The organism is Gluconobacter thailandicus F149-1 = NBRC 100600 (assembly GCF_000964465.1).
GTDB lineage: Bacteria > Pseudomonadota > Alphaproteobacteria > Acetobacterales > Acetobacteraceae > Gluconobacter > Gluconobacter thailandicus.
Genome location: NZ_BANH01000061.1, coordinates 1 through 97,281, shown reverse-complemented (window position 1 = coordinate 97,281; position 97,281 = coordinate 1). Strand labels below are relative to the sequence as shown.

Here is a 97,281-nt window from a genome sequence, read left to right as displayed (position 1 = left end):
ATGCGCAGAAATGCTCACCCGTGATTTTCCAAACAGGCTCTTAGAAATTTAACCTCTATCATTACAGCCGCTGTGCTGCTCTTTGAATTCTTAAAAAATACAAAATCGAGTGTCTTGGGTGCCCCCGCCCTAGGTGTTGCTTTCGTTACGGGCACCTGAGCAACTGCTTTCCAACCTCGGCCAAAACCGATTTCGAACAACGGAGGATATAAAAAATGCTCGCTGTATAGAGTTCTCGCCGAAGTTGCTTGTTTAAAGGTTAGCCAAGCAGCAGTCCCCTCAACCAAGCGTCGCACTAGCTTTTCTTCCAGTTTTCTTTGTCTTTCTATGGGGAACGTCTTAAGGGCCATAATTTATTGTGATTCCGATCTGGTTTTTGTCAAGTAGACCAAGGGGAGAGTTTCTTATTCAGTACAATACCACCTATTTCTCTATTCGTGGGGTATTGAAAAAGCATTCTTTCTAACACTTCACGGCTGCTTTCCGTTACGCCGACAATAAGCTCTAATGACCGTCTCGTGCGCACAGCATCCGTCACACTTAGTTGAATAAACGACGGGAAACATTGTCCGGGGCATCCAAAGCGGACAGTCTGTTCCCCCCCCCCTTGCTGCCTCACTGCGAATATCGCAACGCCTCGACGAACATCCTGAAAGCGACAGGGGCCTGCCGCCGGTTTGGGTAATAAAGGTGATACCCTGGCAGAGCGGGCGTAAACTTCGCCAGCACCTGCACCAGATCGCCGCGCTCCAGATCAGACTGCACCATGTCCAGCGGCAGGTAGGCTAGCCCATGTCCGTCCAGGGCGGCGTCGCGAATCAGGTCGAAATTGTTGAGCGTCATCTGCCCCTCCAGCCGCACCCGCGTTTCCCGACCGCCGCGCATTAAGCGCCAACCATTGACGGCCTGCGATGTCGGCAGCCGCAGATTGACCGCCTTATGCTCGACAAGCCGCGCTGGAGATGTTGGGGCAGGATGGATACGGAAATAGTCTGGTGATCCGACAATGGCCATGGGGATATCCGGACCGATCCGTACAGCGATCATGTCTTTCGCAATCTCGCCGCCCAACCGGATGCCAGCGTCGAAGCGATCTGCCACCACATCCGCCAGTCCGTAATCAATGGTCACGTCCACGCGGATATCGGGATTGTCTCGCAGAAGCTGCTTCACGCCGGGAAGGAGAATGGTTTTCGCTGCATGTTCCACAGTCGTCACCCGGATGGTGCCCGATGGACGGTCCCGCAAATCACCCAGAGAGGCGACCGCCGCGTCCAGATCATGCAGCATGGGGCCAAGTGTCGCGAGCAGCCGCTCGCCCGCTTCCGTTGGTGCCACGCTGCGGGTCGTGCGTGACAGCAGGCGCATGCCCAGCCGTTCTTCCGTGCGTCGCACGATCTGGCTCAGACCGGACTGTGCGACGCCAAGGCGACGGGCCGCTTTGGTGAAGCTTCCTTCCTCGGCCACCACGACGAACGCTGCCAGATCGGCGATTTCATCCCGCCTCATTGATCACTCCAGTGATAGGGCCATGACAGATTATCCGTCTAATCCGCGCAATGGGTTTGTCCTACCATCCTTTCATCAACAGGAGACAGACCATGACAAAGATCAGTTTCACGAACACCAATAATCCGTCCATTAGCCTGTCGGCGGTGATCAATTTCCCCAATGGCTTTGACGAGGCGAAAAAATGGCCCGCCATTGTTGTTTCCCATCCAGGCGGCGGCGTAAAGGAGCAGACGGCTGGCACCTACGCGCAGAAACTCGCGGAACAGGGCTTTGTCACCATTGCGTTCGACCGGTCCTGTCAGGGGGAAAGCGGCGGTGAGCCACGCCAGCTTGAAAACCCCTCCGTCAGCACCGAAGACGTCAGCGCCGTTATCGACCATCTGACGACACTGCCCTACATCGACCAGAACCGCATCGGCGCCATGGGCATCTGTGCGGGCGCGGGCTACACGGCCAATGCCGCCATTCAGGACCGTCGCATCAAGGCAATCGGTACCGTCAGCGCAGTCAATATCGGCTCCATGTTCCGCAATGGCTGGGACAATTCGGTGCGCTCGATTGACGCGCTTCCGCTGATCGAAGCCGGGTCCAATGCCCGCACCGCAGATGCCGCAGGCAACGGTTACGCCACCATGCCACTCGCGCCGCTGACGGAGAAAGATGCGCCAAACGAAGAACTGCGTCAGGCCTGGGAGTATTATCACACGCCCCGTGCCGAGTGCGCGACCGCACCCGGCTTTGCCACGCTGCGGAGCCTGAACCAGATCGTCACCTATGACGCCTATCACATGGCCGAAACCTATCTGACGCAACCGATCCAGATCGTCGTCGGTAGCGACGCGGGCAGCAAGTGGATGAGCGACGACCTGTATGACCGCGCGGCCAGTACGGACAAGTCGGTCCATATCGTGAAGGGCGCCAATCACATGGATCTCTACGATGGGAAAGCCTTCGTGACCGAAGCCGTTTCCGTGCTGGCTCCGTTCTTTCAGACCAAACTGGCGTAACGAGCATATAGGACAGAACGAGGACCACTCAGATGAAGTCTATCCAGATACAGAATGCCGATATGGCATGGCCGATTGCAGCCAACATCCTGCTCCCTTCCGACTTTAATGAAAGCCGGGCCTACCCGACCATTGTCAGCGTTCACCCGTTTGGAAGCTGCAAGGAACAGACCTCGGGGAATGTCTATGGCAAGGCGCTGGCCGAGGCAGGTTTCGTCGTTATCGCCTATGACGCCTCCTATCAGGGTGAAAGCGGTGGCGCGCCGCGCTGGATTGAGAGCCCGACCCAGCGGGTCGAGGACATCAGCCATGTGATCGATTATGCCGTGACGCTGCCTTATGTGGACGCTGACCGTATCGGCGTGATCGGTGTCTGTGGCGGCGGGGCCTATGCCATCAACGCCACGCTGACAGAAAAGCGGATCAAAGCGGTCGTCGGCATCACGCCAGTCAATCTCGGCCGCCTGTTCCGGGAGGGATTCAGTGGTTTCAATCCACGCGGCACATTGGAGGCTATGGCGGCGCAACGCACGAAGGAGGTGCGTGGCGGCGAGTTGCAGGTCAATGAACTGCTGCCACCGAGCGTCGAGACTGCCCGTGCGAATGGTCTGACGGACCGGGATGTTCTGGAAGCGACGGATTACTACAAAACGCCTCGCGGCCAGAAGCCAGGTGGGTGGACGCGGATGCTGTTCAGCCATGCCCAGAAAACCCTGTCATGGGATGCGTTTGCCTTTGCTGAAACCCTGTTGACCCAGCCTGTCATGGTTGTAGTGGGAGAAAAGGTCGGCGCGTTCGGAGCCTATCGCGATGGAACGGAGATTTATGGCCGCGCCACCGCGTCAAAAGACCGGCAGATCGTGTCGCTGGAGAACAGCTCGCATTATGATCTGTATGACAAACCGGAAGCCGTTGGTCCGGCACTGGAAAAACTGGTGCCGTTTTTCAGGGCGCACCTTGGAAATAGCGCTTCAGCATAAGAACTTTGTTTTGTCCGCTTTCATCGTCGCTTGCGTTGTGAGCGGACATTCCGTTTTCCCCCCCCTAGCTGGCCAAAGGTGGCCATATATCGTGATGAAAAACCGGCCATTTAGCGTGAACATTCACACCCATGAGTGCGATTGCAGATGCAGGCCCTGTCGGGAAGCGGATGTTTTTCTCAGCGCTAGCTAGAGGACACAAACCGACACAAAAGTTCAAAAGTTGCCAAAATGACACAAAAATATTTGAAAACTGTTAGGACGTACGCAAAAAACAAGGAAAAATATTGACAGTTGTATTTAAGACACAAGGAGGTGTCTTCCGCAACGTATTGATACAATGCTGTTTGGTGTCCTAGCGGTCGGAGAACCTGGCTCCTCCAACCGAGATACACCATCATCCATGACCGCATCGTCACCTGTTCACTTCATTTCTGGCCTCCCCCGGGCCGGTTCGACACTTTTGGCCGCGCTTCTGAGTCAAAATCCAAAAGTTCTCGCGCATGGCCGAATATCGCCTGTCGCTCCCATGATCATTCGACTATCGGGTCTGATGGCCGAGGGGGAGTACGCTTCTGATTTTTCTGAGGAGCAACGCAAGCGTCTGCTCCGAGGCGTTTTAGATGATTATTATCATCCACAGCCCGATCAAATTGTCCTGGATACGAGCCGGGAATGGTGTACGCGACTTGCCTTGATCAACCGGCTCTACCCGAAAGCGCGCGTGATCTGCTGCGTGCGTGATCCTGTCTGGATCCTTGATTCTCTTGAGCGCCTCATCGTGCGAGATCCCATTTTATCGTCACGACTTGTCCCTATCACTCAACGAAGCACGCAGCATGACCGTCTCGATCATCTGCTGTCCCGGGAAGGTGTTTTTGGCTACGCTTGGCGAGTTCTGATGGAGGCTTTTCACGGTCCCTTTGCTGATAAGCTTATTCTTGTAGATTACCAGGCTCTAGCCACCAGTCCGCGTCAGACCCTTGAAAAACTGACACGGTGTCTCGGTTTGCCCGTGTATTCGTATGATCTGAACAATGTCACGAACAGGGATGCAGAAGCCTTCGACAGTCTGCTTGGAACTCCGGATTTGCACAGGATACGTCCGGTCGTTAGTCACGAAAGACGACACTGTATTCTTCCGCCGGATATTATCGCACGGATGCAAGGTGGCATGTTTTGGCGAGAAGTATCTCATCATCTCCAGTCAAAGGCACAAATCATTGCCTAGACTATATTTGCGATTTCAGGGGCTGCGAGGGATGGTTGTGACGTTATGGCTTCTTGAGCCAGCAATGTCATATGCCGACCCTACGCCTTACTTCATGCCTCCTAAAGAAAAACAAGTATTACCAATGCCCTCAGAATTAAGCAGTAAGGCCGGATTTCAGTATTTAAGGGGAATAGTTGAGAAGAAAAGCAGGGACATTACACCAAAGGCTCAGTGGCTTCCTTTGGATTTGTCGCAACTTTCCAAAATTGGTCCGCTCGACATTGAGCGAGCAAGCCAGTCCCCACTCACGGAGGAAAAGGGGGTCACAACAACCTTTTCGTATCCTGTGAAATCCCTTCCTGGTGTGGACCTTACAGCCAGATTTTTCGGTGGCCATCGAGATACGATACAGGGAGCCGCAGGAGGGGCAGCAGCAGTGACAGGGGGCGTTCGTATTCGCTGGTGAATGCTTTGCCAGTTGGTTCCTTATGCGACCGCGCTGAACCGTGTCGCGGCTGAAAAAGGCGTCCGCTTCCGAAGATCGACGCCGCAAAGCCGACCTTCCGTTTACCCCCCCCCCTTAGCCGAATGACTACTGAGCAATTATTTAGTCCTTTTAGCGGCAGAAGTGAGTATTTCATCATGATCTGCACAGGCCTCACGACCATGCCTGAACTCTGTGTGCTCATCGCCCCAGGCCTTGAGAGCCAGAATGACGGGCTCAAGAGTTCGCCCACGCGGAGTCAGGCTATACTCCACCTTTGGTGGAACTTCCGGGTAAACCGTCCGTAACACGAACCCGTCACGCTCCAGTTCGCGAAGCTGGGTCGTCAGCATTCTCTGGGTGATATTGGGCAGGCGCTTGCGGATAGCGTTGAAGCGCAGGGTCCCCTGAAGCAGGTGATAGAGGATCACGCCTTTCCATTTTCCGTCGATGAGTTGAAGCGTTGCTTCAACAGCGCAGCCGGGGCTGCAATCGAGCGACTGATGGCGGATGCGAGTCATAACGGTATCATTTCCGACACTATGGGCGTTAAAAGTGCGTTCTTGTCTAAAAACAGCATAGTGCTCACTCTTCTCCTCATTCAACAGAGGATCAGACAATCATGCGGGCCATCGGTTATCAGACGCCGCTTCCCATCGAAAATCCGGCGTCCCTTCAGGACATCGATCTGCCGAAACCTGTTCCTTCGGGCCGGGATCTTCTGGTGGAAATCAGGGCCGTGTCGGTCAATCCGGTTGATACAAAAGTCCGCCGCAGTGCAACACCGGAGGCGGGTCAGTGGCGTGTTCTGGGCTGGGATGCGGCGGGTATTGTCGTGGGCACTGGACCGGACGTCACGGATTTTTCTGTCGGCGATGAGGTCTTTTATGCGGGGGCGATCAATCGCTCAGGGACCAACGCGGAGTTTCATCTGGTCGATGAGCGGATTGTCGGTCGTAAACCCCGCTCCCTGAACTGGTCCGAAGCCGCGGCCTTACCGCTGACAGCAATCACCGCCTGGGAGATGCTTTTCGATCGCCTGGACATTCGTCGGCCTGTCCCGGGAACGACGTCCTCCATTCTGATCGTCGGGGGCGCAGGCGGGGTCAGTTCCATGGCGATCCAGCTGGCCAAGGTTCTGACTGATATCACAGTCATTGCCACGGCTTCGCGCCCCGAAACGCAGGACTGGGTCACATCTCTCGGGGCAGATTACGTAATCGATCACAGCAAGCCTCTGGCCGCACAGGTTGCTGCCCTTCCTACGGGCGCTCCCGGTTTTGTTTTTTCAACGACGCAGACAGATCGGCATCTGGCAGAGATCGTCGAACTTCTGGCCCCTCAGGGACATTTCGGCCTGATTGATGATCCTGCTGAACTCAATGCCGCACCGCTCAAGCGCAAAAGCCTGTCCCTGCACTGGGAACTGATGTTCACGCGTTCACTATTTGGGACGGAAGACATCAGCGCTCAGGGGAAAATCCTGAACGACGTGTCGCGGCTCGTGGATGAAGGTCGTCTTCGTACAACGCTCGGCAAAAATCTTGGCGCGATCACCGCCGCCAATCTGCGAGAGGCTCACGCTCTAATCGAAAGTGGTCAGGCCAAAGGCAAAATCGTGCTCGAAGGTTTTCCGGCCTGAAGAATGGGCCTGAACGAAAACGATCATGACGAAAACAGTCAAAGCGCTTGAGAGGAGCAGACCTCATGAATGACGAAGAACATCTTATGACCCTGAACCGGACGGGAGGTCGCTTCGATCTCAATAAAATTGCGGCGGCATTTCCCGAAACGGCGGACACAATGCTACTGGACACATATCTGACCGACAAGTCGGAAGCCAGTATCCGGGTCTTCCGGATCTATCGGGAGGTGCCGCCGCATTATCATACCCAGTGCGATGAAGTGCTCCATGTCCTCTCCGGAACAGGCACATTCTGGATAGATGATCCCAAGGAAGAGGCGCCGTTTGCACCCGGCCATCTTCTGGTGTTCCCCCGTCGGGCCGTGCATGCCGTACCCCGCATTCTGAGCCATCCAGTCGTTTTTCTGGCTATCGACACGCCGCGACGGGCCCCGGATGACGTGGTGTTCGTGGATCCTGCTGACGGTACGCCGTCCGGCTTTATTGCAGGGATCTAACGTCATGGGGTTCATGAGACCGCGCTCACGGCAGGCTTTCCTAAAAAGAGGCCTTCGCAGGATCGCTATTGCCCTTTTCACGGGATTCGTTGGGGTATGTGCGCATCCTGTTTCTTCCCATGCCCAGACCATCAGGATTGAGGCGATCACTACAGCCATGGACTGGAATGCCGTAGCGCTTGCTAGCGGTCATGTGTTTGTCTCAGGCCCTCGCTGGACCGGGTTTTCCGGACCGGCCGTGGGCCTTCTGACAAAGGGCGGAGAAATAAAGCCATTTCCTGATGCTAACTGGAATGGATGGAAACCCGGACGGGATGCGACGCATCGGTTTGTCAGCGTCAATGCCCTCCATGTCGCTCCTGACGGCATGCTCTGGGTTGTTGATACTGGAACCTCGTCTTTTGGAGGTGTCCCCGTATATGGAGGAGCCAAACTGGTCCGCATTGATCCGGCAACAGGTCATGTGCTGCGGATCTATCCTCTGGGTCCAGAAACCGCGCAGACAGGCAGCTACATCGACGATATCCGTTTCAACGGGACACACGCCTATCTCACAGATGCAGGCAAAGCGGCGCTGATTGTTCTTGATATCAAAACAGGTCAGGCACGCCGCGTGCTGGACAATGACGCGTCCACCAGCGCGCGGACAGATCGACCGATTGTCATGGATGGACACGTCGTGGAGAAAGGTCCGCATCAGCCGCTTCTGGTGAATGTCGATCCGCTTGAAGTGAGTCCGGACGGGAAATGGCTGTATTTCGGGCCGCTTGAAGGGCCGTGGTCCCGCATCCCGACAGCACTGCTCGATGATCCTGATGTGTCATCAACTGATCTGTCTGCGGCTGTTCAGCCGTGGGCAGATTTACCTCCAATCGGGGGCAGCGCCATGGATACTGCAGGAAATCTCTACTTTACCAACCTGAAGGATGACGGCGTCTATCGAAGGGACGTTTCCGGGAAGATCAAGAGACTGATCTCGGACCCACGTCTGCACTGGGCGGATGCACCGTGTCTCGCTCCGGACGGTCGTCTCTGGCTGCCCGTCGCGCAACTGGATCGTCTTTCGATGTTCCATCAGGGACATTCCCGCAGTCACCAGCCATTTTTGCTGGTATCTATCGATCTTCGATGACCATCAAACGCCATGATAATCGCCTGCGGGATGTTTTCTCTCGTGCAAAGGTACTCGCGAAGTCGCTGTGCTTTGGCGGACATCGTCACCTGTAATGCCATCGAAGTTTGCCGGGATCTTTTGTCGGAAAGTCAGGGGGAGCAATCCATCGGCGTGTCTGGGCGGTACGATGCCGTCGCCATCCAAGATATGTCAAAGCACGGGCAAGAATAAGCTGCTCGTCAGATCGTATCGGCCTTTTATAAAACAGGACTTGCTCCGCGATAACGTTCAGCGGCAGCCCTCCAGACGGGGACTGATCATGGACCTGGATCATCCTGCCAGAAGTCAGCTGAGGCAGGAGATCTTCAATCGTCAGTCTATCTGACCAATGCGAAGCACGGGCAAACAAAAGCTCCATGATTTCATCTATCGTTGGCTGTGCAACCGTAGATTTGTCTTTCAGGAAAAGAAATGTATTGAGGATTTCAAAAAGCTTAGTGTCTGAAAAATTACCGTTTATCATTTTGAATAGAGACCACCCTTCAGAAATCTCCGAAGGAGATGCCCAGAACAAGTTATGTAAGTCGTTTACGGTAGTTGGTGCCGAAAATAAATTATCGGGATTATCTACTTTGTAGCAATTAGTCTTGTAATAGGGATCAATCTCTCGAGTAACATCACAAAGGATCCAGAAAACAATATCCTGATAGACGCATTTCATCTCCAGGGAGTCCCAAGGGCTGTCCCAAGCAAAGTCAATGTCAGCGACGTCAAACATAGCGCTAGCTTTCATCATGGAAAGGAAAGATCCGCAGGTATCCTGCGCTGATGAAATCAGCAGCTACGACCAGACGTTGCTCAGTGTGGTCTGCATGGCGGAAGAAGCGCTGCCGTCACGACGGACGAGCCTTTCGACATCGCGCAGTCGAAACAGAGTTCGCCTTGGACCGATTTTCAAGCGTTCGAGCTCGCCCGCAGCGACATATCTGTCGATCGTTGAGAGGGACACGCGTAGTCGCTCAGAAGCTTCCCGACGCGTTATAAAGATGTCGTCAGAGCGACGAAGGGGGAAAACAGAACTCATGATACGCCTTTCCAACCAGCCCCTCACGGGACCAACGATGATACTAGTTTCGTTTGGTTTTTTCGGCGTTCAGTGTTCTACAGGGTCTCTGCTTGAAGCAGTGGCAGAGAGCCCTCTGGGCTTGCTAGAAGTTTTTCGTACTGTAGTGTCAGCTAACTCAAGAACGTTAGCCGAACACGGACGACGATTTCAAGAAATTTCTGAGCGTTTTTTTTCGTGGGTCGCTGTTTCAGTCGCGCCTTCAGATCATCTAGATGTCTCTGGAGAAAGCAGGACATCAGTCAGCAGGTCACATCGGGAAGTTTATAAACGACGCATATCGCGTCCGAGCGCCGCGCGATGACGCATTTTTTAAGATGGGTCTCAAGGTGGGATGAATTTCGACAAATCAAATAACTCTATAAAAAATATGGAAATTTTTGATTCATCTGGCGGAGAGGGTGGGATTCGAACCCACGGTACGCTTCCACGCACGGCGGTTTTCAAGACCGCTGCCTTAAACCACTCGGCCACCTCTCCAGACACCTGTTCATGATTAGAACGGGAGCCGATCCTGTTTTCAGGATGTGCGCGCTTCATGCAATGTGGACGAAAGGACGTCAAGAGGGCTTGTGAGTTACATACCCCTATAAGGTTTACGTTTCGAAACAGGAGTAGGGGAGTTTTGTAACAAAGAACGTGTCATCTTGATTGTCAGGGAAGCGGGAGTGCGCTTCCGTCTCCGACAACCCTCAAGGATATGACATCCATGACGGCCTTTCGTCTTTTTGCTTTTCTTCCTGTCGCTGCGTCTGTCGGCCTTCTGGCTGCGCCGCTTCTGGCTCAGGCCCATCCGGGTCAGCCCGTTGCGCCACATGCCGGAATGCACGGTGACCACGGTCCTGGCGATATGCCGCCTCCGTTTCCACCTGGTGTCGCTTTGACGGATGCACAGAAGGCTCAGGTCCATACGATCTTCAAGCAAGCGCATGAGGATATGAAGGCTCAGCATGAAAAGCTGAAAGCCCTCCGTGACAAGATCCGCACAGAACTGTCCGCTGAAGGGGATCTCAATCGGTCCCTGCTTACAGACCTGACGCGTCAGGAGAGCGAGTTGCATGCGCAGGAAGCGCAGGCTCGTCTTGCAACGCAGGAAAAGCTCCACGATGTCCTGACGCCCGACCAACGTCGTCAGGCTAACGCAACGATGGAAAAGATCCGTTCGCTTCACGAGCAGCTGGATGCCATCATGGGCCACCCGCCAGAGGACGGTCCGCCGCCCGCTCCCTGATTTCTGACTGAATACCGCTCTATTGCTTGACGCCAGCGTCTCAAGACGATAGAGCGGTCCTGTTTTCGGACACGCCACATCGCGAAGGCTCGCGCAGTGGCGCGTTTCTGTTTGCTGTAAGGTGGCCCGTTGTTCGATCAACTCTCAGGCAAGATGTCCGGTGTCCTCGAAGGACTTTCCAAGAACGGGAAGCTCTCAGAGGGTGATGTCACCGAGGCGATGCGCGAAGTCCGTCTGGCTATGCTGGAAGCGGACGTCGCGCTGCCGGTGGTCCGTGATTTCGTTAACAAGGTCCGTGAGCGCGCTGTCGGGCATGAAGTGCTTGAGAGCGTTTCTCCGGGGCAGGCTGTTGCCAAGATCGTTAACGACGCGCTGATTGACGCGCTTGGTGGTGCAGGTGCAGTTCCGCTGAACCTCTCAGCTGTGCCGCCTGTTCCTGTGCTGATGGTTGGTCTTCAGGGTTCGGGTAAGACCACGACTTCCGGCAAGATTGCCCTGCGTCTGTCTCAGCGTGAAGGCAAGAAAGTCCTGCTCGCCAGTCTGGACGTCTATCGTCCGGCCGCTCAGCTCCAGCTTCAGCAGTTGGCAGAGCGCGTCAATGCGATCACCAAGAAGGTTACGGCCCTTCCGATCGTTGCTGGCCAGTCGCCCGTAGAAATCGCCAAGCGCGCGCTCGATACGGGGCGTCGCGAAGGCTACGATATCGTCATTCTCGATACTGCAGGCCGTCTCTCTATTGACGAAGCTCTGATGGACGAGGTGCGTCAGATCCGCGCGGTCACGACCCCGGCAGAAACACTGCTGGTTGTGGATGCGATGACGGGTCAGGACGCGGTTAATACAGCCAAGTCCTTCAATGAGGCTGTCGGTATTACCGGCGTCGTCATGAGCCGTATGGACGGTGACGCACGCGGTGGCGCGGCCCTGTCCATGAAGGCCATCACGGGTGCGCCGATCAAGCTGACCGGCTCTGGTGAAAAGCTGGAAGCCCTCGAAGAATTCCATCCGGAGCGCGTTGCAGGTCGTATTCTCGGTCTGGGTGACGTGGCTGGTCTTGTGGAGCGCGCAGCGGAAACGCTCGACCACGAGGAAGGTGAGCGCGTCGCCAAGAAGATGCTCGCTGGCAAGTTTGATCTGGATGACTATGTCTCCCAGATCAATCAGATCAACCGTATGGGGTCGATCTCGGGTATTCTCGGTATGCTTCCGGGTATGGGTAAGATCAAGGATATGCTGGGTGACAAGGAGATCGACACCTCGATCTTCAAGCGTCACAAGGCCATCATTTCCTCGATGACCAAGCAGGAACGCAAGACGCCGGGGATCATCAAGGCATCCCGCAAGAAGCGGATTGCCTCGGGTTCCGGAACGACGGTTCAGGAAGTGAACCGTCTGCTCAAGCAGTTTGACGACATGTCCACAATGATGAAGCGCATCAGCAAAATGGGCCTTGGTGGCCTGATGCGTGGCATGGGTGGGGCAGGTGGTCTGGCTGATATGATGAAGGGCATGGGCAAGCCTGGCGGCCGCCCGCCTTTCGCCTGATCAGTCTCAAGTTTTCAAGTTTGTCCTTCAGGAGTTTTTCATGAGCCTTAAGATTCGCCTTGCACGCGCAGGTGCCAAGAAGCGCCCTTACTACCACATCGTTGTTGCTGACAGCCGCAGTCCGCGCGACGGCCGTTTCATCGAGAAGGTTGGTGCATACAACCCGATGCTGCCTTCCGACCATGCTGACCGTATCCGCCTCGATGGCGAGCGCATCACGCACTGGCTGTCCAACGGCGCACAGGCTACGGATCGCGTTGCACGTTTCCTTGGTAACGCTGGTCTGGCTCCCAAGCCGACATACAGCGAGCAGCCGAAGCAGTCCGCTCCGAAGGCAAAGGCACAGAAGCGCGCGGCTGACGCCGCTGCTGCTGCCGCTGCTACGGCCGGCTGAGCAACTGCTGACGCACCAGGACGCTTGACCCGTGCCCCGCTTCAACCCTGACAGTGATGTTCTGATCGCCACCATCGGTCGCCCGCATGGTGTTCGTGGTCTGGTGCATCTGCATGCCGCCACCGACGATCCGGAAACGGTCGAAACAATCGGTGCGTTGCATGACGAGCATGGAGCAGCATGGACGGCGCGTTGGGTTTCTCCCGGTGTTGCAGCTTTGACGGATGGGCAGGGAAATACTCTGCCAGACCGGACGGCTGCTGAACGGGTCGTTAACCGGCGCTTATATGTTACGCGCGATGTTTTGCCCGCCGTTGAGGAAGACGAGTTTTATCATGCCGATCTGATCGGCATGACAGCCGTTTCCGAAAGTGGGGACGTTCTTGGAACCATTGCCGTGGTTCATGATTACGGCGCTGGCGTCAGTCTCGAGATCGATCGAGGTCTGATTGTTCCATTTACGATGGCCTGTGTGCCGTATGTCGATCTCGCGCAGCGTCGCGTGACTGTCGTGCCGCCGATCGAAGTTGAGGTCGAAGGTGATCTCGACGGAGAGGTTCAGGTCCGGGCATGAGTTGGCGCGCTGACATCCTGACCCTGTTTCCGGACATGTTTCCGGGGCCGCTTGGTTTTTCCCTGGCGGGCAGGGCGCTTGAGCGCGGTATCTGGTCCTGTGAATCGCATGACCTGCGTGAGCATGGACTGGGCCGACATCGCGCTGTGGATGACACGCCGTTTGGCGGTGGAGCCGGCATGGTGATGCGGGCAGATGTTCTGGATACGGCTCTTTCGGCGCTTCCGGCGCTGGATGGGCGTCCAGTCATTTATCCGACGCCCCGTGGGCGCCGTCTGTCCCATGAGGATGCAGAGCGTTTCGTGGCAGGGCCGGGCGTTGTGGTTCTGTGTGGGCGTTTTGAAGGTATCGACGAGCGTGTGCTGGAAAAGCACGACATCGAACAGTTCAGTATGGGCGATGTCGTGCTGTCAGGCGGAGAAATTCCGGCCCTGATGCTTCTGGATGCATGTGTACGTCTTTTACCGGGAGTGATGGGTTCCCAGATCAGTGGTCAGGACGAAAGTTTTGCCGAAGGTCTGCTGGAGTACCCGCAATATACCAAGCCGGCGGTCTGGGATGGGCGCGAAGTGCCCGAAATCCTGCTCTCCGGCAATCATGGTGCCATCGCCCGCTGGCGTCATGAACAGTCAATCGCCGTCACGAAGGCACGTCGCCCCGATCTGTGGGATGCGTACCTGGCGCGACAGCAGGTTCATTGAATTTTTGTTTCCAGGAGTTTGGTCATGAACATTATCCAGCAGTACGAGGCGCGCGAAATCGAGCGTCTTTCCACGGCTCGCGCCGTTCCGGAATTCATCGCAGGTGACACGGTTCGCGTTGGCGTCCGCGTTGTCGAAGGTACGCGTGAGCGCGTGCAGAACTTCGAAGGCGTTGTCATTGCCCGTTCCAACAAGGGCCTGAACAGCAACTTCACGGTTCGCAAGATTTCCAACGGTGAAGGTGTGGAGCGTGTGTTCCCGCTGTACGCTCCGTCCCTCGCCAGCATCGAAGTGGTGCGTCGTGGTAAGGTGCGTCGCGCAAAGCTGTACTACCTGCGTGGCCGTTCGGGTAAGTCTGCCCGTATTGCAGAGCGCCCGCGCGATCTGCCGAAGGCTGGCGAAAAAGCCGCTTCCTAAGTCAAGGTTGGAGTATAAGGATGCCCGTTTCTTCTTCGCCCAGAACACTGTTTGACAAGATCTGGGCCGATCACGTCGTTGACCGCCTCGAAGACGGGACGTGCATCCTATACATCGACCGTCACCTTGTTCATGAGGTGACAAGCCCGCAGGCTTTCGAAGGCCTACGGATGGCTGGACGTCGCCTGCGTCGTCCAGATGCAACTGTCGCCGTGGTGGACCACAACGTTCCTACGTCCGACCGTTCCCAGCCGATCGAAGAGCCGGAAAGTCGTCTCCAGATCGAAACGCTGGAGAAGAATGTCGCCGAGTTCGGCGTTCCCTATTTCCCGTTGCGTTCCGCTTCTCAAGGCATCGTTCACGTTGTGGGCCCGGAGCAGGGTATTTCTCTGCCAGGCATGACGATCGTTTGTGGTGACAGTCATACTTCGACGCATGGTGCTCTTGGCGCGCTCGCGTTCGGTATTGGTACGTCTGAAGTTGAACACGTCATGGCGACTCAGACGCTTCTCCAGAAGCCCGCAAAGAACATGCGTGTTTCTGTTGAGGGCAAAGTGGGTCCGGGCGTGACAGCCAAGGACATCATGCTGGCCATTATCGGAAAGATTGGCACAGCTGGCGGCACTGGACATGTAATCGAGTTTGCAGGCTCTGCCATCCGCGATCTGGACATGGCGGGGCGCATGACGCTTTGCAACATGTCTATTGAGGGCGGCGCAAAGGCTGGTCTGATTGCTCCGGACGAAACGACTTTTGCTTATGTGAAGGGGCGTCCGTTCGCACCGAAGGGTGAAGCTTTTGAGCAGGCCTGTGCTTACTGGCGTACGCTGGCGTCTGATGAAGGCGCTCATTTCGACACGGAAGTGACGTTGAAGGCCGAAGACATTGTGCCTTCCGTGACCTGGGGCAACAGTCCGCAGGACGTTCTGCCGATTGATGGCGTAGTGCCGTCTCCTTCTGACTTCAAGGACCCTGCACAGGCTGCGCAGGTCCAGCGCGCTCTGGATTACATGGGGCTGACGGCTGGGCAGAAGATTGCCGGAACACCCGTAGATGTCGTGTTCATTGGCTCCTGCACCAACAGCCGATTGGAAGATCTGCGGGCTGCGGCGGAAGTTGTTCGTGGGCGTCATGTCGCTAAGACTGTTCGCGCCATGATCGTCCCTGGATCGGGGCTCGTAAAAGAAGCTGCCGAGGCTGAAGGCTTGGACAAGATCTTCCTCGAGGCCGGTTTTGAGTGGCGTGAGGCTGGCTGCTCGATGTGTCTGGGGATGAACCCGGATCGTCTGACGCCGGGGCAGCGTTGCGCTTCTACGTCCAATCGTAACTTTGAAGGCCGTCAGGGGCCGGGCGGCAGAACGCATCTATGCTCACCGTCCATGGCGGCGGCCGCGGCTGTGACGGGCACGCTGTGTGATGTGCGCGAGCTGATGAAGGAAACCGTCTGATGGAAAAGTTCACGGAACTGACCGCCATTGCGGCTCCGATGCCGAACGAAAACATCGATACCGATCAGATCATTCCGGCACGTTTTCTGAAGACTATCCAGCGCACGGGTCTTGGCAAGAATGCGTTCGCGGCGCAGCGTTACGACGATAACGGCAACGAGAACCCGGACTTTGTTCTAAACAAAGAGCCGTATCGTCATGCTGAAATCCTCATTACCTATGACAACCTCGGCTGTGGCTCCTCCCGTGAGCACGCCCCTTGGGCTCTACTGGATTTCGGCATTCGCTGCGTTATCGCGCCGAGCTTTGCCGACATTTTTTTCAATAACTGTTTCAAGAACGGTATCCTGCCGATCCGTCTGCCACGGGAAATCTGTGACGAACTGATGGGTGATGCGCGTCAGGGGTCAAATTCCCGTCTGACGGTCGATCTGGAAAAGCAGATCATTATTCGTCCGGATGGCAATGTCGTTCCGTTCGAAGTGGATCCTTTCCGCCGTCACATGCTGCTCGAAGGCCTGGACGATATCGGTCAGACACTGGCGCATGATGCAGAAATCAGCAGCTTCGAACATCAAGCCAGCCGTGCATGGGTACCGTCAATCAGCATGGGAACTGCCAAATGAGTGAAGCTTACAAGCTTCTTGTTCTTGCCGGTGATGGTATCGGCCCGGAAGTCATGCGTGAAGTTGCACGGATTGTGCATTGGCTGGACGCGAACCGTGGCCTGAAGCTGGACATTACGGAAGAACTCGTTGGCGCGGCTTCTCTTGCAGTGCACGGTGTTCCCATCCGTGACGAAGTCATTGAACTGGCCAAGCAGTCCGATGCGGTTCTGTTCGGCTCGGTCGGTGATCCGGCCTGGGGTCATGTCGGGTTCGACAAGCGTCCTGAAGTTGCCATCCTGAAGCTGCGCAAGGAGCTTGAGCTTTTTGCAAATCTTCGTCCGGCCCAGCTTTTTGATGCACTGATTGATGCATCTGCTTTGAAGCCGGAAGTGGTGCGCGGGCTGGACATCATGATCGTTCGCGAGACGGTCGGTGGTATCTATTTCGGTGAGCCTCGTGGCATCGAGACGCTTCCAGACGGTTCCCGCCGCGGGATCAATACGGAAGTCTACACGACGTCCGAGATCGAACGTGTTGCCCGCGTTGCTTTTGAGATGGCCCGTCAGCGCGGAAACCGCGTCTGCTCCGTCGAGAAATGCAATGTGATGGAAAGTGGCCTCCTGTGGAAGGAAGTCGTCACCGATCTGCACAAGCGCGAATATCAGGATGTGGAACTGTCCCACATGCTGGCTGATAACTGCGCGATGCAGCTCGTTCGTAATCCGAACCAGTTTGATGTGATTGTTACGGGCAACCTGTTCGGCGATATCCTGTCTGATCTGGCATCCATGCTGACGGGTTCGCTCGGTATGCTGCCATCTGCAACGCTCGGTATCGTACGTGACGATGGCAAGCGCAATGCGTTGTACGAGCCGATCCATGGCAGCGCGCCGGATATTGCTGGCAAGGGGATTGCAAATCCTCTGGCGCAGATCCTGTCCTTTGCCATGCTGCTCCGTTATTCGCTGAACCGTGCGGATGATGCGGACCTGATCGAAAAGGCTGTGTCCAACGTACTGGCAAGTGGCCTGCGGACGGCGGATATCATGTCGCCGGGGATGGCTCGCGTTGGCACAGATATGATGGGCCAGGCTGTCGTTCGTGAAATGGAGAAGCTGGCCTGATATTTCCGGAAGGCTGACGTGTGAAAAGGCCGGATAGCTCCTCCAGGGGTTATCCAGCCTTTTTTATGTAAAAAACGCACCTCTCATCTGCAGATGAGCTGTGGTCAAACGCCTATCGGGGGCGGTAGGGTTCCATCGCGATAAAGCCTATCAGGAACCCATCATGTCTTTCATTGCCGACCGTCTGAACCGTATCCTGCCAAGCCAGACGATTGCGATTACGCAGAAAGCCCGCGCCCTGAAGGCGGAAGGCCGTGACATCATCAGTCTTTCCGCAGGCGAACCGGATTTTGATACGCCGGATTTCGTCAAGCGGGCGGCCATCCGCGCCATCCAGAACGGTGAAACGAAATATACGGATGTCGCGGGCACGATGCCGCTGCGGGAAGCGGTCGCTGCCCGACTGAATGCAGATTTCGATCTGGATTACCGCGCTGAAGAAATCTGTGTTTCGACTGGTGGCAAGCAGGTCATTTACAACGTGATGGTCGCCACACTGAACGCGGGTGATGAAGTCATCATTCCGGCTCCGGCGTGGGTGTCCTATCCTGATATCGTCTCGTTGGCGGACGGAACGCCGATCATCATTCAGACAACGCCGGAGAACGGTTTCCGCCTGACAGCTGATCAGCTTCGCGCTGCCATTACGCCTAAGACAAAGTGGCTGATGCTGAACTCGCCCTGTAATCCGACAGGAGCCGCATACGATGAACATCACCTTAAGGCGCTGACTGAAGTTCTGATGGACCATCCGCATGTGTGGATCCTGACAGACGATATGTACGCCAAGTTGATGTACGAAGGTGCCGTCGCCAAGACGTTCGTGCAGGTAGAGCCCCGTCTGCGGGACCGGACGGTGACGATGAATGGTGTTTCCAAAGCATACGCCATGACTGGCTGGCGGATTGGCTTTTCCGCAGCTCCTGTGGAACTCACGCGTCAACTCATCAAGCTGCAGGGGCAAAGTACGAGCAATCCATGCTCTATTGCTCAGGCTGCCGCGAAAGAGGCTGTTTCAGGCCCGCAGGATTTCATCGATGAGATGGTGAGCGTCTATGAGCAACGCCGTAATCTTGTGGTGTCCATGCTCAATGATGCGCCTGGCCTGAAATGTGCCAAGCCGGAAGGCGCGTTTTACGTCTTCCCATCCCTTGAGGGAACGCTTGGTAAAACGAGCAAAGGCGGCCATCTGATTGAGAGTGACGAGGCTTTTGTCACGGCTCTTCTGGATGAAACGGGTGTGGCGGCTGTCCATGGGAGCGCCTTCCTGACGCCGGGATATTTCCGGATTTCCTACGCCACCAGCACGGAACTCCTGAAGGAAGCCTGCACCCGGATCCAGCAGTTCTGTCAGGGGCTGTCATGACGTTTCGTATTTCATCACGTCTGGCGACGCTTCCCAAGCCTGCGACCATTGCCATGGCCGCGCGTGCCCGTGAATTGCGGGCTGAGGGCAGGGACGTCATCTCTTTGGCGCTGGGACAGCCGGATTTCCCGTCACCGCCGGAAGCCATCGAAGCGGCCTATGCGGCTGGGCTTGCAGGCGATACGGGTTATCCGCCTATTCCGGGCCAGAAAGCGCTGATTGACGCCATTCTCCACAAGTTCAAACGGGATAATGATATCACTGCGACACCAGACCAGATCATGGTCGCGAATGGTGGAAAGCAGGTTATTTATAACGCTTTCACGGCGACGCTGGATGAGGGCGATGAAGTCATTGTCCCTGCGCCGTACTGGGTCAGCTATCCGCTGATTGCGCGTATGCTTGGCGGGAAAGCGGTGGAAGTTGCCTGTCGGGAAGAGGATGGCTTCCGTTCTGATCCGGCGGCCATCAAGGCCGCGATTACACCGAAAACCCGATGGCTGGTGCTGAATTTCCCCAACAATCCAACGGGGGCCATTCTTGAGCGGCAGGATCTTGAGGCGATTGCCGATGTCCTGCGCGAGGCTCCGCATGTTCTGGTTATGTCAGATGAAATCTACGAGCATCTGACGTTTGATGGCCGCAAGCATCTGTCTCTGCTTCAGGTTGCACCGGATCTGGCTGATCGTATTCTCGTCATCAACGGAATGGCCAAAGCCTACGCCATGACAGGGTGGCGGGTTGGGTTCGCCTGTGGGCCAGTACCACTTATCAAGGCGATGATTGCCGTGCAGGGCAATACGACGTCTGGCGTCTGCACCCTGGCGCAGGCAGGTTCCGTCGCTGCGCTGAATGGTGGGTTGGAGCGTATCGAGCAGATGCGTGAGACCTATCAGCGCCGACGCGACAAAATGGTGGCTGCCCTTCAGGCGATCTCCGGTCTGACCTGCGCTATTCCGGAAGGTGCGTTTTACGTCTATCCGGGCATTGGTGCGCTTCTTGGTGGCACGTCCGGCGGAGGACGTGTTTTGACCACGGACGTCGATTTCGCCGAAGCGCTTCTCGACGAGGCCTACGTCGCCACCGTTCCGGGAACAGCATTCGGATACAGTCCGTATCTGCGTCTGTCCTGCGCCGCATCGGATGAACAGCTTGAGGAAGCCTGCCGACGTCTGGCCGGATTTGTGAAAGCGATTCAGAAACCCTGAGGGGCATGGACGGAGACGGAGCGGAATGTCAGAATTAGAACCATGACACAGACAATCCCCCCATTCTCTGACCTGTCTTTTCCCCGTCCTGACGAAGCCTCGCTGAAGGCGCGGTATGACGATATTGCGCTCCTGCTGGATCAGGGGCGCTCCAAGGATGCCGCGCAAGCTTTTGATTTTGTGCGCCGGGAATATGAATCCTGGGCGTCGCACGTCCATCTTCAGTTCTCGCGCAATACGCAGGATGAGCAGGCCAAGGCGGATCGTGACTATGCGGATCGTCTGTCGCCGATCGCGACCGATCATGAAGTCACCATCAAAAAGCGCCTTCTGGCAGACCCGGACCGTGCGGCGCTGGAAGCTCTGGTCACGCCGCATGTTGTGCGTCTGTGGGAAGCCGATACCACGACGTTCGATCCGCGCATCAGCACTGATCTGGAAGAAGAAGCGCGCCTGACGGGCGAATACACGGCATTGCTGGCCTCGGCAAAGATCCCGTTTGATGGGAAGATGCTTAATCTTTCAGGTCTGGTGCCTTATCTGCAAGGCCCGGACCGTGACATGCGACATTCGGCCGAGAAGGCCCGCTGGACGTTCTTTGAAGAGAACGGTGAGGCTCTCGATACCCTCTACAGCCGCCTCGTTGAATTGCGTGACCGTATGGCCAAAACGCTGGGGTTTGAGAACTATATCGAGCTGGGCTATCGCCGGATGCGCCGGACGGATTACGGCCCGGAACAGGTTGCAGCTTTCCGTGAGAAGGTTCTGAGTTCTGTCACGCCGCTGGTTCAGTCTTTGCTGGAACGGCGTCGTCTGAAAATGGGGTGGGACAAGGTCTGGGCCTGGGATGAGGCGCTGATCGATCTTCAGGGAAATCCGAAACCAGCCGGCGATCATGATCTTCTGGTTGCTCGTGCTGAAGGTATGTTCCGTGCGCTCGATCCCAAAGGTGAAATGGGCGATTTCTACGTTCAGATGCGCGATCTTGGGTATCTGGATCTGAAGAACCGTGATGGTAAAGCTGGCGGTGGGTTCTGCACATCCTTCCCAACCATTGGCAGCCCTTACATCTTTGCCAATTTCAACGGCACGCATAACGATATTGGCGTTTTCACGCATGAAATGGGTCATGCGTTCCAGAACTGGAAAAGCCGCGATCAGGATTGGGTGGACCAGCTCTGGCCAACCATGGAAGCAGCAGAAATCCATTCGATGGGCCTGGAATTCCTGACCTGGCCGCAGATTGACGCGCTGGTTGAGGATGGAGCAGCGGACCGGTATCGCCGGATGCATCTCATCGATGCTCTGTCATTCTTCCCTTATGGTGTGTGCGTCGATCATTTCCAGCATGAGGTCTATGCCAATCCGCAGATGACCGCAGCGGAACGGCACAAGACCTGGGCGCGTCTGGAAAAGATGTACATGCCATGGCGGGACTGGGGTGATCTGGCCTATCCGGCCAAGGGCGGCCGCTGGCAGGCTCAACTCCATATCTACCGGCTGCCATTTTATTACATTGATTACGCGCTGGCTCAGTGCTGTGCGCTTCAACTGTGGCTTCGGTCCCGAATGGACAAGGAAGGCACGTTTGAAACCTATCGCAATCTCTGCTCCGAAGGTGGTTCGAAGCCGTTTGCACAGTTAGTCGCAGATGCCGGGCTGGTGTCGCCTTTTGAGGCCGACGCACTGGCAGAAGTTGTGCATGAGGCTGAGCAGGAACTCGGGATCTGAAAGTCGCTTCTGGCTCCGAAGTTATTTCCGGAGCCAGAAAGTGAAATCAGCCGCGGCTGTTCCATTCTGAAATCAGGTCCAGAACAGCTTGCGGGGACATGCTACGGGCATTCCCAAGGGCCTTGGACCCGTCACCGTTCAATGCGTGCCCATCCGGCGTGACGATGATGATGGTCGGGACGGCTTTGATTGTCACGCCATACTTTTGAGCCAGATCCAGATTGGTATTGATACGGCCAACATTGACCGGAACAATCACGAACTGGCTGTCGAGCCATGCCTTGGCGTCAGGAAGGGCAAAGATGCCAGAAAGCATCTTGCAGTCCGGGCACCAGTTTCCACCGAAATCGATAAGCACCTTACGTCCGGTTTTCGCGGCGAGGGCAAAAGCATCCTTGACCTGAGCCTGAGCAACAGACGTGTCCGGATAAGGTGCAGCTACCGGCGGAGCAGAGGTTTCACTCAGATGGGGCGCTGGTGCGGTTGCGGCCTGGGCTGCAAATGGAGCAGAGAGCGCCAGACCCAGTCCGGCAGCGGCGAGAAGGGAAACGCGCATAAAAAAGGCTTTCATTGAAGGAACGGACTGCATGACATAACGCAGTCTTGCAGAAAAACGATTAAAGCTGAACTCAACCTTAAGGTCATGTTCTTGATGAAGTTCCAAACGTCTGCTCAACCACAGAAGGCTGTTCCGGAAGTCAGCATTGCTGAAACGCTCCTGCGAACTGTTGGTCTGGTCGGACTAACACTCGCATTCGCGGCCATATTCCGGTTCTGGCATCCGACGATCAAACTTGTGCAGATGGTTGCGGCCACACATGCCTGGCAGTGGCTCTACACACTGTTTCATGTCGATTCCGCGCTGGGCCGGGAACAGATGATCCTGATCGGTATCATCGTTTTCTGCTTCTGCGCGGCGCTGGCCGTTCAGATTGCCGTGCTTTCTCTTATCAAAGTGATACGGAGCAGATCATAGAGTTTCTGAGGATGCTTTGCGCAGGCCGGAAGCCGCCGCCAGAAGCCACGAAATAATCAGAAGCGTGCCACCATAAGGTGCGATCCGCGCGACGGATAAGGCACCGATTTTCAGATCAAAAAGAGCGAATAACGTCACGGGAGTACAGAACAGAACTGTCCCTGTCGCCATGGTGAGGCATGCCAGACGTGCGAGCCGTGGAGCCAGCAAGGGGGCTCCAAGCGCAAGGGCACAAAGAGCAATCGCATGCCACATCAGGATTTCGACACCTGTATGAAGGACGGCTCTGCCATTCAGAACAGCAAATGCCGTATCTGGCAGATGAGATGCCAGCGTTCCGAGAACGAGCCCCAGAGCGCCTCCCAGTGCACCGGAAACGAAGCAGAAGCGAAAGATGCCGGACAGGGCAGGGCGACGGGGATTTGCGGACATGCGCCGAATGTACCATGAAGTGTTCCGGAACATGAATGGACCGTTTTGAAGGCGGGGCCATTCACCCGTAGTGGCCGGGAGCGTTCTCCTGGTCTCACAGATGGAAGGACTGTCTCTTCATGAGAGCCACCGCACGTTTTGCCGCTTTTGCGTCCCTGAGCCTGTTTGCTGGCCTTGCTGCTTGTAACGCTCCGGATGCGCCGCCAGCTCCAGCTCTGCCGTCCGCGGCTTCGACCTATACCCTGTCCACGGCCGATGCTGCTTTCCTACAGCAGGTTGACGGCATGGATCTGACGCAGATCAGCATTGCCAGCCTTGCCGCAACGCATAGCAATAGTGATGTCGTAAAGGCTTTTGCGTCTACGGTCGTTAGTGATCACACGACGAACCGCAAGGCTGTTGCAAAGATTGCCACGGATTCCCACCTGACAGTCACAGACAAGCTGAATGCTGGTGATGAAGAGCATGTTGCCTCGTTTGGTCATCTGTATGGTACGTCTTTTGACCGTGTTTTCCTGAGCGAAATTAAAAGTGTTCAGACGCCAGCTCTGACAAATGCGCTCACCACGGCAACGCAGTCCGGTGGGACGGCAGACATCAAGACGCTGGCCGGTGACACGACGAAGATGCTCAAGGATCATACGACTCGGGCCAATGACCTGAGTGGTGCTAAAACAGTCAAGGGCCATCACCATCACTTCGGCCGTCACTGAGTAGAGGATTGCCGGGATGAGCATTCGGCTTGATCGTATTGTGACCCGAGGTGGGGATCAGGGGCAGACGTCTCTTGGGGATGGTTCGCGCGTCTCCAAGGATTGTGCACGGATCGACGCCATGGGAACGGTCGATGAGCTGAACGCTCTTCTGGGTATTCTTGAATACTATGTGCGGAAACACGGTAATACTTTCAGTATTTCTGCTGATATTCGCCAGATACAGTCCTGTCTATTTGATCTGGGCGCCGATATCTGCATTCCGGATCCCGCCCGGCCATCCAGTTTGACGGATAAGGCTGTGGCGTGGATCGAGAGTTGTATCGAGCTTCTCAGGGTGTCACAGCCGGAATTGCGCAGTTTTATACTGCCAGGTGGTTCCCTGATCTCGGTCCATGCACATCTGGCTCGAACGGTTGCACGCCGGGCAGAGCGCAGCCTGATTTCCCTGGATCCCGCCCCTGCAGAAGGGATCCGGTTTCTGAACCGGTTGTCGGACTATTTCTTCGTTCTCGCCCGTTATGCCAATGATGACGGTGCCGGAGATGTGCTCTGGCAACCGGGGCAGTGGAAATAAAGAAACACGAATACAGTGCTATTGTTTTGATGACAGGCCCTGACGGACCTGATAGAAGACCGTTGTCTGACAAAACGGGTCATTTATGAATTCCGTTAATGTCGACTTTCAATTTCCTTGCCAGGACACGTCTCGCTGATCGGCCCATGGGCTTTTTCAGTCTCTCCGTCATTCAGGGAGGGCGTTCCTGTTGGGGAACCCAGCATAAATTTCATTATTGGTTGAAAAAACAAAGAATGCAGGACGATCAGCAGGTTAGCGAAGACAAACTGCGGGAGGCGCTGGCTCGTCTAGGGTCGGGGTCGTCATCCCGTTCACAGAAGCCACGCCCGGTTACGCCGACCACAGAACGCCGTCGTCGTTTTGTGCGTGACGGTCAGGTTGTTGTCGAACACCAGGCCAGCCGCGGCTTTAATCAGCGTAACAATGGGCCTGGTCAGGAAGATCAGGAAGAAATCGAGCGCCTTCGCCAGTCAGTAAAGCGTGAGCAGCGCCGCTGGGAAGAAGCCGAGAAGAGCCTCACGGAAATCCGTGCGCAGCTCAAGGCTTTCGAGACGCGTGAAGCGCATGCCAAGATCCAGATTACGGAACTGAACCGGGACCTTCGGGACCATCAGGAGCAGATCCAGTCTCTCAAGGCTCAGCTTCATCAGGCTCGCGAGCAGGCTGCCGAAGCGGCCCGCCGCACACCGCGCCCAGTGGGTCGGCCACGTAAGGTCGCCGTTGAAGACGACGTTATGGTTGCCGACGAGCCGGTACTGGCAGACGTTGAATCGAACGAGCCGGAGCCCGTTCAGTGGTGGGTGAAGGCCTGATTTTTCAGGCCGCCGGGCGGCTGACACGCCGCCCGAACCAGAACATCACACCCAGAAACACGACCCACCCCAGTCCGGAGCGAAGCATCGCGGGCAGGTGAAGGGACAGTGTTTCGGTGCTGCCCGTGGCGCCAACAATGGCAGCCACGGCCACGCCGACCAGACTTTCCCCGACAATAAAGCCTGAAGCAATCATCGTTCCCTGATCTTTGGGGAAACGACGCAGGAGCCAGCCGAGCCCCGCGCCGATTGCGATCGTGACGGACACGTCTGCGGGCAGATAGATGCCCATGCCGACTGCAAGCGGCGGAAGAGACAGATTGCGACGTTTCAACAGTCTATCCGCAACGACCAGAACCAGGCCGATCGCAGCGCCGATTTCCAGCATTAACCAGTCAAGATCGTGGGTCAGAATACCCTTGGCAATGGCCGCCATAAGCGCAGGCTGAGGCGCAGCAAGCGCGCGCGTCGGGTCCATGCCGTCGCGTGGCATTGCACCTACAAATCCATAGGCCTGATAAAGTGTTTGAAGCACCCACGGAATGACCACTGCACCCACGGCACAGCCGATCAGCAGGGCGACTTCCTGTTTCCAGGGGGCGGCGCCTACGAGTTGGCCGGTTTTCAGATCCTGAAGGTTGTCATTGGAAACCGCAGCAGACGCTGTAATGGCGGACAGAACAAACAGGCCAAAAGCAATGACTATGGGCCGCTGTTCAGGTGAAAGTACGCCACCGCTTTCAAGCCCCCACAGCGCGACGGAAATAGCGATGATGGCGATAATGCCAACACCGGAAATCGGGGACGACGAAGACCCGATGATCCCAGCCATATATCCGCAGGCACTTGCTACCAGAAAGCCAAGACCGAAACACGCAACAATGCCCAGGATGACAAGTGTAGCCATGGACGCGCCATGAGGCATGACAGGCCAGAGGAACTGCGTAAACAGTCCTGACAGGATCAGCGCGAGAATAATGCTTAGGCCAATCAGGGTTTTAGGGGCGAGATCGAGATCCGTCTCATTCTGCGATGCACGATGTTTGACAGAAAGAGCTTCCTTCAGTCCCTGAGCGACCGGGCCAGAAAGCGCAAGGAGGGTCCAGATCGCGGCTACGGCGATTGCTCCTGCCCCCATGAAACGGACCTTGTACAGCCAGAGCCCCGTCGTTGCCGCCAGAGGGTCTGCCACTGGGTTCAGGTGACCCAGAACCGGGATCATGATTCCCCAGGCCAGCAGCACGCCAAGCAGCATGGCGATGCCGCCCGCAATACCAACGAGATATCCGGTTCCCAGAAGAGCCAGTGAAAAGCTGATATCGAGACGGAATGCCGAAGCGCCCAAACTGGTGGCGGCCGAAACGCCATCTGAAAGAACGCGCAGGCCGGAGGTGACGAAGGCGACGACTGCCGAAACAGCTGTGCCTTTGGTCAGGGAACGAAGGCTCTCTGCGTCTCCCTCTGGAGAAGACGCTCGCAGAATTTCTGCGCAGGCTGTTCCTTCAGGGTATGGAAGATCGGAACTGCTGACCAATGCCCGACGCAGGGGAATGGTGAAAATCACTCCCGTCATACCTCCGGCAAGTGTCAGCAGAAGCGAGATGACGTAGGGAAACTCATGCCAGTACCCCACCATGATGAGGCCGGGGAGCGCTGCGAAGATGCAGGACAGGCTGCCTGCCGCTGAAGCCTGCGTCTGAACCATGTTGTTTTCAAGCATGGTGCCACCGCCCATAAGGCGCAGCACGGCCATCGAAATAATGGTGGCGGGAATGGATGAGCCGAACGTCAGGCCGATCTTCAGGCCCAGATAAACATTGGCGGCCGTAAAGACCACTGTAATGAGCGCACCCAGTATGATGCCCCTCAAGGTCAGTTCGCGGCTGTCCATATATTTCATGATGGGGGCAATCCTGTGATGTCGCGTGAGTATGGGGGGCATTACGCTGCAGGGCGCGGCTCTGCAACCATTCTTCAGAAGGCAAATGAGAGACTGGACTGATAATACAGTCCGCTTTTTGCTCCGGCGTTTTTCAGATCATGCGATGCGGCGAACCAGGCCACGACATGAGTCCAGTTCCAGTGGCGGTTTATAGCCCATGTCAGCAGGCCATTCGGCGCAACGCCGACGAAGTGACTACGAAACTTCGGAAAATTATAGGCGGACGTGATCGAATACACCGAAGCCTGCGTGGTCTGGCGCCACAGGATGGGGGCTTTGACCCGCAGCGAGACCTTTCCATAAGAGCCGACGAGGATCGGAGACAGATTGATCAGGTTCGCAGCGCCGATATAGCCGGTATAATCCAGATAAGGGTTCTGGGGAGCGAAGGGGGCGCTGTACGTTCCAATCCTCCCCGTTCGATGACGTTCGTTACCGCCCGAATAGACGTCCGTCTGTATACCGAAAAAGGGTTTGAACAGCAGGTCGGATCGTCTGTATCCCACGGTTGTGTTCACGGAATACGCTGAAACCTGTCGGCGTGCTATTGTGCCATAGGGCGTAAAATTGCCCTGCTGCCACAGAACACCCAGAGCATATTCCAGTTGCTGGGCCGTTCCATACCAACGAAAGCCAAGATTGTTACGATTGGTCGCGCCGGTCACGGATTTTATCGCGGTTGAACTCAACGTCGGCACCGATCCCGTCTTTCCGCCCAGATGAAACCCGATCCAGAACAGATCCAGATAAGACTGGATACGCTGTTGGCCCAAGTGGAAGGCTGGCACATCGAATGTGGTGTTGAAGCCATACAGCCGCGTGTTCCAGTCCTGTGTGTCATGGAACATGGCCCGCGGAGCAATATTCGTGGCCACGAAGTCATACAGATCAAACCGTACATGCGGCAGAATGGCGTAGGCACGCGGGCCGTTCCAGGTGATCTGGATATTGGGCGGCTCACGGTCGTAAAGAACGTAGGACGGCGCATCGAGAAACTGCTGCCGCCCGAACAGCAGGCCCGTTTTGGCTGTGCCAATGGTTTGTTTGTACTCGATAAAGGCTTGATGCAGATCCAGCCGCTTCCGGTATGTGCTGCCATAGCTGTACCCATTCCAGCCTGCGGCTGTTCCGTTCACGAGCTGCCCGAAAATGCGCCAGTGTTCCCCAAGGTGCAGGTCGGCACCGAACATGTTCCGTGTCACGAAACGCCCTGATCCCGGGTGCGGGATTGTTCCCAGCATCGGGTAGTCATTGTACCAGTTTCGCAGGCGGGTGCGTTCTGAGAGCGAGAGCCAGATGGTGCGTTCGTTGTTCAAGGCAATGAATTTCAGCGGGTCAAACAGATCGTCCCGATGGCTCTGGTTGCGCAGATAGGACCAGTCTTCCGCCCAAGGCGCCACACCATAACGGCCAACAGGACCAAAACCCGCGCCTTCACCGTTTCCGCGATTGAACCCACCCCAGCGCGGCTGTCGGCCAATAGGGGCGAGATTCTGACGAGTGGTCAGACGCCTGGGTTGTTCCAGAAAGCCCGCATGAGGGAAGTTCTGGATCTCTGGGCGCTCTGCGTGATGAACCTTGATCCGTTCTTCTTTCGAAGCCGAAACGTCAAGGGGCGCAGAAAGGGCTGAAGACCCAAAGCCTGCCAGACAGGCTAGGGTCATTTTCAGCGTGATGCGGGTTTTGACGACGGGTGAAAGAGAAAGGAAAAGGCCGTTACTGTGTCCGGCCACGGAATTTTACGACAGGAAGATGGGCACGGTTATAGTCCAGCTCCTCGCGCGTCAGCTGATAGCCGATTTCCAGCGTATAAGGATTGTCCTGCAGGTTCTTGGCGGCTGGAAGGTCAATCAGGCGAAGCTCCGTCCGTACAGCCTGAGTGCTGACATTGGGTTCAAGCTTGAACGTATCCGTGAATACCTTTTTGTCCACGATCTTCCCGTCACGCATGATGACGATAAAATAGGGAACGTCGATGCTGCTGCCTTCAGCCGCCGGGCCGCGTGTCAGGTTCATGGCGAGGCTGATGCGGGTCCGCACCATCTGCTCATCCTTTGGTCCCTTGGGGCCGCGCTGGCAGTCTCCAGCGATGGATGTCAGCTGGGCGTGACTGACCAGGCTGCCAACATCCAGTCCACGCCCATCATAGACGAACCGGTCAGAGGCTGCGCTCGGAATATCCGTAGCAGGGCAGGCAGGAGCGAACATACCCGGATTGGATTCGTCGCATCCTGCCAGTGTCGAAAGCGCGACAACGGCAAAAGCCGGGACAAACAGGGACGTGGCAAGGCGCCGGAAGGCTGGCATCTGCTGTAGAAACTCCCACAAAGCGGCCCGGACGTTGCGACATGCCTCAATCCGGTCGATAATGGTCCTACATATCGAACTCCGCCCGCTTGGGGAACACCATGCCAGAACAGACAACTCTTGCACCAGAAAGTGCTGCACACCAGAAGACGCTCCGGGTCCTGCTCGCCGGCCCGCGTGGTTTCTGCGCCGGTGTGGATCGTGCGATCCGCGTCGTTGAAGAAGCCCTGCGTCGTTATGGCGCGCCAGTCTATGTGCGTCATGAAATTGTTCATAACCGCACCGTGGTCGAGGGATTGGAAGCCAAGGGCGCCATTTTCGTTGAAGAACTCGACGAAGTGCCAGCCGACGGCCACGTCGTTTTCTCGGCTCATGGTGTGCCGAAATCCGTCCCGGCTGAAGCGCAGCGCCGCAACCTGCTTTATCTGGATGCAACCTGCCCGTTGGTGTCCAAAGTTCATCGTGAGGCAGAACGTCATTTTGCTGGCGGTGGCCCGGAGCAGCTTCATATCCTGATGATCGGTCATGCCGGCCATCCGGAAGTTGTTGGCACGATGGGGCAGCTCCCACCCGGAGCCGTGACGCTCATCAACGATGCCGAGGAAGCCCGCACGATCCAGCCGAAAGACCCGGCAAAGCTGGCCTTCATCACGCAGACGACGCTGTCGGTCGATGATACGGCTGAAATCGTTGATATTCTTCGCTCGCGCTTCCCGCTGATCGAAGGGCCGAAGCGCGAAGACATCTGCTACGCCACGACCAATCGTCAGGAAGCTGTGAAAGCCATCGCGCCTGAGAGCGATCTGGTCATTGTCATTGGTTCGCCCAACTCATCCAACTCGCAGCGCCTGCGCGAAGTGGCAGAGCGTTCCGGTGCACGCCGGGCCCTGCTGGTTCCCAAGCTGGAAAACCTCGACTGGTCTGTTCTGGAAGGCGTGGAGACACTCGGTATCAGCGCCGGTGCGTCCGCTCCGGAAAGTCTGGTGCAGGAAATGGTGACGGCGCTTGCGGCCAAGTACACGCTGAAGATCGAGGAGCGGATCGTGAAGGAAGAGAACATCAACTTCCGTCTGCCGGGCCCGCTTGCTGGTGAGGACAACTGAGATTTCATGGCCGTCTATACGGAACTGGCGGCCGAGACGCTTGAAGCGTTCCTTGGCACATATGACATCGGCACCCTGATATCGTTTCAGGGAATCGCCGAAGGCGTCGAAAACAGCAACTTCCTGCTCCAGACGACGGAAGGGAAGTTCATCCTCACGCTTTTCGAAAAGCGCGTGAAAGCTTCGGATCTTCCGTGGTTTCTGGGGTTGATGCAGCATCTTTCAGGGCAGGGGATGAACTGTCCCCTTCCTGTTGCAGGGCGTGACGGGGAGGCTCTGCGGATTCTTGCAGAGCGCCCCGCCGCCATTACGACTTTCCTTCCCGGGCGCGCTATCCCCGAGATCACGGCAGAAGCCTGCCGACAGCTTGGTCAGGTTCTGGCCACGTTCCATGAAAAGGGACGGGACTACAGGGCAGAGCGCCCGAACGGGCTTTCCGTGCACGCGTGGAGGCCTCTTCTTGAGAGTTGTCAGAGGGCTGGGGATGATCTCCTTCCCGGCCTGACCAATGAACTGGTGCAGGCTCTGGATCGGATCGAGACCTCTTGGCCCGCAGAAGGGACGCTTCCACGCGGTCAGATTCATGCGGATCTGTTTCCGGATAACGTCTTCTTTCAGGGGGGTAGGATCTCCGGGCTGATCGATTTCTATTTCGCCTGCACGGATCTCTTCGCCTACGATCTGGCTATCTGTCTGAATGCGTGGTGTTTCCGGGACGAAAAGGTTTTCGAACCTGCCTTCGCTCAGGCCATGATTGATGGCTATGAGACGGTCCGTCCTCTCGACGCTGCGGAAAAAGCTGCTCTGCCCATTCTTTGTCAGGGCGCTTCCATCCGCTTTTTGCTGACGCGTCTCTATGACTGGATCAATACGCCTGCTGATGCGCTTGTGACCCGCAAGGACCCACTCGCTTATCTTGGACGTCTTCGGCATTTCACAGGGCAAGCTGATGTCTGAGACGGAAAGCCTGCTGGTCGAAATCTGGACGGATGGGGGCTGCAAGCCCAATCCAGGTCCGGGAGGGTGGGGCGTTCTTCTATGCTGTAAGGGCAAGGAGAAGGAAATGTGGGGCGGTCATCCGGAAACGACCAATAACCGGATGGAATTGACCGCGGCCGCTGAAGCGCTGGAAGCACTCAAGCGCCCCTGTCAGGTCAAGCTTCATACAGATAGCGAATACCTTAAAAATGGCATTACCCGCTGGCACACAGGCTGGGTTCGTCGGAACTGGCGCAATGCGGCTGGTGATCCGGTAGCCAACATGGATCTGTGGCAGCGTATTCTGGATGCGGCCAAACCGCATGAGATCGAATGGCTCTGGGTTCGGGGTCATTCCGGGGACGTGAATAACGAACGGGTAGACGTTCTGGCAACGCGGGGGCGGGAAGAGCTCTGAATAAAGCCATGTTTTCTGCGTCTTACTGAGGAAAGTTCAGAAAAATGCAGAAAGTTGAAAAAAGGGGCTTTACCGACCCCGTCGGTTGGACTACATACCTCCTCACCGGTCCCGAATAGCTCAGTTGGTAGAGCAAGCGACTGTTAATCGCTGGGTCGTAGGTTCGAGTCCTACTTCGGGAGCCACTTTTCTTATTGAAAATTTGGCTGCGGTGTAAAGAAAAAGCCCCTCGCGGGGCTTTTTTCATTTGTGCTGTATTTGCCTTTGACCGCCAGCCCTTTCGGGCTTGGGCGGTCAATCTGCCCTTCAAAGAATTTCCGGACGCACGTCTTCGAGGCGATCCAGTGACCATAATTTCGGAAAAAGCCGGATCCACACGATGGCCACCAGAATAGTCCCGACGCCGCCTGCAATGACCGCAGCTTCCGGCCCGATTGCGGCTCCGAGTGTGCCGCTTTCAAATTCTCCCAGCTGATTGCTTGAGCCGATGAACAGGGAGTTCACGGCTGACACGCGCCCACGCATGGAATCTGGTGTGGCAAGCTGGATCAGTGACGAGCGCACCACGACGCTGATCACATCCGCTGCGCCCAAGACCATCAGGGCAAGAACAGAAATCCACGTAATGTGAGAGGCACCAAAAACAATGGTCGCTACTCCGAACACGACAACTGAAATGAACATGGTCACGCCGGTGCGTCTCCCCAGCGGGTGTCTGGATAGCCAGGCGGATGTAACCAGGGCCCCTACAGCTGGAGCCGCACGAAGGAAGCCGAGGCCAATTGGCCCAACGTGCAGAACGCTATCTGCATAGACTGGCAGCAGAGCTGTCGCGCCTCCCAGCAGAACCGCAAAGAGATCGAGCGAAATCGCTCCAAGGAGATCCCGGCGTCGGTTCAGAAATCCCAGACCTGCAAAAACGGATGCAAACGTTACCGGCTCTTTTGCGGGGACGGTGTGGTGAAGCTGGAGCGCCAGTGTGCCGAAAAAGGCGAGTGCGAATCCAAGTGTAGCGAGGCTGTAGCAGGTCACGGCTCCCAGTCCGTACAGCAGTCCGCCCAAGCTTGGCCCTACGATGGATGCGGTCATGAATAACGAAGACAGAAGCGCCTGCGCTCGTGGCAGAAGTTCAGGTGGAGCAATAGCGGGCAGAAATGCCTGCTGACAGGGCATCTCAAAGCTGCGTAGCGTGCCGTAGCAGGCCGCAAACGCATAAACGAGGGCGGGTGTCAGAACCTGCATGGCAGCAGTGGCTGCGAGCGCACCTGTGCTCAGAATTTCCAGGATCTGGCAGATGAGAACGATGTTCCGGCGATTGAACCGGTCTGCCACATGCCCGGAAATGAACGTCAGCGGCACCATGGGCAGGAACTGCGCCAGTCCCAGATAGCCCAGTGAAGCCACGCTGTGGGTCAGGGCGTAAATCTGCCAGCCGATGGCGATGGTCATGGTGGTTGCGGAAAGCTGCGAACAGATTCGGCTGATAATCAGAGGGCGAAGGCCGGGGAGGGCCCGCAATGCAGGGTCAGTCATCCGCCCACATTAAGCATTTCCGTTGTGCAAGTTTATTGCAAAATTCTGAGACGGAAGGCAGATGAAGGTCATGACTGCCACACAGACACCCAAACCCGTAACGTACGCAACTGTCACCTGGGACCAGCTCCATCGTGACGCCCGTACCCTCGCCGCAACGCTCATGGAAAAGCACGGACCGTTCCGCGGTATCGTTGCGATTACGCGTGGTGGACTCATCCCGGCTGCCATTCTGGGCCGCGAGATGGGCTGCCGCCTGATCGAAAGCGTTTCCGTCATCAGCTATGCTGGTGAAGAAGGCACCCAGCATGAGCCAAAGGTCGTGAAAGCACCGACCGCCGCAGGTGATGGGGAAGGCTTCCTGATCGTTGATGATCTGGTCGATTCCGGCATTACGGCGAAATACGTTCGTGAAATGCTGCCCAAGGCTGTTTTCGCCTGCCTGTACGCAAAGCCAGATGGCAAGCCGCACACGGATCACTACGTTACGGAAGTCGCGCAGGACACGTGGGTGCTGTTTCCGTGGGATACGGCACCACTTTTCGTGCCGCCGCTCGTAAGAAATGAAAAAGATTGAAAAAACCCTATTGCTTCTGAAACTTACTGCCCCTATGTTCCGCCTCGGTTCGGGGCGTGGCGCAGCCTGGTAGCGCGCCTGTTTTGGGTACAGGAGGCCCCCGGTTCGAGTCCGGGCGCCCCGACCAGTTTCAAGATTTTCTACTGCGCCCTTAGCTCAGTTGGATAGAGCAACAGCCTTCTAAGCTGTGGGTCGCTGGTTCGAATCCAGCAGGGCGCGCCACCCAGCGCGCCTGTCTCTCCCTCTCTCGAGGATTTCGAATTGAGTGGTAACGGAAACAGTGAACACTGTTTCCTGAGACTTTTTCTTGTTGCGACAATCCATCCATTATGGTTCCGCAGCCTTGAAACATCTTCCTGCTTCAAATTTATATAGTTGTGCTCCGGCTGGCTCATATGTGTCCGGGTCTAAACCGAAGCGATTCGGTTTTGCGTTTAGACTGATCTGTCAGCAAGACAGGTCGATTCTCATTGATCGAGCATGGTGCCTGCCCGATTAGGAATTCATTCCATACCGTGGCAGCAATTTTTCGGCTCTAACGAAGCCCGAACTCGCCCTCACTCCTGCTGACGGATAGTTCTGTGCCAGTTGGCTGTAAAAAAGAGCGCTTTGCCTATTCAAGTGGCTCAGAAAAACCTGAGAATTTGGCAGGATCAACGGTCGCCTGAACGTCAAAAACGCGCTTTCTGATTTTTCCTATGCCTTCATGATAATTTCGCCAGGCCTTCCAAAAGGCGTGCAATGGCTTCAGCGCCCGGGTCAGGAATATTTTTCAACTGTGCAGGCGGTACATAAGCTGCTCGCCCTGCGCGGGCAGGCATCGTGCGGGTCGCATCTGCTCCTTCACGGGCAGCAACTGCTGCATCATGCAGGCTGCCTGTCTGGAGGGCGGCTATGGCGGGGAAGAGAGCATCAAGCATGGTGCGATCACCGGGTGATGCGCCACCATAGCTGTGCATGCGCTGTAAACCTGCTTCCAGCCCCGATCGCCAGTTGTCCTGCTGGCCTGCGGTAGAGAACATGATTGAGAGAAGGACGCCGCTCGAGCCACCAGCATTTCGAGCAAGCAGTCGTCCGATTGTCGCACAAAGCTGCTGCGGGGAGGTAAGCGGAAGGCGATCAATATCTTTCAGAATGACACGTGCTGCTTCCGCAAACGTTGAGCCAGCATCACCGTCACCAATCAGGGCATCAAGTGCGTTAAGATCCTTTTCGTTTTCGACAAGAATCTTCGCACCCTCACGAATGAATTTCTCAAGCAGGCTATGAGAAGAGGCTTCAAACGCGAAAGTTTCGGGCAGCGTGGGTGTGGGTTTTGTCTGAATATCCTTGAAAGCTGCAATTCCGGGCCAGGCCCAGGGCTCTACAGGAGAAGTAAGCGCCTCGATAACAGGAGCTTTTGCAGGGATGGCAGACAGGGAAAAACCGTACATATCCAGTGACGTCATCAATGGGGCCGGCCCAATGATGAATGCAGTGCGCTCGGCCAGAGATGTTCGGGCCAGAGCATCCACGATGGCTTGAGCTTCCAGAACAGGCACGGCTCCCAGCATGTTGACCATAACGGCCTGTTTCTCGTCCGTCAGATGCTCGGTAAGTGTATCTGCTGCACGAGCAGCCAGTGCATCCAGTTTCTCTACGCCGATGCGTTCTGCACCGGGTTCTCCATGAATTCCAAGACCAAGCTCGGCTTCATGGTCGTCCAGTCGCGTCTCGTGTTGCGGGTCGTAAACATTGACGTCCGTCAGCGCCAGGCCGATCGACGCAGTAGCCTTAATGGCGTCCAGCGCGACCTGTTTGACGTCAGCCAGACTGGCTCCGGCGTCTGCCGCATGCCCTGCAATTTTCTGAACCAGCACCGTTCCGGCGATGCCACGGGCATGAACGCCCTGACCAAGCGCAATGTCATCCGCCACGATGACCAGCTCAACATTTTTCCCCAAAGCCCGAGCCTGCTCGGTAGCCAGTCCGAAATTCAGGCGGTCGCCGGTGTAGTTCTTGACGATCAGCAGGCAGCCAGCATCGCCTGTGACTTCCAGGATTGCCGCAAGGATGGCATCGACATTCGGAGACGCGAACAGGGCACCGCAGACTGCGGCTGTCAGCATGCCTTTACCAACAAATCCCGCGTGTGCCGGTTCATGACCGGACCCACCCCCGGAAACTATGGCGACTTTTGATCTGTCCCAGTCCCGCCTCAGAACGACATGGATGTTGTCATGTCCTGACAGGCGGCAGAGATGGCTTCCTGCGGAAGATCTGAGAAGTCCGTCTATGGCTTCGGTGACGAGAGTGTCGCGGTGATTGTAAAAGCGCTTCATCGTATCCTTGATCCTCAACGGACTGATAACGAAGAGAACACCTCAACCTGACTGACGGACCAATCACCTTCCCGCGACCCTTCCGTTAAAGAAATAGTCTGGGTCAGTCTGTAGGATTATTCTTGGTGTAAGCGTCTCTGAGAACCTTTTCTATTTCAGGAGTAGGGGAGCCAAGAACGGTCTGTTTCAGTGCGTTATTGGCCTTGATGGACAGGAGCCCCCATGAACCTGAATGATCGGTGGCCAGAACCAGCTCAAGCTGTTGTGCTGCGCAGTCGTGAGGTTTGCACATATGACCAAGGGCATATGTTTTTCCATTCTGCTTGACATATTCCACCGGGGTGGACGTGCCTTTACCGGAGACAATCCACGCTGGAAGCGTAATCATTGCCTTATAGGCTTCTTTGAAACCCGAATGGTTCAGCAGATCCTCCGTTGTGGGTGGTGCTGCTGTCGCTGTCAGGGTTCCGCAGAGGAGTGGGCAGGCAAGCATAAAAATTCTGAGGCGCTGTTTCATGAAGGTCCTTACTTTCGCGTCAGATGTGATCCCTCAGACCGACACCCTGTGCCTTCAGATCGCTGAAGAGCGCGGTCTGGTCGTCGGCAATGCCACGGCAGGCTCCGAGGGCGATGTCTGTTCTGAAACCACAGCGCATGGCGTCCCGGGCAGTTGCAGCAACGCAGAAATCCAGGGCCAGCCCGCAAACAACAATATGGGTGACGTTTAACCCGCGGAGCAGGTGGTCCAGCCCTGTTGAGGTTTCATGGTCGTTATCGAAAAAGGCGGAATAGCTGTCGCGATCCTGAGCCATGCCTTTGTGAATGATGTGGCTGACCGGGCCGAGGTTCAGCGCCGATGAAAAATCAGCGCCTTCAGAGGCTGCAATGCAGTGAGCTGGCCAAGGGCCGCCTTCTTTCTTGAAGGAACAATGGTCCGCCGGATGCCAATCCTGTGTTGCGACGACAGCAGCAAATCCCCTTTGGGATAGTGCATTGATCGGTGCAATGACCTGATCACCGGATGGAACAGCTAGCGCTCCGCCGGGCAGGAAATCGTTCTGAACGTCTACAATAATCAGGGCGGAATGCTGAAAATTGGTCAAAGGAGAGTCTTCCCGGGCTGAGTGAGATCACAATACTGACGATCTTAATCAGTCCCGGGAGACATAAGAAAGGCGCTTTTCAGAGACGTGTCACGAGGAGCTGGTTGATGCGGAAACCTTCAACGTCCACGACTTCAAAGCGGAAGCCGGATGACTCAACGCTGTCAGCCTTCCGGGCCATCCGACGAAGCCTGTTCATCACGAAACCGCCGACCGTATCGAAGTTCTGTGCATCGTCGAACAGTGGAATATCCAGTTCCCGAATGACGTCCCCGATCGGAGCCGCTCCGTCGATCAGCCAGGAATTCGCATCACGTCGTACAATCGCCTGCTCTTCGAACGGACTGACCAGCCCATCCATCAGGGCGCCCATGATGTCTTTGTAGGTAATCAGGCCGACGACCAGACCGTATTCATTCACAATCAGGGCGAAACCTGCGGAATGGGCATCGAACTGGGCCAGTGTTTCCCAGAGATTCAGGGTATCGGGCAGGGAAAGAACATCCCGGCGCATTTTGAAAATCTGGCTGGCAACCGGCGTCAGGCTCTCTTTTGACTGCGGCTCGTCAACGACGGCTACCAGAACGTCTTCCGCGCGAATGGAGCCTATGACGCGATCCAGGCCGCCATCGCAGAGCGGATATCGGGAGTAGGGACGAACACGAACCTTGTCGCGCTGGCTCTCTGGCGTTTCCTGAACGTCCAGAAACACAATCTCATCGCGCGGCGTCATTGCCGAGGTAACAGACCGATCCTGCAGGCCCAGAACGTTCTGAATCATCTGGTGTTCCTGCTCAAGCAGGATACCCGAAGCCGTTCCAGCAGCCAGAATGGCCCGAAGGTCTTCCGGTGTGACGGGTTCCACTGTTGCAGCCGCAGGAATTTTCATAACGCGCAGCAGGACATCCGAGATACGGGAGAAGACCCAGACCGCAGGATACAGCACCTTCAGGGCGAGAGCCGGGAACCAGCCAACCTTGAGGGCAATCCGGTCCGGTGCGTTCATGGCGATCCGCTTTGGCAACAGATCGGCAAAGAGAACAAACAGGCCGGTAATCAGAATAAAGGAACAGGTGGAACCTGCATTCGAGGCCAGAACTGGCGAAAATCCGGTCCACTGAAGGCCTGCGGCTATAGGCTCACTCAGCATCGACTCGCTGATAATACCGCCAAGAACGCCAACAGCATTCAGGCAGATCTGCAGGACGGTGATGACCTGTCCGCTGTTGCGACGCAGCTTGAGGAATGCGACGGCCCGAGGGTCACCAGCTTCAGCTTTGGAGCGAAGCCGGACATCCCGGGCGGCGGCAAATGAGATCTCGGACAGGGAGATCAATATGGAGACCGCGATCAGAGCGACGGTCGCGACAAGACCCAGCAGGAGAAGAATAATCATGTGCTGGGTGGGAGATGATACTGACATGCGGGCGGCATCATACTCCGAAGAACAGAAACAAAGCCAATTATCTTCAGATGGCAGCCATGCAGGTCAATAATGTCATAAGACTGTCAAAGACCGGCCAGGGTTCTCCAGCCTGCTTCGTCAACAGTTTCAAGCCCAAGGTCAGCCGCCTTCTTTGCTTTTGAACCCGCTTTCTCTCCAAGAACAACCAGAGATGTCTTTTTGGAAACGCTGTCCGTCACTTGTGCGCCCAGCCGCTCTGCAATGGCTTTGGCTTCAGGGCGTGTCATGGTTGTCAGGGTGCCAGTGAATACGATGGTTTTGCCAGACAGATGGCCGTCAGAGGGCGCTGCCTCCGTCTCAATCGTGGCTAACTCAGCTCGCAGATCATCCAGCGTGGCAACATTGTGCTCTTCGGAGAAGAAAGCGACCAGTTCATCCGCAATCGCGCCTCCAACGCCCATGATGGACCCGAGGGCTTCTCTTTCTTCCGTGCCGATCTGCGCCGCAACCATGGCGTTACGCCAGTTTTCGAAAGTACCGTAATGCCGGGCCAGAAGCTGTGCGTTGCGTTCTCCGATGCGTCGGATACCCAAGCCGAAAATGAGACGGGCGAGGGAGATGGTTCGGCGCTCTTCAATGGCACGAAGCAGGTTGTCGACCGAAAGCTGACCCCAGCCATCGCGTTTTAGCAGCGCATCCTGATGATTTTTCAGACGGAAAATATCACCGGGTTTGAGAATGTAGCCCGCAGCATGAAACTCCCGGATACTCCGTTCGCCCAGCCCATCAATATCGAAAGCCGCACGGGACACCATATGGATCAGGCGTTCAACGACCTGTGCTTCACAGGTCAGACCACCTGTGCATCGGCGCACGGCTTCTCCATGGACGCGTTCCGCCAGAGATCCGCAGACAGGGCAGTGATCCGGAAAAACATATCGTGGACCGCGTGGCTCATCACTCTCGACCACGCCCAGTATCTGGGGAATGACATCCCCGGCGCGTTGCAGGCGCACCAGATCACCGTCACGAACGTCCTTGCGCTCAATCTCGTCTTCATTGTGCAGCGTTGCACGGGAGACAATCACACCGCCCACATTGACCGGCTCAAGATGCGCAACAGGCGTGAGGGCGCCTGTTCGACCGACCTGAATTTCGATTTTGATTAGGCGTGTCATCGCCTGTTCAGCCGGAAATTTCCAGGCAATGGCCCAACGAGGAGCACGGCCCGCAAATCCCAGACGCTCCTGGAGAGAAAGATCGTTTAATTTGAAAACGATACCGTCAATATCGTAATCCAGTCCTGAACGCTCGCGCGCAAGCTTGTCCACATAGGCGGGAATGTCCCGGGCGTGCTCAATCAGTTCGGACAGTGGATTGACGGTGAAACCCCAGCGACGAAGCGTCTCCAGATAGCCCCAGTGCGTTTCGCTGACGGGCGAAGAGGAGTACCCCTGCGCGTAAGCAAAGAGCGAAAGTGGCCGACTACGCGTGATTTCCGGATCGAGCTGGCGAAGAGAGCCAGCGGCTGCATTGCGCGGATTGGCAAAGGGTTTGATGCCGCGCTTTTCCTGCTGCTCATTCAGCTCAAGGAAGTTCTTCTTTGACAGAAAAACTTCTCCACGGATTTCCAAAACATCAGGCGCATCATCCGGGAGGATGGATGGAACATCCTTCAATGTCAGAAGGTTAGCGGTGACGTCTTCTCCCTCGATCCCGTTGCCACGCGTGGTGCCCCGAACGAATTTACGGTTTTCGTAGGTGAGGCTGATGGAGAGCCCGTCAATTTTCGGCTCCGCGACAAACTGAAGGGCCTGAAGACCATCTTCCGTCAGCCCCAGGAACCGGCCAACGCGAGACACAAAACCATCAAATCCTTCAGCGCCAAAAACGTTATCCAGCGAAAGCATGGGCACGAGGTGCCGGTGCTTGCCAAATGCGGAGTCAGGAATGGCCCCCACGCGTTCGCTGGCGCCGCCTTCACGCTTCAGCTCAGGGTGAGCCTCTTCAAGCTGCAGAAGTTCCTGACGCGCGGCATCATATTCCGCGTCGGAAACTTCCGGATCATCTTTGCCATGATAAGCTTCGTCCCAGCGGGCAAGCAAAATCTCAAGTTCGGCGTGACGATCGGCAGGAATCATGCGGTCTGTCCCAGGAGGCTGTCAGCGGCGCCGCGAGCCGCATCGGTAATAACGTCACCCGCCAGCATACGCGCGATTTCCTCGCGTCGTGCTTCGCGGGAAAGGGGCTCGGCGAGTGTCTCAGTGCGCTCGTTGCGGATACGCTTGGCAATGCGAAGGTGATGGTCCCCCCGGGCGGCAACCTGAGGGCTATGCGTGACGACCAGAACCTGAACGTCCTGTGCCACCTTGTGCAGACGGTCGCCGATCGAAGAAGCTGTTGCTCCGCCGACACCAGAGTCCACTTCGTCAAATACCAGAGTGCCAATATCGGAACGCTGCGCCAGAACTACTTTGAGAGCCAGCATCAGACGGGACAGTTCGCCGCCTGACGCCACCTTGGCAAGAGGGCCAGGGGCTTGGCCGGGGTTGGCCGCGATCAGGAAGGAAGACTGTTCCATCCCCCGACTGTTCCATTGGTCTGGAGACAAAGGAAGTAGCGAGACAATGAAGCGGGCGCGTTCCAGCTTGACCGGTTTCAGCTCGCGCGTGACGGCCTGCTCCAGCTTCTGGGCGGACTGTTTGCGTGCTTCCGAAAGCTGTCGTGCTGCATCTTCATAAGCCAGCCGGGCTTCAGTCAGGGCTGTTTCCAGCCGCGCCAGTTCAGCATTGCCCGAATCAAGGGCGGTGAGGCGAGCTTTTAATGAGGCAAGGAAAGACGGAAGCTCTGCGACGGCGATATTATGTTTGCGGGCTTCGGCGCGAAGCGCGAAAAGCCGCTCTTCCGTTTCTTCCAGAAGGCGAGGGTCGCCTTCCGTATCGGCCGCAAGGCGAGTGAGAAGCATCTCTGCATCTGCCAAAGCCTCTTCGGCTTTTTCCAGAGCATCCAGAGCTTCCTGCGCCTGTCCCTGATGCATGGAAGACTCGTTCTCGGCATCGGTAGTGGAGGGGAGAAGGCGGACGAGAGCCCGACTGGCCGAGCGTAATGCTGCAGCAGGACTGGAAGAGCGTCGATCCCGCGGCGTGAGTTCTGCAAGGGCTGCTGCGACAGCTTCGCCGCGCTTCTCATCCTGCTGCAAGCTGACGCGCAGGGCAGCAAGATTGTCTTCCTCCCCTTCTTGCGGAGCAAGGGTTGAGAGATCATCGACCGTCGCACGAAGCCATTCTTCCTCGCGCGCCGCAGCGTCCATATCGCTGCGTGCTTTTTTGAGTGCCGTGCGGGCGGCTGCCCATTGATGGAAAGCCGCCGATGTCTGAGCAAGCAGTGCGGGCTTTACGCCAAACGCGTCCAGAAGATCCAGATGCGTGCTCTGGTCTGCCAGTCCCATCTGTTCATGTTGGCCCTGAATTTCCACAAGCTGCGATGCGATACGGCGCAGGAGGGTAATGCCAACGGGCTGGTCCGACACGTAGGCACGGGAACGGCCGTCCTGCGTGACAATGCGCCGTAGCACGAGTGGCTCTGACGGATCTTCCAGAGCAATGCCCTGTTCGCCCAAAAGGGTGAAAACCGGGTGCCTGGGTGGAACTTCAAAAATCGCCGCGACACTGGCCTGCGTTGCGCCAGACCGGATCAGGCCCGCATTGGCGCGATCGCCAAGGGCAAGCCCCAGACTATCCAGCAGGATGGATTTACCGGCTCCGGTCTCGCCCGTCAGAACGGTGAGACCGGAAGCCAGGGCCAGATCGAGCTTTTCGATCAGAACCACGTCACGGATCGAGAGATGGGTCAGCATGACGGGAATGTTGTGTGTGTGGAGGCGTGTTTCAAACGCCTCACATCAGAATACGCTGTGCCAGGCGCGCGTAAAGAAGCCGCGCGGCTTGCTGGTTGGCTTCTGGGTGATGGGTTGTTTGAAATCATCAGACAGGAGTTTGCTTTCCCGCAGATTTGCATAGGCATAGCGGTACCACTGGCTGTCCGGGTAATTGTAGCCGAGAACAGAGGCCGTCTGACGAGCTTCGTTTTTCAGGCCGAGAGCCAGATAAACCTCAACCAGACGCTCCAGAGCCTCAGCCACATGGTTTGTAGTCTGGTAATCCTGAACTACGCGCTGATAACGGGTCATGGCCGCTTCATAGTTGCGCTGCTGCTGATACCAGCGGCCAACAAGCATTTCCTTGCCAGCCAGATGGTCACGGCAAAGATCGATCTTGAGCTGTGCATCGCGGGCGTAAGACGTCTGGGGGAAGCGGGTAATCACTTCTTCCAGAGCATTCAGAGCTTCAACTGTTCCCTGCTGGTCACGCTGCACATCGGCAATCTGCTCGTAGTAGCAGAGCGCGCGCAGGTAGAAGGCATAAGCCGCATCCGGGCTGGTCGGATGCAACTGCAGATAACGCTCAAGCTGCTGCACGGAAAGGGCATACTCACCCTGCAGATAGTAGGAATAACCTTCCATCAGCTCCGCGTTACCGGTGAAGCCGGAATACGGATAATTCTGCTGCAGAAGCTCGAATTCGCCGCCAGCCAGCTCGTAACGGCCGGATCTCAGGGCATCAATGCCGTAGTTGTAGAGGGTCTCTGCATCTGCCGTCTTGGGAATGGCAGGCTTCTCATGCTTATGAGAAAACAGTGAACAGCCCGACAGAAGCAGGAGTCCGCTGACGGCCGTAGCCTTCAGGATCAGACCCCGCCCGTTGGAGGACACTTCAAGATGACGTTGCGTGCTGCTTGGCATACCTGCTCTTCCCGTGAAGCCCGTCTTATATCACGGGAATGCGGCGGCGAAAGACCCGCCAGTCATCCTCATGCCGCAACGCGTGTGCGTCGGCTGTTTCGAACGGGTGCTACAGCCGCTTCAGGCTCAAAACGCCAGTTGCGACGATCCGAGAAAACGGTGTGAAGAAGCTCGTTATTGATCTTGTGTCCGGACTTGTGACCAATAAAACCGGCCTTAAGTCGGTGACCACAACAGTAAAGGTCTCCGATGGCATCCAGAAGTTTGTGACGGGCAAATTCCCGCTCAATTTTCAGGCCAGCGGGATTGAGAATATTGTCCCCGTCCACAACAACAGCGTTGTCTAGGGAACCGCCGCGGGCCAGCCCAATGCTTTGCAGATATTCAATATCCTTGCGATTCACGAAAGTTCTGCAAAACGAAATTTCTTCAAGAAAACGCTGCGGATCAAGCTGCATGGCATAACGCTGGCTACCAATCGCGCCGGCTTCGAAATTCAATGAAATGGCGAGAGAAAGCCCACGTTGTGCTGGTCGAAGTTCAGCAAACGCGCCGTTAGACCCTTCTGCACGGACGTTCCGCAGAATTTCAATGACTCGGCGTGGTTTCTCCAGCACGGCAGTTCCAGCACACCGGATAAGAAAAGCAAACGCATCAGCCGATCCGTCCAGAACCGGAAGCTCCGGGCCACTGACGCGAATCAGGGCGTTATCAATTTCCAGCGCATGCAGGGCAGCCATGAGATGCTCGATGGTCGCGACCCGAAGAGACGGATCATTTTCACATGCGACAACGGTCGAGAGCTTCGTATCAATGATGCGGTCATAGCGGGCCGGAAAAGACGGCGAACCCGGATAGTCACTTCTCTGAAAACGAATTCCAGTGTCGGCTTTGGCCGGAAGCATTTCGAGATCAACATTGATGCCGCTGTGCAGAGCGATGCCACGGCAGGAAATCGGCGAAGAGAGAGTTGTTTGCAGGGTCTTCAAATCGGGCCGCCCGGAATAGGGATGTGCCTGATTGGTGTCAGACACGCTGGAAAGGATCTGCCGAACCTGTTGGTCCGTAGAAGCAGACTTTCCGTGATGCGCTGGCTTGGCCTGCATGAAACCCCCGATGATTTGGACTGCTGTAATAAAACCCAGTCATCGGAGGAGTGCCATTCAATGATTGTTGCCGGATATTACCCGGCTTCTCCCGCGAGGCAGGTCATCGCGGGAGAGACTTCGAACAGTCAGCGGCGCAGGTACGTTGGGATATCAAGCGTCGAATCGTCGGTTCCATCTGTCGGTGCCTGATTGTGACGCTGATCCTGGGATCCATGCTGATCGGAAGGATAAGACTCACGAGTGTGCGGCTCTGACCGAGGCGCCTGCTGTGCAGGCTGCTGAGGAGCAGGGCGGCTGCGGAAAGCGCCCGTCATCAGGCCGAAAAGGCTTCGTGGAGCCTCAGGAGCCGGATTACGGGGCGGCTCAGAGAAAAGTCCTGCACGGGGAGACCGCTGGGATGCATCTTCCTGAGGTGCCGGTGCGTGCTGCTGCTGCGGAGCGACATGCGGCGGGGGCGCAACCGGGCTTTCTGCCGCCGGAGCAGGGTGGGACTGCTGAGGCTGAGCGTTCGGATCCAGGCTGAAGTTCGGGCGAGGGGGGCCGCCGGCATAGGTCGAACCGGGCTGGAAGTTCTGAGGAGCCTGGCGCGGCTGGGATGCACTCTCACGCGGAGCAGAAGATGTGGATGTCTGCTGTTGTGCCGGCGTGGGAGCAGAAACTGATTCGGTACCCTGTGGGCCATTTTTGGACTGGGTATCGATACCTGTTGCAACAACAGATACGCGGATACGGCCGTTCATGTTCTCATCAATGAGCGCACCGAAGATGATGTTGGCTTCTTCAGCCACTTCCTCACGGATACGATCCGCCGCAGCGTTCACTTCGTAGAGGGTAAGATCTTCACCGCCCGTGATGTTGATAAGCAGGCCGCGCGCGCCCGCCATGGAAGCATCTTCCAGAAGCGGGTTGGAAATGGCGCGCTCGGCAGCAGCAACGGCACGGTCTTCACCGTCTTCCTCGCTGCTGGCTTCGCCTGTTCCCATCATGGCCTTGCCCATCTCTTCCATCACGGCCTTAACGTCCGCAAAATCGAGATTGATGAGGCCCGGAGAGACCATCAGGTCCGTGATGCCACGAACGCCCATGTTCAGGACGTTGTCAGCCATTTTGAAGGCTTCACGGAACGTCGTGTTCTGGTTGGCCGAATTGAACAGATTCTGGTTCGGGATGACGATGAGCGTGTCGACGTGCTTCTGAAGCTCGGCAATGCCGGACTCAGCGGCAAGCGTACGGCGACGGCCTTCAAAGTTGAACGGCTTTGAGACGACGCCAACTGTCAGAACGCCCCGTTCCCGCGCCATCCGTGCGATGACAGGCGCAGCACCCGTACCCGTACCACCGCCCATACCGGCCGTGATGAAGACCAGATTTGCCCCTTCGAGCTGGCGCTCGATTTCCTGTGCAGCTTCTTCGGCAGCTTCACGACCGATCTCCGGCTTGGCACCAGCACCAAGCCCGCGCGTCAGATGCGGACCAAGCTGGACGCGGCGTTCAGCCTTGGAGTGGGCGAGCTGCTGCGCATCCGTATTGGCAACAACGAACTCGACACCCTTGAGCTCTGAATCAATCATGTTGTTGACGGCATTCGTGCCGCCACCACCGACGCCGACGACGGTAATGCGCGGAGCCAGTTCTACGTGAGAGTTCGGGGTCGGGGTAAGGTTCAAAGTCATGATCAGGTCCGGAACTGCGAGGAAGCAACGGAAAAAAGGGCGTTAATTTCTGTGTAGCTCATCCACGATCGCGGATGAAGCCCACGAAACGCTTCAGAAGGCCGCCAGAGCGGGGTTCAGGAGCAGAAACGTCTCCAAAATCCCGATCAGCGCCCGCTGCCCAGGCCAGAAGCCCCGCAGCGGTGGAAAAACCGGCCGAAGCTGCAGCAGTCTCCGGCAGGCCATGAACGTTCAGCGGTTTGCCCATACGAACCGGCCGAGCGAGAATACGTGTGGCGACAGGAACAATGCCTTCCATGAGGGAGGCCCCTCCTGTCAGAACGACGCGCCCATTGGCGAGCCGACCCAGACCGGCATTGTCCAGAGCATGGCGCACAAGTTCAAGCGTCTCTTCAACCCGGGGCTGAATAACGGAAATCACTTTTGAGCGCGGAATACGAGCCAGACGGTCCCGTCCTTCCCCGATCAGGGGAACAGACAGGATTTCGCGTTGATCATCTGAGCCGAGCTGTGCAGCACCATACATGGTTTTCAGGCGTTCGGCTGTTTCCAGAGATGTAGAGAGCACACCGGCAATATCGCGTGTGACATGCAGGCCACCAACCGGAATTTGCGCCGTATGGATCAGCTTGCCTTCACAGAACACGGCCAGAGATGTTGTGCCGCCACCCATTTCAACAACCGTGACACCGAGATCGCGCTCTTCATCTGCCAGAACGGAAACGCCAGATGCGAAGGGGCTGGAAACCAGACCATCAAGTTTCAGCTCCGAATGCTGCAGAACCGTATCCAGCGTACGCAGGGCGCTGGAATTCATATCCACGACATGCAGTTTCGTGGCGAGTTGCTCGCACTGGTGCCCGCGGGGATCTGCAATGCCGGGCATGGAATCAACGACATACCCAATGGGAAGCGTATGAATAACGTCCCGGCCCTCGGACCATGCGCGTGCCTGTCCGTCCGCAATGAGACGCTGCACATCGCCATCCGTGACTTCCCGGCCACCAATCGGCAGATGTGCATCGATGAGTCGGCTGCGGGGATGACCGCAGGACAGATTGACGACCAGCGAATCCATGCGGCGCTCGGCTGCTTCTTCGGCTTGACCAACTGTCGCGCGGATCGCGGCTTCCGCTTCCCGGATATCGACAATCGACCCCGACCGAATACCGTGGGAGCGACGCCAGCCATACCCCAGAACCTGAATTGATCCGTCTGGTTCGCCTTTGCCGATCAGGCAGGTCATTTTGGTTGTGCCAATATCCAGCGCACCAAAAACGCCATTCCGCCATACCCGCGGTTTGGAAGTCTCCTCCGGCGGTAGGGGTAGAATTTCCCGCGGGGTCCGGTTTAGCGCGACATCACGCTCCCCGCCCACGGGAATCAGGGACCGGCCTCGCAGACCGCGCCGGCGACGGAAGGCCGGAAGATCGGACGTTGGTGTGAGATCGGTCATGGCTGTTGTGTCGTCTGGTTACTGTCAGAAGGCGGGGCGGAAGGGTCAGGCTTTGCGGCGTCAGGCGGCGGAGCGGGGGCCGGAACCTGATGAATGACCATCCTGTCTGGCAGTCGCATGTCAATCGACACCACAGGCCGGTCCAGCAACTGCATGGAACCCTGGTAACGGGCAAGACGTGCAAAGGCGGCAGCTTCTTCGCCTTCTGGCAGGAGCACGGTTGTTCCGTCCTTCAGGGTTATATTCCAGCGGCGGTTTCCCACACGGACCAGGGCTGTCACGCGCGATTTGACATCCGGCTGTTTCGCCAGCGCGTCGATCACGCTGGATGCCGCCGTATTAGCGCCTTCACCTACTACCAGTGGAAGCTGAAGGAATGCCTGCGCGTTTTTTCCCGTCAGTCCCTGATCCGGAACCTCTTCACCTGCCCGGTTGATCAGGGTGAAATGGCCATGGATCTGCCAGACGGCAACGGGGGTGCGTTCCGTCAGATTGATGATGACTGTGTCTGGCATCCGGCGCTCGACAGTGGCGTGATCGACGAACGGCAATTCATCAATCCGCTTGCGGGCGGCCTCGACGGAAAACCCAAAAATCGGTCGTCCCAGATTGGTCCCAAGAGCATCATAGATCGAGGCTTCGCTGGTCATACCTCGGCCGTTGATGACAACATGACGGATGGGCAAAGGCTCCATCGCAACCAGTTTTTCGCGCAACGGAGCAAAACGTTCTTCAGACGCCGCATCGTAAAGAAGACGTGCACCCACAGTGCCTATTCCAACGACTACCAGGAGTACAATTCCCGGTCTGATCAGTCGCCGCTGCCGACGCCAGAACAGCTTCGCGCGTGATGGCCGGTCTTCATACGGCGGCATGGCCGTCGGGCGGCCAGTCCGGAAAGACGGGTCACGGTGGAAATCCGGTTCCTGAGGGCGGCCATCCCTGCGCATCAGCGGTTCAGTGCCTCCCGAACCATCCAGTCACACAGGTCTGGATAGGAAATACCACAATAGGCAGCCTGTTCCGGCAACAGGGACGTTGGAGTCATACCAGGCTGTGTGTTGACTTCGAGAATGATGAGCGTGTCGGTTTCGTCATCATAGCGGAAATCTGTCCGGCTGGCCCCGGCGCAACCCAGTGTCTGATGAGCGCGCAGAGCGTAGTCAAGCGCACGTGCCGTGACACTTTCAGGCAAGTCAGCAGGCACGACGTGACGTGAGCCACCAGCCTTGTACTTGGCTTCAAAATCGTAAAATGCCGCGGTTTCGGCAGGTAGGATATCGGTCACGGCAAGCGCACGATTTCCCATGACGCCGGCCGTCAGTTCACGTCCGGGGATAAAGCTCTCAACAAGGGCTTCCTTGCCAAAACGCCATGTCCGCGCGATTTCGGCGCGGCGGTTGTCACCTGCACGGATGATCTCGACACCAACGGAAGACCCTTCTGCAACAGGCTTGATCACATAAGGGACGGGAAGGGGATCGGCTTCGGCAAGTTCGGTAGCTGTCACGACACGGCCTTCTGCAACCGGCAGGCCCGCTGCGGCAAGAAGGATACGTGTCGCTCCCTTGTCCATGGCAACGGCAGATGCCCGGATGCCGGAATGGGTATAGGGCAGATTCAGCCATTCCAGAACGCCCTGAATAGCCCCGTCTTCACCCTTCGGGCCGTGGAGAGCATTGAAGACGACGTCCGGAGAGGCAGTTTTCAGCGCCTGAATGGTCGTCGCGATATCGGGCCCGATATCCACGGGCGTAACATCGTGACCCTTCTCACGCAGGGCTGAGATGGCGGCCTCACCGCTGACAAGGCTGACAGGTCGCTCGCTGGACGTACCGCCATAAAGAACTGCGACCTTCATACCGTCTTCTCTCCCATATTCCTGCGACCAATGCGTCTGATTTCCCAGTGCAGGTCAATACCGCTCTGATCCAGAACTTTTTTGCGAACGGTCTCACCAAGGGTTTCAAGCTGTTCGCTTGTTGCTTCACCAAGGTTGAGCAGAAAATTGCAGTGTTTCTCGCTGACCTGCGCACCGCCCAGCATCATGCCGCGACAACCTGCTTCATCAACCAGCGCCCAGGCCTTGTGACCATCCGGATTGCGGAAGGTCGATCCACCCGTACGGGCGCGCACGGGTTGCGAGGCTTCACGAGACGCCCGGATTTCTGCAAGACGTTCACGAATGGCTTCCGGTGCGTCAGGTGTTCCACGCAGGCGGGCACGGACGACGATCGCTCCTTCAGGCAATTCGGAATGGCGATAATCGAAACCCAGCTCTTCGCAGGACAGGCGACGCAGTTCACCATCAGCCGTCAGGATTTCGGCCCAGTCGAGAACAGCTTTGATATCGGAGCCATAGGCACCAGCATTCATGCGCACCGCACCGCCGATAGATCCCGGAATACCAACCAGAAATTCCAGTCCCGCCAGTCCGGCCGCAGCACTGTGTTCGGCAACTGTGACATCCAGAGCCGCCGCGCCCGCAATAATGCCGTCTGCTTCAACCTGAATATCCGAAAAGCCACGGGCCAGACGAATGACGACGCCCTCGATGCCGCCATCACGAATAATGACGTTCGAGCAGGCCCCGAGAACGGTCAGGGGCAGATCGGTTGGGCGGTTACGCAGAAGATTGGCGAGATCTTCCACATCTTCGGGAATGAACAGCCAGTCCGCAGGGCCACCAGTCCGGAACCACGCACGTGCACCCAGAGGCGCATTGGCCGTCAGGCGTCCGCGCAGTCCGCTAACAGGGAAAGCGTCGTTCATACCGCGCTTTCCGCTGTTGGCTTCTTGGCGTTCAGGGCTTCGAGATCATGCGGGAGTGTCTGCGCCCACTGTGTGATGGTTCCTGCGCCGAGGCACACAACGTAATCGCCCGGTTTAGCGATGGCGTTGATCATTTCCGGCAGAAGCTCAGGCGAAGGCAGTGGCACAACCGATCGGTGGCCACGATCACGTAGTCCTTCAACCAGAGCATCCCGATCTGCGTCTTCAATCGGGCTTTCCCCGGCGGCATAGACATCTGCTACGATCACGGTATCCGCATCATTCATGCAGGTGCAGAATTCGCCAAACAGACCCTTGAGACGGGAATAACGGTGAGGCTGCACAACAGCAATGACGTTCTTTGCACCCGCCTGCCGCGCAGCTTTCAGAACGGCCGCGATTTCGACCGGGTGATGGCCGTAATCATCAATGATCGCCACGCCATTGTATTCGCCAGTGCGGGTAAAGCGACGCTTCACGCCCTTGAACGATGCAAGGCCAGACGCGATTACGGAATCACTGATTTCCATTTCCAGCGCCACAGCAATGGCAGCCAGCGAGTTCAGAACGTTATGGTGTCCCAGCATCGGCAGGCGGAAAGGCCCAGCCCGGCGGGTCCGGTTGTGAGCACGGTTCGTCACCACAACCTCGAATGTCGCACCGCGCTTGTCCATCACAACCTTTTCGGCGCGAACATCGGCTTGCGGGCTGAAGCCATAGGTGATGATGCGATGATCCGACAGGCGTGGGATCATCTGCTGAACCTGCGGATGGTCGACGCAAAGCACTGCAAAACCATAGAACGGAATATTGGAGACGAACTGGTCATAGCCCGCCTGCATCGCTTCTTCCGTTCCCCAGTGATCGAGATGCTCGGGGTCCATATTCGTGATGACGGCAATAACGGCCGGAAGGCGCAGGAAAGACCCGTCGCTTTCGTCGGCTTCCACGACCATCCAGTCTCCGGAGCCCATGCGGGTATTGGTGCCATAAGCCTCAATGATACCACCGTTGATGACGGTCGGGTCCAGCTTGGCATGTTCCAGAACGCAGGCTACGAGGCTCGTCGTCGTCGTCTTGCCGTGTGTGCCGCCAATGGCGACGGACCAGCGCAGACGCATCAGTTCTGCCAGCATTTCCGCACGTCGCACGACCGGGATCAGCTTTGCACGGGCTGCAACAACCTCCGGATTGTCTTTTTTGACAGCCGTGGACGTCACGACAACCTGAGCATCGCCCAGATTGACAGCATCATGCCCGATATGGATCTCGATACCCGCCTGACGAAGGCGCTGTACGTTCGCGTTCTCCGCAATATCCGAACCCTGAACCCGGTATCCGAGCATGTGCAGAACTTCCGCAATGCCGGACATTCCGATGCCGCCGATACCGACGAAATGAATGGTTCCGATGTTCAGGGGCAGGGCGCGCATGGGGCAGGTACTCTTGAGGTAATAGGACAAAAGAAAAAGATCAGGACTTGAGGCCTGATTCGATCAGGTCGGCTACCTTTGCGGCAGCATGAGGGCGAGCAAAGCGTCGGGCAGCTTCCGCAGCGGCGGCGAGACGGTCTGGATGTGTCAGCAGATCGGCGACCAGGGCCGTGACGGCGGCGGCTGTAAAGTCCGGCTGGCGGATCATCCATGCTGCGCCGGTGTCCTGGAGGGCCTTGCCGTTGGCGCCCTGTTCGTCAGAGGCTGCGATCGGCAGCGGAACCAGAATGGACGGAAGACCTGCCATTGCCAGTTCGGCTACGGAAGAGCCACCCGCACGACCGATTACCAGATGAGCGGATTTCAGACGGTCCGGCACATCGTTAAAGAAGGGCTCAACTTCAACGGCAATGCCCGCGTCTTCGTATATGGCGCGAACACGGTCCGTATCCTCGGCGCGAACCTGCTGGGTTACATGCAGACGCGTGCGGAACCCGAACGGTAAAGCCGCCAAAGCTTGCGGAACAACATCCGAAAACACACGCGCACCAAGAGACCCGCCCCAGACAAGAATGCGAACGGTTTCAGTTGGCGCTGCATAGGTCTGCCCAAAGAGCGCCTCAATTTCCGCCCGAACGGGCATGCCCGTCAAGGTCACGTGAGAACCCTGCGGCAGGCGGGCCACGTTCTCATAGGATGTGGCAATCAGCGGAGAAAACCGGGACAGGAACGCATTGGCCTGCCCCAGAACGGCATTGCCTTCATGGATGACCATTTCCGGCCGACTGGCTTTTGACAACATCCGGGATGCCAGCAAAGGCGGAATGGACGGATACCCGCCGAAACCAACAACAGCTGCCGCATCCAGCGTCTTCAGAATCTTGCGGGCTTCCAGCATCCCGCGCAGCAGAGCCGTCACACCACGCAGTTTGCCGCCAATGCCCTTGCCCGCCACGCCAGCACCGTCCAGCACATATTGCGGGCGATCCTTGAACAGACCCGTCTCACGGCGCCCATGTCGGGCATCCGTCATGAGAACAAGATCATGACCACGCTCCGCCAGGACTGTTGCAACAGCTTCAGCCGGGAAGAAATGTCCTCCCGTTCCGCCAGCAGCAATGACAATCGGGCGTTTCATGGTGTGTGTCTTTCAAGGAGGGAACCGGGGGTGTAGGGCGTTGCGACGCGCTGGGCAATCCTGCCGGGGCCGACATGATGGCGCGTCAGGGCCAGAACCATGCCCATCGTCATCGCTACGGACATGGCCGAACTGCCGCCATAGGAAATAAACGGCAGCGTCATGCCTTTCGTCGGGATGAGATGGAGTGTCGAGCCCATATTGACGAAGGCCTGCAAGCCGAAACCGGTGACCAGACCCGCGGCCGATACGATCACGAACGGATCTTCTTCCCGCATCAGCTTCAGCAATGTGCGCAGGACGATAATTCCGAAAACGATGATGATGCCAAAGCAGAGCAGAAGCCCGTACTCTTCGCCAGCAACCGCGAACACGAAGTCAGCATGGGCGTCAGGCAACAGGTCCTTGACGCGCCCTTCACCCGGACCGCGCCCCAGAAGGCCACCATTGCCGAAAGCGCGCAGAGCCGTGTCGATCTGATAATGATCGCCGACATCCGGATGCAGGAAGCGCTCAACACGGGAACGGACATGCGGGAACATGACAAACGCCATACCGAACGCGCCAACCATGCCCGCAACGCAAAGACCGACCCAGTACAGCCGCAGACCGTCCACGAAAAGCTGCGTCATGAAGACCATCGTAATGACGGATAGCATGCCGATATCAGGCTGGGATTTCAGAAGCGCGAGAATGACGCCGAAACAGGCAAAGGCGAGAAGCATGCCGGGAAAAGCAATATTCCCGCGTAGCACAACAGTTCGGCGGGCAGACAGAAGCCATCCCGTGACCACAGCAAAACAGGGCTTGAGAAACTCGGAAGGCTGCACGGACATCATGGGCAGGGCAATCCACCGCCGTGCGCCCTTGATCTCCATGCCGTGGACAAGCGTCATGGCCGTGGCGGCGAGGGCAATAATGCCGCCGATGAATGCCAGCTTCTTGACCCCTTCGCGAGACAGGTAAGAGACCCCCAGCACGATTACTCCAGCGAGCGTCAGGAAGATGACCTGCTTGAGAATGAACATGTTGCGGGACGCGCCGATACGTGATGCCACGGCCGGGCTGGCCGCGAGCATCAGAACATATCCCAGACCAATCAGGATGCCGACGCAGGCGAGCGTGACGCGGTCGGTATTGCGCCACCAGCGGGCGACTGCCGATGAATCGACACGGGAGGTACCCGCCATGACCGTCACCCTTCCTGTTGTGCTGTGAGCATTTCGCCCGAATGGCCTGATTTCACAATATTATCGCAAATCTGGAGAAAGTGTGACCCACGATCCTCAAAACTGCGAAACTGATCAAAACTTGCGCATGCAGGAGACAGAAGAACGGTTTTTACGCCTTCTTTTCGTGCAGCCTCAAATGCTGCCGGGACGGCGAGATCCAACGTTTTGCTCACCGTGAAAGGCACGTCATGAGCCTTGAGTGTTTCTGCAAAAATGCCCGCATCCCGACCGATCAGAAAAGCCTGCGCAATTCGGTCGAACCAAGGGGCCAGCATTTCGATGCCACCTGCTTTGGCCGTGCCGCCTGCAATCCACATAACCCGATCATACGACCCGAGCGCCTTGGACGCAGCTTCCGCGTTGGTGGCCTTGCTGTCATTGACGAAAGCGACACCATCGCATTCGGCAATTTTTTGAAGGCGATGTTCTAGCCCCGGGAAAGACGCCAGCCCCTTGCGGATTGCGTCATCATTCAATCCAAGATGGCGCGCCATGGCCCAGGCCGCAGCAACGTTTTGAAGATTGTGTCGGCCCGGCAGGGCGTCGCCCACAAATTCAGGCACCGTATCCGGGTTCAGCAACGTCACGGGCACACCCTGAGCCGTGAGTTCGTCTGCAATTTTCTGGCACCAGGGATCATCCTGCCCGATGGCAGCCAGATCATCTGACGTCATGTTGTCAAAGACATGGGCTTTGGCGGCGGCATACCCGTCCATATCGCCATGACGATCCAGATGATCAGGCGTGATGTTCAGGAGGCATGCCGTGGAAGCATGAAAACGGTCGAGCCGTTCCAGCATGTAGGACGACATCTCGATGACATAGGCGCCCTGATCAGGAAGGAGGGGAAGAGCGAGGGATGCCGTTCCCAGATTGCCACCCGCTGAGCAAGGTACTCCGGCGGACTGGAGCAGATGAGCCAGAAGGGCCGTTGTTGTGGATTTTCCGTTCGTGCCTGTTACAGCTGCAAATCGTGCCTGTGATCCGGCTTTTCTGACTGCGTGATAGAGCAGTTCGGCATCGGAGAGGATCTGGATACCTTGCGCGCGTGCCAGTTCGGCAACGGGGTGCGGGGTCGGGAGAAGATGGGGAATACCCGGTGACAGCACGAGGGCTGTCATACCCGACAAATCCGTCAGAGGAGCGAGCGTCAGGCGGTCGTGAAATGGAAGGACAGGGTTGCGATCATCCCACGCCTGAACCTCGGCCCCCATCCCCAGAAGCGCATCAACTACGGCTGCACCGTTACGGCCGAGACCGCAGACGGCGTATCGCTCACCTGCAAGAAGATCTGTCGGAAATCCGTTCATCTCAGTTTCAGCGTGGCCAGACCACACAGCCCCAGAACAATGGAGACAATCCAGAACCGTACGACGATCTTCGGCTCCTGCCAGCCCTTCTTTTCGAAGTGATGATGCAGCGGAGCCATCAGGAACACACGTCGTCCGGTGCGTTTGTACCAGAACACCTGAATGACGACGGACAGCGTCTCCGCCACGAACAGGCCACCAACGATGCACAGAACAAGCTCATGCTTGACGGCGACGGCAATGGCGCCCAGTGCGCCGCCGAGCGAGAGGGAGCCTGTATCGCCCATGAAAACGGCTGCTGGAGGCGCATTGAACCATAGGAAGCCAAGGCCGGCCCCAATCAGTGCGGCACAGAAAACCGCCAGTTCGCCAGTGCCTGGAACCGGATGAAGCTGGAGGTAATCCGCGAAGACGTGGTTGCCAACCAGATAGGCGATCAGTGCAAAAACCAGAGCAGCGATCACAACCGGAACAATGGCCAGACCATCCAGGCCATCCGTGAAGTTCACGGCATTGCCAAAGCCGGTAATCGTAATCATGGCAAAGAGCGGGAAGGCATAACCCAGCGGCAGGAGAATATCCTTCACAAAGGGAAAGGCTACGGCGTTGCGAATTTCCGGGGGCGTCAGGTGCTGGAGCCAGATGCCTGCAATCAGGGACGCCGCGAATTCACAGCCTAGCCGCATCCGCTTTGAAACGCCCTGTGTGTTGCGCTTTGAAAGCTTCAGGTAATCGTCCGCAAACCCAACAGCCCCAAAAGCCGCTGTCGTCAGCATGACGGCCCAGACGAAACCGTTTGTCAGATCCGCCCAGAGGAGTGTGGCTGAAAACAGGGCAATGAGGATCAGCATCCCGCCCATGGTCGGCGTGCCCGCCTTTTCCAGAATATGACGTTCAGGGCCAAGTGCCCGGATAGGCTGGCCTTCGCGCTGGATCCGCTTGAGTTGCGCGATGAACGGATTGCCGAGCGCAAGCGAGATCACCAGTGCCGTCAGGCAGGCACATCCGGAACGGAACGTCAGATAATGGAAAAGGTTGAAGAAGCCTCCATGCGACGAGGCATGTGAGGCAACAAGATTGAAGAGCATCAGGCAGAGACCGGGTTGGAAGCGTTATCGAGAGCGGCGATGACATCGCGCATCCGGCTACCCAGGCTGCCTTTGACAAGCAGAAGATCGCCGGGCCGGAGAGCGTTGAGAAGGAGGGGGGCGAGCGAACGTGAGTCTGGCGCGTAAGCCCCGCGCAGAGCTTCAGGCAGAGCCTCGTAAAGAGCGCGCATATGCTCGCCACAGCAGAATGCAATTGCATTGGCCGCAATGACGGCATCTGCCAGAGAGCGATGTTCAGCATCCGCAAACGCACCAAGCTCGCGGATATCGCCTAAAGCAGCGATGCGGCGCTTTGCGGGCAGCAGGGCAAGTGTTTCGAGCGTCGAACGGATGCTGGTCGTCGAGGCATTGTAGCTCTCATCAAGCAACTGAACACCATTCAGCACTGCACGCATCTGACCGCGCCCGGCACCCGGAACAAAATCCGCAAGAGCATGAGACGCTTTAGAAACGTTCTCCCCAAGCGCAGCAACTGCACCCAGAGCTAATGCGGCATTCCGCGCAAGATGGCGACCCGGCGCATTCAGATGAACGCTTATGTCTCCAACGCCGGGAAGCGTCAGGACAAAGTCACTTCCATCTGCCGTGCAGACAAGCCCCGTGAGCCGGATTTCAGAGTTTGTGGAAAGACCACTGTGCCAGAGCTTCGCATGAGCCGGGAGTGCGGCCCTGAACAGATCCTGCCCGATCGCATCGTCTGGAACGATGGCGGTGCCATTTTCCGTCAGGGCCCCAAAGAGCGTGGCCTTTTCGCGGGCGATCTCTTCCAAACTTCCCATATGGCCGAGATGGGCGGTACCAATCGTGGTGATGATCGCTACATCCGGCCGCACCTGCGCGGCCAGAGGCGCAATTTCACCCACATGGTTCATGCCGACTTCACTGATGCAGAACCGCGCGTCTCGTGGCAGGCGGGCGAGCGTCAGAGGGACGCCCCAGTGATTGTTATAGGAGGCGACTGCCGCATGTGTCGGACCAAGAGCTGACAACGCCGTACGCAGCATGTCTTTCGTGGTGGTCTTACCCACACTTCCCGTAACGGCGATGACCTTTCCGTCAAAACGGTCACGCGCGTAACGCCCAAGTGCTTCAAGACCACTCATCGTATCCGCGACGATCAGCAGGCGAGGATCTGTCGAACCCTGCGTATCGTGCACCATGACGCAAGCTGCGCCGGCCTCGAGGGCCTGCGCAATATGGGCATGTCCGTCACTGGTTTCGCCCTTGAGAGCAATGAACAGATCGCCAAGCTTCAGAGTACGTGTATCGATGGAAATACCCGTCACGCTGACATCGGCCGCGAGCGTCCCTTGCGTGGCATCACGGAGTTCCTGGCTGGTCCAGAGAGCGGTCATGCTGCACCTGCCAGTTCGCGGATCACGCTGCGATCATCAAACGGAAGAACCGTCTGGCCAACAATCTGCCCCTGTTCATGACCTTTCCCTGCGACGACCAGAATGTCACCGGGCTTAAGCGCCTCCAGACCCGCTGCAATGGCAGACCGGCGATCACCGATTTCCAGTGCATCAGGGCAGGCGGCGTGAATGGCGGCGCGAATGCTCTGCGGTTCTTCCGTGCGGGGGTTGTCGTCCGTAACAATGGCCACATCGGCCATGCGCGCCGCAACTTCGCCCATGAGCGGACGTTTGCCACGGTCCCGATCGCCACCGGCCCCAAAGACCACAACCAGACGCCCTTCGGTATGCGGGCGAAGGCTTGCCAGAACGCGTTCCAGAGCATCAGGCGTATGGGCGTAATCTACATACGCTGCGGCACCATTGGACAGTTCAACGGCACACTCGCAGCGTCCTCGTACTCCAGTCAACTGCGGCAGCAGATCCACGAGACTGCGTGCGTCGTCTTCTGTCTGCCAGCACATCGCCGCAGCCAGCATGGCATTGTCGGCCTGGAACAGTCCCGGCAAACCAAGCGTCATTTCCGGTAAGTCTTCGCCATAGAGAGAGAGACGGATAATCTGGCCCGTCGGTGTGGGGCGTGTCTCCAGAAGGCGCAGTGTACTTCCCGTTTTGCCTGTTGTCCGAAGTGCCATGCCCCGTTGCGCTGCAATGGCGTGCAATGCGTTCAACGTATCCGGGTCCATGTCCGCATTGACGGCGGCAATACCATTGGCAGGCAGGAGATCTTCGAACAGACGCAGTTTCGCTGCCCGATAGGCTGCAATGGTGCCGTGATAATCCAGATGGTCTCGGGTCAGGTTCGAAAACCCGGCAGCATTGAGCGTAACACCATCCAGCCGATGCTGCTCCAGACCGTGAGACGAGGCTTCAAGGGCGACGTGATCCACACCATGCTGGGCCAGAGACGCCAATGTGGCTGCCAGCGAGACCGGGTCGGGTGTTGTCAGTGAAGGCGGAGGCGGAACATCTACATTCGCAATCAGCCCTAATGTGCCGAGGCTTGCAGCTTTAAGCCCCTGAAGTGTCCAGATCTGACGCAGAAATTCAGCCGTGCTGCTCTTGCCGTTCGTTCCGGTGACTGCCGCAATGCAGGAGGGCTGTGGGCCCGCAAGCGTTGCCGCCGTCAGTGCAAGCAGACGTTTTGCGTCAGGCGTCAATAGAACCGGGACGTCTGCTTCAGCGGGATGATCTGCAATGATAGCGACAGCACCATTTGCAACAGCCTGAGGAATAAAAGCTGCTCCGTCCTGTTTCGCACCTCGCAGGGCGAAAAACAGTGTGCCTGATCGCACCTGTCTGCTGTCTGCTGTCACAGTCAGAATTTCAGGGTCGACGGAACGCGACAGAACGGAACCATTCTGCCGGAGAAGTTCAGAGAGACGCATGGGCAGGCTCAGTGCTGTGTCTTGGAAGAGTGCGCCTGATTGCGCGGGTCGCCGGGATCATTTCCGGGACCGAGGGCACGATAGCCCGTTGGCACAGACGGATTCATGGGAATGGCAAGAGACGCTTCAATCGCGTCCTTGTTGGCGGTGTCCGGGAACTGGTTCAGAATTGGCCCAACGCGTGAGATGATCTTCTTCACAGTTGGTGCGGCGTTCCAGGCGGCTGTGGTCCAGCCATGGGTCGCAGCCGTTCCCTGAGGACTGTCGAGCATGACATAGACCGCATAATGCGGGTTGTTCATTGGGAAGACACTGGTGAAGGCCGAAACGTTGACGTGCTTCAGGTATCCACCATGGGCACCAATCTTTTCTGCCGTACCCGTCTTGCCGCCAACGTAATAACCCGGAACTTCAGCTGACTTGCCGCTGCCTACCGTGACGTCAAGACGAAGCAGTTTGCGGAGCAGGGCAGAGGTCTTCTCTGACAGAACCCGCGTTCCAACAGGGGTCTGCGCACCAATGTCGTCGCCATTATCCGTTTCATCCGGTTTGTAGGCGACAGGACGCAGCTTGGCGTCTGGTGTCTGGGCTTCATCCTGCTGGTCGCGTGCCACAAGCGTCGGCTTAAGAAGGATGCCACCATTCACAGTTGCTGCGGTGCCGCGGACAATGGCCAGAGGCGGTTCGGCAACACCATGACCAAAGCCGACGGTCATGACAGTCGAAATACCCCAGTTTTTTGATGCTGGTACGAGCGGCCGCCCGGCTTCAGGCAGTTCAACCGGAACGCGGTTGAAGAAGCCCATGCCGCGCAGCCACTCCTGCTGGCGCTGCGCCCCGACATCCAGAGCAATATGGGCCGCAGCCGGGTTGGACGAGTATGCCAAAACGCCAGGCAGAGACAGCCATGGCGCAAAATGATCGGTCTTCATGTCACGAATAGTGAAGCGTCCGACCCGGATGGGAATGGTTGAGAAACGATCCCAGATATGGACGACACCAAGCTGAAGACCCATGGCTGCTGTCTGAAGCTTGAAGGTCGAACCCGGCTCGTACATGCCCGTCACTGCGCGGTTGAAGCGGGCATCATTCGGCGCATGGTTGAATTCATTGGCGTCGTAATCAGGCAGACTGACCATGGCGAGGATCTCGCCCGTTCGAACATCCATGACGATCGCTGAGGCACCAATGGCCGAAAACTCATCTTTGGCGGCCGCAAGCTCATCATGTGCGACTGCCTGCACACGAACATCCAGGGACAGACGGAGTGGCGTGCGATCCGAATTCAGGCGCTGATCGAAAAAGCGCTCAACGCCGGCAATGCCATGGTCGTCAATATCCACGCTGCCCATGATCTGGGCAGCCGTACGGCCAAGAGGATAGTGGCGGCGCTCGCCGGCTTCAAAATAGATGCCAGGAATACCAAGGTTATTGATCGCGATTTCCTGTACGGGAGAAATATCGCGGGCAATGTAAACGAACTGCTTTTTCAGGGAGAGGCGACGAACGGTTTCCGCCTCATCCAGTTTTGGCAGAACGGTTTTCAGTTTTTTGGCCGCCTCTTCAGGATCAATCAGCTCCATCGGATTGGCATAGACCTGCGCCACCGGGAGGGAGAGGGCGAGAGCCTGACCGTTTCGATCCGTGATGGTTGCGCGTTTGACGGATGGCAGGACGAAATCGCCAGCCATCTCACCGCGCGGATCACTCTTGGGAATTTCCGGAACCTGAGGGGCGATCTGGCGCTTTTCCGGCTCCATGGGCATCAGGACGGTTGCAAAGGTCGCCTTGAGGGCGACAGCGCCATAGATCGCAAGAAAGCCCATGCCAGCCACGAGAAGGCGGCCATGCATCTGGTCAAGGTTCAGGCGACGGGACGAGAGCTTTGGTCCCGCTGCCTGTGAGCCGCGCTGCTCCGCCCGTTTATTCTGGCGCGCTGCGCGATGCGAACCTGATGAGGGTGGCACGTCCTGAGGCATCGTGCGGCGTTGCGTCCTATGTAAGGTGCTCGCCCGAAGCTATCCGGAAAATACTTAACGAGCAGTTAACAAGAGAGAGGGTCTCAGTTAGCCAACGGAACCGGCGGGGGCAATGCGTCTCCGTCATTTCCCAGCGCAGAGCTGGCATGATGATGGATTCGCGGGCGCTCTTCTTCAGCAACCCGCGTCAGGGATGCTTCCCGAACCTGATGCGCAGGCTGGCTATGCCAGGCCGTTGCGACAACCGGCGTCGGACGTGTTCCATGGTAGCTCACAAGGCGAACGCTCGGCGTCACATCCGATCGTGCCGTGCTCAGGTGCGGAGCAACCGGGCGCGTCGTGGTTGCGGAGGCCAGCTCGGTGTCCTGGCTGTGTAAGATCCGGTCTGCATGTGGATGGACAACACGTGGCGCAGTCGCCTTGGCGGTCATGACACGTGGTGTGACCGGGAGAGGCTGCGGAGCGGCCGTCGCGATAACGGGAGCATGCGCGACAGGAGCGGCAGGACGTACAACCGGCGCTGCAGGAAGCGGGAGATGTGCTTCGGTTGCAGCGCGGTTTACGACTTCATGCAGTCCTTCGCGCGGATCAACTGGAGCAGGACGTGAGCCGGGAGCAGGCAGGCGTGCTTCCACGCTTGCCATGCGAACGAACTGGTCCGGCGCCATAGGGTGTAGATCCGGAACAAAACGAGCTGCCAGCGTATTCAGGCGATCAGGCTGATTGAGAAGGGCCCATTCCGTCCGCAGCATGGCCGTTTGTGAACGGACCTTCTGCGTTTCCTGCACAATCTTGGTGATCTTCTGGTCGAGAACCGTCGTCTCATGTTTCTTGGTATAAAGAAACAGGCCAGATCCTGCAGCGAGGACAGCGCAGGCAATGGTGAAAGGCCGGATCATGCTCGGTTTCCTGAGGCGGACGGTTGTGGGGCGGAATTACGAACCAGGGCGCGCAGACGTGCACTTCTTGCTCTGGGGTTTTCCCGCGCTTCCTCTTCCGTGGCAGGCAGGGGGCGGGAATGGAGAAGGGAAAAAGCCGGCGGCTCTTTCCGGACCGGGGCCGGATCGTAGCGGGACGGATTGGCCGTACGGCCAGCCAGTTCCGCCATGGCGCGTTTGGCCAGACGATCTTCAAGGGAATGGAACGTCACGACGACGAACACACCACCGGGAGCCAGAAGGCGAGGGGCAGCTTCCAGCGCGCGTTCCAGTTCGCCCAGCTCATCGTTCACAGCAATCCGAAGACCCTGAAAACTGCGGGTGGCCGGGTCGATCTTGGAACGATCCTTGGGAACGCAGGAACGCACGATATGGGCCAGGCGACCGGTGGTCGTGATGGGCTCTTCAGCGCGTGCGGCGACAATGGCGCGAGCGATACGACGGGACAGTTTCTCTTCACCGTAGCGATAAAGAACGTCCGCCAGATCGCTTTCCTTCATGGAATTGACAAGGTCTGAGGCAGACGGTCCGTCAGCACCCATTCGCATGTCCAGCGGGCCATCGTTGCGGAAGGAAAATCCGCGCTCTGCCTGATCGATCTGAAACGAGGATACGCCAAGATCCAGCACGATCCCGTCAAACGGACCATCCTGCCCGACGAGCTGTTCCATATCCCCGAACGTACCCTGATGCATGATCAGGCGGCCATTGGCCTGCTGGGCCATGGCTTCGCCGCGGGCAATTGCCGTGGGATCACGATCAATGCCGTGCAACGTGCAATCCGCACTGTTCAGGATGGCGCGGGCATAACCGCCGCCGCCGAAAGTGCCGTCCAGATAGCGGCCGCCATCACGGGGAGACAGCGCCTCAAGGACTTCCTTCAGCATGACGGGGACATGCCCCTGGTGGACGAGAGTAATCGCGTTCATGCCGCAACTCCGTTGGCCGGTCTGCGGCTGCCTGTCAGTTCTTTTGCCCGTGCGCGCGCCTGGAGACGGCGCTCTGCTGCGGCTTCCGGATTCCAGATCTGGAAAACACGACCCAGTCCCATGAAAGAGACTTCATCCGTCAGCGAAGCATGCGTGCGCAGGATATCGGGAAGAATGATCCGGCCTTCCTTGTCGCTATCCAGCGGATAGGCATCCGCATACAGGCTGGCAGCTAGGTCATCATGATCTTCAGAAAACGGGTCGTATTCGTCGAGCGGCTGGGCGAGGGAGGCAAAAGCGGCCGACGTCCAGGCTTCGATGCAGGGATGCAGATGAGATGGCCGAAGAATGACCAAAGCTTCACCCGGCTGTGCCTGTGTTCTGAGAGCGGATCGGAAAGGGGCCGGAATGGAAACACGTCCCTTGGCGTCAAAGCGGTTCTGATGCGTGCCGAGGAACATGCTCATTGATGATGTGCCTCCCTTCACTTCAGGACCCGCGCAAGGTGTTCAGGTATTTCTCTGTTCTTTCTTGGGATACCATGGGATTTTATGGGACGTCAAACACATATCTTCGAAAAACGGCAGAAAACTGCGGCTATTTTCAATGTGGGAATTGTGACGAGATTTTTTGCTATTTATTAGGAGTTATCAGGGATAATCGCCGGGCGAGATCTATACCTGCCGCTATTTGTTCTCTTTATGTTCTCTTAATATCTGTTCTGGCGAGTATTGGAGAACAGTTTTTGTTCAGAGGTGCCAGACGGCCTGTAAGCCGGGTTCTGTCCGCCAAAGGCGGGACGATCATTCCTCTGGGACATACATTGCTGCATGCCTCACGCAACCAACCCGAACGGCGGAGTGAGACGCTCCCGGCCATCTTGCGACAGCCTGCCGTTCCTATTCGGTTTTGCTCCCGGTAGGGTTTACCGTGACCGACGCCGTTGCCGGAATCGCGGTGCGCTCTTACCGCACCGTTTCGCCCTTACCCGCGACATGTTCCAGAAGGAACAGTCCGGCGGGCGGTCTGTTTTCTGTGGCACTGTCCCTAGGGTCGCCCCCGCCGGCTGTTAGCCGGTACCGTTTTCCCATGGAGCCCGGACTTTCCTCCATGACAGGGATCCTCATCCCGGCCACAGCGATCGTCCAGCCGTCTGGCGGGCGGACCTTGCGCCGGGAGCGAGTGCGGGTCAAGGGCAGACTTTCGGTTCATTTGTCGCCATGATGCTGGAATGCAACCGACTTTTGCTCTGCGGATCTTTCTTTTCTGGCTTGAATGGCAGGCCCGTCGGCGGGGCATAATATCCCGTTCAGTACCTGTCGATGTGATCCCGGATATTCCTGCGCCTATGCCGTCAGCCGCCGCGCTCGCCCAGATCCGGCGCATCACCGGGCGCCCCAGCTTCCCTCAATGTCTGTCTTCCCTTCGCATTCGCAAGTGGATCGAGATCAAGGTCCCTGGTGAAGTCGGGGAGCGACCTGCACGGCTCTATCGCCCAAGGGGGAAAGTCACTGGAGTCTTGCTGTTTCTGCATGGTGGAGGATTCGTTCATTGCGATACCACCTCTCACCACGGTATCTGCTGCCGACTGGCCGCTGCGTCGGGCGCGATGGTTTTGTCCCTCGATTACCGCCTTGCCCCTGAGCATCGTTTCCCGGCGGGTCTGAGAGACGCACAGGTAGCACTCAAGTGGCTGAGGAAGGCTGTACCGAATCTTCCGATCGCAGTGGCGGGGGACAGTGCTGGCGGAAATCTCTCAGCCGCGCTCACGCACTGGAGTCGGACTAATCCAGAGATCACTCTGGCGGCCCAGCTTCTTTATTACCCAGCGGTCAGCGGCCCCATCATTCCACCCTCCCGACAGACATATGGCCAAGGCTATATGCTCACCACGGAACTGCTGCATTGGTATTGCGGTCAGACGCTTGTGTCGCCAGATGATCTGTTCGACCCGGAGTTCTCGCCTGTTTTCGCCGAGACCTTCAATGACCTTCCGCCCGCAATGATCGTCACGGCAGGATTCGATCCGCTGAGAGGCGAGGGGGAGCTTTATAGCCGTCTACTTAGAGACGCAGGTGTCCCAGTTCGATATCGACTTTTTCCGCGCATGATTCATGGCTTTCTGAACGGTTACGCCCTGTTCAGGGATGGTCGGACAGCATTGCGGGAAGGGGGAGAGTTTTTGCGGGAAGCCTTCAGGAAGGCCGGATCACGCCCTTCCTGAAAATTGCTCCTGTCAGGGTTGAAGCTGGCGGAAAGAACCGGGCGTACCGGCATCAGTCTGGACGGTCCGTTCGCTACGATCAATCTTCAGGCTGAACAGCTTGTCGGCGGAAGGCTTGTCGCCTGGGCAACCGTTTCCATGGCGTCCGAGAACATCAATATCCGGATTATTGTCCGCAGCATTGCCATTGACCACGAACACCAGGCACCGCTTGGGCATATCCGTGAGGCCATCATTGGTCACGACGAGCCGGAGATGTTCCACAAGGGCGGTGTTGTCGAACCAGCTCAGCTTGCTGAACGTGAACTTGTCATAAGAAAAATCCAGAAGTCCGGTACGAACGATCACGAACATCAACAGAAACGCCGGCACCACAATCAGGAGCCGGCGCATCAGGTGCTGTTTGAGTGTACGGGGCGGACGCCGTGTGCCCCGTGAGAAACGGGGCTTTGCGTTCGCGTTGTCAGTCAAAAGCGTTTACTCCATGTCTTCGTGCCATTTGTCGCCACGTTCAGCGAGCATTTCAGCAGACGTCTCCGGGCCGTACGACCCGGCACTATATGTCTGCATCGGCACCTTGTTCTCGCTCCAGGCATTGAGAACAGGCTCAGCCCAGCGCCATGCCGCTTCGACTTCGTCGCGACGGATGAAGAGAATCGGATTTCCCCGTACCGCGTCAAGCAGAAGGCGCTCATAAGAATCAGGGAAGGGAAGACCTCCCTCCATCCGGATCGTCGTATCCAGATCTGCCGTTCGCAGAGTGTATGCGTCCAGTGCGGGATTCTTGACGTTCAAATGAAGCTCGATGCCTTCATTGGGCTGAACGCGAATCACCAGAACGTTCTCTGGGGGGGCTGAACCGAAAAGAGTAGTCGGTGCAGAACGGAAGCGGATGACGATCTCGCTGACCTTGCGGGCGGAACGCTTGGCGGTGCGGATGTAGAACGGCACGCCTTTCCAGCGAGGTGTATCCACCCAGGCGCGAATGGCAGCATAGGTTTCCGTATTGCTCGGCTGACCCAGTTCTTCCAGATAGCCAGGAACGCTCTGGCCCCCGACAACACCTGCCGTGTACTGCCCACGAACGGTTTCTGCCGCCACAGTGTCATCTGTGATCGGGCGAAGGGCGTTCAGGACAGCCAGCTTCGCGTTGCGAACCGTGTCGGCTTCCAGGGAATCCGGCGCTTCCATCGCGACAAGACACAAAACCTGAAGAAGGTGATTCTGGATCATGTCCCGCATGGCGCCGGATGTGTCGTAGTAGGACGCGCGTCCTTCTACGCCGACGGTCTCGGCAGCCGTGATCTGCACGCTTTCAATCTGCTCACCGGACCAGATCGCATTCATGATCGGATTGGCAAAGCGCAGGGCCAGAACGTTCTGGACTGTCTCTTTCCCGAGATAATGATCAATGCGGTAGATCTGGTTTTCCGGGAAGTACTGGCCCACGCCGTCATTGATGGCGGTAGCCGTTGCCATATCCGTGCCGATTGGCTTTTCCAGCACGACGCGCGAGTGAGGCGTTACGAGACCCTGGCTGTGCAGGTTCTCGCAGATGCTTCCATAAAGCTGCGGCGCCGTAGCAAAATAGTAGACACGGATGCGGTCAGCCGGCGCGTCCGACAGCACAGTGGAGAGAACTCCCCAGTCACTGTCGGCTTTTGTGCCATCAAGTGTGACATAATGTACAAGTTTCAGAAACCGGTCGACAAGGACCGGTGAACGGACGTCATCGGGTATGAAGCGTTCCAGCGCCTCTCTGGCGCGGGCAACGTAGCCCTCCCGGTCGATATCCGTGCGGGCTGTCCCAATGATGCGGGCATCGTCGGGGATCTGCCCCATGCGGAGACGGTTATAAAGCGCAGGCAGAAGCTTGCGCATTGTGAGATCGCCGGTGGCGCCAAAGATAACATAGTCGAATGGCTCGACCTGCTGGACGTGTTCCATGAGTGCTCTCTGACCTCTCGAACCCGGATTGTCGGGGAAAAGGGTTTAGGGTTCAGACCTTTGCAGGCACGGTCTAGTTCCGCTCTGGGGGGCTTCCTGTCAAGGGAACGGGCATGCACGACATCGGGAGGAACCATCACGGAAACGCGCGCGTTCCCTAAATGTGCACATAAATCCGTTGACCTCCCAAGCCCCGGCGCGATAAGCCGCGCGGCTGGTATCGCATCTTTGCGGCACTCTGGACTTATGCCTGAAAAAGGAAATCGAACATGGACGCAGAAAGCAAAATCGAAGGCGCCGCAACGGGTGGCATTGCTGCCGACCGCCTGCGCTCCATCATCGAGCGGGTTGAGCGTCTGGAAGAAGAACGCAAGGCTCTGGCAGGGGACATCAAGGATATTTTCTCCGAAGCCAAGTCCGCCGGTTTTGACGTGAAGGTGATCAAGCAGATCATTAAACTGCGCAAGCAGGAGCCTGCCGAGGTGGAAGAACAGGAAACACTGCTCGACATCTATCGTCGCGCTCTGGGCATGTAATCTGAATTAACTCAGCATCGTCAGACTTCCTTAACATCCGGGCCGGAACATGATGTCCGATATTTCATGGCTGCCCACCTGGGCAATGATGTGTCTCCTGATCATAGCCGGTCTGTTCGGGCTGGCGTTGCTGTGCATGCCATTTGCGGTCTTCGGCGTGAAGCCGAGGTTGCAGGAACTGGAGTTCCAGATCGCGGAACTGCGTGCGGAATTGCAGTCTCTCACGCTTCGCCTGACTGCGCCTCCGTCAGACAGGACTGTGGCTTCAGGTCCGGTCCGGGAGGACAGTGTGCGTGCGCCTTCGCGCGCTACGCCTGAAAAGGTTCGTGCAGTGGAGCCCGCACCTTCGAAGACGGCAGACTATTTTGAGCCTGTCGCAGTCGTTCGTGCTGAGGGGCCGACCTACGAGGATGGCCCGATGGCCGCTGATCCAGAGGTCTTGCGCCGGGCCGTCAAAAGGCAGGAGCCGGCTAAGAGCTGGTCTCGTGCGCCTTGGGAAGAGGAACGCACTCAGGCGGGTAGCCGTGAGCGTGAAGAGCTTGCACCGCGGTCTGTCGCTACCCGAAGCGATGATGAGGAAACACTTCGCCGCCGAGCGGAGCCGAAGCTCCGCTGGCCGCCAAGAGGCTAAAACACTTCGTTTGTTTCAGTGTTGATCCAGAGCCAGATCGTCTCGGTGGATCAACACATCCCGGCCTCTGTAGCCCAGAAGCTGCTCCATCTCCGCTGACCGATGACCAATGAGTTTCCTGCATTCATCAGCGTTGTAGGACGGCAGTCCCCGACCGATTGTGTTGCCATTCTCATCCTTGATGAGCACCAGGTCGCCACGCTCGAAATACCCGTCAATGGCAGTCACACCAGCGGGCAACAGGGAAGCACCGACAATGAGAGCCTGTCGGGCGCCGTTATCAACAGTGAGTGCGCCTTTGGGGTGCAGACTGCTGCCTATCCAGCGCTTACGCGCCGAGCCGGTATCGGTCTGGGGGAGAAACCAAGTGCACAGGCCGCCATCCAGTAGCCTCTGAAGAGGGTTCTGTGTCTGGCCTGCGGCAATGACCATGGCCGCACCAGCGCGATTGGCAATGCGCGCTGCCATGAGTTTGGTGCGCATACCGCCGGATGAATATCCTGGCGGGGGTTCGCCGCCCATCGCCATGATCTCGTCAGTCACCTGTTCAATCACTGGAATATGGCGTGCATCGGGATTCGTGCGGGGATCTGCGGTATAGAGGCCGTCAATATCAGAAAGAAGAACCAGACAGTCTGCCTCGATCATCTGGGCCACGCGGGCGCCAAGGCGATCATTGTCACCGAACCGGATTTCGGACGTCGCAATCGCATCATTTTCGTTGATGACGGGAATGCATCCAAGATCAATCAGCGTCTGAAGGGTGGCGCGGGCGTTGAGATGCCGTTCACGGCTTTCGGTATCATCCGGTGTGAGAAGAAGTTGTCCGGCAACGAGTCCATGCTCGGCCAGTGCGGTGCTCCATCCCTGAGCCAGACCGATCTGCCCAACGGTGGCCAGAGCCTGTTTTTCGTCAAGCCGAAGTCGGCGGTTCATCAGGCTGAGCTGATGCCGGGCAAGCGAGATCGCTCCCGATGAAACAACGACAACTTCTGTCCCTGCTTTCCGCAGATTGGCGATGTCTTCACAAACGCTGCGGAGCCAGTCCGTCCGCAGCGTCGCCTGTGCGCTATCAACCAGAAGAGCGCTACCAATCTTGATGACAATCCGGCGCAACTGCGCCAGGTGAGGGGCAGCGGCCGGGGATGTCATGCCTGTTTGCTTTCCTTCGCAGCATTGACACGATCCTGAAGCAGCCGGAGCAGCTCGGGCAGCCCCTCTCCAGTCACGCCAGAGAGCGTTAGTACTTCTGCGCCAGATGCTTTTGCCAAGGCACGCTTCTTGGCCGATTTCTGTTCGGCCGTCAGAGAGTCGCACTTGTTAAGCACAATGATTTCAGGCTTCGCAGCAAGGCCCGGGTCATAGGCCTCGAGTTCATGCCTGATCAGGCGCCAGTGCTTCACGATCTGCGACTCTGTTCCATCAATCAGATGAAGCAGCGTTGCGCATCGTTCGACGTGACCCAGGAAGCGATCACCAAGCCCTGCGCCTTCACTGGCCCCCTCGATCAGGCCAGGAATGTCCGCGATGACGAATTCTTCCGTCGTGTTCAGGCGTACCACACCCAACTGAGGATGCAGCGTTGTGAACGGGTAATCTGCAATCTTTGGGCGAGCTCGGGACGCCACGGAAAGTAGTGTCGATTTGCCTGCATTCGGGAGGCCAACAAGGCCAACATCCGCAATGAGTTTCAGGCGCAGCCAGACCCAGCGCTCTTCACCCGGCCACCCCTTGTCGGCACGGCGTGGCGCACGGTTGGTGCTGGTCTTGTAATGAGCGTTACCCCGGCCACCGTCACCGCCACGGCAAAGGAGAATTTCCTTACCGGCTTCGTCCAGATCCGCGAGGAGGGTTTCGCGATCTTCGTCGAAGATCTGCGTGCCGACGGGGACATCAATGATGACATTATCCGCAGCCGCGCCGGTACGGTCAGAGCCCGCGCCATTCCCACCTTTGCGGGCCTTGAAATGCTGGGTGTACCGGAAGTCGATCAGCGTATTGAGGGCAGGGACAGCCCGGAAAATGACGTCACCGCCACGTCCACCATTGCCGCCATCAGGGCCGCCGAATTCGATATATTTTTCCCGACGGAAGGCGATCACGCCGTCACCGCCATCGCCGGAACGTACATAGATCTTGGCCTGGTCGAGAAATTTCATCGTATTATCCGCAACATATGAAAAAGGCCGGCCCTGAGGAGGACCGGCCCTTCCGCTCGCGCTTGGGGCGCGGTGACTTATTCGGCGGCTTCCGGCAGCGCCACGGAAACGTGGACGCGGCCTTCGGCGCGACGCTGGAACTTCACATGTCCGTCCACAAGGGCGAACAGGGTGTGATCGCGACCAACGCCGACATTGCTGCCAGCCTTCATCTTGGTTCCACGCTGACGGACAATGATGTTGCCTGCCAGAACGCTCTCGCCGCCGAACTTCTTGACGCCGAGACGGCGACCGGCGCTATCGCGCCCGTTACGACTGGAACCGCCTGCCTTTTTTTGTGCCATGGCTGTTTATCCTTCCTGGTGCGGGCTATCAGGCCGCGTTGATCGCGTCGATGCGCAGCACGGTAACGTGCTGGCGGTGTCCGTTCTTGCGACGGCTGTTCTGACGGCGACGCTTCTTGAAGATGATGACCTTGGCCAGACGATCCTGTGCGACCACGGTGGCCGTCACGGTTGCGCCAGCAACCAGAGGTGCACCAACGGTGACGCTGCCCTCGCTGCCGACCAGCAGGACGTCGGAGAAGGTCACGGTGCTGCCGGCTTCCGCCTCAAGCTTCTCAACCTTCAGGATGCTCTCGGGAGCAACACGATACTGTTTTCCGCCCGTGCGGATGACTGCAAACATTCTGGAAACTCTCGCTGTTCCGATCTCGTGGTCACTTTTGCCGGGGTATTCCCGGTCTGGCGCAACCCAGTCGCTTTTTATCGTTGGTTCCTGTCATCTCTGTGAAAAGACGGACAGAACAGGCGGGTCGATACAGGCCGACAGCCTTTGCGTCAATCAAAAACAGCATATTGAGGCACTCTGATCATGCTTTTTTCAACGTGACTGATAGAGCCCTCTTGCAATGTCCTGAAAACCTCGCCATAAGCCGCTCCATCGATCAGGCCTGTTTACGCGGGCTGTACGGAGAGGTGCCAGAGTGGTCGATTGGGGCGGTCTCGAAAACCGTTGTGCCTTCGCGGGTACCGTGGGTTCGAATCCCACCCTCTCCGCCAGATAAATCAGAAATTCCCAGTCTGTTCAGTTGTTTATTTGATTTATCAAATTCCGCCCCTTTTGATCCCATCTTAAAAAATGCGTCACCCTGCGGCCCGTGGATGCGATATGCGGCGTGGAGAAAACATTTTGGTATTGCTTGCTGAATGAGAGCTATCTCCCCAAGGCGTCGATGATCCTGCATTCGCCAATCTCACCATGCTGGCATTGCTTCAGCAGATGATTCAATTCCTGCCTTAGTGAGTGTAGATCACGGATTTTGCGGTCAATTTCCAAAATATGTTCTCGAACAAGAATATCGACGTCCTCGCAGGATCGGTCTGTCTGGGCCGCCAGATTCAGCAGCATCCGCACCTGATTCAGCGGAAAGCCCAACTCTCTTGCGCGGCGGATGAAGCCCAGGCGCCCTAAATGTTCCTGAGTGTAGACACGATAGTTCCCGGCACTGCGAGGAGGAGAAGGCAACAGACCCGCACGTTCATAATAGCGGATGGTTTCGATCTTCGTGTCGGTTAGGCGCCCCATCTCTCCGATTGAATAAGTCTGCGGCATTTTGTCTTGACCCTATAGTGACTACAGGGTCGATATGGGGTGCTTTCTGCCCTTTGCCGAGAGCGTTCCATGTCCTGTTGTCATGATTCCTGCTGCCTGCCTGTCGTGGCATCACCTACGAAAGAGGAAAGTGCCCGTTGGCGACGTGCGCTCTGGATTGCTTTGATCGTCAACGCAGGCTTTTTTCTGGCGGAAATTATCGCAGGAGTCATGGCAGGCTCTGCTTCCCTTCAGGCCGATGCGCTCGATTTCTTCGGAGATACTGCCAACTACGCCATCAGTCTGGCAGTGACTGGTATGGCGCTTATCTGGCGAAGCCGGGCCGCGTTGCTCAAAGGGATGACAATGCTGGTTTTTGCCCTGTGGGTTCTGGGAAATACGCTCTGGCATGCCTGGTCCGCTACGTTGCCTCATGCCGGGACGATGGGCCTCATCGGTGGTCTGGCTTTGTTCGCCAATGGTGGTGTTGCTCTGATGCTTTATCGTTTCCGCAGTGGAGATGCGAATATGCGATCTGTGTGGATCTGCTCCAGAAATGATGCCATTGGCAATCTCGCTGTTTTGCTGGCGGCTCTGGGAGTGTTTGGCACAGGAACGGGATGGCCCGACATCATTGTGGCTTGTGTCATGGGTGGATTGGGGCTCTGGGGCGGGTTGCAGATTGTCCGTCACAGCATGAAGGAGGTTGGCAGGACGACCGCTGAGGTAATTGTCTAAGGCTTTGTGTGCCTGCGGAGCAAAGTTTTACTGGGGTGCGTTCTGAAGCTTCAGATGGCTCCGCTCACCTTTAAAAGGGCGACTGGCGTCAAGGAAGTCTGCATTGGTCTGCATCGTATAGGCAATGACGACGAGATAAGTGATGGCGCGTGTCATCTCCAGTCGTGTCACTAGGTCCGTTTCATGCTCATCGAGTGCGCGCAAACGCCTGACAGCAGCATTTGCCACGCGTGCCGCTTTATCGTGGCGCCGTGTAGACTGCTCAACATAATGAAGAACCAGCTGGATAGGGCGGCGCGCGCTGTCTGGCAGATATTCCCGATCAAGCAACGTCCGGAGACGGATAATATTCAGCCCGAGCGTCAGTGTTGCCAGTGTTCCGAGAATACAGGCTTCAATAAGCGGGGCAGGCGTTGGCCCGGCGTGGCGGATGAGGCGTGCAAAGCGATCTGTGTTACGTCCGATCCAGACACTGATCTGGGGCGCATAATTCGGGTCCGCCAGATGGCGCAGTTCCGTCAGCATGATCCGGCGAAGGCGCAGCCTTTCCTCCGAGCTGTTGAAAGGTAGTACAGTGCGGAACACCAGAACGCTGATACCGACTGCCATCACAACGGCCATATTGCTGTTATAGAACGCGACTTCATTCATGACGTGATGGTTTTCGAGCCCCAGCATGGCAGGGAGCAGCAAACCGTAAGCTGCCGCCCCGCCAGCGGTTGACGGATTGCCTTTGGCCAGACCACCCAGAAACATCGCAGGGCCGAGGAAAAGCGTTAGCGTCTCGAAGGTCGTCACCTTCGGCATCAGAACAAACACAAGGACCCAAGCCACCGCATATGCGACAAGCGCCCCCTTTAGAAACTCGGTCGTGCCAAGAACCGGATTTTCCTTGGTTGCAAATAGTCCGCAAACCAGTGTCGTGATGGCTATGAAACCAAGCCCGCTAGGCCAGGCGGTTATTTCATAAATCAGGGCTGTAACCAGAACGGCACAGGCGCCACGCAGGCCGTTATGAATGGCTTCGCGCGTATCCCGATGGGTCTGACGCTGAAAATGAAAATGGTCGCCAGGAATGGTGTGCGTGCTGGCTTCATACTCCTTGATGGCAAGTTCCAGATCTCCAAGCAGTTCACCCAGAGACATGAACAGGACGCGCTCATCCAGATGGGCCTCCGTGTCCTGTTCATTCAGTCGCAGATCAAAAGGGTCTGCGCCTGGAATGGGTTCGTTGCTGTTTTGAATATCCGTCTCACGATGTGGCGCGGCGTACAGGCGACACACGTCCCGAAGATGTTGGAGTTCCGCAAGCAGATCGGGAACCGTCTCCGTATTGGCGATACGTTTTGGAAGTTCTCTGAGGAAAGAGAGGATCTCGTCTGCGGCCTGTGTAAAGGCGGGATGATCATGGTTGAGAAGTTGCAGGCGCATCGCCATGCCGAACCCGCGTGACAGCAGGGCGGACACAGACGCCAGAGCGGCGCGGGCGTGATCCCCTTCATGCCCGTGCGGGCCCATTTCCACTTCAGCAAATTCGATCTGATCATTAATACTGAGGATCGTGCCAAACTGCCTTCGGGCGGCATTCAATGCGCCGCGCTCTTCACCAAGAATGCTGCATAACGTGCCGGTTACGAGAATGAGGGCGGATTCCAGCTTCTGGCGCAACTGCATCCGGGCCTGTCGTTCCTGGGTCGTCGCAAAGATTAGTCCCATGAAGGCTTCGCACAGAACGCCCAGAGTGATGTACGTCGTTCGGGAGACAGCGACCGTAAAAATATTGTCAGGGTCGGACGCGGCGTCCATGCAGATGATCGAACAGGTATATCCCGCAAGAACAAGAGCATAGGAGCGGAAGTTGCTGACAAATGTTGCCAGCCCGCTGCACAGGCCGATCCAGATGGCAATCATGGGGAAAAACAGCCAGGGGGCCTGCGGAGCCGCCGCCATCAGGGCAATCGAGGCAACAGCGCCCGTTATGGTGCCGATGATACGCCACTTGGCTTTTGACTGGCTTTCACCGCGCGTCGCCTGCGCAACGGCCCAGACCGTCATGGCAGCCCAGGCCGGGCTGTCGAGTTCCATCCAGAAAGCGATGCCTACAGCAAGGCAGGCAGCAAAGGTATTTCTGAGTGCAAATGTAAGCGTTGCCGCCGATGGAGCATAGATCCATGACAGAGGCAGCTTGACCCTGGGCCGCAGGGCTGCGGAAGCACCTGCACCGGTAGGGGAGCTGTTCGGAGTCGGACGTCCTGCTGACGTAGTGCTGCCACTCATTGCAGGGCTTTCTTAACCCCGATGGTTCCCGTTAGGCGAGAGCGGAAATGGCCATTCTCAAATCTGCGACGAATTTTATGTATTCGCGTGTCTTTGCATCGTCATCGGGTAAACGAAGCAGATAAGAGGGATGCACCGTTACAAGGCCGATGCTCCCATCTTCGAGGGTAAAGAGCCGAGAACGTTCACGAGAGACTGTCACAGGGCGTCCAAGTAAAGCGCTGGCCCCTGTAACGCCCAGCATGACGGTAACTTTTGGAGACAGGATTCGTCGTTCCGCCGCAACCCATGGGGCGCATGCATGAACCTCGGCACTTCCCGGCTTCTGATGAATGCGTCTGTTTCCCTTGCGTACAAATTTGAAATGTTTGACGGCATTACTGATCCACGCCTCATGACGATCGCCACCCGCTTCCTGAAGAGCTCTGTCAAAAAGTTGGCCTGCTGGCCCAACAAATGGACGCCCCTGAAGATCTTCCTGATCACCAGGCTGCTCGCCTACAAAAAGAAGACGGGCCTCCTGTGAACCTTCCCCGAAAACGGTCCGTGTTGCGTGATGGCAAAGATCACAGAAAGAACAGTCCACCGCGAGACTACGCAGGGCAGGGAGAGACTGAACCTGACAGGTGTCATGATCAGTGGGGGTAACATGCACTGTGCCCAAACCGTGCCAATGGGCATTGGCACGAGTGGCAGTGGCTGTCTGCTGCGCGTGGGAGACAAGGTCTGCGTCAGAAAGGGGCGTATCTGTCAGGGCTGGACCGATCCGGTAGTCCTGCCCGTCCCAGCAAAGCGTTCTGGCATCTGACAGAAGAATCCATGGCGCTGTTCGCAGCCGACCAAGCGGGCCAATCTGGCTGTCAATAAGTTGGGGAGGGTAGTCCGTCCTTATGATCTGCCAGTCGAGGATGCGGTTTTCCGGAAACGTGTTTCTGAGCGCAAGAATCTGGGTTCGAACTTCTGCCGCAACCTGCTTGAAATCCTGAAGATCTTTCGTGGAAGGTTCTCCATGCGTCTGGATATGCTCAAGCGCGCGATAGAGCCGATCAAACCTGTCAGGGAGTGAGGATGCGAACACCGCAGACATTAACCGACCGAAAAATCGAGGTATTTTCAGTGGAGAAGAAGCATTCGGAAGAATACGCTCGCTCTGTGGTGTGTATAAAATGTCTGGTTCCTGTATGGACCAGTGAATGGTATTGGCCTCGACCTGCCGGTTCAGGAAATCACGGCTCAGTGAGCGCCATCCCATGAAATCACTTGGGGAGCAGAGGGTGGCATTGATCGGTTGCATAGGGCTCACGAAAGAACGTTGGTAAATTTCAAAAACGCTACAGTTATGATTACTTCTTTTTTAGGCTGCATATTCTAGAAAATTTGTTAAAGTTGATTCGCTATCTGCATGGTACTGTGTTGTATATTCAGCGTTCGTACATGCAGAACGTTTTCACGCCGCGAATGGCTAAAAATATTATTCCGTAGGGAAGGTAAAGTATTATGTCGGAGAACACATCCCACCCGGATCTGCTGGAGCTTACTGCGCAGATTGTTGCGGCCCAGGTCTCCAAAGGAAGTGTGGATGCTGAAACTCTTCCGGCATTGATTCGGCAGGTCTATGAAGCACTTGCCAATGCCGGTGTCCCGCAGCAGGCACCTGAGCCAGAGCGTCCGCAGCCTGCTGTGCCGATTAAGCGCTCGGTGTTTCCAGACTATATTGTCTGCCTCGAAGACGGCAAGAAGCTGAAAATGCTCAAGCGTCATCTTCAGAGCGCTTATAATATGACACCTGAACAGTATCGCGAGCGCTGGGGCCTGCCATCTGATTATCCACTGGTTGCACCGAACTACGCCCAGCGTCGCTCTGCTCTTGCCCGCGAAATCGGGCTTGGCCGTAAGATCAGCGCAACGGGTGAGGGTAAAAAAGAAAGCCCGCGTGCTCGCCAGCCGAAGAAACAGGGCTGAAGAGTTTGATTTCCCAGCATAAGATCATCTTGGGAAATTGACATTGTCTGTCGGTCCGGAGACTACTGTTTCATGAATTCTGAAGCAGACATCTTACTCCGGACCCATACTGAAAGACGGCGGCTTCTCCGATGGAGAATTGCCGCCCTCTTGCTCTTTATCGCAGCCCTTATTGTTGCTGTTGGTAAAGGCCACCCAGTCGCAGTTGATCTGGGAGGACGGCCACATATTGCGCGTCTCGTCATTCGGGGAATCATCGGTAACGATGTCTCGCGCATTACGACTGCACTGAAAAAAGCCCAGAATTCTTCTTCCGTGACTGGACTTCTGGTTGTTGTAGACAGTCCAGGGGGTGGCGTGACAGGTGGCGAGCGCCTGCATGATGCGATTGAGCAATTTGCTTCCAAAAAACCGGTTGTTGTCACAATGGGAGATATGGGCGCATCAGCTGCTTATATGCTCTCTGTGCCTGCGCAGCATATTGTCGCACTGCCGTCCACGCTCACAGGTTCAATTGGTGTCATTCTGCAGCGGCCGGATGTTTCGCCTCTGCTGGGACGGGTGGGAATCGATGTGGCGGCCATCACTTCGGGTGCCATGAAAGATCAGACAGATCCCACAAGTCACCTGACGCCCGAAGGCAGGACGATGCTGCAAGGGCTGGTGAACGACCTTTTCGATCAGTTCGTTGGTATGGTGTCCAAGGGGCGACATCTTTCGGAAGAGAAAGTCCGTAGTCTTGCTGATGGCCGTGCATATACGGGGCGGCAGGCTATCGGGCTTGGCCTCATAGACGAACTTGGAGATGAGGATGCCGCTCGGTTGTGGCTTCGCAAACAGTTGAAGATTGGCAATGCTCAATACCCTGTCATGCCGCTGCTACCGGAAACATCACGGCACTGGTATGATCTTCCGCGCCGACGTGCCATTCTGGAAGGCGTGCTCGGGGAAGGCATTATGGAAAAAATGGATAGGCAGCTGGCTATCAGCAGCCTTGACGGGGCCGTTGCGATCTTGCAACCCTGAAACCAGTTTCATGGGCGGAGGCAGATAGGCTGCAATCATGACCAGATCGGAACTTATTGCCGAGCTTTCTGCACAATATCCCAACCTGCTGGCGCGGGATATTGAACGGATCGTTCATACGATTTTTGATGAAATTGGCGCTGCCCTTTCACGCGGGGACCGGGTCGAGCTGAGAGGCTTTGGCGCGTTCATTCCCCGGCAGCGTGACGCCCGGACGGGTCGTAACCCCCGGACGGGCGATACCGTGTCAGTGGATGAAAAGAGCGTTCCTTTTTTCAAAGTTGGAAAAGAATTGCGCGAGCGGGTCAATCACAGCGCAGTGCGTTCTGCGCATGAGGACTAACGCGCTGGCGCGTTTCCTCGCACCGCGCCCTGTTGTGCTATCCTTGCATCATTTCGTGAAGGATTGCCGGCAGGCTCTTATTTGGACGCGGGGAATGCGTTCAAATAGGGTATTCTCTCCGCCATGTGGAGAGAAATTTCCTTGCGCTCTGTAATGATTTTCCTGTGGGTGGCTCTTGGCGTTGGTACATTCGTGCAGCCATGTTTTGCGGCATCGTCTTCCCATACCCAACAATCTGTGCACCCCACGAGCAGGTATGTCGCGCCGCGAGTGATCCTTCAGAAGAGTTCAGGCGCACCCTGCTATCGATCCCAGGCTGGACTGATTTTTCTCAAAGCCAGTCCGGGAAAAGGTCACCTTGGGCATTCCAACAGTTTTGCTCCCATTGGGGAGGCTGTCTTTCGGTCCTCGGCAGATCAGCACGCCTGCACCCTGGAGCACGGACGCCGCGGCTGAGCCGACGGCGTCTGGACTGATTATTCCTGTCCTTTGAGGCTGCTGATTTCAGTCAGCAGAAAGTCCCTGAATACGGCGATTCTCTTGGATGTACGAAGTTCTTCCGGATAGACGAAATAAGCCTCCACCAGAGGAACCGGCTGATCTGGCAGAACGCGAACCAGGTTGGAGTAGGACGCCGCAGTATAAAGCGGCAGAGACCCAATCCCCGTGCCCGATGAAATAGCGTTGGCGACAGCGGCAATGTTGTTGATGGCCAACCGGCTTCCGTGATGGGCAAGCCCTTCGTGCCGCAAAAGATCCAGCATCCAGTTAACATTGGGCAAGGGCAGGTGGCGTCCCGCAAAGCCTATGATTTGATGTTCTGCCAGTTCCCGCAGATTGGTCGGCGTGCCGTAACGCTCCAGATAATCCGGGCTTGCATAGATTGGCATGGGGAAATTGGCGAGATGCCGCTGAACAAGATCGGGCTGCGTAGGTGGATGCAGACGAATAGCCACATCTGCTTCACGCATTCCAAGATCGAGATCCGCATCTTCAAGAAGAAGCGTAACCTCAATATCAGGATGCATTTCCAGAAAGCGATGCAGTCGCGGGGACAGCCATGAGAGGCCGAAGCCGGTCGTGGTCGTAATCTTGATCTTTCCAGCCGCACGCTCCTTGCTCTCGCTAAGGAAAGCCTGCGTCAGAGCCAGCTTCGAGAAAACTTCCCGTACGGTCCGGTTCAGAACTTCACCCTGTTCCGTCAGGATGAGGCCGCGGGCATGCCGATGAAACAGCGGTACCCTTAACACTTCTTCCAGTGCGGAAATCTGCCGCGAGACGGCAGACTGACTGAGATTCAGTCTGTCGCCCGCATGGGTGAAGGATCCGGCTTCAGCGACTGCGTGGAAAATACGCAGCTTGTCCCAGTCCATGTGGTGGTCTCCCCGATCGCTGGCGCGTCGGTCTTCGTCCTTCTTGCCCATGTCACCTGGCGTTATTTTTGCAGTGTGTCGTTGAAGGGACGAAACTGTCTTAACCTGGGGCGAGGGTCAAGTTTTTGTCATAGCAGGTATGCCAGAAAGATATCGTTCTGCTTCCAGTGCAGCCATGCAACCGGTTCCGGCAGCAGTGACGGCCTGCCTGTAAATGCGATCCTGAATGTCGCCGGCAGCAAAAACACCCTCAACGGAAGTTGCGGTTCCACCCGCTTCGGTCAGGATATACCCGTCTTCGTCACAATCCACTTCACGGCGGAATGGTCCCGTATTCGGGGTATGGCCAATGGCCACGAAGACACCATCCACGGCGAGTGTGGAGATCTCACCTGTCTGGGTGTTCTTGAGTTTGACGCCGCAGACGACTTCCGGGGAGCCCGCGCCCAGAACTTCTTCAACTGCCTGATCCCAGTGGAGTTCAATTTTCGGATTCGCGAAAAGGCGCTCCTGCAAAATCCGCTCTGCCCTCAGTCCATCCCGACGATGAATGAGATGAACCCTGTCAGCATGATGTGTGAGGTACAGGGCCTCTTCGACGGCCGTGTTGCCTCCACCAATCACGGCAACGGTTTTGCCACGGTAGAAGAAGCCGTCGCAGGTCGCGCAGGCGGAGACGCCACCAGCCTGCAGCCGCTTTTCCGACTCGAGGCCCAGCCACTTGGCCTGTGCCCCTGTTGCGATCACGACAGTCCGGGCATGATACTCGTCACCAGAATCGCCTTTGAGACGGAAATAACCATCCGAGGCCGGTCCGCTCTTGAGATCTGCTTCCGTGATGAGATCGTAAATCAGGCGCGTGCCAACGTGCTCTGCCTGCTCCCGCATCTGCTCCATGAGCCATGGCCCCTGAACCGGAGCGGCAAATCCGGGATAATTCTCGACATCTGTTGTGATTGTCAGCTGGCCACCCGGCTGAAGACCCGTGACGAGAATCGGTTTCAGGCTGGCACGTGCGGCGTAAATGGCGGCAGTGTAACCAGCAGGGCCCGCGCCTACGACCAGAAGGTCCGTATGATGGATTTCAGGCATGATTGATCCTCGTCCGTGTTTTGACCCTTCATATAAAGGTTTCAGACGCATGTGCCATCTTTGCGGACGCCACCTCCTGCCATATACGTCAGATTCAAATGAACGCTTCTCTCTCTCCTATCCCCGTTGAACTGGATGCCATTGACCGGCAGATTATCGCCGAGCTTCAGGCAGATGGCCGTATGACCAATGTGGAGCTGGCCCGACGGGCTGGTATTTCTGCGCCTCCCTGTCTGCGGCGTGTCAGGCGCCTGGAAGAACTGGGAATCATCAAGGGCTATCATGCCGAGGTGGATGCCCCGCTTCTGGGATGGTCTCTTAATTTCTATGCCCTGATAGGACTCGACAGTCAGAAAGGAAGTGTTCTCGAAGCTTTCGAGGCTCAGGTTGGGGCTTGGCCCGAAACGCGGGAATGTCACATGATCCGCGGTGGCGGGGATTTCCTGGTTCGTCTTGTTGCCCGTGATGCCGCTCACCAGAACATCCTGACCCGTCGCCTGACAGACAGCGTGCATGTTGTTCGCGTCCAGACCCTTCAGACCATTCATACCAGCCGGGATCTGGCTGGGGTCCCCATCTGATGGCTCTGGGATCTGAAAGAACAGATCTCCTTTTGCCCGCACGGTTGAGCATCATCGTTCCCTGCTACAACGAAGCAGAGAACGTCGCTCCCATGGTTGCGGCTCTGAGCCGTGTCATTGCTGATGAATACTGGGAAGTCATCTTCGTTGATGACAACTCCCCTGATGGCACCGCTGCCCGTGTCTCCGCCATTGCTGCTCATGACCCTCGCGTTCGTGTAATACGGCGCGTCGGACGGCGAGGGCTGTCCTCTGCCGTCATAGAGGGGTTTCTTTCATCCAGCGCGACGTATGTGGCGGTCATGGATGGAGATCTTCAGCACGACGAAGGCGTTCTTCCGAAAATGCTTGCGGCTCTTGATGCCGGATCGCAAATGGTCGTCGGCAGCCGGCATGTGGAAGGCGGCGACAATGCCGGTCTTGCTGGACATTGGCGCCATATGCTGTCGGATACCGGGATTCGCGCAGCCCAGGCAGTCCTGCCTCATCCTCTGACAGATCCCATGAGTGGTTTCTTTGCCATGAGACGGGATCTCTTCACGGCGATCCTTCCAAAACTATCTGGCACGGGGTTCAAGATCCTGCTGGATCTTGTCATGTCTGCGCCCAAAGATACGACAATCACCGAAGTGCCGTTTGTTTTCCGACCAAGGGTCGCGGGCGAAAGCAAGCTGGACGTCGTCGTGCTGCTTCAGTTTGCAACCATGCTGCTCGACAAGCTCACACATGGCTGGCTGCCAACACGGTTTCTGGCGTTTGCGCTGGTTGGACTGGTTGGCGTCGTAGTGAATGTTGTGGTCATGCAACTGGCACGTATGGCGGGAATGGATTTCTCCCAGTCCCAACTCGTGGGTACGGCCGTTGCCATTCTGACCAACTTCCTTCTCAATAATCGTCTGACCTACCATGACCGTCGCCTCAAGGGGGCGCGGATGTGGCGGGGTTTTGCACTATTCGCTGCGGTGTGTTCCTTCGGTGTGTTCGCCAATATCGGTGTCGCCCGGCTGGTTTTACACAACGTAGGTCATGGACACTGGGATCGCGCGTCTGCAGCCGGAGCGGTTATTGGCGTGGTCTGGAATTATGCGGTCTCTTCAACCCTGATCTGGCGCTGAGATGCCAGCCGTCAAGGTGCGTACGTGTGAAATGTTCTGGGCATTTCTGGCCGTGCTTACGGCTATACGCCTCACACTGGCTGCCATTCTGCCCCTGACACCGGATGAAGCCTACTACTGGGTCTGGTCTCGCCATTTACAGATGGGATATTTTGACCATCCGTTCATGGTTGCTCTCTGGATAAAGATCGGAACCTGGATTGCCGGAGACACACCTCTCGGGGTACGTTTTCTGGGGCCTCTCTCTGTTTTGCCGGGAAGCTGGGCGTTATTCCATGCCGCCAGGCTGCTGCTCCCCTCTCGACCATGGCCGCTGTCCGGCTTTCAGGCTGTTCTTCTGTTGAACGCGACCCTGATGCTGGGACTGGGCGCTGCTACCATGACGCCCGATACGCCATTGGTATTCTTTGTCTCTCTGGCGTTGTACGCCATAGGCAAAGCAGTCAGCCAGCCTGCTAGCAGAGCCCTCGGATGGTGGTTGCTGGCCGGTATGCTGTTGGGGCTGGCATTTGATTCGAAATATACGGCAGTTCTGATCGGGCTGGGGTTTGGTGGCACTGTGGTGTTCTCGCCTGCATTGAGAAAACAGCCCGGTCCATGGCTCGCCATTCCGGTTCTGTTAGCCGCAACGGTCCCGGTTCTGTACTGGAACGCGGCCCACCACTGGGCGAGCCTGCTCAAGCAGGGAGGACGTGCGGGGGACTGGCATCCTGCTCGGGCAATACAGTTTTTATCAGAACTTCTGGGGGGGCAGATTGGCCTGGCCACACCCTTGATATTCGGTCTGTTCGTAATGGGACTCTGGGCCTGTTTCAAGCGCAACAGACTTCTTGGATGGCTCGGTACTCTTCCACTGGCCGTGTTCATTTTTCACGCCTTTGGAGACCGCGTTCAGGCGAACTGGCCTGCTGTCGTGTATCCCGTCCTTGCCCTGGCGGCGATAGAGGCGGGAAGACGTATTCGCTGGGCTGCGATCAGCGGTCTTGTCGTGACGGCGCTTGTCTATGTGCAGGCTGCATTTGCACCATTGCCGCTGCCGCCAGCAAAAGATCCGGTTCAACGCCAGACCGGTGGATGGCCAGAGTTCAGTCAGAAGCTGGAAGAGCGGGCTGTAGCGCAGGGAGCTACAGTCTTTATGGCGGAAGATTACGGTCTCGCGTCCCAGCTGGCATTCAATCAGTCTCATCTGGATGTTCTGGGAACAGATCGTCGGTGGAGCCTGTTTCGCCTCCCTGTTGTGCAGACCGATAAAGGGCTTCAGGTCGAAGAAATACACCATATCCCGGCACCACTGCCGGCCGATGTTTTATGTCGCGAAAGTCACGGGCAGACGGTGCGCTGCTATCGGATGACGGTGGTGAAAAACCCTCTTGGCGTGCAGTTGCCACGTCACTCTTAAAGCTCTCCTTAACCTTTGACTGCCATACTTGAGATCTCTCAGGAGGTGGAATGTCGAAAGCAGGTGGCAAGGACGAGCGCAAGATCATTATCAAGCGCTTTGAAGTGGTGGAGGGTGGCCATCACGGCGGAAGCTGGAAGATTGCTTACGCCGATTTTGTAACAGCCATGATGGCGTTCTTTCTCGTGATGTGGCTCATCAACGCCACTACAGAAGAACAGCGTAAAGGCATTGCAAATTTCTTTAATCCCATGGCGGTCCAGCAGGATATTCCACCCCCTGCCGAAAATGTACTTCATCTGGTTCCGGAGCCGGTAGCCTCCACCCCGAAGTCGGCTGCCATTCATCCGGGAGATCCGGCCGGTGCCCAACCGGATAACGGCGCTCCTGGCACAAACCATCTTTTGAACAGGGATGCAGGGGATCGCAGTACTCGAATTGTCGTTCTTCATGATCAGCAGATCCAGCTTGGTCAACCTCCCGCAACTCCGGATGGACAAGAGGCGCAGGAGGCTGAGTTAAGTCATGCCGCAGCGCAGATCAGCAAGGCTTTGGATGCTTCGCCGCAGCTGGCCGATGTGCGCTCTCAGGTGTCGGTCAAGGTGGGTGATGATGGGCTACACGTGGAAATTGCGGACTCTGACCATCAGCCCATGTTCGCACTCGGCTCTGCCACTCCTACGCGACATGCTTCGGATCTGCTGAAACTGATTGCGCCCTATCTGGAAAAGCTTCCAGGGCGCCTGTCCGTCAGTGGCTATACAGACGCGGCCCCATATCGCCCCGGTCAGCCCGGGAACTGGAGCCTGTCCAGTGACCGGGCTGTGACCGCGCGCGATATCCTTGTGCGCAATGGCTTCCCTGACAGACGACTGAAAGCCGTCACAGGATACGCAGATCGTAACCTGTTTGATCCCGCCAATCCTCTCAGCGCCCGAAACAGGCGTGTTGTTCTCGTTCTTTCCCCGGATCAGCCGTAATCCTTCGCCAGTCAGGAAAAATCTGAATGTTTATTCTTATCGGTCTGGGCGTTGTCCTTGCGTGCGTCTTCGGGTCATTCGTCGCGTCTGGGGGAGCCATCGGGCCACTGCTCGCATCAATGCCTTTCGAACTCCTGACAATTCTTGGGGCAGCAGTTGGTACGTTCGTGATGGCCAACTCCATCGGTGCAGTGAAGCACCTTCCCGCAGGGATCAAAAAGGCCATGAAAGGCTCCCAGTACACGCGTCAGGATTATCTGGAGCTGTTGGGTCTGCTGTTTCATGTGACGAAGCTCGCCGCAGCCAAGGGCATGATGGCGATTGAAAGCCATATTGAAGATCCACAAGGCAGTACGGTCTTCGGAGCTTTTCCCAAAATCCGCGACAACGAGCATGTTTGCTCATTTATCTGCGATTACCTCCGTATGGCCGGAATGAACGCAACAGATCCGTTTCAGATGGATGACGTCATGGGGCGTGAGTTGAAGAAAAACCTCCGTGAGGAAATGCATCTTCCACATGCTCTTCAGTCCGTGTCCGATGCTCTGCCAGCTCTGGGGATTGTGGCGGCAGTGCTGGGCGTCATCAAAACGATGGCTTCCATCAGCAAGCCTCCCATTGTGTTGGGTGAGATGATTGCCGGTGCCCTTGTCGGAACCTTCCTCGGTATTCTTCTGGCCTACGGTATTGTCGCGCCCATCGCCGGGCGGCTTGGAGGCGTCGTGGAAGAGGAGGCCTCATATCTTGATCTGGTCCGGTCCGTTATCGTGGCCCATCTTCAGGGAAATGCCCCGCAGGTCAGTGTGGAAATCGGGCGTAAAAGCATCCCGTCGGACCTGATGCCAACTTTCCAGGAAGTTGAGGAATCCCTCAGTGCGGTTGCCGTAAACTGAGGTTGTTTTCCCGGGCGTGACCTTTACGATGCCGTCATTATCATGAATGGCGGCCGAAAGGATCAGGCATGCGCCCCTCCGCACTGCGGGCTCTCTGTCTCTTACTTCCTCTTTTCCCTCTGGTGTCCTCAGCTCAGGCTGAGACCCTGAGCTCACCACAGGCACCACCCCGCGCAGAGCTTGAGCGTGTCGATGGCTCATCTGCTCTTCACTGGGTGAAAGCAGAAAATGCCCAGACCCAGCACGCTCTTGCATCGGACCCGAGGTATAAGCCGCTCTATGACCGCATTCTTGCGGCTCAGCAGTCTCCAGATCGATTGGCAGCCCCAACCCAGATGGCCGGAGAGATCTGGAATTTCTGGCAGGACAAAGCTCATACACGCGGAATATGGAGAAGCGCTTCCATATCTGATTTCCAGTCCGGGCAACCCGTCTGGAAAACACGCTTTGATCTGGACGCGCTTTCCAAATCAGAACACGCCAACTGGGTCATGGAAGGCCTGAACTGCCTTGAGCCGGATGATCAGCGTTGCCTGATGGGCTTGTCCAACGCCGGTGAAGATGCGCATGAACTGCGGGAATACGACACGTCATCTGACCGCTTTGTCCCGAAAGGGTTTGCTCTTCCGAATGGGAAACAGGCCGTGGCATGGCTCGACCAAAATATGCTCCTGGTTTCCCGGGACTGGGGAACAGCAGATGCCGGTCTGACGACCTCAGGCTATCCTTATGTCGTCCGTGCCCTGAAGCGGGGACAGCCCCTTTCTCAGGCACAGGACGTCTTTCGTGGGACAGCGAGCGATATGGAAGTGGCTCCCATGGTCCTGCGGGACGGGCAGGGGCGCCAGCTCTTTCTGATCGACCGTCACAAGGATTTTTTCCACAGTGACGTGGAAAGAGTGGACCCGAAAACCCTCCATATCAGCCAGCTTCCGATGCCGGAGAAATATGATGGCCTGAGCTACCAGGATGGTCAGCTGGTCTTCCATCTTCTGCAGGACTGGACGACCGCTCATGGCATCATTCCTGCTGACAGCGTCGTCGCGATCGATCCCGAGCATCCAGGCTCGCCGGAAGTCATCATATCCCCCACCGCCCAACAGACGATTGGTGATGGGATGGAAGGCGCAATCGCCGCGACCAAAGACGGCCTGATTGTTGTGCTGTACGACAATGTGCAGCCAAAACTGATGCTCTATCGTCGTGACGACGGTGGGCATTGGGCCGGGCGTGCCATAGAGCTGCCGAAAAACATGGCTGCGACGATTGTTTCATCGGATGCCAGAAGTTCGGATGCTTATCTTCAGTTGGAAGGGTTCATCCAGCCTCCGCAGATCTGGAGCGTGGATACGGCTCGTCAGACCACGCATCTGCTTTATAGCCAGCCACACCTCTTCGACGCGTCCAAACTAACCGTCGAACAACAGTTCGCGACCAGCACAGACGGCACGCAGGTGCCCTATTTCATTGTGCATGCCAAAAACTGGACGAAGAACAGCCTCAACCCGACGCTGATGACTGCCTATGGTGGCTTTGGTCTGTCCTATCTGCCTGTCTACCACCCCGATCTCGGAATCACGTGGTTCGAGCGCGGTGGCGTCTATGTGATGGCAAACATCCGCGGAGGCGGCGAATTCGGCCCAGCCTGGCACGAAGCAGCCCGTTACGCCGGACGCCAGCATGCCTATGACGATTTTGCGTCTGTCGCCAAAGACCTGTTTGCCCGGAACATCACGTCTCCCAAGCGGCTGGGTATCCGTGGTCGCTCAAATGGTGGTCTGCTGATGGGAGTAGAGTTCACCCAGCATCCCGAACTGTGGAATGCGACCATCATCGGTGTTCCGCTTCTGGATATGCTCAATTACGAACATATGGCGGCAGGTGCTTCATGGGCTGCGGAGTATGGAAGCGTCTCCACGCCTGAAGGCAAGGCCTTCTGGGAAAAGACATCTCCCGTGCAGATGCTCAAGGCCGATATGCATTATCCGACGCCTTTCATCTTCACATCCACGCGTGATGATCGCGTTGGTCCTGTGCACGCACGTCTGTTTGCAGCGCGTCTGCAGGAAATGCATATGCCGTTCTTCTATTACGAGGATACGGAAGGTGGGCATGCCGGGACCGTCAACGCGGCCGAGGTTGCTCATGAGAGGGCGCTGGAAGCCATCTACCTTAGTAAGATGATGGACCCTCGCTGATCTGAACGTCACTTGTGCTCTCGTCTGCATGGGCGAGGGCACGGTTACGATAAATGCCTGTCAGATCCAGAAAAACGGCAATAAAAAAGCCGCTCCCTGAAAAGGGTAGCGGCTTTTCTCGTCCGTTCAGATGACGGGAAGGACTTTAGAAGCCTTCACGCTCCAGACGCTTGCGCTCCATCTTGCGGGCACGGCGAACAGCTTCAGCTGCTTCGCGGGCGCGACGCTCAGAGGGCTTCTCGAAGTGGCGACGCAGCTTCATCTCACGAAACACGCCTTCGCGCTGCATCTTCTTCTTGAGCGCCTTTAGCGCCTGGTCAACATTATTGTCACGAACGAGTACCTGCACGGTGCCGTCAACTCCTTCTGGGCCCGCCTTTAGCGTCACCCGTGATATGGCAATCCAATTGGGATGGAGCCCTTAACACACTCTTTTGGCGGTGTGCAATTCATTCGACGGTTCTTGTGCAGATTTTTATCCATGCGCAATCTGCTGGCGACTTGTGCGTTAATAATCAGTCACAGAGAGAGGAAGCTCATGGCCCTGCTTAAGATTGCCCGTATGGGCCACCCCGTCCTGCACCAGATTGCCGAACCTGTGAGTGACCCTACAGCGCCGGAAATCCGCCGTTTGATCAAGGATATGCTTGAAACAATGGCGGACGCACGCGGAGCCGGACTGGCCGCCCCACAGGTTCACGTTTCCCTGCGGCTGTTCATCTATCACGTTCCCGCAAACAGGGTGTCGGACCCGGAACAGGCAATGCTGCCCCGCGTTCTCATCAATCCGGAAATTATCCCCGTCGGTGATGAAATGATGTTGTGCAGTGAGGGATGCCTCTCGATTCCGGGCCTCAGAGGTGATGTTCCGCGTTATGCAAAAGTCCGTTATCGCGGTCTGGACGAAAATGGCGATCCTGTTGAAGGGGAGGCTGTCGGCTTCCACGCCAATGTGCTGCAACACGAGAATGACCATCTTGATGGTGTGTTGTACCCGCAGCGCATTCAGGATTTCACCCGCTTTGGATATGTGGAGGAAGTGGTTCGGTGACAGCGCGGCCGCCTGAAGGGCCTTCCTCTGCCACAGCGCATCTTTACCTTCGTGAAGAGCAGATTCGTCAGTCCTATGAGTCTCTCATGCTGGCGTGGCGAAGTCTGAATTCCGAATGTGAGGCCTTCCTGAGGGAAAATGGCCTCGGGGCAGCCCACCACAGAATTCTGTTTCTGGTTGCAGCTCATCCGGGCATTACGCCGAGTGTTCTGCTCACCAGTCTTGGGATTACCAAACAGTCTCTGGGGCGCGCTCTCGGAGATCTGAGAGAGCGCAATCTTCTTATCCAGGAGGAAGACCGCCATGATCGCCGCAAGCGCCCCCTGAAACTGACACCGCATGGAGAGGCGATCGAACGCCAGCTTTTCCAGCTGATCCGTGAAGCCATGACGCGGGCTTACAGGGAAGCTGGGGTCACGGCCGTGGAAGGCTTCAAGCGCGTCCTTTCTCCTCTTCAGATGGCTCCGGGAGGGGGCTTTCGATGAGCGATGAACATATTCTCGTTGTAGACGACGACCAGCGTCTTTTAAGGCTTCTCCAGCGATACCTCGCGGAGAACGGCTACAGGGTCACTACCGCCCAGGACGCCATACAGGCACGGGACGTTCTGAAACTGATCCAGCCGGATGCCCTGGTCCTGGATGTTACCATGCCGGGAGAAAACGGCCTTTCCCTGACACGGTCCCTGAGAGAAGAGGGGCTGTCCCTGCCCATTCTTCTGCTGACGGCACGTGGCGAACCCGCCGATCGGATTGACGGTCTGGAATCCGGCGCAGATGACTATCTCGGAAAGCCTTTTGAGCCTCGGGAACTCCTCCTGCGTCTGAGGGCACATCTGAGGCGCGTCGTCCCCGCGTTGTCGCCCGTAACAGAAGTTCCGTCCGTTCTCAGGCTTGGTCCCCTCGAATTCGACGTTGAGCGAGGGCTTCTGACGGGGCCAGAGGGGCCTGTTCACCTCACGGGAGGTGAGGCCGCTCTCCTGGGCGTTCTCACTGCCCGGCCGGGTATCGTGATGTCCCGGGAAGATATCGCCAAATCGCTTGATATGGACGAGATTGGCGAGCGTGCAGTTGACGTGCAGGTCACGCGTCTGCGTCGTCGAATCGAGGCGGATCCGAAGGAGCCCAGGTTTCTGCATACTGTTCGTGGCAAGGGTTATGTTCTCAAACCCGGACTCTGATGAACGCTGGGTCAGGCTGGACCGCCCGCTAAGGCGGGTGTTGCCTCGCTCCCTTCTGGGGCGTTCCATGCTGATCGTGCTGGTCCCGCTCCTTGTGACGCAGGCCATCGTTCTTGTGCTGTTTTACGGGACATATCTGAACGTCGTTTCCAGACGTTTGTCTGATGGCATTACGGGTGAAATTTCGCTCGTCATTTCTATGTTGGAGCGCACGCCTGAGGCAGATCGTCGCGAAGAACTGCTCAAAGATGCAGCTTTCCGCACCCAGCTTCAGTTCATTTTCCATCCTCACACCACTCTGGGGCGGGAAGGAACGAACCATGTTCTTGGCCCGATAGACGATGACTTCGAGCGGGCGCTGAAACAGGGGCTTGGCCGTCCATTCTTCGTTGATTGGTCGGCTGCTCCGGAAACGGTTCAGGTTTCAATCGGCTTGCCCGATGGAATGCTGGACGTTCTGACCCCACACAAGAGACTGAGCATCGGCCCGATCTGGATGTTTCTGGCCTGGGCTTTCAGTAGTTCGGCGCTCCTGTTCCTGATCGCTGGGCTGTTCATGCGCAATCAGGTCCGTGCCATTCGCCGACTGGCCGAAGCGGCCGAACTCTTCGGCCTCGGGCGTGATGAGGGGGCAATCCGCCCTCAGGGTGCGCGTGAGGTCCGTCAGGCCGCAATCGCGTTCAATCGCATGCAGGAGCGCGTCAATCGCTTTGTCGCGCAAAGGACGGCAGTGCTGGCGGGTGTCTCACATGATTTGAGGACGCCGCTGACACGGCTGCGGCTCAGTATGGCCATGTTGCCTACCAAAGGCATGATCCGGGCTGAGGATCTTCAACCTGACGTGCACGACATGGTGGCAGATATCGAGGATATGGAACGCCTCATAGGAAGCTACCTGTCATTTGCGCGTGGGGAAGGGGCCGAGAAGCCCGTTGTGACGGATATCCGGGCTCTTATTGAAGACGTAGCCGTCGCGGCCCGGCGCGCAGGTGGCCATGTGCTGGGCGTAGAAGGCAAAGAGGGGGTGGATGTTCTTGTTCGTCCGGATGCCCTGAAGCGTGCGCTGACCAATCTCGCTGACAATGCCCGACGGCACGGCGGAGCAATGCGATTCTCGCTCTGGGAAGGGGAGCGTCGGATCGAGATTACCGTCGAAGATGATGGGGGAGGCATTCCGGCCGATCGGCGGAAGACACTTCTTGAAATCGGCGGCTCAGGAAATAACGGCGGAACCGGCCTCGGGCTGACCATCGTGCGTGACATCATTCACGCCCATGGCGGCACTATCAGACTTCTGGAAAGCCCACTTGGCGGACTGAGCGTTCTGCTCAGCCTGCCAAAGTAAGTGAGTTGGATCAGGGCAGCGTATTGCCTGCACCGCCGTTGCCGGTGCCCTGGTTGCCCAGCGGCCCCTGGCTGCCGCCAAAGGTGCTGCTCATGTTGCTCATCGGGTTGTAACGGCCAACGTTGCCCAGCAGCTGCTGAATGACGGACGTTTTGGTGCCCGGCGTCGGGGTCGTTTCGCCCACCATGCCGACGCGGACGCCATCCTTACGGTTCAGGGTATCCATTTTCCGCAGAACGCCAGAGTTGTCGAAGGTCAGAACTACAACCTGCTGTTTGTCCACGCTTGGAAAGCCCAGAGGAGTCGGAGACGTGATCATGGAGACATAGATCCATGTGTTGTCATCGAACGTCGCATGAGCGGTCGGAGAGCCAAGGGAGTCCAGAACGTCTGAACGCGTGCTCGTTCCCGGTACAAGCTGGGCATAGTCCGTTTTTTCGATCAGCGAGCCGCGGGGTTCGGGAATCGGGCTGAAGAAAGAGCATCCCCCCAGAAGAAGCGGAGCGCAGGTCAGTCCTGCCAGACTCAGGCGCTGCAGAAGAGGTGTTCTGCTTTTGGCCGTCGGAAAAGATGCGTTATTCATGGAACCAGAAACTATCCTGTGCAAGAGAACCGCTCAACCCAGCGCGTGCCTTAAACGGAACCCGCCTGTCAACGATTTCCCCCATTACGACCGGGGGTGGAGTGCTCAAATGTCCAATACTCCCGAATTTTCCCGCCGCATTCCCCTGAGCCGGCTGGGATCGGGTCTGGAAGAAACGATTACGGCTACGGAGCAGGAGCGTGAGGCTCTGGCTCGGCGTTTCGGTATTCCTGCCATCCATCATCTGGAATGCCGCTTCCTTCTGACCCCTGAAGACAAGAAGCACATTCTTGCTGAAGGGCGCCTGTCAGCAAGAGTGACACAGCTCTGCGTCATTACGGCAGAAAAATTTGATGACGTTCTCGCTGAAACATTCGTTCTGCGCTTTATCCCTGAATCCGAAATGCCCGAAGACGAATTCGATATCGATTCCATCGATCTCGAAGGACCGGACGAGGTTCCGCATGACGGCCGGGGGGTTGATATCGGAGAAGCTGCGGCCGAACAGTTGGCCCTTATGCTGGATCCCTATCCACGCAAGCCGGGGGTAGGTCTCGAAAATGCTGTTGACGTAACTCCAGCAGAAGGAGAAGAAGGGGTTGGTCATTCTGATGACCTGCCTGAGTCAGACCGTCGTCCGAACCCGTTTGCGGCGCTGGCGACCCTGAAGAACGGGGATAAAAAAGAATAAAATCCCCAGCTTTGGCTTGCGGGTTCGCGTTTGCTCTGCTAGAGCCGCCCGCCTGAACTCGGCGTAAATACGAGACGACGAATAACGGGGCACCGCATGCCGCTGGGAGCGGAGAGGGTGCCGACACAGAAGCAGAAAGAGGCATAAAAGCCATGGCCGTCCCCAAAAGAAAGACCACGCCGTCCCGTGCTGGTATGCGTCGCAGCCACCATGCCCTGCAGGCAGAGGCACATGCTGAATGCGCGAACTGCGGTGAGCTGAAGCGCCCGCATCACGTTTGCAGCCACTGCGGCCATTACGATGGACGTGAAGTTGTTGCAGCAGGCAAGAGCCTGAAGACGGCCGTCCGCGCCTGATCTCTTCTGCGGGCACTCCACAGGCGTGCCCGCATCTGCGATGCTGTCCGGGAAACTGTCTTAATGTCTAAAGCGCCTGTCACGTCTGATCGTGACGTCGCGGCCTCAAGGCCCTACGCCCTCGCCGTCGACGCAATGGGAGGAGACAGGGCACCGGATATCGTTCTCGCCGGCCTTGAGCTGGCTGCAGATCGGCATCCGACAGCCAGAGTGCTCCTGATCGGAGATGAGGCGGTTCTCAAGCCGGCTCTGGCACGATACCCAAAAGCCACCCGTATCTGTGACATCCGTCACGCTCCTGCCAGCATTTCCATGGAAATGAAGCCGACCGCAGCCCTGCGTGTCCGTGGCTCATCCATGCGTCTTGCAATGGAAGCCGTTGCGTCTGGTGACGCACTCGGAGTTGTCTCTGCCGGAAACAGCGGTGCCATGCTGGCGCTCGCTAAAATCATCGTCAAAGCACTTCCGGGTATCTCCAGACCCGCCATGGTGGCTGTTCAGCCCTCGTCGCGCGGCGATACCGTGATGCTGGATCTGGGAGCAAACATCGCCTGCGATGCACGCAATCTGGTTGAGTTTGCTGTTATGGGTGAGGCCTTTGCGCAGGCTGCGCTGGGTCTTCCAAAGCCCACGATTGGTCTCCTCAATGTCGGCTCCGAGGATCTGAAGGGTGACGAACGTCTCCGTCAGGCCGCCGAGCGACTGCGGGAAAGCGTCCTGGCGGATCAGTTTCATGGCTTCGTGGAAGGTCATGACATCACTGCCGGCACGACGGATGTCGTCGTGACAGACGGATTTACGGGAAATGTAGCTTTGAAGACCGGAGAAGGCGCGCTCAAGCTTGCTTTCGGTCTGCTGAAAAACGTCTTCCAGACCAATCTCCTGACGCGTATCGGATACCTTCTGGTTCGTCCTGGACTGGAGCGTATGCGGGAGTGGATTGATCCACGGCGTTACAATGGTGCCGTGTTTGTCGGGTTGAACGGCATTGTCGTGAAATCCCATGGCGGCGCGGATGGTGAAGGCTTTGCGTCTGCCATTGATGTCGCAATGGATGCTGTCACCCATAACCTGAACGACAAGATCCGTGCCCGTCTGGATCAGCTCGGCATGCTTGGAGCTGATGCGGCTCCGGTTTCTGCCAGCACGGTCGCTCCAGAACCTGTGAGCTGAAAATAATGTCCGGTCCTATTCGTGCCCGCCTGACGGGTGTGGGTGGCTATCTGCCACGCACGGTCGTCACCAATGACGATCTCGCTCAGAAGATCGATACATCCGACGAATGGATCCGGACGCGAACCGGCATCACTCAGCGGCATATTGTTTCAGGCGATGAAACTACAGCCTCCATGGCGGCAGAGGCCGCCCGTCAGGCCCTTGAACAGGCCGGCGTGAACGCTGATGAAGTTGACGCCATTCTGGTCGCAACTTCGACGCCTGATCAGATTTTTCCTGCTGTTGCCACGCAGGTGCAGGCGCTCCTTGGCATAACCCGGGGCTTTGGCTTTGATATCAGCGCTGCCTGCTCTGGATTTGTCTATGCATTGGCATCTGCCAATTCGTTCATCCAGTCAGGACTGGCCAAAAAGGTTCTGGTGATTGGCAGCGAAGTGTTTTCGCGCCTACTGGACTGGAACGACCGCACAACCTGCGTACTTTTCGGAGATGGCGCGGGCGCTGTCCTTCTGGAAGCCGGAGCTGAAGAAGGTGAGGGTGTGCTCTCAACCCATCTGCACTCCGATGGGCGGTCAGGCGACATCCTGTATGTTGACGGCGCCGTAGGCTGTGCAGGCACGACCCAGCACCTCAAGATGCTGGGACGCGAAGTGTTCCGCCATGCAGTCGTCAAGCTTTCACAAGCTGTTGATGAGGCGCTGGAAGCCAATAACCTGACTGGTCAGGATATCCAGTGGCTTGTGCCGCATCAGGCCAACCTGCGCATTATTGACGGTATGGCCAAGAAGCTGGCTCTTCCAGCCGATCGCGTCGTCGTGACGGTAGACCGCCATGCGAACACCTCGGCTGCGTCCATTCCGCTCGCTCTCAACGAAGCAGTGCGTGACGGACGTATCCAGAAGGGCGATCTCGTTCTGATGGAAGCTCTGGGCGGCGGTCTGACCTGGGGATCCGCGCTCGTTCGCATGTGAGCGCATTCGCGTCTTTCAGGGTTAACGATTGATTCCTTTGACTGTTCTGAACGTCATGATACGCATGTGTCATGAGTACAGTCACGCGCGCGAATCTTGTCGAGCACATCTATAGCCGTGTTGGGCTGTCCCGGCACGATTCCTCCACGATTCCTCCATGATTCTGGAAAGTGTTCTGGAGAAAATCTCCAGCACACTTGAGACCGGAGAATCCGTGAAGCTGAGCGGCTTCGGGACGTTCTCTGTTCGCCAGAAGGGGGAGCGTATCGGAAGAAATCCCAAAACCGGCGTGGAAGTCCCTATTCTTCCGAGGGCTGTACTGGTCTTCCGACCGTCCCAGATTCTCAGGGACCGGATGAACGGTATCGTTGATGATGCTCATGGAGTGGACGGAACGGATGACTGAAAATTTGTCGACTTCAGTCAATGCTGCTGAGCAGGATCAGGAAAACCTGAATTCTGCCAAGGCAAAAAAAGGCCCGGATGCGTATCGCACCATTAGCGAAGTTGCAGAAGAGCTCCATATTCCGCAGCATCGCCTTCGCTCCTGGGAAACGATTTATCCCGGTGTGAAGCCTTTTCGGGGCGAGAGCGGTCGGCGGTACTACAACCCCGAGCATGTTGAAACGCTTCGTTTGATCTCCGATCTCCTGTATGTTCAGGGTTACAAGGGGCAGGGCGTCCTGCGCGTTTTGAGAGAGCGCAAGGCCAGAAAAGCTGCTGAGAATCAGTCTCATCCGGCTTCGATCGAACATTCTCTCGCTGCTGAGGAGGCGCCGGTATTCTCAAGCGTAGAGGAAGCTTCGGACGTCCCTGCTTCATCTGTTGATGATATTGCGTTTCCTGAGGCTCCTTCAGATCGCGTTTATTCCTCTGATCCAGTGATGGAGGAGGTTTTGGCGATGTCAGTTGCGGAAGAGAAGCACGCCCTAGAAGCATCGGAACCGGAGATCTCTCCGGAAGAAGAAAAAGCGTCCCAGGTGCTTGACGAGTGCCTGACAGGCATTACGCCTGCCGAAGCCGAAGCCGAAGCCGAAGCCGAAGCCGAAGCCGAAGC

Annotated in this window: 97 protein-coding genes, 5 tRNA genes, 1 other RNA gene and 1 pseudogene; 54 read left to right on the top strand and 50 right to left on the bottom strand. The window is 57.0% G+C overall.

Annotated elements, in window-relative coordinates:
* Positions 1-14: 14 nt before the first annotated feature.
* Together B7444_RS13895 and B7444_RS13890 are read right to left on the bottom strand one after the other, a co-directional pair.
* A complete protein-coding gene (locus B7444_RS13895) occupies positions 15-350 on the bottom strand; it encodes a hypothetical protein (protein WP_035729039.1) in 336 nt (111 codons plus the stop codon).
* A gap of 265 nt (positions 351-615) precedes the next feature.
* A complete protein-coding gene (locus B7444_RS13890; protein ID WP_007283481.1) occupies positions 616-1,509 on the bottom strand; it encodes a LysR family transcriptional regulator in 894 nt (297 codons plus the stop codon).
* 92 nt (positions 1,510-1,601) lie between these two features.
* On the opposite strand from B7444_RS13890, the gene B7444_RS13885 reads away from it, so the two are divergent.
* The 4 genes from B7444_RS13885 to B7444_RS17240 all read left to right on the top strand — a co-directional run bounded on the left by B7444_RS13885 (position 1,602) and on the right by B7444_RS17240 (position 5,178).
* Entirely contained in the window at positions 1,602-2,519 is a 918-nt protein-coding gene (locus tag B7444_RS13885; protein WP_035729037.1) for an alpha/beta hydrolase, read from the top strand.
* 32 nt (positions 2,520-2,551) lie between these two features.
* The gene (locus B7444_RS13880) at positions 2,552-3,499 is read left to right on the top strand and encodes an alpha/beta hydrolase (RefSeq protein WP_007283483.1); all 948 of its coding nucleotides are present in this window, start codon (positions 2,552-2,554) and stop codon (positions 3,497-3,499) included.
* A gap of 403 nt (positions 3,500-3,902) precedes the next feature.
* Positions 3,903-4,730 (top strand): sulfotransferase family protein, encoded by an 828-nt coding sequence (locus B7444_RS13875; RefSeq protein ID WP_035729058.1) that lies wholly within the window; start codon positions 3,903-3,905, stop codon positions 4,728-4,730.
* A gap of 31 nt (positions 4,731-4,761) precedes the next feature.
* Positions 4,762-5,178 carry a hypothetical protein gene (locus B7444_RS17240; protein WP_035729035.1) on the top strand — a complete coding sequence of 139 codons (417 nt, stop codon included), beginning with the start codon at positions 4,762-4,764 and terminating at the stop codon, positions 5,176-5,178.
* 137 nt (positions 5,179-5,315) lie between these two features.
* On the opposite strand, the gene B7444_RS13865 is transcribed toward B7444_RS17240, so the two are convergent.
* Entirely contained in the window at positions 5,316-5,717 is a 402-nt protein-coding gene (locus B7444_RS13865; RefSeq protein WP_007283486.1) for a winged helix-turn-helix transcriptional regulator, read from the bottom strand.
* 101 nt (positions 5,718-5,818) lie between these two features.
* Between B7444_RS13865 and B7444_RS13860 the strand changes: the two genes are divergently transcribed.
* The 3 genes from B7444_RS13860 to B7444_RS13850 all read left to right on the top strand — a co-directional run bounded on the left by B7444_RS13860 (position 5,819) and on the right by B7444_RS13850 (position 8,470).
* Positions 5,819-6,838 carry a zinc-binding alcohol dehydrogenase family protein gene (locus B7444_RS13860; RefSeq protein WP_007283487.1) on the top strand — a complete coding sequence of 340 codons (1,020 nt, stop codon included), beginning with the start codon at positions 5,819-5,821 and terminating at the stop codon, positions 6,836-6,838.
* Positions 6,839-6,903: 65 nt separating this feature from the next.
* Positions 6,904-7,338, top strand: coding sequence for a cupin domain-containing protein (locus B7444_RS13855; protein WP_007283488.1), 435 nt, complete (start codon positions 6,904-6,906; stop codon positions 7,336-7,338).
* 4 nt (positions 7,339-7,342) lie between these two features.
* Complete coding sequence (locus B7444_RS13850) at positions 7,343-8,470, top strand: L-dopachrome tautomerase-related protein (protein WP_007283489.1); 1,128 nt, start codon at positions 7,343-7,345, stop codon at positions 8,468-8,470.
* A gap of 85 nt (positions 8,471-8,555) precedes the next feature.
* Here the strand turns inward: B7444_RS13850 and B7444_RS17235 are convergent, their stop codons facing one another.
* From B7444_RS17235 to B7444_RS13835, 3 genes are all read right to left on the bottom strand, one after another.
* Complete coding sequence (locus tag B7444_RS17235) at positions 8,556-9,230, bottom strand: hypothetical protein (protein WP_231502752.1); 675 nt, start codon at positions 9,228-9,230, stop codon at positions 8,556-8,558.
* 63 nt (positions 9,231-9,293) lie between these two features.
* Positions 9,294-9,536 (bottom strand): helix-turn-helix transcriptional regulator, encoded by a 243-nt coding sequence (locus B7444_RS13840; protein WP_035729032.1) that lies wholly within the window; start codon positions 9,534-9,536, stop codon positions 9,294-9,296.
* A gap of 429 nt (positions 9,537-9,965) precedes the next feature.
* Positions 9,966-10,055 (bottom strand) — tRNA-Ser (locus B7444_RS13835).
* A gap of 229 nt (positions 10,056-10,284) precedes the next feature.
* Between B7444_RS13835 and B7444_RS13830 the strand changes: the two genes are divergently transcribed.
* The 12 genes from B7444_RS13830 to B7444_RS13775 all read left to right on the top strand — a co-directional run bounded on the left by B7444_RS13830 (position 10,285) and on the right by B7444_RS13775 (position 21,922).
* Entirely contained in the window at positions 10,285-10,806 is a 522-nt protein-coding gene (locus B7444_RS13830; RefSeq protein WP_231502751.1) for a Spy/CpxP family protein refolding chaperone, read from the top strand.
* Positions 10,807-10,935: 129 nt separating this feature from the next.
* On the top strand, positions 10,936-12,351 hold the full coding sequence (gene ffh, locus B7444_RS13825; RefSeq protein ID WP_007283493.1) for a signal recognition particle protein: 1,416 nt from the start codon (positions 10,936-10,938) through the stop codon (positions 12,349-12,351).
* 40 nt (positions 12,352-12,391) lie between these two features.
* Positions 12,392-12,745: a 30S ribosomal protein S16 gene (rpsP, locus tag B7444_RS13820; RefSeq protein ID WP_007283494.1), complete on the top strand. Its 354-nt coding sequence runs from the start codon at positions 12,392-12,394 to the stop codon at positions 12,743-12,745.
* 31 nt (positions 12,746-12,776) lie between these two features.
* The gene (gene rimM / locus B7444_RS13815; RefSeq protein WP_007283495.1) at positions 12,777-13,319 is read left to right on the top strand and encodes a ribosome maturation factor RimM; all 543 of its coding nucleotides are present in this window, start codon (positions 12,777-12,779) and stop codon (positions 13,317-13,319) included.
* Positions 13,316-14,020 (top strand): tRNA (guanosine(37)-N1)-methyltransferase TrmD, encoded by a 705-nt coding sequence (gene trmD / locus B7444_RS13810; protein WP_007283496.1) that lies wholly within the window; start codon positions 13,316-13,318, stop codon positions 14,018-14,020. Before rimM ends, trmD begins: the two co-directional genes overlap by 4 nt.
* A 24-nt stretch (positions 14,021-14,044) precedes the next feature.
* Positions 14,045-14,437 (top strand): 50S ribosomal protein L19, encoded by a 393-nt coding sequence (rplS, locus tag B7444_RS13805; RefSeq protein WP_007283497.1) that lies wholly within the window; start codon positions 14,045-14,047, stop codon positions 14,435-14,437.
* Positions 14,438-14,457: 20 nt separating this feature from the next.
* Positions 14,458-15,885 carry a 3-isopropylmalate dehydratase large subunit gene (gene leuC, locus B7444_RS13800; RefSeq protein WP_007283498.1) on the top strand — a complete coding sequence of 476 codons (1,428 nt, stop codon included), beginning with the start codon at positions 14,458-14,460 and terminating at the stop codon, positions 15,883-15,885.
* On the top strand, positions 15,885-16,511 hold the full coding sequence (gene leuD, locus B7444_RS13795) for a 3-isopropylmalate dehydratase small subunit (protein ID WP_007283499.1): 627 nt from the start codon (positions 15,885-15,887) through the stop codon (positions 16,509-16,511). The genes leuC and leuD overlap by 1 nt, the downstream gene beginning before the upstream one ends.
* On the top strand, positions 16,508-17,617 hold the full coding sequence (leuB, locus tag B7444_RS13790) for a 3-isopropylmalate dehydrogenase (RefSeq protein WP_035729031.1): 1,110 nt from the start codon (positions 16,508-16,510) through the stop codon (positions 17,615-17,617). Before leuD ends, leuB begins: the two co-directional genes overlap by 4 nt.
* Before the next feature lie 163 nt (positions 17,618-17,780).
* Positions 17,781-18,983, top strand: coding sequence for a pyridoxal phosphate-dependent aminotransferase (locus B7444_RS13785; RefSeq protein ID WP_035729028.1), 1,203 nt, complete (start codon positions 17,781-17,783; stop codon positions 18,981-18,983).
* On the top strand, positions 18,980-20,191 hold the full coding sequence (locus B7444_RS13780; RefSeq protein ID WP_007283502.1) for a pyridoxal phosphate-dependent aminotransferase: 1,212 nt from the start codon (positions 18,980-18,982) through the stop codon (positions 20,189-20,191). The genes B7444_RS13785 and B7444_RS13780 overlap by 4 nt, the downstream gene beginning before the upstream one ends.
* A gap of 42 nt (positions 20,192-20,233) precedes the next feature.
* Positions 20,234-21,922, top strand: a complete 1,689-nt coding sequence (locus B7444_RS13775; protein ID WP_007283503.1) for a M3 family oligoendopeptidase — start codon at positions 20,234-20,236, stop codon at positions 21,920-21,922.
* Positions 21,923-21,968: 46 nt separating this feature from the next.
* Here the strand turns inward: B7444_RS13775 and B7444_RS13770 are convergent, their stop codons facing one another.
* A complete protein-coding gene (locus tag B7444_RS13770; RefSeq protein WP_007283504.1) occupies positions 21,969-22,586 on the bottom strand; it encodes a thioredoxin family protein in 618 nt (205 codons plus the stop codon).
* Here B7444_RS13770 and B7444_RS13765 point away from each other — a divergent pair.
* On the top strand, positions 22,566-22,898 hold the full coding sequence (locus B7444_RS13765) for a hypothetical protein (protein ID WP_007283505.1): 333 nt from the start codon (positions 22,566-22,568) through the stop codon (positions 22,896-22,898). The genes B7444_RS13770 and B7444_RS13765 overlap by 21 nt on opposite strands.
* On the opposite strand, the gene B7444_RS13760 is transcribed toward B7444_RS13765, so the two are convergent.
* Positions 22,893-23,330: a DUF423 domain-containing protein gene (locus B7444_RS13760; protein WP_007283506.1), complete on the bottom strand. Its 438-nt coding sequence runs from the start codon at positions 23,328-23,330 to the stop codon at positions 22,893-22,895. The genes B7444_RS13765 and B7444_RS13760 overlap by 6 nt on opposite strands.
* Positions 23,331-23,449: 119 nt before the next feature.
* Between B7444_RS13760 and B7444_RS13755 the strand changes: the two genes are divergently transcribed.
* The 3 genes from B7444_RS13755 to B7444_RS13745 all read left to right on the top strand — a co-directional run bounded on the left by B7444_RS13755 (position 23,450) and on the right by B7444_RS13745 (position 25,435).
* Complete coding sequence (locus B7444_RS13755; RefSeq protein ID WP_007283507.1) at positions 23,450-24,043, top strand: DUF4142 domain-containing protein; 594 nt, start codon at positions 23,450-23,452, stop codon at positions 24,041-24,043.
* A gap of 16 nt (positions 24,044-24,059) precedes the next feature.
* On the top strand, positions 24,060-24,620 hold the full coding sequence (locus B7444_RS13750) for a cob(I)yrinic acid a,c-diamide adenosyltransferase (RefSeq protein WP_007283508.1): 561 nt from the start codon (positions 24,060-24,062) through the stop codon (positions 24,618-24,620).
* A gap of 236 nt (positions 24,621-24,856) precedes the next feature.
* Positions 24,857-25,435 (top strand): hypothetical protein, encoded by a 579-nt coding sequence (locus B7444_RS13745; RefSeq protein WP_007283510.1) that lies wholly within the window; start codon positions 24,857-24,859, stop codon positions 25,433-25,435.
* Between the two features lie 4 nt (positions 25,436-25,439).
* Here B7444_RS13745 and B7444_RS13740 read toward each other — a convergent pair whose 3' ends face one another.
* The 3 genes from B7444_RS13740 to B7444_RS13730 all read right to left on the bottom strand — a co-directional run bounded on the left by B7444_RS13740 (position 25,440) and on the right by B7444_RS13730 (position 29,684).
* On the bottom strand, positions 25,440-27,335 hold the full coding sequence (locus B7444_RS13740; protein ID WP_007283511.1) for an OPT family oligopeptide transporter: 1,896 nt from the start codon (positions 27,333-27,335) through the stop codon (positions 25,440-25,442).
* A 74-nt stretch (positions 27,336-27,409) separates the two neighbouring features.
* Positions 27,410-29,110, bottom strand: a complete 1,701-nt coding sequence (locus B7444_RS13735; protein WP_007283512.1) for an alginate export family protein — start codon at positions 29,108-29,110, stop codon at positions 27,410-27,412.
* Positions 29,094-29,684 (bottom strand): hypothetical protein, encoded by a 591-nt coding sequence (locus B7444_RS13730; RefSeq protein ID WP_007283513.1) that lies wholly within the window; start codon positions 29,682-29,684, stop codon positions 29,094-29,096. Before B7444_RS13730 ends, B7444_RS13735 begins: the two co-directional genes overlap by 17 nt.
* A gap of 101 nt (positions 29,685-29,785) precedes the next feature.
* Between B7444_RS13730 and ispH the strand changes: the two genes are divergently transcribed.
* The 4 genes from ispH to B7444_RS13710 all read left to right on the top strand — a co-directional run bounded on the left by ispH (position 29,786) and on the right by B7444_RS13710 (position 32,368).
* Positions 29,786-30,787, top strand: coding sequence for a 4-hydroxy-3-methylbut-2-enyl diphosphate reductase (ispH, locus tag B7444_RS13725; protein WP_007283514.1), 1,002 nt, complete (start codon positions 29,786-29,788; stop codon positions 30,785-30,787).
* Positions 30,788-30,793: 6 nt separating this feature from the next.
* Positions 30,794-31,744 carry a homoserine kinase gene (locus B7444_RS13720; protein ID WP_007283515.1) on the top strand — a complete coding sequence of 317 codons (951 nt, stop codon included), beginning with the start codon at positions 30,794-30,796 and terminating at the stop codon, positions 31,742-31,744.
* Complete coding sequence (gene rnhA, locus B7444_RS13715; RefSeq protein WP_010503976.1) at positions 31,737-32,183, top strand: ribonuclease HI; 447 nt, start codon at positions 31,737-31,739, stop codon at positions 32,181-32,183. Before B7444_RS13720 ends, rnhA begins: the two co-directional genes overlap by 8 nt.
* 109 nt (positions 32,184-32,292) lie before the next feature.
* Positions 32,293-32,368, top strand: a tRNA-Asn gene (locus B7444_RS13710).
* A gap of 121 nt (positions 32,369-32,489) precedes the next feature.
* Here B7444_RS13710 and B7444_RS13705 read toward each other — a convergent pair.
* The gene (locus tag B7444_RS13705; protein WP_007283517.1) at positions 32,490-33,716 is read right to left on the bottom strand and encodes an MFS transporter; all 1,227 of its coding nucleotides are present in this window, start codon (positions 33,714-33,716) and stop codon (positions 32,490-32,492) included.
* A gap of 61 nt (positions 33,717-33,777) precedes the next feature.
* Between B7444_RS13705 and gpt the strand changes: the two genes are divergently transcribed.
* From gpt to B7444_RS13690, 3 genes are all read left to right on the top strand, one after another.
* Positions 33,778-34,293, top strand: coding sequence for a xanthine phosphoribosyltransferase (gpt, locus tag B7444_RS13700; protein WP_007283518.1), 516 nt, complete (start codon positions 33,778-33,780; stop codon positions 34,291-34,293).
* A 50-nt stretch (positions 34,294-34,343) separates the two neighbouring features.
* Positions 34,344-34,420: transfer RNA gene (locus B7444_RS13695), tRNA-Pro, on the top strand.
* 18 nt (positions 34,421-34,438) lie between these two features.
* Positions 34,439-34,515: transfer RNA gene (locus B7444_RS13690), tRNA-Arg, on the top strand.
* 482 nt (positions 34,516-34,997) lie between these two features.
* On the opposite strand, the gene B7444_RS13685 is transcribed toward B7444_RS13690, so the two are convergent.
* The 25 genes from B7444_RS13685 to rnpB all read right to left on the bottom strand — a co-directional run bounded on the left by B7444_RS13685 (position 34,998) and on the right by rnpB (position 64,961).
* Entirely contained in the window at positions 34,998-36,614 is a 1,617-nt protein-coding gene (locus B7444_RS13685) for a dihydroxyacetone kinase subunit DhaK (RefSeq protein ID WP_035729026.1), read from the bottom strand.
* A 103-nt stretch (positions 36,615-36,717) separates the two neighbouring features.
* The gene (locus tag B7444_RS13680) at positions 36,718-37,131 is read right to left on the bottom strand and encodes an Ivy family c-type lysozyme inhibitor (protein ID WP_007283521.1); all 414 of its coding nucleotides are present in this window, start codon (positions 37,129-37,131) and stop codon (positions 36,718-36,720) included.
* A gap of 19 nt (positions 37,132-37,150) precedes the next feature.
* Positions 37,151-37,717 carry a nicotinamidase gene (locus B7444_RS13675; protein WP_007283522.1) on the bottom strand — a complete coding sequence of 189 codons (567 nt, stop codon included), beginning with the start codon at positions 37,715-37,717 and terminating at the stop codon, positions 37,151-37,153.
* Between the two features lie 79 nt (positions 37,718-37,796).
* On the bottom strand, positions 37,797-39,140 hold the full coding sequence (locus B7444_RS13670; protein ID WP_016738364.1) for a hemolysin family protein: 1,344 nt from the start codon (positions 39,138-39,140) through the stop codon (positions 37,797-37,799).
* 86 nt (positions 39,141-39,226) lie between these two features.
* Positions 39,227-41,263 (bottom strand): NAD-dependent DNA ligase LigA, encoded by a 2,037-nt coding sequence (gene ligA, locus B7444_RS13665; protein ID WP_007283524.1) that lies wholly within the window; start codon positions 41,261-41,263, stop codon positions 39,227-39,229.
* Entirely contained in the window at positions 41,260-42,978 is a 1,719-nt protein-coding gene (gene recN, locus B7444_RS13660) for a DNA repair protein RecN (RefSeq protein WP_007283525.1), read from the bottom strand. The genes ligA and recN overlap by 4 nt, the downstream gene beginning before the upstream one ends.
* A 45-nt stretch (positions 42,979-43,023) precedes the next feature.
* Positions 43,024-43,923 carry an outer membrane protein assembly factor BamD gene (locus tag B7444_RS13655; RefSeq protein ID WP_007283526.1) on the bottom strand — a complete coding sequence of 300 codons (900 nt, stop codon included), beginning with the start codon at positions 43,921-43,923 and terminating at the stop codon, positions 43,024-43,026.
* 68 nt (positions 43,924-43,991) lie between these two features.
* On the bottom strand, positions 43,992-45,029 hold the full coding sequence (lpxC, locus tag B7444_RS13650) for a UDP-3-O-acyl-N-acetylglucosamine deacetylase (protein ID WP_007283527.1): 1,038 nt from the start codon (positions 45,027-45,029) through the stop codon (positions 43,992-43,994).
* Positions 45,030-45,157: 128 nt separating this feature from the next.
* Positions 45,158-46,705 carry a cell division protein FtsZ gene (gene ftsZ, locus B7444_RS13645; protein ID WP_007283528.1) on the bottom strand — a complete coding sequence of 516 codons (1,548 nt, stop codon included), beginning with the start codon at positions 46,703-46,705 and terminating at the stop codon, positions 45,158-45,160.
* 58 nt (positions 46,706-46,763) lie between these two features.
* Complete coding sequence (gene ftsA, locus B7444_RS13640) at positions 46,764-48,161, bottom strand: cell division protein FtsA (RefSeq protein ID WP_007283529.1); 1,398 nt, start codon at positions 48,159-48,161, stop codon at positions 46,764-46,766.
* On the bottom strand, positions 48,158-49,111 hold the full coding sequence (locus B7444_RS13635) for a cell division protein FtsQ/DivIB (protein ID WP_007283530.1): 954 nt from the start codon (positions 49,109-49,111) through the stop codon (positions 48,158-48,160). Before B7444_RS13635 ends, ftsA begins: the two co-directional genes overlap by 4 nt.
* Complete coding sequence (locus tag B7444_RS13630) at positions 49,111-50,022, bottom strand: D-alanine--D-alanine ligase (RefSeq protein ID WP_007283531.1); 912 nt, start codon at positions 50,020-50,022, stop codon at positions 49,111-49,113. The genes B7444_RS13635 and B7444_RS13630 overlap by 1 nt, the downstream gene beginning before the upstream one ends.
* Positions 50,019-50,933: a UDP-N-acetylmuramate dehydrogenase gene (murB, locus tag B7444_RS13625; RefSeq protein WP_007283532.1), complete on the bottom strand. Its 915-nt coding sequence runs from the start codon at positions 50,931-50,933 to the stop codon at positions 50,019-50,021. Before murB ends, B7444_RS13630 begins: the two co-directional genes overlap by 4 nt.
* On the bottom strand, positions 50,930-52,366 hold the full coding sequence (gene murC / locus B7444_RS13620) for a UDP-N-acetylmuramate--L-alanine ligase (protein WP_007283533.1): 1,437 nt from the start codon (positions 52,364-52,366) through the stop codon (positions 50,930-50,932). Before murC ends, murB begins: the two co-directional genes overlap by 4 nt.
* Before the next feature lie 40 nt (positions 52,367-52,406).
* Positions 52,407-53,504, bottom strand: a complete 1,098-nt coding sequence (gene murG, locus B7444_RS13615) for an undecaprenyldiphospho-muramoylpentapeptide beta-N-acetylglucosaminyltransferase (protein WP_007283534.1) — start codon at positions 53,502-53,504, stop codon at positions 52,407-52,409.
* Positions 53,501-54,694 carry an FtsW/RodA/SpoVE family cell cycle protein gene (locus B7444_RS13610; RefSeq protein ID WP_035729023.1) on the bottom strand — a complete coding sequence of 398 codons (1,194 nt, stop codon included), beginning with the start codon at positions 54,692-54,694 and terminating at the stop codon, positions 53,501-53,503. Before B7444_RS13610 ends, murG begins: the two co-directional genes overlap by 4 nt.
* A 5-nt stretch (positions 54,695-54,699) precedes the next feature.
* Complete coding sequence (gene murD / locus B7444_RS13605) at positions 54,700-56,046, bottom strand: UDP-N-acetylmuramoyl-L-alanine--D-glutamate ligase (RefSeq protein ID WP_007283536.1); 1,347 nt, start codon at positions 56,044-56,046, stop codon at positions 54,700-54,702.
* Positions 56,043-57,134, bottom strand: a complete 1,092-nt coding sequence (gene mraY / locus B7444_RS13600; RefSeq protein WP_007283537.1) for a phospho-N-acetylmuramoyl-pentapeptide-transferase — start codon at positions 57,132-57,134, stop codon at positions 56,043-56,045. Before mraY ends, murD begins: the two co-directional genes overlap by 4 nt.
* Positions 57,134-58,510 carry a UDP-N-acetylmuramoyl-tripeptide--D-alanyl-D-alanine ligase gene (locus B7444_RS13595; protein ID WP_007283538.1) on the bottom strand — a complete coding sequence of 459 codons (1,377 nt, stop codon included), beginning with the start codon at positions 58,508-58,510 and terminating at the stop codon, positions 57,134-57,136. The genes mraY and B7444_RS13595 overlap by 1 nt, the downstream gene beginning before the upstream one ends.
* Positions 58,507-59,958 carry a UDP-N-acetylmuramoyl-L-alanyl-D-glutamate--2,6-diaminopimelate ligase gene (locus B7444_RS13590; protein WP_007283539.1) on the bottom strand — a complete coding sequence of 484 codons (1,452 nt, stop codon included), beginning with the start codon at positions 59,956-59,958 and terminating at the stop codon, positions 58,507-58,509. The genes B7444_RS13595 and B7444_RS13590 overlap by 4 nt, the downstream gene beginning before the upstream one ends.
* Before the next feature lie 8 nt (positions 59,959-59,966).
* Positions 59,967-61,937: a peptidoglycan D,D-transpeptidase FtsI family protein gene (locus B7444_RS13585; protein ID WP_007283540.1), complete on the bottom strand. Its 1,971-nt coding sequence runs from the start codon at positions 61,935-61,937 to the stop codon at positions 59,967-59,969.
* Positions 61,938-62,020: 83 nt separating this feature from the next.
* A complete protein-coding gene (gene ftsL / locus B7444_RS13580; RefSeq protein WP_007283541.1) occupies positions 62,021-62,836 on the bottom strand; it encodes a cell division protein FtsL in 816 nt (271 codons plus the stop codon).
* Positions 62,833-63,804, bottom strand: a complete 972-nt coding sequence (rsmH, locus tag B7444_RS13575) for a 16S rRNA (cytosine(1402)-N(4))-methyltransferase RsmH (RefSeq protein ID WP_035729021.1) — start codon at positions 63,802-63,804, stop codon at positions 62,833-62,835. Before rsmH ends, ftsL begins: the two co-directional genes overlap by 4 nt.
* Complete coding sequence (gene mraZ, locus B7444_RS13570) at positions 63,801-64,271, bottom strand: division/cell wall cluster transcriptional repressor MraZ (RefSeq protein ID WP_007283543.1); 471 nt, start codon at positions 64,269-64,271, stop codon at positions 63,801-63,803. The genes rsmH and mraZ overlap by 4 nt, the downstream gene beginning before the upstream one ends.
* A 287-nt stretch (positions 64,272-64,558) precedes the next feature.
* Positions 64,559-64,961, bottom strand: an RNA gene (rnpB, locus tag B7444_RS13565) — RNase P RNA component class A.
* Between the two features lie 74 nt (positions 64,962-65,035).
* Here rnpB and B7444_RS13560 point away from each other — a divergent pair.
* Positions 65,036-66,028: an alpha/beta hydrolase gene (locus B7444_RS13560; RefSeq protein ID WP_007283544.1), complete on the top strand. Its 993-nt coding sequence runs from the start codon at positions 65,036-65,038 to the stop codon at positions 66,026-66,028.
* A 12-nt stretch (positions 66,029-66,040) separates the two neighbouring features.
* On the opposite strand, the gene B7444_RS13555 is transcribed toward B7444_RS13560, so the two are convergent.
* Both B7444_RS13555 and zwf read right to left on the bottom strand, forming a co-directional pair.
* Entirely contained in the window at positions 66,041-66,499 is a 459-nt protein-coding gene (locus tag B7444_RS13555) for a hypothetical protein (protein ID WP_035729018.1), read from the bottom strand.
* Positions 66,500-66,505: 6 nt separating this feature from the next.
* Positions 66,506-67,975: a glucose-6-phosphate dehydrogenase gene (gene zwf, locus B7444_RS13550; RefSeq protein ID WP_007283546.1), complete on the bottom strand. Its 1,470-nt coding sequence runs from the start codon at positions 67,973-67,975 to the stop codon at positions 66,506-66,508.
* Positions 67,976-68,244: 269 nt separating this feature from the next.
* Here zwf and B7444_RS13545 point away from each other — a divergent pair, with 269 nt between their 5' ends.
* Positions 68,245-68,511 carry a DUF2312 domain-containing protein gene (locus B7444_RS13545; RefSeq protein ID WP_007283547.1) on the top strand — a complete coding sequence of 89 codons (267 nt, stop codon included), beginning with the start codon at positions 68,245-68,247 and terminating at the stop codon, positions 68,509-68,511.
* Between the two features lie 49 nt (positions 68,512-68,560).
* Complete coding sequence (locus B7444_RS13540) at positions 68,561-69,142, top strand: hypothetical protein (RefSeq protein WP_007283548.1); 582 nt, start codon at positions 68,561-68,563, stop codon at positions 69,140-69,142.
* Positions 69,143-69,157: 15 nt separating this feature from the next.
* Here the strand turns inward: B7444_RS13540 and proB are convergent, their stop codons facing one another.
* The 4 genes from proB to rplU form a co-directional block, all read right to left on the bottom strand.
* On the bottom strand, positions 69,158-70,294 hold the full coding sequence (proB, locus tag B7444_RS13535; protein ID WP_007283549.1) for a glutamate 5-kinase: 1,137 nt from the start codon (positions 70,292-70,294) through the stop codon (positions 69,158-69,160).
* Positions 70,291-71,301: a GTPase ObgE gene (gene obgE, locus B7444_RS13530; RefSeq protein WP_007283550.1), complete on the bottom strand. Its 1,011-nt coding sequence runs from the start codon at positions 71,299-71,301 to the stop codon at positions 70,291-70,293. Before obgE ends, proB begins: the two co-directional genes overlap by 4 nt.
* A gap of 77 nt (positions 71,302-71,378) precedes the next feature.
* Complete coding sequence (gene rpmA / locus B7444_RS13525) at positions 71,379-71,645, bottom strand: 50S ribosomal protein L27 (RefSeq protein WP_007283551.1); 267 nt, start codon at positions 71,643-71,645, stop codon at positions 71,379-71,381.
* 28 nt (positions 71,646-71,673) lie between these two features.
* Positions 71,674-71,988, bottom strand: a complete 315-nt coding sequence (rplU, locus tag B7444_RS13520) for a 50S ribosomal protein L21 (RefSeq protein ID WP_007283552.1) — start codon at positions 71,986-71,988, stop codon at positions 71,674-71,676.
* Positions 71,989-72,272: 284 nt separating this feature from the next.
* Between rplU and B7444_RS13510 the strand changes: the two genes are divergently transcribed.
* Positions 72,273-72,362 (top strand) — tRNA-Ser (locus B7444_RS13510).
* Positions 72,363-72,516: 154 nt separating this feature from the next.
* Here B7444_RS13510 and B7444_RS13505 read toward each other — a convergent pair.
* On the bottom strand, positions 72,517-72,915 hold the full coding sequence (locus B7444_RS13505) for a MerR family transcriptional regulator (RefSeq protein ID WP_007283554.1): 399 nt from the start codon (positions 72,913-72,915) through the stop codon (positions 72,517-72,519).
* 69 nt (positions 72,916-72,984) lie between these two features.
* Here B7444_RS13505 and B7444_RS13500 point away from each other — a divergent pair, with 69 nt between their 5' ends.
* Complete coding sequence (locus B7444_RS13500) at positions 72,985-73,632, top strand: cation transporter (protein ID WP_197026261.1); 648 nt, start codon at positions 72,985-72,987, stop codon at positions 73,630-73,632.
* Positions 73,633-73,659: 27 nt separating this feature from the next.
* On the opposite strand, the gene B7444_RS13495 is transcribed toward B7444_RS13500, so the two are convergent.
* Positions 73,660-75,909, bottom strand: coding sequence for an FUSC family protein (locus B7444_RS13495; protein WP_007283556.1), 2,250 nt, complete (start codon positions 75,907-75,909; stop codon positions 73,660-73,662).
* A gap of 31 nt (positions 75,910-75,940) precedes the next feature.
* Positions 75,941-77,203, bottom strand: a complete 1,263-nt coding sequence (locus B7444_RS13490; protein ID WP_007283557.1) for a UdgX family uracil-DNA binding protein — start codon at positions 77,201-77,203, stop codon at positions 75,941-75,943.
* A 203-nt stretch (positions 77,204-77,406) separates the two neighbouring features.
* Here B7444_RS13490 and B7444_RS13485 point away from each other — a divergent pair, with 203 nt between their 5' ends.
* The 3 genes from B7444_RS13485 to B7444_RS13475 all read left to right on the top strand — a co-directional run bounded on the left by B7444_RS13485 (position 77,407) and on the right by B7444_RS13475 (position 79,240).
* Positions 77,407-77,871, top strand: coding sequence for a MucR family transcriptional regulator (locus B7444_RS13485; protein WP_007283558.1), 465 nt, complete (start codon positions 77,407-77,409; stop codon positions 77,869-77,871).
* Positions 77,872-77,943: 72 nt separating this feature from the next.
* Entirely contained in the window at positions 77,944-78,897 is a 954-nt protein-coding gene (gene sppA, locus B7444_RS13480; protein ID WP_015073857.1) for a signal peptide peptidase SppA, read from the top strand.
* 37 nt (positions 78,898-78,934) lie between these two features.
* On the top strand, positions 78,935-79,240 hold the full coding sequence (locus B7444_RS13475; protein ID WP_007283560.1) for an integration host factor subunit beta: 306 nt from the start codon (positions 78,935-78,937) through the stop codon (positions 79,238-79,240).
* Between the two features lie 476 nt (positions 79,241-79,716).
* Here B7444_RS13475 and B7444_RS13465 read toward each other — a convergent pair whose 3' ends face one another.
* Both B7444_RS13465 and trxB read right to left on the bottom strand, forming a co-directional pair.
* Positions 79,717-80,613 (bottom strand): LysR family transcriptional regulator, encoded by an 897-nt coding sequence (locus B7444_RS13465; RefSeq protein WP_029495807.1) that lies wholly within the window; start codon positions 80,611-80,613, stop codon positions 79,717-79,719.
* Between the two features lie 117 nt (positions 80,614-80,730).
* Positions 80,731-81,705 (bottom strand): thioredoxin-disulfide reductase, encoded by a 975-nt coding sequence (trxB, locus tag B7444_RS13460; RefSeq protein ID WP_035729015.1) that lies wholly within the window; start codon positions 81,703-81,705, stop codon positions 80,731-80,733.
* A 98-nt stretch (positions 81,706-81,803) separates the two neighbouring features.
* On the opposite strand from trxB, the gene B7444_RS13455 reads away from it, so the two are divergent.
* The 6 genes from B7444_RS13455 (at position 81,804) to B7444_RS13430 (ending at position 88,871) form a co-directional block, all read left to right on the top strand.
* The gene (locus B7444_RS13455) at positions 81,804-82,286 is read left to right on the top strand and encodes an Lrp/AsnC family transcriptional regulator (RefSeq protein ID WP_007283564.1); all 483 of its coding nucleotides are present in this window, start codon (positions 81,804-81,806) and stop codon (positions 82,284-82,286) included.
* Positions 82,286-83,401 (top strand): glycosyltransferase family 2 protein, encoded by a 1,116-nt coding sequence (locus B7444_RS13450; protein WP_007283565.1) that lies wholly within the window; start codon positions 82,286-82,288, stop codon positions 83,399-83,401. Before B7444_RS13455 ends, B7444_RS13450 begins: the two co-directional genes overlap by 1 nt.
* A gap of 1 nt (position 83,402) precedes the next feature.
* Positions 83,403-84,800, top strand: coding sequence for an ArnT family glycosyltransferase (locus B7444_RS13445; RefSeq protein ID WP_231502749.1), 1,398 nt, complete (start codon positions 83,403-83,405; stop codon positions 84,798-84,800).
* 50 nt (positions 84,801-84,850) lie between these two features.
* The gene (locus B7444_RS13440; protein ID WP_007283567.1) at positions 84,851-85,780 is read left to right on the top strand and encodes a flagellar motor protein MotB; all 930 of its coding nucleotides are present in this window, start codon (positions 84,851-84,853) and stop codon (positions 85,778-85,780) included.
* Between the two features lie 26 nt (positions 85,781-85,806).
* Positions 85,807-86,673, top strand: a complete 867-nt coding sequence (motA, locus tag B7444_RS13435) for a flagellar motor stator protein MotA (RefSeq protein ID WP_007283568.1) — start codon at positions 85,807-85,809, stop codon at positions 86,671-86,673.
* Between the two features lie 68 nt (positions 86,674-86,741).
* The gene (locus B7444_RS13430; protein ID WP_007283569.1) at positions 86,742-88,871 is read left to right on the top strand and encodes a prolyl oligopeptidase family serine peptidase; all 2,130 of its coding nucleotides are present in this window, start codon (positions 86,742-86,744) and stop codon (positions 88,869-88,871) included.
* A 145-nt stretch (positions 88,872-89,016) separates the two neighbouring features.
* On the opposite strand, the gene rpsU is transcribed toward B7444_RS13430, so the two are convergent.
* On the bottom strand, positions 89,017-89,220 hold the full coding sequence (gene rpsU, locus B7444_RS13425) for a 30S ribosomal protein S21 (protein ID WP_007283570.1): 204 nt from the start codon (positions 89,218-89,220) through the stop codon (positions 89,017-89,019).
* A gap of 189 nt (positions 89,221-89,409) precedes the next feature.
* Between rpsU and def the strand changes: the two genes are divergently transcribed.
* The 4 genes from def to B7444_RS13405 are packed head-to-tail and all read left to right on the top strand — an operon-like array spanning position 89,410 to position 92,447.
* Positions 89,410-89,922, top strand: a complete 513-nt coding sequence (def, locus tag B7444_RS13420) for a peptide deformylase (RefSeq protein WP_007283571.1) — start codon at positions 89,410-89,412, stop codon at positions 89,920-89,922.
* Positions 89,919-90,407 (top strand): MarR family winged helix-turn-helix transcriptional regulator, encoded by a 489-nt coding sequence (locus B7444_RS13415; protein WP_007283572.1) that lies wholly within the window; start codon positions 89,919-89,921, stop codon positions 90,405-90,407. The genes def and B7444_RS13415 overlap by 4 nt, the downstream gene beginning before the upstream one ends.
* Complete coding sequence (locus tag B7444_RS13410; protein ID WP_007283573.1) at positions 90,404-91,102, top strand: response regulator; 699 nt, start codon at positions 90,404-90,406, stop codon at positions 91,100-91,102. Before B7444_RS13415 ends, B7444_RS13410 begins: the two co-directional genes overlap by 4 nt.
* Positions 91,080-92,447, top strand: coding sequence for an ATP-binding protein (locus B7444_RS13405; RefSeq protein WP_016738224.1), 1,368 nt, complete (start codon positions 91,080-91,082; stop codon positions 92,445-92,447). Before B7444_RS13410 ends, B7444_RS13405 begins: the two co-directional genes overlap by 23 nt.
* Before the next feature lie 10 nt (positions 92,448-92,457).
* On the opposite strand, the gene B7444_RS13400 is transcribed toward B7444_RS13405, so the two are convergent.
* The gene (locus B7444_RS13400; protein WP_007283575.1) at positions 92,458-93,030 is read right to left on the bottom strand and encodes an outer membrane protein assembly factor BamE; all 573 of its coding nucleotides are present in this window, start codon (positions 93,028-93,030) and stop codon (positions 92,458-92,460) included.
* A 109-nt stretch (positions 93,031-93,139) separates the two neighbouring features.
* Here B7444_RS13400 and B7444_RS13395 point away from each other — a divergent pair, with 109 nt between their 5' ends.
* The 6 genes and pseudogenes from B7444_RS13395 to B7444_RS16835 form a co-directional block, all read left to right on the top strand.
* Entirely contained in the window at positions 93,140-93,721 is a 582-nt protein-coding gene (locus B7444_RS13395) for a YceD family protein (protein WP_007283576.1), read from the top strand.
* 152 nt (positions 93,722-93,873) lie between these two features.
* Entirely contained in the window at positions 93,874-94,077 is a 204-nt protein-coding gene (gene rpmF / locus B7444_RS13390; protein WP_010503912.1) for a 50S ribosomal protein L32, read from the top strand.
* Between the two features lie 63 nt (positions 94,078-94,140).
* On the top strand, positions 94,141-95,250 hold the full coding sequence (gene plsX, locus B7444_RS13385) for a phosphate acyltransferase PlsX (protein ID WP_007283578.1): 1,110 nt from the start codon (positions 94,141-94,143) through the stop codon (positions 95,248-95,250).
* 5 nt (positions 95,251-95,255) lie between these two features.
* Positions 95,256-96,224 carry a beta-ketoacyl-ACP synthase III gene (locus B7444_RS13380; RefSeq protein ID WP_007283579.1) on the top strand — a complete coding sequence of 323 codons (969 nt, stop codon included), beginning with the start codon at positions 95,256-95,258 and terminating at the stop codon, positions 96,222-96,224.
* Positions 96,225-96,295: 71 nt separating this feature from the next.
* Positions 96,296-96,630, top strand: a pseudogene (locus B7444_RS13375) (integration host factor subunit alpha).
* The coding region (locus tag B7444_RS16835) for a MerR family transcriptional regulator (protein ID WP_052954151.1) at positions 96,623-97,281 on the top strand (659 nt) is incomplete at its 3' end. The pseudogene B7444_RS13375 and the gene B7444_RS16835, both read left to right, overlap by 8 nt.

Excerpts from the sequence above, each read along its gene's own strand:
- B7444_RS13895 (WP_035729039.1), bottom strand. The coding sequence starts at position 350 with ATGGCCCTTAAGACGTTCCCCATAGAAAGACAAAGAAAACTGGAAGAA.
- B7444_RS13890 (WP_007283481.1), bottom strand. The coding sequence starts at position 1,509 with ATGAGGCGGGATGAAATCGCCGATCTGGCAGCGTTCGTCGTGGTGGCC.
- B7444_RS13885 (WP_035729037.1), top strand. The coding sequence starts at position 1,602 with ATGACAAAGATCAGTTTCACGAACACCAATAATCCGTCCATTAGCCTG.
- B7444_RS13880 (WP_007283483.1), top strand. The coding sequence starts at position 2,552 with ATGAAGTCTATCCAGATACAGAATGCCGATATGGCATGGCCGATTGCA.
- B7444_RS13875 (WP_035729058.1), top strand. The coding sequence starts at position 3,903 with ATGACCGCATCGTCACCTGTTCACTTCATTTCTGGCCTCCCCCGGGCC.
- B7444_RS17240 (WP_035729035.1), top strand. The coding sequence starts at position 4,762 with ATGGTTGTGACGTTATGGCTTCTTGAGCCAGCAATGTCATATGCCGAC.
- B7444_RS13865 (WP_007283486.1), bottom strand. The coding sequence starts at position 5,717 with ATGACTCGCATCCGCCATCAGTCGCTCGATTGCAGCCCCGGCTGCGCT.
- B7444_RS13860 (WP_007283487.1), top strand. The coding sequence starts at position 5,819 with ATGCGGGCCATCGGTTATCAGACGCCGCTTCCCATCGAAAATCCGGCG.
- B7444_RS13855 (WP_007283488.1), top strand. The coding sequence starts at position 6,904 with ATGAATGACGAAGAACATCTTATGACCCTGAACCGGACGGGAGGTCGC.
- B7444_RS13850 (WP_007283489.1), top strand. The coding sequence starts at position 7,343 with ATGGGGTTCATGAGACCGCGCTCACGGCAGGCTTTCCTAAAAAGAGGC.
- B7444_RS17235 (WP_231502752.1), bottom strand. The coding sequence starts at position 9,230 with ATGTTTGACGTCGCTGACATTGACTTTGCTTGGGACAGCCCTTGGGAC.
- B7444_RS13840 (WP_035729032.1), bottom strand. The coding sequence starts at position 9,536 with ATGAGTTCTGTTTTCCCCCTTCGTCGCTCTGACGACATCTTTATAACG.
- B7444_RS13830 (WP_231502751.1), top strand. The coding sequence starts at position 10,285 with ATGACGGCCTTTCGTCTTTTTGCTTTTCTTCCTGTCGCTGCGTCTGTC.
- rpsP (WP_007283494.1), top strand. The coding sequence starts at position 12,392 with ATGAGCCTTAAGATTCGCCTTGCACGCGCAGGTGCCAAGAAGCGCCCT.
- trmD (WP_007283496.1), top strand. The coding sequence starts at position 13,316 with ATGAGTTGGCGCGCTGACATCCTGACCCTGTTTCCGGACATGTTTCCG.
- rplS (WP_007283497.1), top strand. The coding sequence starts at position 14,045 with ATGAACATTATCCAGCAGTACGAGGCGCGCGAAATCGAGCGTCTTTCC.
- leuC (WP_007283498.1), top strand. The coding sequence starts at position 14,458 with ATGCCCGTTTCTTCTTCGCCCAGAACACTGTTTGACAAGATCTGGGCC.
- leuD (WP_007283499.1), top strand. The coding sequence starts at position 15,885 with ATGGAAAAGTTCACGGAACTGACCGCCATTGCGGCTCCGATGCCGAAC.
- leuB (WP_035729031.1), top strand. The coding sequence starts at position 16,508 with ATGAGTGAAGCTTACAAGCTTCTTGTTCTTGCCGGTGATGGTATCGGC.
- B7444_RS13785 (WP_035729028.1), top strand. The coding sequence starts at position 17,781 with ATGTCTTTCATTGCCGACCGTCTGAACCGTATCCTGCCAAGCCAGACG.
- B7444_RS13780 (WP_007283502.1), top strand. The coding sequence starts at position 18,980 with ATGACGTTTCGTATTTCATCACGTCTGGCGACGCTTCCCAAGCCTGCG.
- B7444_RS13775 (WP_007283503.1), top strand. The coding sequence starts at position 20,234 with ATGACACAGACAATCCCCCCATTCTCTGACCTGTCTTTTCCCCGTCCT.
- B7444_RS13765 (WP_007283505.1), top strand. The coding sequence starts at position 22,566 with ATGTTCTTGATGAAGTTCCAAACGTCTGCTCAACCACAGAAGGCTGTT.
- B7444_RS13760 (WP_007283506.1), bottom strand. The coding sequence starts at position 23,330 with ATGTCCGCAAATCCCCGTCGCCCTGCCCTGTCCGGCATCTTTCGCTTC.
- B7444_RS13755 (WP_007283507.1), top strand. The coding sequence starts at position 23,450 with ATGAGAGCCACCGCACGTTTTGCCGCTTTTGCGTCCCTGAGCCTGTTT.
- B7444_RS13750 (WP_007283508.1), top strand. The coding sequence starts at position 24,060 with ATGAGCATTCGGCTTGATCGTATTGTGACCCGAGGTGGGGATCAGGGG.
- B7444_RS13745 (WP_007283510.1), top strand. The coding sequence starts at position 24,857 with ATGCAGGACGATCAGCAGGTTAGCGAAGACAAACTGCGGGAGGCGCTG.
- B7444_RS13740 (WP_007283511.1), bottom strand. The coding sequence starts at position 27,335 with ATGAAATATATGGACAGCCGCGAACTGACCTTGAGGGGCATCATACTG.
- B7444_RS13730 (WP_007283513.1), bottom strand. The coding sequence starts at position 29,684 with ATGCCAGCCTTCCGGCGCCTTGCCACGTCCCTGTTTGTCCCGGCTTTT.
- ispH (WP_007283514.1), top strand. The coding sequence starts at position 29,786 with ATGCCAGAACAGACAACTCTTGCACCAGAAAGTGCTGCACACCAGAAG.
- B7444_RS13720 (WP_007283515.1), top strand. The coding sequence starts at position 30,794 with ATGGCCGTCTATACGGAACTGGCGGCCGAGACGCTTGAAGCGTTCCTT.
- rnhA (WP_010503976.1), top strand. The coding sequence starts at position 31,737 with ATGTCTGAGACGGAAAGCCTGCTGGTCGAAATCTGGACGGATGGGGGC.
- B7444_RS13705 (WP_007283517.1), bottom strand. The coding sequence starts at position 33,716 with ATGACTGACCCTGCATTGCGGGCCCTCCCCGGCCTTCGCCCTCTGATT.
- gpt (WP_007283518.1), top strand. The coding sequence starts at position 33,778 with ATGAAGGTCATGACTGCCACACAGACACCCAAACCCGTAACGTACGCA.
- B7444_RS13685 (WP_035729026.1), bottom strand. The coding sequence starts at position 36,614 with ATGAAGCGCTTTTACAATCACCGCGACACTCTCGTCACCGAAGCCATA.
- B7444_RS13680 (WP_007283521.1), bottom strand. The coding sequence starts at position 37,131 with ATGAAACAGCGCCTCAGAATTTTTATGCTTGCCTGCCCACTCCTCTGC.
- B7444_RS13670 (WP_016738364.1), bottom strand. The coding sequence starts at position 39,140 with ATGTCAGTATCATCTCCCACCCAGCACATGATTATTCTTCTCCTGCTG.
- ligA (WP_007283524.1), bottom strand. The coding sequence starts at position 41,263 with ATGATTCCTGCCGATCGTCACGCCGAACTTGAGATTTTGCTTGCCCGC.
- recN (WP_007283525.1), bottom strand. The coding sequence starts at position 42,978 with ATGCTGACCCATCTCTCGATCCGTGACGTGGTTCTGATCGAAAAGCTC.
- B7444_RS13655 (WP_007283526.1), bottom strand. The coding sequence starts at position 43,923 with ATGCCAAGCAGCACGCAACGTCATCTTGAAGTGTCCTCCAACGGGCGG.
- lpxC (WP_007283527.1), bottom strand. The coding sequence starts at position 45,029 with ATGCAGGCCAAGCCAGCGCATCACGGAAAGTCTGCTTCTACGGACCAA.
- ftsZ (WP_007283528.1), bottom strand. The coding sequence starts at position 46,705 with ATGACTTTGAACCTTACCCCGACCCCGAACTCTCACGTAGAACTGGCT.
- ftsA (WP_007283529.1), bottom strand. The coding sequence starts at position 48,161 with ATGACCGATCTCACACCAACGTCCGATCTTCCGGCCTTCCGTCGCCGG.
- B7444_RS13635 (WP_007283530.1), bottom strand. The coding sequence starts at position 49,111 with ATGCGCAGGGATGGCCGCCCTCAGGAACCGGATTTCCACCGTGACCCG.
- B7444_RS13630 (WP_007283531.1), bottom strand. The coding sequence starts at position 50,022 with ATGAAGGTCGCAGTTCTTTATGGCGGTACGTCCAGCGAGCGACCTGTC.
- murB (WP_007283532.1), bottom strand. The coding sequence starts at position 50,933 with ATGAACGACGCTTTCCCTGTTAGCGGACTGCGCGGACGCCTGACGGCC.
- murC (WP_007283533.1), bottom strand. The coding sequence starts at position 52,366 with ATGCGCGCCCTGCCCCTGAACATCGGAACCATTCATTTCGTCGGTATC.
- murG (WP_007283534.1), bottom strand. The coding sequence starts at position 53,504 with ATGAAACGCCCGATTGTCATTGCTGCTGGCGGAACGGGAGGACATTTC.
- B7444_RS13610 (WP_035729023.1), bottom strand. The coding sequence starts at position 54,694 with ATGGCGGGTACCTCCCGTGTCGATTCATCGGCAGTCGCCCGCTGGTGG.
- murD (WP_007283536.1), bottom strand. The coding sequence starts at position 56,046 with ATGAACGGATTTCCGACAGATCTTCTTGCAGGTGAGCGATACGCCGTC.
- mraY (WP_007283537.1), bottom strand. The coding sequence starts at position 57,134 with ATGCTCTTCAATCTTGTTGCCTCACATGCCTCGTCGCATGGAGGCTTC.
- B7444_RS13595 (WP_007283538.1), bottom strand. The coding sequence starts at position 58,510 with ATGACCGCTCTCTGGACCAGCCAGGAACTCCGTGATGCCACGCAAGGG.
- B7444_RS13590 (WP_007283539.1), bottom strand. The coding sequence starts at position 59,958 with ATGCGTCTCTCTGAACTTCTCCGGCAGAATGGTTCCGTTCTGTCGCGT.
- B7444_RS13585 (WP_007283540.1), bottom strand. The coding sequence starts at position 61,937 with ATGCCTCAGGACGTGCCACCCTCATCAGGTTCGCATCGCGCAGCGCGC.
- ftsL (WP_007283541.1), bottom strand. The coding sequence starts at position 62,836 with ATGATCCGGCCTTTCACCATTGCCTGCGCTGTCCTCGCTGCAGGATCT.
- rsmH (WP_035729021.1), bottom strand. The coding sequence starts at position 63,804 with ATGAACGCGATTACTCTCGTCCACCAGGGGCATGTCCCCGTCATGCTG.
- mraZ (WP_007283543.1), bottom strand. The coding sequence starts at position 64,271 with ATGAGCATGTTCCTCGGCACGCATCAGAACCGCTTTGACGCCAAGGGA.
- B7444_RS13560 (WP_007283544.1), top strand. The coding sequence starts at position 65,036 with ATGCAACCGACTTTTGCTCTGCGGATCTTTCTTTTCTGGCTTGAATGG.
- zwf (WP_007283546.1), bottom strand. The coding sequence starts at position 67,975 with ATGGAACACGTCCAGCAGGTCGAGCCATTCGACTATGTTATCTTTGGC.
- B7444_RS13545 (WP_007283547.1), top strand. The coding sequence starts at position 68,245 with ATGGACGCAGAAAGCAAAATCGAAGGCGCCGCAACGGGTGGCATTGCT.
- B7444_RS13540 (WP_007283548.1), top strand. The coding sequence starts at position 68,561 with ATGATGTCCGATATTTCATGGCTGCCCACCTGGGCAATGATGTGTCTC.
- proB (WP_007283549.1), bottom strand. The coding sequence starts at position 70,294 with ATGACATCCCCGGCCGCTGCCCCTCACCTGGCGCAGTTGCGCCGGATT.
- obgE (WP_007283550.1), bottom strand. The coding sequence starts at position 71,301 with ATGAAATTTCTCGACCAGGCCAAGATCTATGTACGTTCCGGCGATGGC.
- rpmA (WP_007283551.1), bottom strand. The coding sequence starts at position 71,645 with ATGGCACAAAAAAAGGCAGGCGGTTCCAGTCGTAACGGGCGCGATAGC.
- rplU (WP_007283552.1), bottom strand. The coding sequence starts at position 71,988 with ATGTTTGCAGTCATCCGCACGGGCGGAAAACAGTATCGTGTTGCTCCC.
- B7444_RS13505 (WP_007283554.1), bottom strand. The coding sequence starts at position 72,915 with ATGCCGCAGACTTATTCAATCGGAGAGATGGGGCGCCTAACCGACACG.
- B7444_RS13500 (WP_197026261.1), top strand. The coding sequence starts at position 72,985 with ATGTCCTGTTGTCATGATTCCTGCTGCCTGCCTGTCGTGGCATCACCT.
- B7444_RS13495 (WP_007283556.1), bottom strand. The coding sequence starts at position 75,909 with ATGAGTGGCAGCACTACGTCAGCAGGACGTCCGACTCCGAACAGCTCC.
- B7444_RS13490 (WP_007283557.1), bottom strand. The coding sequence starts at position 77,203 with ATGCAACCGATCAATGCCACCCTCTGCTCCCCAAGTGATTTCATGGGA.
- B7444_RS13485 (WP_007283558.1), top strand. The coding sequence starts at position 77,407 with ATGTCGGAGAACACATCCCACCCGGATCTGCTGGAGCTTACTGCGCAG.
- sppA (WP_015073857.1), top strand. The coding sequence starts at position 77,944 with ATGAATTCTGAAGCAGACATCTTACTCCGGACCCATACTGAAAGACGG.
- B7444_RS13475 (WP_007283560.1), top strand. The coding sequence starts at position 78,935 with ATGACCAGATCGGAACTTATTGCCGAGCTTTCTGCACAATATCCCAAC.
- B7444_RS13465 (WP_029495807.1), bottom strand. The coding sequence starts at position 80,613 with ATGGACTGGGACAAGCTGCGTATTTTCCACGCAGTCGCTGAAGCCGGA.
- trxB (WP_035729015.1), bottom strand. The coding sequence starts at position 81,705 with ATGCCTGAAATCCATCATACGGACCTTCTGGTCGTAGGCGCGGGCCCT.
- B7444_RS13455 (WP_007283564.1), top strand. The coding sequence starts at position 81,804 with ATGAACGCTTCTCTCTCTCCTATCCCCGTTGAACTGGATGCCATTGAC.
- B7444_RS13450 (WP_007283565.1), top strand. The coding sequence starts at position 82,286 with ATGGCTCTGGGATCTGAAAGAACAGATCTCCTTTTGCCCGCACGGTTG.
- B7444_RS13445 (WP_231502749.1), top strand. The coding sequence starts at position 83,403 with ATGCCAGCCGTCAAGGTGCGTACGTGTGAAATGTTCTGGGCATTTCTG.
- B7444_RS13440 (WP_007283567.1), top strand. The coding sequence starts at position 84,851 with ATGTCGAAAGCAGGTGGCAAGGACGAGCGCAAGATCATTATCAAGCGC.
- motA (WP_007283568.1), top strand. The coding sequence starts at position 85,807 with ATGTTTATTCTTATCGGTCTGGGCGTTGTCCTTGCGTGCGTCTTCGGG.
- B7444_RS13430 (WP_007283569.1), top strand. The coding sequence starts at position 86,742 with ATGCGCCCCTCCGCACTGCGGGCTCTCTGTCTCTTACTTCCTCTTTTC.
- def (WP_007283571.1), top strand. The coding sequence starts at position 89,410 with ATGGCCCTGCTTAAGATTGCCCGTATGGGCCACCCCGTCCTGCACCAG.
- B7444_RS13410 (WP_007283573.1), top strand. The coding sequence starts at position 90,404 with ATGAGCGATGAACATATTCTCGTTGTAGACGACGACCAGCGTCTTTTA.
- B7444_RS13405 (WP_016738224.1), top strand. The coding sequence starts at position 91,080 with ATGTTCTCAAACCCGGACTCTGATGAACGCTGGGTCAGGCTGGACCGC.
- B7444_RS13400 (WP_007283575.1), bottom strand. The coding sequence starts at position 93,030 with ATGAATAACGCATCTTTTCCGACGGCCAAAAGCAGAACACCTCTTCTG.
- B7444_RS13395 (WP_007283576.1), top strand. The coding sequence starts at position 93,140 with ATGTCCAATACTCCCGAATTTTCCCGCCGCATTCCCCTGAGCCGGCTG.
- rpmF (WP_010503912.1), top strand. The coding sequence starts at position 93,874 with ATGGCCGTCCCCAAAAGAAAGACCACGCCGTCCCGTGCTGGTATGCGT.
- plsX (WP_007283578.1), top strand. The coding sequence starts at position 94,141 with ATGTCTAAAGCGCCTGTCACGTCTGATCGTGACGTCGCGGCCTCAAGG.
- B7444_RS13380 (WP_007283579.1), top strand. The coding sequence starts at position 95,256 with ATGTCCGGTCCTATTCGTGCCCGCCTGACGGGTGTGGGTGGCTATCTG.